Annotated in this window: 98 protein-coding genes, 1 tRNA gene and 7 pseudogenes (2 of these 106 cut by a window edge); 62 read left to right on the top strand and 44 right to left on the bottom strand. The window is 69.0% G+C overall.

Annotation, left to right across the window (positions count from 1 at the left end):
* On the top strand, nt 1–1489 hold the 3' portion of the coding sequence (locus U5N23_RS32855; protein WP_322596843.1) for a chorismate-binding protein. Its footprint begins 311 nt before the window's first position; 1489 of the gene's 1800 nt are visible here — the last part of the coding sequence; its start codon lies beyond the left edge, outside the window; the stop codon is at nt 1487–1489.
* A gap of 52 nt (nt 1490–1541) precedes the next feature.
* Here U5N23_RS32855 and U5N23_RS32850 read toward each other — a convergent pair whose 3' ends face one another.
* The 7 genes and pseudogenes from U5N23_RS32850 to U5N23_RS32820 all read right to left on the bottom strand — a co-directional run bounded on the left by U5N23_RS32850 (nt 1542) and on the right by U5N23_RS32820 (nt 5642).
* Complete coding sequence (locus tag U5N23_RS32850) at nt 1542–1901, bottom strand: 5-carboxymethyl-2-hydroxymuconate Delta-isomerase (protein WP_063458819.1); 360 nt, start codon at nt 1899–1901, stop codon at nt 1542–1544.
* A gap of 66 nt (nt 1902–1967) precedes the next feature.
* Complete coding sequence (locus tag U5N23_RS32845; RefSeq protein ID WP_322596842.1) at nt 1968–2858, bottom strand: alpha/beta hydrolase; 891 nt, start codon at nt 2856–2858, stop codon at nt 1968–1970.
* Complete coding sequence (locus tag U5N23_RS32840; protein ID WP_322596841.1) at nt 2846–3238, bottom strand: MAPEG family protein; 393 nt, start codon at nt 3236–3238, stop codon at nt 2846–2848. Before U5N23_RS32840 ends, U5N23_RS32845 begins: the two co-directional genes overlap by 13 nt.
* Nucleotides 3239–3387: 149 nt before the next feature.
* Nucleotides 3388–4176, bottom strand: a complete 789-nt coding sequence (locus tag U5N23_RS32835; RefSeq protein ID WP_322596840.1) for an ATP-binding protein — start codon at nt 4174–4176, stop codon at nt 3388–3390.
* A 188-nt stretch (nt 4177–4364) separates the two neighbouring features.
* Nucleotides 4365–4484 (bottom strand): annotated as a pseudogene (locus tag U5N23_RS32830) (hypothetical protein); the annotation flags it as partial.
* A 92-nt stretch (nt 4485–4576) separates the two neighbouring features.
* The gene (locus U5N23_RS32825; RefSeq protein WP_322596839.1) at nt 4577–5092 is read right to left on the bottom strand and encodes a hypothetical protein; all 516 of its coding nucleotides are present in this window, start codon (nt 5090–5092) and stop codon (nt 4577–4579) included.
* Nucleotides 5093–5180: 88 nt separating this feature from the next.
* Nucleotides 5181–5642 carry a response regulator transcription factor gene (locus U5N23_RS32820; protein WP_322596838.1) on the bottom strand — a complete coding sequence of 154 codons (462 nt, stop codon included), beginning with the start codon at nt 5640–5642 and terminating at the stop codon, nt 5181–5183.
* Between the two features lie 682 nt (nt 5643–6324).
* Here U5N23_RS32820 and U5N23_RS32815 point away from each other — a divergent pair.
* Both U5N23_RS32815 and U5N23_RS32810 read left to right on the top strand, forming a co-directional pair.
* Nucleotides 6325–6738 (top strand): annotated as a pseudogene (locus tag U5N23_RS32815) (carbonic anhydrase family protein); the annotation flags it as partial.
* 176 nt (nt 6739–6914) lie between these two features.
* The gene (locus U5N23_RS32810; RefSeq protein ID WP_322596837.1) at nt 6915–7037 is read left to right on the top strand and encodes a hypothetical protein; all 123 of its coding nucleotides are present in this window, start codon (nt 6915–6917) and stop codon (nt 7035–7037) included.
* A gap of 52 nt (nt 7038–7089) precedes the next feature.
* On the opposite strand, the gene U5N23_RS33240 is transcribed toward U5N23_RS32810, so the two are convergent.
* The 14 genes and pseudogenes from U5N23_RS33240 to U5N23_RS32755 form a co-directional block, all read right to left on the bottom strand.
* Nucleotides 7090–7272, bottom strand: coding sequence for a TilS substrate-binding domain-containing protein (locus tag U5N23_RS33240; protein ID WP_416208713.1), 183 nt, complete (start codon nt 7270–7272; stop codon nt 7090–7092).
* Nucleotides 7273–7466: 194 nt separating this feature from the next.
* On the bottom strand, nt 7467–7820 hold the full coding sequence (locus U5N23_RS33235) for an aminotransferase class I/II-fold pyridoxal phosphate-dependent enzyme (RefSeq protein ID WP_416208712.1): 354 nt from the start codon (nt 7818–7820) through the stop codon (nt 7467–7469).
* Nucleotides 7817–8215: an aminotransferase class I/II-fold pyridoxal phosphate-dependent enzyme gene (locus U5N23_RS33230; RefSeq protein WP_416208718.1), complete on the bottom strand. Its 399-nt coding sequence runs from the start codon at nt 8213–8215 to the stop codon at nt 7817–7819. Before U5N23_RS33230 ends, U5N23_RS33235 begins: the two co-directional genes overlap by 4 nt.
* Before the next feature lie 140 nt (nt 8216–8355).
* Entirely contained in the window at nt 8356–8601 is a 246-nt protein-coding gene (gene bioD, locus U5N23_RS33225) for an ATP-dependent dethiobiotin synthetase BioD (RefSeq protein WP_416208717.1), read from the bottom strand.
* A 112-nt stretch (nt 8602–8713) separates the two neighbouring features.
* Nucleotides 8714–9034: pseudogene (gene bioD, locus U5N23_RS33220) on the bottom strand (ATP-dependent dethiobiotin synthetase BioD); the annotation flags it as partial.
* Nucleotides 9034–10371, bottom strand: a complete 1338-nt coding sequence (bioA, locus tag U5N23_RS32795) for an adenosylmethionine--8-amino-7-oxononanoate transaminase (protein ID WP_322596836.1) — start codon at nt 10369–10371, stop codon at nt 9034–9036. The gene bioA and the pseudogene bioD (U5N23_RS33220), both read right to left, overlap by 1 nt.
* A 41-nt stretch (nt 10372–10412) precedes the next feature.
* Nucleotides 10413–10792, bottom strand: a pseudogene (gene panD / locus U5N23_RS32790) (aspartate 1-decarboxylase).
* Nucleotides 10793–10857: 65 nt separating this feature from the next.
* Nucleotides 10858–11220 (bottom strand): annotated as a pseudogene (locus U5N23_RS32785) (6-carboxytetrahydropterin synthase); the annotation flags it as partial.
* A gap of 22 nt (nt 11221–11242) precedes the next feature.
* The gene (gene queE, locus U5N23_RS32780; protein ID WP_322596835.1) at nt 11243–11881 is read right to left on the bottom strand and encodes a 7-carboxy-7-deazaguanine synthase; all 639 of its coding nucleotides are present in this window, start codon (nt 11879–11881) and stop codon (nt 11243–11245) included.
* A gap of 6 nt (nt 11882–11887) precedes the next feature.
* Nucleotides 11888–12460 (bottom strand): FAD-binding protein, encoded by a 573-nt coding sequence (locus tag U5N23_RS33215; protein WP_416208711.1) that lies wholly within the window; start codon nt 12458–12460, stop codon nt 11888–11890.
* Nucleotides 12421–13486, bottom strand: a pseudogene (locus U5N23_RS32775) (FAD-dependent oxidoreductase). Before U5N23_RS32775 ends, U5N23_RS33215 begins: the two are co-directional and overlap by 40 nt.
* Before the next feature lie 71 nt (nt 13487–13557).
* Nucleotides 13558–14418, bottom strand: coding sequence for a ScpA family protein (locus U5N23_RS32770; protein ID WP_322596834.1), 861 nt, complete (start codon nt 14416–14418; stop codon nt 13558–13560).
* Nucleotides 14419–14493: 75 nt separating this feature from the next.
* Nucleotides 14494–14700, bottom strand: a complete 207-nt coding sequence (locus U5N23_RS32765) for a DUF3460 family protein (protein ID WP_007861239.1) — start codon at nt 14698–14700, stop codon at nt 14494–14496.
* Between the two features lie 632 nt (nt 14701–15332).
* A pseudogene (locus tag U5N23_RS32755) lies at nt 15333–16970 on the bottom strand (SulP family inorganic anion transporter); the annotation flags it as partial.
* A gap of 190 nt (nt 16971–17160) precedes the next feature.
* On the opposite strand from U5N23_RS32755, the gene U5N23_RS32750 reads away from it, so the two are divergent.
* A complete protein-coding gene (locus tag U5N23_RS32750) occupies nt 17161–17799 on the top strand; it encodes a YitT family protein (protein WP_322596833.1) in 639 nt (212 codons plus the stop codon).
* Between the two features lie 3 nt (nt 17800–17802).
* Here the strand turns inward: U5N23_RS32750 and U5N23_RS32745 are convergent, their stop codons facing one another.
* Nucleotides 17803–18579 carry a MipA/OmpV family protein gene (locus U5N23_RS32745; RefSeq protein WP_322596832.1) on the bottom strand — a complete coding sequence of 259 codons (777 nt, stop codon included), beginning with the start codon at nt 18577–18579 and terminating at the stop codon, nt 17803–17805.
* Between the two features lie 232 nt (nt 18580–18811).
* Here U5N23_RS32745 and U5N23_RS32740 point away from each other — a divergent pair, with 232 nt between their 5' ends.
* Genes U5N23_RS32740 through U5N23_RS32730 form a run of 3 tightly spaced genes read left to right on the top strand, consistent with a single transcriptional unit; the run spans nt 18812 to nt 21591 of the window.
* On the top strand, nt 18812–19471 hold the full coding sequence (locus U5N23_RS32740; RefSeq protein ID WP_322596831.1) for a response regulator: 660 nt from the start codon (nt 18812–18814) through the stop codon (nt 19469–19471).
* A complete protein-coding gene (locus U5N23_RS32735) occupies nt 19468–20889 on the top strand; it encodes a HAMP domain-containing sensor histidine kinase (RefSeq protein WP_322596830.1) in 1422 nt (473 codons plus the stop codon). Before U5N23_RS32740 ends, U5N23_RS32735 begins: the two co-directional genes overlap by 4 nt.
* A 60-nt stretch (nt 20890–20949) precedes the next feature.
* Nucleotides 20950–21591 carry a DUF2306 domain-containing protein gene (locus tag U5N23_RS32730; protein WP_322596829.1) on the top strand — a complete coding sequence of 214 codons (642 nt, stop codon included), beginning with the start codon at nt 20950–20952 and terminating at the stop codon, nt 21589–21591.
* Nucleotides 21592–21594: 3 nt separating this feature from the next.
* Here the strand turns inward: U5N23_RS32730 and metG are convergent, their stop codons facing one another.
* On the bottom strand, nt 21595–23676 hold the full coding sequence (gene metG / locus U5N23_RS32725; protein WP_322596828.1) for a methionine--tRNA ligase: 2082 nt from the start codon (nt 23674–23676) through the stop codon (nt 21595–21597).
* Nucleotides 23677–23836: 160 nt separating this feature from the next.
* Between metG and U5N23_RS32720 the strand changes: the two genes are divergently transcribed.
* The gene (locus U5N23_RS32720; RefSeq protein WP_322596891.1) at nt 23837–24925 is read left to right on the top strand and encodes an SMP-30/gluconolactonase/LRE family protein; all 1089 of its coding nucleotides are present in this window, start codon (nt 23837–23839) and stop codon (nt 24923–24925) included.
* Between the two features lie 12 nt (nt 24926–24937).
* Here the strand turns inward: U5N23_RS32720 and U5N23_RS32715 are convergent, their stop codons facing one another.
* Together U5N23_RS32715 and U5N23_RS32710 are read right to left on the bottom strand one after the other, a co-directional pair.
* Nucleotides 24938–26188: a patatin-like phospholipase family protein gene (locus U5N23_RS32715; RefSeq protein ID WP_322596827.1), complete on the bottom strand. Its 1251-nt coding sequence runs from the start codon at nt 26186–26188 to the stop codon at nt 24938–24940.
* Nucleotides 26189–26281: 93 nt separating this feature from the next.
* Nucleotides 26282–26857 carry a restriction endonuclease gene (locus U5N23_RS32710; protein WP_416208710.1) on the bottom strand — a complete coding sequence of 192 codons (576 nt, stop codon included), beginning with the start codon at nt 26855–26857 and terminating at the stop codon, nt 26282–26284.
* Nucleotides 26858–26998: 141 nt separating this feature from the next.
* On the opposite strand from U5N23_RS32710, the gene apbC reads away from it, so the two are divergent.
* The 20 genes from apbC to U5N23_RS32610 all read left to right on the top strand — a co-directional run bounded on the left by apbC (nt 26999) and on the right by U5N23_RS32610 (nt 50679).
* Nucleotides 26999–28090: an iron-sulfur cluster carrier protein ApbC gene (gene apbC / locus U5N23_RS32705; protein WP_322596826.1), complete on the top strand. Its 1092-nt coding sequence runs from the start codon at nt 26999–27001 to the stop codon at nt 28088–28090.
* A gap of 27 nt (nt 28091–28117) precedes the next feature.
* Nucleotides 28118–29062 carry a LysR family transcriptional regulator gene (locus tag U5N23_RS32700; RefSeq protein ID WP_322596825.1) on the top strand — a complete coding sequence of 315 codons (945 nt, stop codon included), beginning with the start codon at nt 28118–28120 and terminating at the stop codon, nt 29060–29062.
* A gap of 159 nt (nt 29063–29221) precedes the next feature.
* Nucleotides 29222–31117 (top strand): NAD(P)H-dependent oxidoreductase subunit E, encoded by a 1896-nt coding sequence (locus tag U5N23_RS32695; protein WP_322596824.1) that lies wholly within the window; start codon nt 29222–29224, stop codon nt 31115–31117.
* Nucleotides 31114–33969 carry a formate dehydrogenase subunit alpha gene (gene fdhF / locus U5N23_RS32690; RefSeq protein WP_322596823.1) on the top strand — a complete coding sequence of 952 codons (2856 nt, stop codon included), beginning with the start codon at nt 31114–31116 and terminating at the stop codon, nt 33967–33969. Before U5N23_RS32695 ends, fdhF begins: the two co-directional genes overlap by 4 nt.
* 65 nt (nt 33970–34034) lie before the next feature.
* Nucleotides 34035–34589 carry a DUF3305 domain-containing protein gene (locus tag U5N23_RS32685; RefSeq protein ID WP_322596822.1) on the top strand — a complete coding sequence of 185 codons (555 nt, stop codon included), beginning with the start codon at nt 34035–34037 and terminating at the stop codon, nt 34587–34589.
* Complete coding sequence (locus U5N23_RS32680) at nt 34582–35268, top strand: DUF3306 domain-containing protein (protein WP_322596821.1); 687 nt, start codon at nt 34582–34584, stop codon at nt 35266–35268. The genes U5N23_RS32685 and U5N23_RS32680 overlap by 8 nt, the downstream gene beginning before the upstream one ends.
* A complete protein-coding gene (locus U5N23_RS32675) occupies nt 35228–37297 on the top strand; it encodes a 4Fe-4S binding protein (RefSeq protein ID WP_322596820.1) in 2070 nt (689 codons plus the stop codon). Before U5N23_RS32680 ends, U5N23_RS32675 begins: the two co-directional genes overlap by 41 nt.
* Nucleotides 37298–37317: 20 nt before the next feature.
* Nucleotides 37318–37923, top strand: a complete 606-nt coding sequence (locus tag U5N23_RS32670) for a TorD/DmsD family molecular chaperone (protein WP_416208716.1) — start codon at nt 37318–37320, stop codon at nt 37921–37923.
* Nucleotides 37924–38062: 139 nt separating this feature from the next.
* Nucleotides 38063–38275, top strand: a complete 213-nt coding sequence (locus U5N23_RS32665) for a formate dehydrogenase (protein WP_322596818.1) — start codon at nt 38063–38065, stop codon at nt 38273–38275.
* Between the two features lie 14 nt (nt 38276–38289).
* Complete coding sequence (locus tag U5N23_RS32660) at nt 38290–41268, top strand: formate dehydrogenase subunit alpha (RefSeq protein ID WP_322596817.1); 2979 nt, start codon at nt 38290–38292, stop codon at nt 41266–41268.
* 28 nt (nt 41269–41296) lie between these two features.
* Nucleotides 41297–41917 carry a formate dehydrogenase FDH3 subunit beta gene (gene fdh3B, locus U5N23_RS32655; RefSeq protein WP_057201907.1) on the top strand — a complete coding sequence of 207 codons (621 nt, stop codon included), beginning with the start codon at nt 41297–41299 and terminating at the stop codon, nt 41915–41917.
* A complete protein-coding gene (locus U5N23_RS32650) occupies nt 41914–42150 on the top strand; it encodes a hypothetical protein (RefSeq protein ID WP_322596816.1) in 237 nt (78 codons plus the stop codon). The genes fdh3B and U5N23_RS32650 overlap by 4 nt, the downstream gene beginning before the upstream one ends.
* 13 nt (nt 42151–42163) lie before the next feature.
* On the top strand, nt 42164–43357 hold the full coding sequence (locus U5N23_RS32645) for a formate dehydrogenase subunit gamma (protein ID WP_322596815.1): 1194 nt from the start codon (nt 42164–42166) through the stop codon (nt 43355–43357).
* Nucleotides 43358–43371: 14 nt separating this feature from the next.
* Nucleotides 43372–43758 (top strand): hypothetical protein, encoded by a 387-nt coding sequence (locus U5N23_RS32640; RefSeq protein ID WP_322596889.1) that lies wholly within the window; start codon nt 43372–43374, stop codon nt 43756–43758.
* Between the two features lie 64 nt (nt 43759–43822).
* Nucleotides 43823–44743 carry a formate dehydrogenase accessory sulfurtransferase FdhD gene (locus tag U5N23_RS32635; protein ID WP_322596814.1) on the top strand — a complete coding sequence of 307 codons (921 nt, stop codon included), beginning with the start codon at nt 43823–43825 and terminating at the stop codon, nt 44741–44743.
* Between the two features lie 38 nt (nt 44744–44781).
* Complete coding sequence (locus U5N23_RS32630) at nt 44782–46353, top strand: C13 family peptidase (RefSeq protein ID WP_322596813.1); 1572 nt, start codon at nt 44782–44784, stop codon at nt 46351–46353.
* A gap of 85 nt (nt 46354–46438) precedes the next feature.
* Entirely contained in the window at nt 46439–48958 is a 2520-nt protein-coding gene (locus tag U5N23_RS32625) for an ABC transporter permease (protein WP_322596812.1), read from the top strand.
* Nucleotides 48959–49099: 141 nt separating this feature from the next.
* Entirely contained in the window at nt 49100–49531 is a 432-nt protein-coding gene (locus U5N23_RS32620) for a group II truncated hemoglobin (protein WP_322596811.1), read from the top strand.
* 69 nt (nt 49532–49600) lie between these two features.
* Nucleotides 49601–50182 (top strand): hypothetical protein, encoded by a 582-nt coding sequence (locus tag U5N23_RS32615; protein ID WP_322596810.1) that lies wholly within the window; start codon nt 49601–49603, stop codon nt 50180–50182.
* A 26-nt stretch (nt 50183–50208) separates the two neighbouring features.
* Nucleotides 50209–50679 (top strand): RidA family protein, encoded by a 471-nt coding sequence (locus tag U5N23_RS32610; RefSeq protein ID WP_322596809.1) that lies wholly within the window; start codon nt 50209–50211, stop codon nt 50677–50679.
* Between the two features lie 62 nt (nt 50680–50741).
* On the opposite strand, the gene U5N23_RS32605 is transcribed toward U5N23_RS32610, so the two are convergent.
* Together U5N23_RS32605 and radC are read right to left on the bottom strand one after the other, a co-directional pair.
* Complete coding sequence (locus U5N23_RS32605) at nt 50742–51497, bottom strand: Smr/MutS family protein (RefSeq protein WP_416208715.1); 756 nt, start codon at nt 51495–51497, stop codon at nt 50742–50744.
* A gap of 194 nt (nt 51498–51691) precedes the next feature.
* A complete protein-coding gene (radC, locus tag U5N23_RS32600; RefSeq protein WP_322596808.1) occupies nt 51692–52405 on the bottom strand; it encodes a RadC family protein in 714 nt (237 codons plus the stop codon).
* Nucleotides 52406–52494: 89 nt separating this feature from the next.
* Here radC and U5N23_RS32595 point away from each other — a divergent pair, with 89 nt between their 5' ends.
* On the top strand, nt 52495–52959 hold the full coding sequence (locus U5N23_RS32595) for an FKBP-type peptidyl-prolyl cis-trans isomerase (RefSeq protein ID WP_322596807.1): 465 nt from the start codon (nt 52495–52497) through the stop codon (nt 52957–52959).
* Nucleotides 52959–53954 (top strand): 4-hydroxy-3-methylbut-2-enyl diphosphate reductase, encoded by a 996-nt coding sequence (gene ispH, locus U5N23_RS32590; RefSeq protein WP_322596806.1) that lies wholly within the window; start codon nt 52959–52961, stop codon nt 53952–53954. Before U5N23_RS32595 ends, ispH begins: the two co-directional genes overlap by 1 nt.
* A gap of 18 nt (nt 53955–53972) precedes the next feature.
* Here ispH and U5N23_RS32585 read toward each other — a convergent pair whose 3' ends face one another.
* The gene (locus tag U5N23_RS32585; RefSeq protein ID WP_322596805.1) at nt 53973–54665 is read right to left on the bottom strand and encodes an HPP family protein; all 693 of its coding nucleotides are present in this window, start codon (nt 54663–54665) and stop codon (nt 53973–53975) included.
* A gap of 160 nt (nt 54666–54825) precedes the next feature.
* On the opposite strand from U5N23_RS32585, the gene U5N23_RS32580 reads away from it, so the two are divergent.
* The 5 genes from U5N23_RS32580 to U5N23_RS32560 all read left to right on the top strand — a co-directional run bounded on the left by U5N23_RS32580 (nt 54826) and on the right by U5N23_RS32560 (nt 58988).
* Nucleotides 54826–55764: a threonine/serine dehydratase gene (locus U5N23_RS32580; protein WP_322596804.1), complete on the top strand. Its 939-nt coding sequence runs from the start codon at nt 54826–54828 to the stop codon at nt 55762–55764.
* A 171-nt stretch (nt 55765–55935) separates the two neighbouring features.
* Nucleotides 55936–57258, top strand: coding sequence for a serine--tRNA ligase (gene serS, locus U5N23_RS32575; protein WP_322596803.1), 1323 nt, complete (start codon nt 55936–55938; stop codon nt 57256–57258).
* 175 nt (nt 57259–57433) lie between these two features.
* Nucleotides 57434–57946 (top strand): DUF1993 domain-containing protein, encoded by a 513-nt coding sequence (locus U5N23_RS32570; RefSeq protein WP_322596802.1) that lies wholly within the window; start codon nt 57434–57436, stop codon nt 57944–57946.
* Nucleotides 57947–58019: 73 nt separating this feature from the next.
* Nucleotides 58020–58109 (top strand) — tRNA-Ser (locus U5N23_RS32565).
* Nucleotides 58110–58349: 240 nt separating this feature from the next.
* Complete coding sequence (locus tag U5N23_RS32560; protein WP_322596801.1) at nt 58350–58988, top strand: hypothetical protein; 639 nt, start codon at nt 58350–58352, stop codon at nt 58986–58988.
* Between the two features lie 138 nt (nt 58989–59126).
* On the opposite strand, the gene U5N23_RS32555 is transcribed toward U5N23_RS32560, so the two are convergent.
* Entirely contained in the window at nt 59127–60542 is a 1416-nt protein-coding gene (locus U5N23_RS32555) for a PLP-dependent aminotransferase family protein (RefSeq protein ID WP_322596800.1), read from the bottom strand.
* A 156-nt stretch (nt 60543–60698) separates the two neighbouring features.
* Between U5N23_RS32555 and U5N23_RS32550 the strand changes: the two genes are divergently transcribed.
* From U5N23_RS32550 to U5N23_RS32525, 6 genes are all read left to right on the top strand, one after another.
* Nucleotides 60699–61982 (top strand): hydroxymethylglutaryl-CoA reductase, degradative, encoded by a 1284-nt coding sequence (locus U5N23_RS32550; protein WP_322596799.1) that lies wholly within the window; start codon nt 60699–60701, stop codon nt 61980–61982.
* A gap of 77 nt (nt 61983–62059) precedes the next feature.
* On the top strand, nt 62060–63268 hold the full coding sequence (locus U5N23_RS32545) for an ABC transporter substrate-binding protein (RefSeq protein WP_322596798.1): 1209 nt from the start codon (nt 62060–62062) through the stop codon (nt 63266–63268).
* Between the two features lie 41 nt (nt 63269–63309).
* The gene (locus U5N23_RS32540) at nt 63310–64227 is read left to right on the top strand and encodes a branched-chain amino acid ABC transporter permease (RefSeq protein WP_057201929.1); all 918 of its coding nucleotides are present in this window, start codon (nt 63310–63312) and stop codon (nt 64225–64227) included.
* 7 nt (nt 64228–64234) lie between these two features.
* Nucleotides 64235–66046, top strand: a complete 1812-nt coding sequence (locus tag U5N23_RS32535; protein ID WP_322596797.1) for a branched-chain amino acid ABC transporter ATP-binding protein/permease — start codon at nt 64235–64237, stop codon at nt 66044–66046.
* A gap of 10 nt (nt 66047–66056) precedes the next feature.
* Nucleotides 66057–66767 carry an ABC transporter ATP-binding protein gene (locus U5N23_RS32530; protein ID WP_322596796.1) on the top strand — a complete coding sequence of 237 codons (711 nt, stop codon included), beginning with the start codon at nt 66057–66059 and terminating at the stop codon, nt 66765–66767.
* 130 nt (nt 66768–66897) lie between these two features.
* Nucleotides 66898–67209 carry a hypothetical protein gene (locus tag U5N23_RS32525; RefSeq protein WP_322596795.1) on the top strand — a complete coding sequence of 104 codons (312 nt, stop codon included), beginning with the start codon at nt 66898–66900 and terminating at the stop codon, nt 67207–67209.
* A gap of 9 nt (nt 67210–67218) precedes the next feature.
* Here the strand turns inward: U5N23_RS32525 and U5N23_RS32520 are convergent, their stop codons facing one another.
* From U5N23_RS32520 to U5N23_RS32500, 5 genes are all read right to left on the bottom strand, one after another.
* Nucleotides 67219–69573: a CHASE2 domain-containing protein gene (locus tag U5N23_RS32520; RefSeq protein WP_322596794.1), complete on the bottom strand. Its 2355-nt coding sequence runs from the start codon at nt 69571–69573 to the stop codon at nt 67219–67221.
* Nucleotides 69574–69586: 13 nt separating this feature from the next.
* Complete coding sequence (locus tag U5N23_RS32515; protein ID WP_322596793.1) at nt 69587–71293, bottom strand: FecR domain-containing protein; 1707 nt, start codon at nt 71291–71293, stop codon at nt 69587–69589.
* 79 nt (nt 71294–71372) lie between these two features.
* Nucleotides 71373–72071, bottom strand: a complete 699-nt coding sequence (locus tag U5N23_RS32510; RefSeq protein WP_322596792.1) for a response regulator transcription factor — start codon at nt 72069–72071, stop codon at nt 71373–71375.
* Nucleotides 72072–72165: 94 nt separating this feature from the next.
* Nucleotides 72166–73251, bottom strand: coding sequence for a formylglycine-generating enzyme family protein (locus tag U5N23_RS32505; protein WP_322596791.1), 1086 nt, complete (start codon nt 73249–73251; stop codon nt 72166–72168).
* Nucleotides 73252–73256: 5 nt separating this feature from the next.
* The gene (locus tag U5N23_RS32500) at nt 73257–73514 is read right to left on the bottom strand and encodes a hypothetical protein (protein WP_322596790.1); all 258 of its coding nucleotides are present in this window, start codon (nt 73512–73514) and stop codon (nt 73257–73259) included.
* A 138-nt stretch (nt 73515–73652) separates the two neighbouring features.
* Here U5N23_RS32500 and U5N23_RS32495 point away from each other — a divergent pair, with 138 nt between their 5' ends.
* Both U5N23_RS32495 and U5N23_RS32490 read left to right on the top strand, forming a co-directional pair.
* Entirely contained in the window at nt 73653–75632 is a 1980-nt protein-coding gene (locus U5N23_RS32495) for an adenylate/guanylate cyclase domain-containing protein (protein WP_322596789.1), read from the top strand.
* 16 nt (nt 75633–75648) lie between these two features.
* Nucleotides 75649–79056, top strand: a complete 3408-nt coding sequence (locus tag U5N23_RS32490; RefSeq protein WP_322596788.1) for a FecR domain-containing protein — start codon at nt 75649–75651, stop codon at nt 79054–79056.
* Nucleotides 79057–79062: 6 nt separating this feature from the next.
* On the opposite strand, the gene U5N23_RS32485 is transcribed toward U5N23_RS32490, so the two are convergent.
* On the bottom strand, nt 79063–80370 hold the full coding sequence (locus tag U5N23_RS32485) for a tryptophan--tRNA ligase (protein ID WP_322596787.1): 1308 nt from the start codon (nt 80368–80370) through the stop codon (nt 79063–79065).
* A 54-nt stretch (nt 80371–80424) separates the two neighbouring features.
* Entirely contained in the window at nt 80425–81093 is a 669-nt protein-coding gene (locus tag U5N23_RS32480; protein WP_322596786.1) for a site-2 protease family protein, read from the bottom strand.
* 185 nt (nt 81094–81278) lie between these two features.
* Here U5N23_RS32480 and U5N23_RS32475 point away from each other — a divergent pair, with 185 nt between their 5' ends.
* Nucleotides 81279–82478 carry a methyl-accepting chemotaxis protein gene (locus U5N23_RS32475; RefSeq protein ID WP_322596785.1) on the top strand — a complete coding sequence of 400 codons (1200 nt, stop codon included), beginning with the start codon at nt 81279–81281 and terminating at the stop codon, nt 82476–82478.
* A 3-nt stretch (nt 82479–82481) separates the two neighbouring features.
* Here the strand turns inward: U5N23_RS32475 and U5N23_RS32470 are convergent, their stop codons facing one another.
* The gene (locus U5N23_RS32470) at nt 82482–83117 is read right to left on the bottom strand and encodes an L-threonylcarbamoyladenylate synthase (RefSeq protein ID WP_322596784.1); all 636 of its coding nucleotides are present in this window, start codon (nt 83115–83117) and stop codon (nt 82482–82484) included.
* A 10-nt stretch (nt 83118–83127) separates the two neighbouring features.
* A complete protein-coding gene (locus tag U5N23_RS32465; protein ID WP_322596783.1) occupies nt 83128–83994 on the bottom strand; it encodes a 3',5'-nucleoside bisphosphate phosphatase in 867 nt (288 codons plus the stop codon).
* A gap of 203 nt (nt 83995–84197) precedes the next feature.
* Here U5N23_RS32465 and U5N23_RS32460 point away from each other — a divergent pair, with 203 nt between their 5' ends.
* The 3 genes from U5N23_RS32460 to U5N23_RS32450 all read left to right on the top strand — a co-directional run bounded on the left by U5N23_RS32460 (nt 84198) and on the right by U5N23_RS32450 (nt 88274).
* Nucleotides 84198–85982 carry a methyl-accepting chemotaxis protein gene (locus U5N23_RS32460; protein ID WP_322596782.1) on the top strand — a complete coding sequence of 595 codons (1785 nt, stop codon included), beginning with the start codon at nt 84198–84200 and terminating at the stop codon, nt 85980–85982.
* 176 nt (nt 85983–86158) lie between these two features.
* On the top strand, nt 86159–87943 hold the full coding sequence (locus tag U5N23_RS32455) for a methyl-accepting chemotaxis protein (RefSeq protein WP_322596781.1): 1785 nt from the start codon (nt 86159–86161) through the stop codon (nt 87941–87943).
* Nucleotides 87944–88049: 106 nt separating this feature from the next.
* Nucleotides 88050–88274 carry a 4-oxalocrotonate tautomerase family protein gene (locus tag U5N23_RS32450; RefSeq protein ID WP_322596780.1) on the top strand — a complete coding sequence of 75 codons (225 nt, stop codon included), beginning with the start codon at nt 88050–88052 and terminating at the stop codon, nt 88272–88274.
* A 13-nt stretch (nt 88275–88287) separates the two neighbouring features.
* On the opposite strand, the gene recJ is transcribed toward U5N23_RS32450, so the two are convergent.
* Entirely contained in the window at nt 88288–90003 is a 1716-nt protein-coding gene (gene recJ, locus U5N23_RS32445; RefSeq protein ID WP_322596779.1) for a single-stranded-DNA-specific exonuclease RecJ, read from the bottom strand.
* Nucleotides 90000–90950, bottom strand: a complete 951-nt coding sequence (locus tag U5N23_RS32440; RefSeq protein WP_322596778.1) for a phosphoglycerate mutase — start codon at nt 90948–90950, stop codon at nt 90000–90002. The genes recJ and U5N23_RS32440 overlap by 4 nt, the downstream gene beginning before the upstream one ends.
* Before the next feature lie 80 nt (nt 90951–91030).
* Here U5N23_RS32440 and U5N23_RS32435 point away from each other — a divergent pair, with 80 nt between their 5' ends.
* From U5N23_RS32435 to U5N23_RS32420, 4 genes are all read left to right on the top strand, one after another.
* Nucleotides 91031–92287 (top strand): lipoprotein-releasing ABC transporter permease subunit, encoded by a 1257-nt coding sequence (locus U5N23_RS32435; protein WP_322596777.1) that lies wholly within the window; start codon nt 91031–91033, stop codon nt 92285–92287.
* A 26-nt stretch (nt 92288–92313) separates the two neighbouring features.
* Entirely contained in the window at nt 92314–93567 is a 1254-nt protein-coding gene (locus U5N23_RS32430) for a lipoprotein-releasing ABC transporter permease subunit (RefSeq protein WP_322596776.1), read from the top strand.
* A complete protein-coding gene (gene lolD / locus U5N23_RS32425; RefSeq protein WP_322596775.1) occupies nt 93560–94288 on the top strand; it encodes a lipoprotein-releasing ABC transporter ATP-binding protein LolD in 729 nt (242 codons plus the stop codon). The genes U5N23_RS32430 and lolD overlap by 8 nt, the downstream gene beginning before the upstream one ends.
* A gap of 109 nt (nt 94289–94397) precedes the next feature.
* Nucleotides 94398–97301 (top strand): PAS domain S-box protein, encoded by a 2904-nt coding sequence (locus U5N23_RS32420; RefSeq protein ID WP_322596774.1) that lies wholly within the window; start codon nt 94398–94400, stop codon nt 97299–97301.
* A 34-nt stretch (nt 97302–97335) separates the two neighbouring features.
* On the opposite strand, the gene U5N23_RS32415 is transcribed toward U5N23_RS32420, so the two are convergent.
* The 4 genes from U5N23_RS32415 to U5N23_RS32400 are packed head-to-tail and all read right to left on the bottom strand — an operon-like array spanning nt 97336 to nt 101376.
* Nucleotides 97336–98379, bottom strand: coding sequence for a VWA domain-containing protein (locus U5N23_RS32415; protein WP_322596773.1), 1044 nt, complete (start codon nt 98377–98379; stop codon nt 97336–97338).
* 20 nt (nt 98380–98399) lie between these two features.
* A complete protein-coding gene (locus U5N23_RS32410) occupies nt 98400–99404 on the bottom strand; it encodes a DUF58 domain-containing protein (RefSeq protein WP_322596772.1) in 1005 nt (334 codons plus the stop codon).
* Nucleotides 99385–100401 carry a MoxR family ATPase gene (locus U5N23_RS32405; protein ID WP_322596771.1) on the bottom strand — a complete coding sequence of 339 codons (1017 nt, stop codon included), beginning with the start codon at nt 100399–100401 and terminating at the stop codon, nt 99385–99387. The genes U5N23_RS32410 and U5N23_RS32405 overlap by 20 nt, the downstream gene beginning before the upstream one ends.
* A 39-nt stretch (nt 100402–100440) precedes the next feature.
* Nucleotides 100441–101376, bottom strand: a complete 936-nt coding sequence (locus tag U5N23_RS32400) for a S1C family serine protease (RefSeq protein ID WP_322596770.1) — start codon at nt 101374–101376, stop codon at nt 100441–100443.
* Between the two features lie 105 nt (nt 101377–101481).
* On the opposite strand from U5N23_RS32400, the gene U5N23_RS32395 reads away from it, so the two are divergent.
* The 11 genes from U5N23_RS32395 to U5N23_RS32345 all read left to right on the top strand — a co-directional run.
* On the top strand, nt 101482–102342 hold the full coding sequence (locus tag U5N23_RS32395) for a TatD family hydrolase (protein ID WP_322596769.1): 861 nt from the start codon (nt 101482–101484) through the stop codon (nt 102340–102342).
* A 69-nt stretch (nt 102343–102411) separates the two neighbouring features.
* Complete coding sequence (locus U5N23_RS32390) at nt 102412–102951, top strand: DNA-deoxyinosine glycosylase (protein ID WP_322596768.1); 540 nt, start codon at nt 102412–102414, stop codon at nt 102949–102951.
* A complete protein-coding gene (locus tag U5N23_RS32385; protein ID WP_322596767.1) occupies nt 102952–103713 on the top strand; it encodes a spermidine synthase in 762 nt (253 codons plus the stop codon).
* A 60-nt stretch (nt 103714–103773) separates the two neighbouring features.
* A complete protein-coding gene (locus U5N23_RS32380; RefSeq protein ID WP_322596766.1) occupies nt 103774–105582 on the top strand; it encodes a GspE/PulE family protein in 1809 nt (602 codons plus the stop codon).
* Between the two features lie 130 nt (nt 105583–105712).
* On the top strand, nt 105713–106201 hold the full coding sequence (locus U5N23_RS32375) for a tripartite tricarboxylate transporter TctB family protein (protein ID WP_322596765.1): 489 nt from the start codon (nt 105713–105715) through the stop codon (nt 106199–106201).
* An 18-nt stretch (nt 106202–106219) separates the two neighbouring features.
* Nucleotides 106220–107731 carry a tripartite tricarboxylate transporter permease gene (locus tag U5N23_RS32370; protein ID WP_322596764.1) on the top strand — a complete coding sequence of 504 codons (1512 nt, stop codon included), beginning with the start codon at nt 106220–106222 and terminating at the stop codon, nt 107729–107731.
* Between the two features lie 129 nt (nt 107732–107860).
* Nucleotides 107861–109159, top strand: coding sequence for a DUF3422 domain-containing protein (locus U5N23_RS32365; RefSeq protein WP_322596763.1), 1299 nt, complete (start codon nt 107861–107863; stop codon nt 109157–109159).
* A gap of 220 nt (nt 109160–109379) precedes the next feature.
* On the top strand, nt 109380–110252 hold the full coding sequence (locus tag U5N23_RS32360; protein WP_322596887.1) for a DMT family transporter: 873 nt from the start codon (nt 109380–109382) through the stop codon (nt 110250–110252).
* A gap of 245 nt (nt 110253–110497) precedes the next feature.
* Nucleotides 110498–111301: an SDR family oxidoreductase gene (locus tag U5N23_RS32355; protein ID WP_322596762.1), complete on the top strand. Its 804-nt coding sequence runs from the start codon at nt 110498–110500 to the stop codon at nt 111299–111301.
* Nucleotides 111302–111544: 243 nt separating this feature from the next.
* Nucleotides 111545–112651 (top strand): TRAP transporter substrate-binding protein, encoded by a 1107-nt coding sequence (locus U5N23_RS32350; protein ID WP_322596761.1) that lies wholly within the window; start codon nt 111545–111547, stop codon nt 112649–112651.
* Nucleotides 112648–112736, top strand: the beginning of a protein-coding gene (locus tag U5N23_RS32345; RefSeq protein WP_322596760.1) for an EAL domain-containing protein. It continues 2575 nt past the right edge of the window; the window shows 89 of its 2664 coding nt (coding positions 1–89); it begins with the start codon at nt 112648–112650; its stop codon lies off the right edge, out of view. The genes U5N23_RS32350 and U5N23_RS32345 overlap by 4 nt, the downstream gene beginning before the upstream one ends.

Raw genomic sequence — 112736 nt, 5'->3', positions numbered from 1 at the left:
CGCCGAAGTGACATGGGCCGATGGCCTGCCGCGTGCCGACTTCGATGCCTCGCTGGCCCGCATCCACCAGGCCATCGCAGATGGCGAGGTCTACCAGGTCAACTACACCGCACCCCTGCAGGGCCGTGCGCAGGGCAGCGCCCAGGCGCTGTTCGAGGCACTGCACCGCACCCAGCCCGAGGGCTACTGCGCGCACATCGATGCCGGCGATACCCAGGTGCTGTCGGTATCGCCCGAGCTGTTCTTCGACTGGACCACCGATGCGGCGGGCGGCGACATCCTCGCGCGCCCGATGAAGGGCACGGCCCCGCGCGGCGCCACGCCCGAGGCCGATGCCGCCCAGGCCGAGCACCTGCGCACGGCGCCCAAGGAGCGGGCCGAGAACGTGATGGTCGTGGACCTGCTGCGCAACGATCTCTCGCGCATCGCCCAGCCGCACAGCGTGCGCGTGCCCCGGTTGTTCCACACCCAGGCCCTGCCCACCGTGTGGCAGATGACGTCCGACGTGCAGGCCCGCACCCGGGCGGGCACCACGCTGACCGATGTCTTCGCAGCACTGTTCCCCTGCGGTTCGGTCACGGGCGCGCCCAAGGTGCGTGCCATGCAGCTGATCCGCGATCTGGAGCCCGCGCCGCGCGGCGTGTACTGCGGCGCCGTGGGCGTGGTGCGCCCGCACGGGCCACCAGGCCAGGGCGGCGTGGCCGCGACCTTCAACGTGCCCATCCGCACCGTGGTGCTGCAGGCGCGCGATGGCACGGTGCAGGCCACCTGCGGCATCGGCAGCGGCATCACCTCGGGCGCCGATGCCGAGGCTGAATGGCATGAATGGCGCCACAAGCGCGCCTTCGTGGAGCGCGCCAGCGCCGCGTTCGACCTGCTCGAAACCCTGGCGCTCGAGGGAGGGCAGTTCCGCCACCTGGGCGAGCACCTGGCGCGCATGGCCGTGGCCGCTGCGCACTTCGGCTACGGGTGGGACGCAGGCCGTGTTCATGCCTGCCTGCAGGCGCTGGCCGCGCAGCACGCCGGTGGCGCATGGCGCGTGCGCCTGCTGCTGGACAGCCGGGGCGCACCCCGCGCCGAGGCCTTCGTGCTGCAGCCCACGCATGTGCCCGTCTGCCTGCAACTGGCCGGCCGCGCCTTCGACGAGGCCGACAGCGAATTCGTGCGCCACAAGACCACGCGCCGCGCGCACTATGCGGCCTTCGCACCCACGGCGCCCGGCGTGTTCGACACGGTGCTGTGGAACCGTGCGGGCGAGATCACCGAGAGCACCTTCGGCAACATCGCCCTGCGGCTCGATGGCCGCTGGGTCACGCCGCCGCTGGCCTGCGGCCTGCTGCCCGGCGTGGGGCGGGCCGTGGCCCTGCGCGAGGGCCGCGTGGCCGAGGCCGTGGTGCGGATTGACGACCTGCCGCGCGTCGATGGCTGGGCCTTCATCAACAGCCTGCGCGGCTGGCTGGCGGCCGAGCTGGATCAACAGGAGACTTGAAGGAAGTCGGCCCCCAGCGCCCGTGTATCAAGCGCTGGCAGCTATCAAATTTTCAGAGCCGTTCCTTCACATAGCTCGGCCGGTCCATGTCCACGATCTCCACGCTCAGCTGCACCATCACGCCCTGCGGCCGGGGCGTGCGCTCGCGCAGCACGGCGGCAATGCGGCCCGCCAGCTCCGTCTTGGCCTCGGGCGTGCGGCCTGCGAGCAAGCGCAGCTGCGCGTGCACAAAGGCGCGGTTGGCGGGGGCGGTGCCAATCTCGAAGCTGTCGGCCACGATGAAACGCGTCTTCAGGTCCGCCTCGTCCTGCACCTGGGGGTGGGCGCACAGTGTGGCGTTGAGGGCGGTCAGGGTTTCGGCCTCGGGGTAGTGGGGCAGGTTCGCGGAGTATTCGATGGTCAGGTGGGGCATGGTGGTTCCGGTCTGGGGCAGTGCGCCAGTTTAAGGTCCCAGGCCCCACGCCCTGCGCTTTTGGGGTCACCCGATCGGGTCGTGCTTCTGAAGAAACTCTCCTAGCGCCTGTACTACCTGGTCAGGCGCCTCGATCTGCGGCCAATGGCCGATGCCGGGCAACGACACCACGTCGGCGCCGGGCACCAGTGCGCGGTAGCGTGCCGCCATGTGGGCGCCCGAGTTCGGATCGGCTGCGCCGTTGATCAGCCGCACCGGCACCGCGTGCTGCAGCAGCGGCCCCACCAGGCGATCGCGCAGGGCCATGCGGTCGATGTAAAAGCGCCCGGTCTTGTGGCTGATTGCGCGGCCGTTGTGGTGGTTGACAAGCGCCCAGAAGTCCTGCAACAGCGCAGGGGAGGGAAGGGTGTGGGGGCCAAAGAGGCGCTTGATGGTGCGCTCAAACGCCTTTTGTGGAATGCGCGGCGCGATCCAGCGGCCCAAGGGGGATGACAGCAGGTGCTGCAGCATGCGCGGCTGGTAGGCCTCGGGGCAGACGCCGCCGTTGAGCAGGGTGAGCGACAGGATGCGCGGCGCCAATGGGTGTGCCTGCCGCCGCGCCAGCATCTCCTGCGCCACGCTCACCCCCAGGTCGTGGGCGACGATGTGCACCTGTTGCACACCCAGCCGAACCAGCAACGCATCCAGCAGGTCTGCATGGTTTTCGATGCCGTAGGCGTGGTCCGCAGGCTTGTCGGAAAAGCCCATGCCCAGCAAGTCTGGCGCGATGAGGCGGTGGTGCGTGGCCAGCGGCGCCCAGAGCGCATGCCAGTCGTATGAACTGGTGGGGTAGCCATGGACAAGCAGCAACACGCTGCCGTGTTGGCCCGCCTGCGCCGCGAACAGGCGGTGGCTGCCCAGCGCGATCATGCTGCCCTGGGCCTGCCAGTGCTGCAGCGCGGGTGTCAGGCGGTCCATGTGGTGTGCGCCAGCAGCGCCATGGCTGTGAGTTGGGCGAGCAGCGTGATGGCGTGTGCGGCTTGCCGCCACGCCAGCCGTCGGGCAAAAGCGCCTACGCAATAGAGCAGCCGCGCCAGCACAAACGCCGCGCATGCCGCTGCCAGCGCCCCGGGCGTTGCGCTGTGGAACTGGGCGTGGGCCAGCAGGAGCAGGCCAAACAGCATCGACTGTTCCAGCGTGTTGCCATGCGTGCGGATGGCCGCAGCCAGGTCCTTGTGGCCTCCGTCGCCCCAGGTCTGCCGGTAGCGTAGGCGCAGGCGCGACACGTGAAGGGACAGGGCCGTCAACAGCAGCGCCAGCGTGACCAAGGTGGTGGCTGCCAGGGTAAGGGTAGACATGGGTGAATGGCATGGTTGTCGGTAGAGAAGCCCCCAGCTTAGAAAGCCCCTGCGCCGGTGCCAATAGCACCAAAGGGCAGGTGTGTGCACCCGCCACAATGCCGTGCGCAGGTGTGCCTGCGTGGCACACGCCAACCGCTGCGGGCGGGTCAGTCCGGCGGTTGGCTGTGCAGAAAGGCCCGGAGCTTCATCGGCGCGATGGGCTTGGACAACAGGGGCAGGCCCGCCGCCGTGGCCCGCTGCTGCACGTCGGCCCGGTGCGCATCGGCCGTGACCAGCAGGGCCGATACGGGGCTGCCCAGGGCCTCGCGGAGGCGCGCGATGGCGGCCAGGCCGTCGTCTGCGCCTGGCAGGCGCAGGTCCACCACCAGGGCATCGATAGGGGCAGCCGCTGTGTCCGCATCGGGCAAACGCGCCAGGGCGGTCGCCAGATCACTGGCTTCGACCACGGCGCAGCCCCAGGACGCCAGCAGACCACAGAGCGCCTGGCGCGAATCCACATCGTCTTCCAGCACCAGAATCCGCCGCCCCGCGAGGGGAGCCGGGGTGGTTGTCTCGGCGCGCTGCGTCTGCAACGGTGCTGCCGCGGTGGGCTCCGACACCGGAAGGCGCAGGCTGAAGCAGCTGCCCTGACCGGGGATGGAGTGCACCGAGAGATCAAGCCCGAGCAGGTCGCTCAGCCGCTTGGCGGTGGCCAGCCCCAGGCCAAGGCCCTGGCTGCGGTTGCGTTGCGGGTTGTCGATCTGGTAGTACTCGTCAAAAATGCGCGGCAACTCGGCTGCATCCATGCCCACGCCTGAATCCTGCACGCACCTCCACGGTGATGGCGCCGTCCTCCCGCAAGCGTCAACGCGCACAAACCCTGCGGGGGTGTAGCGGATGGCGTTGGCCACCAGGTTGGACAACACACGCGCCAGCAGGGCGCGGTCGCCCTCCACGCGGTGGCCGGTGTGGTGACAATTTGCAAGTCCAGCCCCTTTTCTTGCGCCATGGCGGCAAAGTTGCCCTTCATTTCATCGAACAGGCTCTGCAGTGCAAACGCCGTGGGGCGGGGCGTGAGGGTGCGGGCATCCAGCCGCGACAGCTCCAGCAGGCCTTCCACCAGCGCGCCCATGCTGCCCACACATTCGGCGATGGCGCCAGACAGCGCCTGCACTCTTTCGGGCGCAGCGGCTGTGGGAGTGTGGCCCAGTGTGTGGGAGAGCAGCCCCAGGGCATTGAGGGGTTGGCGCAGGTCGTGGCCCATGGTGGCCAGAAACCGGGCCTTGGAGGCATGTGCCGCCTCGGCATCGGCGCGTGCCTGCCGGGTGGCTTGGTTTTCGCGCTGCAAGGCGTCAATCAGGGACAGCTTTTCGCTGGCGTTGTGCTCTGGGCCTGTGCAAGGGAATGCGCTTGCGACTGGCCGCTGCGCCACACATACAGGGCCATCAGTACCGAGGCCAGCGCCAGCGCATAGTGCAGGGGCTGCCCCACCAGCACATCGCGCAGCGCCAGCGGGCCGAACACACCGGCGGCATAGGCTGCCAGAGCGGGCAGGTGGTGGGCCAGGTGGGCCACACTGCCCAGCACCACAGCGGCCAGGCCAATGTGCAGGGCCATTTCGGCCACCACGTTGTGGGGGGCCAGCAGCACGCAGCTGCCTGCCCCCCAGGCCAGTGCCTGGGCCGTTGCGCTCGCTACCACCCAGCGGGCCCAGAAGGCATTGCGGGCTGGCTGCAGCGCCCCCGCACGCCGGTGTGCCAAACCCAGGCCGATGCGCAGGCCGCGCACGGCTGCGAACGCGAGGAGCCACCAGGCGATGGAGGCTGTGGGCACATCGCGCCAGAACAGCACGCTGAGGAAAAATGCCTCCACCACCCCCACCAGGGCGGCCAGGGCGCGCCCCGGTACAGGGTGTCCAGGGCCTCGGCATCCACGGCCGGTGCAGCGGGTTGGGGCCGTGTCATTGCAGCAGCAGCCCTAGCGCGCGGGCCACTACCAACAAATGGGTGCGGTTGCGCGCCTGCAAGGTGTCCAGCAGCGCGGTGACGTGTAGCTTGACGGTGCGTTCGGCAATGCCCAGTTCCTGCGCGATGCGCTTGTTGGGCTGCCCCTGGGCCACCAGCAGCAACACCTCGCGCTGCCGCGCGGTGGGCCCGGGGGCGGCACATGGCCTGCGGAGACGCTGGGAGATCAAATACCATGCCCCCTTCTGCAATGTGCTGCCCAGGGCAGCGGCCAGTGCAGGAACGGACTGTGATTTGCCAAGAAAGCCGCTGGCCCCGGCTCCACGTGCCGCTGCCGCCAGGGCGGGGTCTTCGTCGCCCGAAATCAGTACGCGGGCGACCAGTGGGAACTGTGCAGCAAAAAGCCTCAGACCCTCCAGGCCCGTGTGGGCCCCCAGGCGCTGGTCCAGCAGCACCATGTCCAGGTCCTGTTCGGCCTGCGGCAGCCCGCAACCCTTCCTCCAGCGTGGGCGCAGTCCGCACCTGCGCGGTCGGCAGCGCATGGGCGAGCGCATGGGCGAAGCCCACGCAGAACAAGGGGTGGTCATCCACCAGCAAGAGTTTCATGCGTGGGATTGTGGTGTACGCCGGTGATGGCCTCGGCTGAGGGCCTGCCCAAAGTCTTTTTGGAGTCGCGCAAGGTCCTTGCCCGAAGGGTTGGAGTGAAATCGGGCCGGTGAGCTTGGAGCCTGGAGCTTTCGCCCCCCGGCTGCTTGCAAGGGTACGAGCCCATGTGGCGTATCCGAAGCATCCACTCACTCTGGGTGCACTCCCATACGATCTTCAAAAAGGCTTTGAACAGGCGCCGGGCCCCGTGGCTTGTTTGACACGGCATAAGGGCCTTGTGCATGCCTGTTGCCATACCACAAGCCGGTTGCTCAGAATCCGTGCGGCCCTGCGCGTTGTGGGGCCCGCGTTGTGTGCCGGTTTGTGTGTCCGCCGTACTGCCAGATGCCTTTCAGGGCGAAATCCGAAGGGGCTGCTGTGCAGCAGGGGAGGTAGGCACGTGGGCAGGCCGCAGCATTTCATCACCCTCGTCTTCAATATAACCATGACACACCAAAAATTGATTCGACACATCACCGTGGCCGCTCTGGCGCTGTGCGCTGCCGGCTGGGCCAATGCCCAGAAGGAGCCCACCCGCACTGGGAATACAAAGGCAAACACGGCGCCGCCCACTGGGGCGCGCTGGAGCCGGGCTTCGAGGCCTGCGCGCGCGGTGCGGCCCAAAGCCCTGTCGACATCCGCAAGACCGTGAAGGAGGCGCTGCCGGCGCTGGACTTCCAGTACACAGCCGGTGCCCCCACCCTGGTCAACAACGGCCATACCGTGCAAGTCAACATGCCCGCTGGCAGCAAGCTGGTGGTGGGTGGCAAGGCGATGGAGCTGCTGCAGTTCCACTTCCACACCCCCAGCGAAGAGGCCATTGGCGGCAAGCACGCGGCCATGGTGGCCCACTTTGTGCACAAGGCTGCGGACGGCGGCCTGGGCGTGGTGGCGGTGCTGATCCAGCCGGGCAAGGCCAAAGCCGCCTGGGAGCCCATCTTTGCGCACCTGCCGCGCGTGGGCGAGCAGCTGACGGTGGACGGCCTCACGCTGGACCCCAGCCACCCTGTTGCCGGAAAAGAACGGTTACTACAGCTTCGCAGGGTCGTTGACCACTCCGCCCTTGCTCGGAGGGCGTGCAGTGGATGGTGCTCAAGGAGCCCGTCAAGCTGGGCGCGCAGCAGATCAAGGCCTTCCGCAAGCTCTACAACGCCAATGCGCGGCCCCTGCAGCCCCTGAATGGCCGCGTGGTCAAGGAAAGCATCTGACCTACGCAGGCGGAGTTCCGTGCAGCCTGTGCCGCAAGGGTTGCGCTGGCGCTCAGACCTTGCGCCGCAGGCGCCCCTGTTGCCTGCGTGCCGGGTGTGGGGCCGCCACGCAGGGGCGCGGGCCGCCAGCGCGCCCAGCAACTGCGTCCACATCGGCCGCCGTGTGCGCCGCCGACAGCGCAATGCGCAACCGCGCCGTGCCCGCTGGCACCGTGGGCGGGCGGATCGCGGGCACCCACAGGCCCTGCTGCGCGCAGGCTTTCCATCACGGCCAGCGCTGCTTCGTTGCTGCCGATCACCAGGGCCTGCACGGGCGTGTGCGAGGGCAGCAGGTGCCAGCCCAGCGCCGCGGGCAGCGCGGCCAGCCCCTGGCGCAGCTGGGCGATGCAGTCCGTCCAGAGGTGCTGCGCCGGTCATCCGCAGCCGCCATCAGCTCGCAGGCTCTTGGCCCAGTGCGCTGGCCAGCAGCGGAGGGGCGGCGGTGGCAAAGATGTAGGTGCGCGTCTTTTGCAGCAGCCATTCGATGAGGGCTGCATCCCCTGCCACAAACGCGCCGGCCACCCCGGCGGCCTTGCCCAGCGTGGCCATGTAGAGCACGCGGCGCGAGGCGGTGGCGCCCGTCAGGCCCGCTTGCGCCAGGCTACCGCGCCCTTGCGGGCCGAGCACGCCAAAACCATGGGCGTCGTCCAGCAGCAGCAGGGCGTCGTAGCGCTCGCACAGCGCCAGCAGGGCGGGGATGTCGATCAGGTCGCCGTCCATGCTGAACACGGCGTCGCTGATCACCAGCTTGCGCCGTGCGGGGCTGGCGGCAAGGTGCTGCTTCCAGCGCCAGCCAGGTCGGCGTGGGCGTAGCGTTGGATGGTGGCGCGCGACAGGCGGGCGCCATCGATCAGGCAGGCGTGGTTGAGCGCATCGGAGAACAGCGCATCGCCATCGCCCACCAGCGCGGGGATGATGCCGGTGTTGGTGGCATAGCCCGCGTAGAAGTACAGCGCGCGGGGCAGTTGCACGAAGGCGGCCAGTTCGTGCTCCAGCGCGTCGTTGGCGGCGCTGTGGCCGCTGACCAGGGGCGAGCCACCCGAGCCCACGCCAAAGCGCTGGGTGGCCTCGCACGCGGCCTGGGCCAGCGCGGGGTGGCTGGCCAGGCCCAGGTAGTCATTGCTACAAAAGGCCAGCATGGGCTGGCCGTCCACCCAGCAGGCGGGCGCCGCCTGCGGGCTCGCACCACGCGGCGGCGGCGCAGCAGGTGGGCGCGTTCGATGTCGGCCAGGCGCGCCGGGAATCTCGTCGAGCCAGGAGGCGGGGTGGGATTCATGCGTCATAGCCAGTTCCTCGGGCAGTTCAAACACCAGGCTGCGCGGCATCGGGCAAGGTCCTGGTACGGCACCTCGGCCAGCAGCGGAACGCCCAGCCGCGCAGCGCAGGTAGGCGATGTTCTCGTCCAGCGGCGCTCCATCTCGGGGTCCACGCGGTTGGCCACCCAGCCCGCCAGCGTGAGGCCGCGCGCGCGGATCGCCTCGGCCGTCAGCAACGCGTGGTTGAGGCAGCCCAGCCGCAGCCCCACCACCAGCACCACGGGCAGGGCCAGGGCCTGGGCCAGGTCGGCACCGGTCGTGCGTGTCGGTCAGCGGCACGTGAAAACCGCCTGCGCCCTCCACCACCACGGCATCGGCCAGCGCGGCCAGCGCCTGGTAGCTGCGCACGATGGCGGCGATGTCGATCTGCACCCCGGCGCGTTCGGCCGCGATGTGGGGCGAGAGCGGGTCGAGCAGCAGCACGGGGTTGTCCAGCTCGGGTGCGACGGCCAGGGTGGAGGCCGAGCGCAGCGCGATCGCGTCCTCGCTGGCCCAGTCCTCGCCCCAGGGCACCACACCGGCCGCCACGGGCTTCATGCCGACCACGCGGCTGTGGTGCGGCGCCAGGGCGTGCAACAGTCCGGTGGACACCAGCGTCTTGCCGACGCCGGTGTCGGTGCCGGTCACAAAGCATCCAATCATCAACAGGTTTCCTCTTGCAGGGTGGCGTTCAGCGCGTCGAGCGCGCCGCTGGCCAGGCAGTCCACCGCCTCGCCGTCGAGCACATAGGGTGGCATGGCATACAGCGTGTTGCCGATGGGGCGCAGCACCAGCCCGCGCGCCATGGCGTGCTGGTGGTAGCGGCGGGAAAAGTCGGGCAGGGTGGTGTCCACGTCCCAGGCCCAGATCATTCCCAGGCGGCGCGCATGGCGCACACGCGGGTGCTGCGTGAGGGGTGCACAGGCCACATCGATGCGCTGCGCCAGCGCTTGGTTGGCGTTCAGCGCATCCAGCTGGTCAAACAGCTCCAGCGTGGCCAGCGCCGCGCGGCAGGCCAGCGGGTTGCCGGTGTACGAGTGCGAATGCAAAAAGCCGCGCGCCACCTCGTCGTCGTAGAACGCGGCGTACACCGCGCCCGTGGTCAGCACGGCCGACAGCGGCAGCGTGCCGCCCGTGAGGCCCTTGGACAGACAAATGAAATCCGGCCGGATGCCCGCCTGCTGGTGCGCGAACATCGTGCCCGTGCGGCCAAAGCCCACGGCGATCTCATCCACCACCAGGTGCACCTCGTAGCGGTCGCACAGCGCGCGCGCCAGGCGCAGGTATTCGGGGTCGTGCATGGCCATGCCCGCGGCGCACTGCACCAGCGGCTCCACGATCAAGGCAGCCGTGGTGGCATGGTGCTCCTGCAGCCAGGTCTCCAGCGCGGCGGCGGCGCGCCGGGCCACGTCCTGTGCGGTTTCGCCGGGGGCGGCACTGCGCGCGTCGGGGCTGGGCACGGTGGCGGCCAGGCGCACCAGCGGCGCATAGGCTTCGCGGAACAGCGCGATGTCGGTCACGGCCAGGGCACCCACGGTCTCGCCGTGGTAGCCCCCGGCCACGCCGACAAACCGGCTCTTGGCGGGGCGGCCTGTGTTGCGCCAGTAGTGCGCGCTCATCTTCAGGGCGATCTCGGTGGCGGCTGCGCCGTCGCTGCCATAGAACGCGTGGCCCAGGCCGGTGAGTGCGGCCAGGCGCTCGGACAGTTCCACCACCGGCGCGTGCGTGAATCCTGCCAGCATCACGTGGTCGAGCTTGCCCAGCTGGTCCACCAGCGCGGCCTGGATGTGCGGGTGGCTGTGGCCAAACAGGTTGACCCACCAGGAGCTGATGCCGTCGAGATAGCGCTGGCCGTCGGTGCCATGAAGCCAAGGGCCTTGCGCGCGGGCGATGGCCACGGGCGGCTGGGCCTCGTGCCGCTTCATCTGCGTGCAGGGGTGCCAGACGCTGGCCAGGCTGCGGGCCACCAGGGTGTCGCCGGAGGATGCCGGTGTGCTCATCGGTGCGGCGTGGCCATCTTCCCCCCCCCCGCTTGCCCCGCTCACACCGCCTGCGTGGGCACCGCGTGGCGCAGCGCGGTCTGGCGGTTGCGGTCGTCCACAAACACCAGCTGGGGCTGGGCCCGGCCACCTGCTCCTCGTGCACCTGGGCGAAGGCCGCAATGATGATGAGGTCGCCCGCCGAGGCGCGGCGCGCGGCCGAGCCGTTGACCGAGATCATGCCGCTGCCGCGCTGGCCCTTGATGGCGTAGGTGACAAAGCGCTCGCCGTTGTTGATGTTCCAGATGTGGATCTGCTCGTTCTCGGCGATGTTGGCGGCGTCCAGCAGGTCTTCGTCGATGGCGCACGAGCCTTCGTAGTGCAGCTCGCACTGGGTCACGGCCACGCGGTGGATCTTGGATTTGAGCAGGGTGCGGAACATCGGGCTTCCTTGGGTGAAGTCTGTGAGGTGGGCGTGGCTTGCCCTGGGCAGGGCTCAGGCCGAGGGAAGTCCAGCACGCAGCTGTCGCCTAGCGCTTCGCGCCACACGCGCACTCGGCTCACGCTGGCGCGCAGGTCGGCCGGCAGGGCCTGGGCGATGAAGAGGCAGAGGTTTTCGAGCGTGGGCGTGCCCAGGCCGGGCACTTCGTCGAGCATGTGGTGGTCCAGCTGCTCGCGCACCACCTCCAGGCCCCGGCGCAGCAGGCCCAGGTCCAGCACCATGCCGGTGGCGGGGTCGCGCGGGCCGCTCAGGAAGACTTCGGCGTGGTAGGTGTGGCCGTGCACGCGGCGGCTGCCTTCGGCCTCGATTTCGCGGCGCAGGGTGTGGGCGGCGTCGAAGAAGAAGCGCTGGGAAATGGTGAACAGCATACGGGAACCAGAAGAGGGGGACTCAGCGGATACCGGTGAGTTTGTGGGTTTGCAGGCTCAATCGCCATGCGGGGTGGGCCATGCAGGCGTCAATGCAGGTGGCGGTGTTCTGGCGCTGCAGCAGGCCATCCATGGGCTGCAGAAAGCGGTGGGTGAACTGGGTGTCGTGCTCTAACGCCGCCAAATCAAAGCCGGGCTGGGGCCAGACGAGCTTCAATTCCTGCCCGCTGCGCTGCACCCAGGGCGCGCCCGCCTTGGGGCTGATGCACAGCCAGTCGATGCCTTCCGGCGCGGCCACGGTGCCGTTGCTTTCCACCGCGATGCGGAACTGCTGCGCGTGCAGTGCGTCGATGAGCGCCGTATCGACCTGCAGCAGGGGCTCGCCACCGGTCAGCACCACCAGGCGGTGGCCCGCGCCTGCAGGCCACTGGGCGGCGATCCGTTCGGCCAATGCGGTGGCAGTGTCGAACTTGCCGCCCAGCGTGCCGTCGGTGCCCACAAAGTCGGTGTCGCAGAACTGGCAGATGGCGCTGCGGCGCGGTCCTGCTTCGCGGCCCGTCCAGAGGTTGCAGCCCGCAAAGCGGCAGAACACGGCGGGCATGCCCGCCTGGCCGCCTTCGCCTTGCAAGGTGTAGAAAATTTCTTTGACGCTGTAGGTCATACCTTGTCAGGCCACTGGGGGCACAAGGATGGTGGGGGCGGCGGGCGCAGCCACTTCGGGGTAGTCGCGGCTGAAATGCAGGCCCCGGCTCTCGCGGCGCAGTTGGGCGCTTTTCACGATCAGGTCGGCCACCTGCACCAGGTTGCGCAGCTCCAGCAGGTCGCGCGTGACGTGGAAGTGGGCGTAGAACTCCTGGATCTCGCCCTGCAGCAGCGCGATGCGGTGGGCGGCGCGCTCCAGCCGCTTGTTGGTGCGCACGATGCCCACGTAGTCCCACATGAAGCGGCGCAGCTCGTCCCAGTTGTGCGAGATGACCACGCATTCGTCGGCATCGGTCACGCGGCTGTCGTCCCACGCGGGCACGGTCGGGCAGATCGGCTGGTCAGGCGCTGCGGCGATGGCCTGCGCGGCGGCGCGGGCGAACACCATGCATTCCAGCAGCGAGTTGCTGGCCAGCCGGTTGGCGCCGTGCAGGCCGGTGCAGGCCACCTCGCCCACGGCGAACAGGCCCGGCAGGTCGGTGCGGCCGGCCAGATCGGTCAGCACGCCGCCGCAGGTGTAGTGGGCGGCGGGCACCACGGGGATGGGCTCCTTGGTGATGTCGATGCCCAGCTCGATGCGCAGTGCGCCAGGATGTTGGGGAAGTGCTCTTGCAGAAACGCGGGGCTCTGGTGCGAGATGTCCAGGTAAACGCAGTCCACGCCGTGCTTCTTCATTTCAAAGTCGATGGCGCGGGCCACCACGTCGCGCGGGGCCAGTTCTTCGCGCGGGTCGTGCTGCGGCATGAAGCGCGTGCCGCCGGCCGAGGCAGGCAGCTTGAGTAGGCCACCCTCGCCGCGCACGGCCTCGCTGATGAGGAAGGACTTTTCGTGCGGGTGGTACAGGCAGGTGGGGTGGAACTGGATGAACTCCATGTTCGCCACGCGGCAGCCCGCGCGCCAGGCGGCGGCAATGCCGTCGCCCGTGGCGGTGTCGGGGTTGGTGGTGTACAGGTACACCTTGCCTGCGCCGCCTGTGGCCAGGATGGTGTGCGGCGCGCGGAAGGTCACGACCTCGTCGGTGTCGCTTCGTCCAGCGCGTACAGGCCCAGGCACCGGTTGCCAGCCCATGGCACCCAGCTTGCGTGCCGTGATCAGGTCCACCAGCGTGTGCTGCTCGAACAGCGTGATGCCCGGCGTGGCGCGCACCACGTCGATCAGCGTGCGCTGCACGGCGGCACCGGTGGCGTCGGTGGCATGCACGATGCGCCGCGCACTGTGCCCGCCCTCGCGCGTGAGGTGCAGGGCGCCGTCTTCCAGCGAAAACGGCACACCCAACTGCTGCAGCCAGGCAATGGACGTCGGGCGCGTTCTCCACCACAAAGCGGGTGGTGGCCAGGTCGCACAGGCCGGCGCCGGCCACCAGCGTGTCTTCCATGTGCGCGGCAAAGCTGTCCTCGTCGGCCAGCACGGCGGCAATACCGCCCTGAGCCCAGGCGCTGGCACCATCGTGCAGCTGGCGCTTGGTGACCACCGCCACGCGGTGCGTGGGCGCCAGGTGCAGCGCGGCCGAAAGCCCGGCGAGGCCGCTGCCTACGATGAGAACGTCGAAGTCGTGAGATGCCATGGCTTGCAGGAATGGGTGAGGTGAGGGGCCACGGCCGCCCGCCAGGGCGGTGAATCAGGCGGCGGTCGGCGTTAGGCGGGCGTGTAGGCCAGGCGCACGTAGATGGGGGCAAACGCCTCGGCCTGGGTGATCTCGATCAGCGTCTCTTTGGCCAGCTCCAGCAGCGCGATGAAGGTCACCACCAGCACGGTGCTGCCGTGTTCGGGCTCGAAAAGCTCTTCGAACTCCACAAAGCGGCGGCCCTGCAGCGTCTTGAGCACCATGCTCATGTACTCGCGCACCGAGAGTTCCTCGCGCGTGATCTTGTGGTGCTGCACCAGCTTGGCGCGTTTCATGATGTCGCGCCAGGCCTCCTGCAGCTCCACCACGTGCACGTCGGGAAAGCGCGGCTGCAGGCTTTGCTCGATATAGACCTGGGCCTTGAGGAAGTCGCGCCCGTACTGCGGCAGCTGCGACAGGCGCATGCCGGCCATCTTCATCTGCTCGTATTCGAGCAGGCGGCGCACCAGCTCGGCCCGGGGGTCGACGGGCTCCTCGCCCTCGGCCTGCTTCTTGGGCGGCAGCAGCATGCGCGACTTGATCTCGATCAGCATCGCCGCCATCAGCAGGTACTCGGCCGCCAGCTCCAGGTTGCGGCTGCGGATCTCGTCCACATACGCCAGGTACTGCTTGGTCACCCCCACCATGGGGATGTCCAGGATGTTGAAGTTCTGCTTGCGGATCAGGTACAGCAGCAAATCCAGCGGCCCTTCGAAGGCTTCGAGGAAGACTTCGAGTGCATCCGGCGGGATGTACAGGTCGGTCGGCATGGCGAACAGCGGTTCGCCATACAGCCGCGCCAGCGCCACCTGGTCGACCACCACGGGCATGCCGCCCGCGTCCAGCGCTTGCGCGCCGGCGATCGGCGTGTCGGCTGCGCTCGCGGTGCTCATCAATTGCTATGAAATAGAGAGCTTCAAACGCTTGTTGGAAAAGCGATGGAAGCCGTTTTCATGCGAGCAACTCGCTCAGTCCGCGTTGGTCTGGTAGACGTAGGGCTTTTGCTCGACCTGGCCTTCGCGGTACTCGCCCCAGATCTTGCGGTCCACCTGCTTGTCCCACAGCAGGGCGCGGCCTGCCACCTGCTGGGCGTCCAGCTCGGGCCGGCTCGCCTTGAGCTGGTTGATGAACTGCGTGGTGTCGGACTGGTAATCGGGGCGGCGGAAAATGGACATGGACTGTGTAATCTCTTTCTTGTTCGCGTCAGGCACACCACCATCCTTGATTTTACCGGGATGACCCTATGCCCCCGATTTTTCGTGCCGCCCTGCGCAGCCGCCACCGCCCTCGCACTGCTGGCGCTCGCCGCCGGTTGCGACCCCCAGCGCATCAGCGAACTGCAGCCCGGCGTGTCCACCGAGGCGGACGTGCGCGACCGCTTCGGCGTGCCCGAGAACACCTGGAACGAGGCCGACGGCAGCCGCACCTTCGAGTACAACCGCCAGCCGGCCGGCCAGGTCAACTACATGATCGCCATCGGGGCCGACGGCAAGCTGATCGCCGTGCACCAGGTGCTCACGCCCGAGAACTTCGCCCGGGTGCAGCCCGGCATGGGCATGGACGCCGTGCGCCGCCTGCTGGGCAAGGCCGCCAAGGTGTCGCCGTACCCGCTCAAGGACGAGATCCACGTGCAGTGGCGCTTTGCCAACGCGCGCAACGAGCCGCAGGTGTTCACCGTGGTCCAGGGGCCGGGCGCGAAGGTGCTGCGCACCGAGACCGGGCGCCGACCTGGATGCGCCCGGAGTTCAAGGGCGGCAAGTAACGGCGCCCCCTTACATCGTTCCCAGTCGCTCCACCGTGCACCGCCCTGTGCGGCCAGGCGGTCGGCAAAGCCCGAGCGCTCCATCAGCGAGCGCGGCTGCTCGTGCAGGTGCACGATCTGCAGGTGGCCGCCGCGTTGCGCCACCGCCTTGAGCACCTGGCCGAGCGCATCGAGGCCGGTGGTGTCGAGCGCCACGAGCTCGCTCGCGTCCAGCACTACGTCCATGCCGGCGGGGCCGGCCTCCACCGCCTGCACGATGGGGTCGACCTTGGCGGCCGCGCCGAAGAACAGTGCGCCGTGCAGGCGCCAGGTCTGGGTGGCCCGCCCCGGCGTTGCCGTGGCAGGCGGCTGCAGCTCGGCCCTGAACAGCCCGCTCATGCGCCGCACGAACAGCGCGCAGGCCATGAACAGGCCCACCTCCACCGCCACCGTGAGGTCGAACACCACGGTGAGGAAGAAGGTGCCCAGCATCAGCAGCCGGTAGTGGTTGCTGAAGTGGCGCAGGCGCACAAACTCGTGCCACTCGCCCATGTTCCAGGCCACGAACAGCAGGATGCCCGCCAGCACGGCCAGTGGAATGTGCAGCGCCAGGGGGGCCGCCGCAAGCACGATGACCGCCAGCGTGGCCGCATGCACGATACCGGCGATGGGCGAGGTGGCACCCGAGCGGATGTTGGTCACCGTGCGGGCGATGGTGCCCGTGGCCGGCATGCCGCCGAAGAAGGGCACGACCAGGTTGGCCAGGCCCTGGGCCATGAGTTCCTGGTTGGGGTCGTGCTTGCGGTGGTGGGGGTCGGTGGCCAACTGGTCGGCCACCCGGGCGCACAGCAGCGATTCGATGGCGCCCAGCAGGGCGATGGTGAGCGTGGGTGTGACCAAGAGGCGCACCGTCTCCCACGAGAAGTCGGGCAGCACGAAGGCCGGCAGGCCCTGCGGAATGCCGCCAAAGCGCGAGCCGATGGTCTCCACCGGGAATTCCAGGCCCCAGGCCAGCAGACTCAGCGTGACCAGGGCCACTACCGGCGCGGGCACGCGCGCGAAGCTGCGCACGCGGTAGCCGTCCATGAGTTTGATCACCGGCGAGCCGCTCATGAACAGGCGCGGCCAGACGAACAGCCCCACCAGGCAGACGGCGCCCAGACCGAAGGCATAGGGGTTGAAGCTGCCGATGTGCTGCGCCACCGTGCCCATCTGCGAGAAGAAGTCGCCCGGCATGCGCGCGATGGACAGGCCCAGCCAGTCCTTGACCTGCGAGAGCGCGATCAGCACGGCGATGCCGTTGGTGAAGCCGATGACGATGCTCACCGGCACGAAGCGCACCAGCGTGCCCAGGCGGAACAGGCCCAGCAGCACCAGCAGCACGCCAGCGCAGGCGGTGGAAATCAGCAGGTTGGCCACGCCATGGCGCTCGACGATGCCGTAGACGATGACGATGAAGGCCCCTGCCGGTCCGCCGATCTGCGCATTGGTGCCGCCCAGCGCCGAGATCAGGAAGCCGGCGATGATGGCCGTCCACAGCCCCGCCCCCGGTGGCAGGCCGCTGGCAATCGCAAAGGCCATGGCCAGGGGCAGGGCCACGATGCCCACGGTGATGCCCGCACCCACGTCGGCCAGGCAGCGGCTGCGGTTGTAGCCGCGCAGGGCATCGATCAGCCGCGGGTGGAAGGCGAAGGACAGCTGCATGGGAGGTGGTTTCCAGTGTATTCCCCGGGCCGGTGGGTACAACCACCGGTCGCCGGCCCGAACGGGTGCCGGGTGGCCCGAGAATGCAAGCATATCCCTTGCTGGAGCTTGCGCCCCCCTTCTGGCGCAGTGCTTGCTTGTGCAAATGCACCCCCACGGTGGATTGCCGCTGTATCCTGACGAACCGACCATGCCTGACACCCCCTCCGCGCCCATCGAAACCGACACCCCCCCGTCGCTGCGCCACGGCACCTACGAGGACGCCCAGGCCATCTTCGCCGGTACGCTGTTCGTGGCCATGGCGCTCATGCTGTTCAACCAGGCCGGCCTGCTGGTGGGCGGCACGGCGGGCATCGCCTTCCTGGCGCACTACGTCACCGGCGTGTCGTTCGGCAAGCTGTTCTTCCTCGTGAACCTGCCGTTCTACTGGTTCGCCTGGACGCGCATGGGGCGCGAGTTCACCCTCAAGACCTTTGTCTCGGTGGCGCTGCTGTCGGGGCTGACCGAACTCTTCCCCCATGTGATGCATGTGGACTACCTCAACCCCCTGTTCGCCTCGCTGCTCGGTGGCCTGCTGCTGGGCACGGGCTGCCTGTTCCTGGCGCGGCACCGCTCCAGCCTGGGCGGTGCCACCGTGCTGTCGCTGTACATGCAGGACCGCTATGGCATCCGTGCCGGCAAGGTGCAGATGGGCATCGACTGCGCCGTGGTGCTGCTGGCACTGTTCATCGTGCCCGTCGATCGGGTGGCCTACTCGGTGCTGGCGGTGCTGGTGATGAGCGGTTTTTTGTGGATCAGCCACCGGCCAGGCCGCTACGTCGGGCACTGACGATCAGAACCGATACAGGTAGCCCGCCACCACCGCCGGCTGGCTGGACTTGTCGACCAATGGGCTGTTCCTGATGGCGCTGCCCAGGCGCGTGCTGCTCAGGTCCACGAACACCCACTGGCGCGGCGCCAGGGTGTAGCCCACGCGCACGCCGGCCTGCAGGTTCATGGCCGAGCTGCCTTCATAGGCTGGGCGGCCCAGTCGGGCCTCGGTACCCTCGACGCCATAGTAGTAGTCCACATATTTGCGGTCCTGCTGCTGCACCTGCACGCGCGGCGTGACGTCCCAGGCACCCAGCTGGAAGCGGCGCTCGGCCTTGAGCGTGAACTGGCGGCCCTTGCTGTGGCCCGAGGCATCGGCGAGCAGCTCGGCCGACAACTGCACCGGCCCGGTGTCCCAGGTCGCTGCCGCGCCCAGCCACAGGCTGCTCTTGCGTTCGCGCATGCCGGCGAGCCAGGGCGAATCCTCGGCCTCGTAGCCATCGAAACCGAAGCGCGAGCGCAGCCGCAGGCCCACCGGGCCCAGCGAGGGCAGCTTGAAGTCCACGCCCGGGCCGGCAATCTGGATCCAGCGGTTTTCATAGGTGAGCAGCGGCAGCGGCTGCAGCTTGTCGTCGAAGTCGCGATAGGGCTTGCGGTCGGCGCTGACGGCCAGGCCCAGACCCCAGGAGGAGGCGGCGCCTGCCTCCTGGGCCTGGATGCTGGCGGGCGCCAGCAGGGGCAGCGTGGTGGCCAGTGCCGCCAGGGGACGGAGGAGGGAATGCGGGAGGCGAAGCGTCATGGTCTCAATTTCCACAAGAAGAAGGGATTCGGGGCAGGGCGGACCTGCGTGGACAGGGGACCGCCGCAGTGGTAGCTTAGAGCGGCGGGCCGGTGGACTGTAGGAAAGCATTCTTAGCCCGCTGTTAGCCCTGTGCGCCCATGGTCTGGCAGCCAGGGCAGGCACTGCTCATGGCCGGCTAAGAATTGCGCACTACGCTGTGCCTGTCCCCCTGTTTCGAAGGAGAACCCCGTTGCGCGCATTGCTGGTGGAAGACGACGACATGATCGGGCGCGGCCTCACGCATGCCCTCAAGGGCGCGGGCTGGTCGGTGGACTGGGTGCGCAATGGCGAACTGGCCCACAGCGCCCTGGCCGATGGTGACTACAGCTGCGTTCTGCTGGACCTGGGTCTGCCCGGGCTGGACGGCACCGAGGTGCTGCGCCGCGCGCGGGCGCGCGGCGACCTCACGCCGGTGCTGGTGCTCACGGCGCGCGACGGGGTCGAGGACCGCGTGCTCGGGCTCGATACCGGGGCCGATGACTACCTGCTCAAGCCCTTCGAGATGACCGAGTTGCTGGCGCGCATGCGCGCCGTGGTGCGCAGGCGCAGTGGGGCCGCCCAGTCCCTGCTGGGCAACGGCGCCGTGCAGCTGGACCTGGCAACGCGCGAGGTGCTGCAGCACGGCGTGCGCGGTGCCCTCACGGCCCGCGAGTTCGCGCTCTTGCATGCGCTGCTGGAGCGGCCCGGGGCCATCCTGTCGCGCGAGCAGCTCGAGAACCGCATCTACGGCTGGGGCGAGGAGGTCAGCAGCAATGCCGTGGACGTGCTCATCCACGGCATGCGCCGCAAGCTCGGGCCCGATGCCATCCGCAACGTGCGCGGCCTGGGCTGGCGGGTGGCAGCCCCATGACGGGCGCGGTGCCTGAGGTGGGCGCGCGCTGGTACCGCCCCCGGTCGCTGCGCGGGCAGATCGTGCTGTGGCTGGCGCCCTGGATCCTGGCGGGTGCCGTGGTGGCGGGCGGGGCCTTCTGGGCCAGCTACAGCGCGCTGATCCACACCTTCATGCAGTACCAGATGGAGATACTGGCGCGCTCGCATCTGGCCGGCGGGCCGGCGCGGGCGGGCCCCGCTGAGCTTGCGGTCGAGCCGCTGCCCCTGCTCAGCCGTACCAACATCGTGGAATGGGGCGCCTTCGTCGTGCAGGTCTGGTCCGCCGACGGGCGCCTGCTCGCCACTTCCGGCCCCGACACCGGCGTGCCCCTGCAGGCCGCGCCCGGCCACCAGCGTGTGCGCACCAGCGACGCCTGGGCACCGGGCTGGCGCGTCTACACCACCCCCGCGGCCGGGCCGCACCCGCACCGTGTGCAGGTGCTGCAAAGCGAGCAGTTCCTGCAGGAAGAAGTGGCCGTGCGCACCCTGTACGCCATCGTGCCCCTGGCCCTGCTGGTGCCCGCAGTGCTGTTCACGCTGTGGCGGGTGGTGGGGCGCGCGTCGCGCTCGCTGCGCGCCGTGGCCGGCGAGGTGGCGCAGCGCAACGACCGCAGCCTGGGCGCCATCCCCATGGGCCGCGTGCCCGAGGAGATCGTGCCGCTGGTCGGCTCGTTCAATGCCCTGCTCGCGCGCCTGGACGAGGCCTTTGCCGCCCAGCGCCGCTTCGTGCAGGACGCCGCGCACGAGCTGCGCACCCCCATGGCCGCCATGGCGCTGCAGATGGAGAACCTGCGGCCCCTGCTGCCCCCGGGCGAGGCGCAGCAGCAGTTTGCCCAGCTCGATGCCGGCATGCGCCGGGGCCGGCATTTGATCGGCCAGTTGCTGCGGCTCTCGCGCCAGGAGGCCCCGGCGTCCACGGGTCTGGCTGCCGAGCCGGTGGACATCACGGCCCTGCTGCGCGAGAGCGTGGGTCAGCTCATGCCGCTGGCGGACCAGCGGCGCATCGAGGTGGGTTTCAGCGGTGCCTGCGCCGTGCATGTCGACGCCGTGGCCAGCGACCTGCGCAGCGTGTTCGACAACCTGCTGGACAACGCGCTGCGCTACACCCCCGAGGGCGGCAGCGTCGAGGTGCGCCTGCACCCGCTGGCCAGCGGCCCGGTGGTGGACATCGTCGACACCGGGCCCGGCATTGCGCCCGCGCTGCGGGAGCGGGTATTCGACCGCTTCTTTCGCGTGCCCGGCGCCGCCGCTGACGGCAGTGGCCTGGGCCTGGCCATCACCCGGGCCGCGGCGCTGCGCCATGGGCTGCGGGTGGAGCTGCGCACACGCGACGACGGGGGGGACGGCCTGGTGGCGCGGGTGCACCTGCTTGCTCATTCAGCGGTAAACCAGGGCTAATCCCCGCCTGAGTCGCGCTTTCTAGAGTGGATGGACTCCCATTCTCTCAAGGTAACTGCGATGAAAACACGCCTCTTTTCCTCCCCCGCCCTGGCCTGGTCCTGGGGCCTGCTGGCGCTCTCGGCGCTGGCCATTGGCCTCTTTTCGCTGCGCTATGCGCTGCCCGGCATGCCCCTGCCGTCGGACCTGCCCAGCCTCGCTCTGTCGCCCCGGCCCTTCGTCGTGCATGCGGTCAGCGCCTCGCTGGCACTGGTGCTCGGGCCGCTGCAGTTCGTGCCGGCCTGGGGTGCGCGGTTTCCGGCCCTGCACCGCTGGGTGGGGCGCGCCTATGTGCTGTCGGTCGCCGTCGCCTGGCTGTCGTCGCTGCCGCTGGCCGTGAACGCCATGACGGGTGCGGTGGCCGCCGCCGGCTTCTTTGCACTGGGCCTGGCGTGGATCGTGGCGACCGGCATGGGCCTGGCGCGCGCGCTGCAGCGGCGCTTCGCCGAGCACCGGCGCTGGATGCTGCGCAGCTTTGCGCTCACGGCGGCCGCCATCACGCTGCGCATCTACCTGGGCGCCAGCATGGCCGCCGACATCGACGAAGCGGTGTCCTACCCCTTCATCGCCTGGCTGTGCTGGGTGCCCAATATGCTCGTGGCCGAGTGGTACCTGCTCCGGGGAGGCCAGCCGCAGCGCCCGCAGGCGCTGCAGTTCCAGTAGAGCTCAGCGCACCCGCATGCCGGGCGTTGCGCCGGGCCAGGGGTTGAGCACGTAGATGCCGGGGTTGGCCTTCTCATCGCCATGGCTGGCGGCCAGCACCATGCCCTCGGACACGCCGAACTTCATTTTGCGCGGTGCCAGGTTGGCCACCATCACCGTGTGCTTGCCGATCAGCTCGGCCGGCTGGTAGGCGCTGGCGATGCCGCTGAACACGTTGCGCGTGCGGCCCTCGCCCACGTCCAGCGTCAGGCGCAGCAGCTTGGTCGAGCCTTCCACGGGTTCGCAGTTCACGATCAGCGCGATGCGCAGGTCGATCTTGGTGAAGTCGTCGATGCCGATGGTCGGCGCCAGCTCCTCGCCGCCGGGGGCTGCCACTTCGGGCGCCGCCTCCACGGGCTGGGCCGGGGCTTCGAACAGCGCGTCGAGCTGTTCGGGGGCCACGCGCTGCATCAGGTGCTGGTAGGGGGCTATGGCCTGCACGTCGCCGGCCACGGCCCAGCGCTGCATGTCGCTGCCGACAAAGCCTTCCACCGCGCGGGCCAGGCCCGGCAGCACGGGGGCCAGGTAGCGCGTGAGCACGGCAAAGGTGTTGATCAGCACCGAGCACACCTGGTGCAGGGCTTCGTTGTTGGCCGCGTCCTTGGCCAGGTCCCAGGGCTTGTTCTGGTCCACGTAGGCGTTGACCTTGTCGGCCAGCAGCATGATCTCGCGCGTCGCCTTGCCGAACTCGCGCGCCTCGTACAGCTGCGCCAGGCCGTCGCCGGCGCTGCGCACTTCGGCCAGCAGGGCCGCGCCATCGGCGCTGAACTGCGTGGTGAGCTTGCCGTCGAAGCGCTTGGTCAGAAAACCCGCTGCACGGCTGGCGATGTTGACGAACTTGCCGATCAGGTCGCTGTTCACGCGCGCCATGAAGTCGTCGGCGTTGAAGTCGATGTCCTCGTTGCGGTTGGACAACTTGGCCGCCAGGTAGTAGCGCAGCCACTCGGGGTTCATGCCCAGGCCCAGGTACTTGAGCGGATCGAGCCCGGTGCCGCGGCTCTTGCTCATCTTCTCGCCATTGTTCACCGTGAGGAAGCCGTGCACGAACACGTTGTCGGGCGTCTTGCGGCCGGAAAAGTGCAGCATGGCAGGCCAGAACAGCGTGTGGAAGGTGACGATGTCCTTGCCGATAAAGTGGTACTGCTCCAGGGCCGGGTCGGCCATGTAGGCGTCGTAGCTCTCGCCGCGCTTTTCCAGCAGGTTCTTGAGCGAAGCCAGGTAGCCCACGGGCGCGTCGAGCCAGACGTAGAAGTACTTGCCCGGTGCGTCGGGGATTTCGATGCCGAAGTAGGGCGCGTCGCGCGAGATGTCCCAGTCGCCCAGGCCTTCGCTGGTCGTGCCGTCCGGGTTGGTGCGCACGGTGAACCATTCCTTGATCTTGTTGGCCACCTCGGGCTGGAGCTTGCCGTCCTGGGTCCAGCGTTCGAGGAACTCCACGCAGCGCGGGTCCGAAAGCTTGAAGAAGAAGTGCTCCGAGCTCTTGAGCTCGGGCTTGACGCCCGACAGGGCCGAGAACGGGTTGATCAGGTCGGTGGGCGCGTAGACCGAGCCGCAGACCTCGCAGTTGTCGCCGTACTGGTCCTTGGCGTGGCACTTGGGGCACTCGCCCTTGATGAAGCGGTCGGGCAGGAACATGTTCTTCTCGGGGTCGAAGAACTGCTCGATGGTGCGGGTCTCGATCAGCGAGCCGTCGGCGCGGTCGCGCAGGTCGCGGTAGATCTGGCGCGCCAGCTCGTGGTTTTCCGGGCCGTCGGTGCTGTGCCAGTTGTCGAAGCTGATGTGAAAGCCGTCCAGGTACTGCTTGCGGCCGGCGGCGATGTCGGCCACGAACTGCTGGGGCGTCTTGCCGGCCTTTTCGGCCGCGATCATGATGGGCGCGCCGTGCGTGTCGTCGGCACCGACGAAGTTGACCGCGTTGCCCTGCATGCGCTGGAACCGCACCCAGATGTCGGCCTGGATGTATTCCATGATGTGGCCGATGTGGAAATTGCCATTGGCGTAGGGCAGGGCGGTGGTGACGAAGAGTTTGCGTGCGGAGGACGGCATGGGACGGACTTTCTCAGGCGGAACCCGCGATTTTAGGCGCTCGGGACCCCCGTGGGCCCGGCAGGGGCAGATGCCACAATGCCTGCCTCAAGAACAACAGGGGGACACCGTGGCAAAAACGTGGCTAGGCAGACTGGGGTGGGGTCTGGGAGGCGCCGTGCTGGCGGGAGCCGCCTACCTGGCCTGGTGGCCGGTGCCGATAGCACCCGTGGCCTGGAGCGCGCCCACCGCCCCTGGCTACCAGGGCGTGCATGCGCCCAACCAGCGCCTGGCCGGGCTGCGGATGATCGACCTGAAAGGCGAGATAGGGCCCGAGCACATCGCGCTGGGCAAGGACGGCAGGCTTTACACCACGGTGCTCAGCGGCAATATCCTGCGCATGAACCCGGATGGGACGGACCAGCAGGTCTTCGCCAACACCGGCGGGCGCGTGCTGGGCTTCGATTTCGACGCCGCGGGCAACCTGGTCGCGGCCGATGCGGTCAAGGGCCTGCTCTCCATCGCCCCCGATGGCACGATCCGCCTGCTCACCGACCAGGTGGCCCCCGGCGACCCCATCCGCTACGCCGATGGCGTGGTGGTGGCCCGAAGCGGCAAGATGTACCTGAGCGACGCCTCCACCCGCTTTGCCCCCAAGGACTGGGGCGGTACCTTCGAGGCCAGCGTGCTCGACATCCTGGAACAGGCCAGCACCGGCCGCGTGCTCGAATACGACCCCGCCACGCGCGCAACGCGGGTGGTGGCGCGGGGCATCAGCTTTGCCAACGGCGTGGCGCTGAGCCAGGACGAGAGGAGCCTGTTCGTCGCCGAGACCGGCAAGTACCGGGTGTGGAAGATCGCGGTGGACGCGAACGACCTGGACATCCGCAACTCATCGCAGGGTCCGCGGGCCCGGGTGCTGCTCGACAACCTGCCCGGCTACCCCGACAACCTGGTGCGTGGGCAGGACGGTCGGATCTGGCTGGGCTTTGCCAAGCCGCGCGGCGCCGCCATCGACAACATGGCCGGCAAGCCCTGGCTGCGCCGCCTCACGCTGCGCCTGCCGCGCGCGCTGTGGCCGATTCCGAAACCATACGGCCATGTGATCGCGTTCAACGACGAGGGAAAGGTCGTGGCCGACCTGCAGGACCCAGCGGGCGCCTACCCCGAGACCACGGCCATCACCGAGACGGCGGATCGGCTGTATGTGCAGAGCCTGCACGCGCACGGCCTGGGCTGGCTGCCCAAGGAAGCGCTCAAGGCGCCGTAGCCGGCCGCATCCTCAGCTGTGCATGAGGGTCTGGACTTCGGCGCCAGTGTCCGTCCAGCCGAAGAACTTGCACACCTCGGCGCGCATGGCCAGGGTGTCCTCGCGCCCCAGGGCCATCAGCTCGCGTGTATAGCCCGACTCGAACAGCAGGTAGCTGGCCAGGGCCGCGCCGCGCACGTCGGCCATGTTGGAGGTGACGCCCAGGGCGCCGAGCATGGCCCGCACGGGCGTGGGCAGGTTGCCCACGTGGCGGGCGGCCACGGCGTCCAGCCGCTGCGAGGGGGCGATCACCAAGAGCTCGATGGGGCGCAGCGCGCTCTTGGCGCGCACCTCGGGCGGGATCAGCGAGAGCGTCTGGTTCACGCGCTGCACGCGCTCCACGTCGACCGAGAGCGCATCGAGGAAGATGTTGGACAGCGCATGCCCGGCGATCTGCGCCAGCGAGGGGTAGGTCGGCGTGGGGTTGGCCGAAACGTCGCCCTTGGGCTCGTGCATCCGGCCCGCGCCCACCACCAGGATGCGTTCGGCCCCCAGGTGGATGGCCGGTGCGATCGGGGCCGACTGGCGCATGGAGCCGTCGCCGAAGAACTCCATGTGGTCCCCCATGCTGATGGCCTTGGCCGGGAACACGAAGGGGATCGCCGACGAGGCCAGCAGGTGCTCGTGCGTGATGCGGTCGCGCGCCGCCTTGCGCTGCGAGCGCACCCAGGGTTGCAGGGGCGCCTCGGTCTCGAAGAAGGTCACGTGCTCGCCCGAGCTGTAGCTCGACGCCGTGACAGCCAGGGCCTTGAGGTGGCCCTTTTTTAAAAGGCGCGGCAGGCGCACCAGCGGCACCATCTTGACCAGTAGTTTTTCGAGCGGCGCGTTGTCCAGCAGCGAGCGCGGGCGCATGCGCCGCCAGCGCGCCAGGGCCCAGCCCAGCGACAGCAGCGAGAGCCAGCGCGCGCCGCTGCGCAGCACGCTCAGCGAGTCGGCCCGGTACACCTGGTGCGCATGGAAGTCGCGCCAGACGCGCGCAATGCGGCGCACGGCCCGGTCGAAGTTGTCGGCACCGCAGGCCAGCGCCGCCGCATTGATCGCCCCGGCCGAGGTGCCGGTGATGATGGGAAAGGGGTTGGGTTCGTCGCCCGCGCCACAGGCCAGGCGCAGGTCGGCAATGGCTTCGAGCACGCCCACCTGGTAGGCCGCCCGGGCGCCGCCGCCCGTCAGCAGAAGGCCCGTGGTGGGAGGGGCTGGCGGGGCGAGGCTGTCGGTTGGGTGCATCGGCGCGTGCGTGGGGGCTGTATCGTCAGTGCCAAGTGTGCTGCCTTGCAGGCAGCCCGCCACATGGGGAAACCCGCATGGCGATCGGGCGGGTCAGGCCTTTGCCAACAGCAGGGCGGCGACGCCCGGGCCCTGCAGCACGGTGATGCCGTTGTCGCGCGCGAAGAGGCGGGCGTTGTCGGAGAGCTGGCCCTGGGTCATCACGTAGATGCCTGCCGGGGCGCCCTCGGCCTGCATGGCCGCCTGCAGTTCGCGCATCGGCTCCACGCCATGGGTGGCGGCCTTCCAGCGCTTGGCGCTGACCAGGGTGGCCTGGCCGCCCTTGGCCACGCGCAGGTCCACGGGGCCGGACTTGGGGCGCTCCACCGTGCAGCCATCGCGCACCCAGGCGGCCTCCAGCGCTTCGGAGAACTGGCGCCAGGGCATGGTGTTCACGGCGTCCAGCATTTCCCCGACCTTGGCCGGGCTCGGCGCCCGGAGCTGGCGCCAGGCCGCAATGCAGCCCACCACGAAGATGGGCAGCGTGCCCACGGCGCCGACGTAGGCGTACTCGCGCGGCAGCAGCGCGCCGGCGCCCAGGGCGATCACCCCCACCACCAGGAAGCTGACCCACCAGGGCGAGCGCAGCAGCACGGCAAACAGGGATTTCTCGGCCATCTTGAATTTCACGGGGGTCCTTCGGGGGCAGTGGGAATACGGTGGAAAGGTGGGTCGGGCGATGCGCATTGTCCTGCAAGTCCCGGGGGGCTCGGTCCCTTGGATAGACTCGGAACCCGAACAGGTCCCCCGCGTCCCACAGGAGTTAATTGCATGGCAGTCACCGAACAAGGCCTTCTGGCCGCACTTTCCAGCGTACAAGACCCGCATACGGGCAAGGACTATGTCAGCACGCGGGCGTTGCGCAACGTGCAGATCAGCGGCGGCGACGTGGCCTTCGACGTGGAGCTGGGCTACCCGGCCAAGAGCCTGGTGCCCGAGCTGCGCCGCAGCCTGGTGGCCGCGGCCAAGGGCGTGGCCGGGGTGGACAACGTCTCGGTCAACATCACCTCCAAGGTGGTGGCCCATGCCGTGCAGCGCGGCGTGCAGCTGCTGCCCCAGGTGAAGAACATCATTGCCGTGGCTTCGGGCAAGGGCGGCGTGGGCAAGAGCACCACGGCCGCCAACCTGGCCCTGGCCCTGGCGGCCGAGGGCGCCAGCGTCGGTGTGCTCGATGCCGACATCTACGGCCCCAGCCAGCCGATGATGCTGGGCATCAGCCGCCGCCCCGAGAGCGACGACGGCAAGACCATGGAGCCGCTGGAGAACTACGGCGTGCAGGTCATGTCCATCGGTTTCCTGATCGACCAGGACGAGGCCATGATCTGGCGCGGCCCCATGGCCACCCAGGCGCTGGAGCAACTGCTGCGCCAGACCAACTGGAAGGACCTCGACTACCTCATCATCGACATGCCGCCCGGCACCGGCGACATCCAGCTCACGCTGTCGCAGCGCGTGCCCATGACGGGCGCGGTGATCGTCACCACGCCGCAGGACATCGCCCTGCTCGACGCCAAGAAGGGCATCAAGATGTTCGAGAAGGTGGGCGTGCCCATCCTGGGCATCGTCGAGAACATGGCCGTGCACGTGTGCAGCAACTGCGGCCATGTGGAGCACATCTTCGGCGCCGACGGCGGCAAGAAGATGGCGGCCGACTACGGCATGGACTACCTGGGCGCGCTGCCGCTGGACATGCAGATCCGCCTGCAGGCCGACAGCGGCAAGCCCACCGTGGTGGCCGACCCCGATGGTGACGTGGCGCAGATCTACAAGAAGGTGGCGCGCACCGTGGCCGTGAAGATCGCCCAGCAGTCCAAGGACTTCTCGTCCAAGTTCCCGACCATCGCGGTCAGCAAGGACACGTAACCGGGTGGCACCGCTGCCTGCCTGGCCATGAACCTTCTGGCATCCCTGCGCTACCTGGTGGCGCTGCACGAGCACCGGCATTTCGGGCGCGCTGCGCAGGCCTGCCACATCACGCAGCCGGCCCTGTCAAACGCCCTGCGTGCTCTGGAGAAGGAGTTTGGCGTGGTGGTGGTGCGCCGCGGCCGCAGCTTCGAAGGCTTCACCCCCGAAGGCGAGAGGGTGCTGGCCTCCGCCCAGCGCATGCTGCACGAGCACACGGTGCTGCAGCAGGAGCTGAGCAGCGAAGCCGCGCACCCGCGGGGCACGCTGCGCCTGGGTGCCGTGCCCACCGCCATGCCCATCCTGGCGCGCTTTGCCGCCCTGTTGCAGGCGCGCCACCCGGGCATCGTGCCGGTGGCACTGTCGATGAGCTCGCAGGCGCTCGAAGCCGGGCTGGAGAGCATTTCGCTGGACCTTGCGTTGGGCTACACCGAACGCATGCCGGCGCTTGGCGGGGCCCTGCGCTCCTGGCCGCAGTACGTGGAGCACTACTTTTTGCTGCGGCGTGCAGGCCAACCCCAGGGCCGTGGGCTGCAGATCGGTCCGCCCATTTCCTGGCTGGATGCGGCACGCTCCCCGCTGTGCCTGCTGACCCCCGCCATGCACAACCGCAGCCTGGTGGATGCGGCCTTTCGCAGTGCCGGGGCTTCGGTTCAGCCCGCGATGGAAACCGACTCTGTCCTCACGCTGGCGCTGAGCGTGGTGGCGGGTGAACTGTGCAGCGTCTTGCCGGGCGCCTTGGTGGATGCCGTGCGGGGCCATGAAGGGCTGGAGGCATTGCCCTTGACCGGCCCGGTGCTCACCACCCCCATCGGTTTCATGTCGCACCGCCAGGTGCAGCCCACGCGCGCCCTCGACGCGGCGCTGGCACTGGCCCAGGACGCGGGCTGGCTGCGCCATGCGGCACAGCACAGCGGCTTGCTGGTCCACTGAGTTTTTTGCAGTGCTGCGTTCGGCGGCAAAGGTCTTCATTTGTTTTTGTGATCGCTCCATGTGCGTAAGCAATTTGACGGGCTGTCCCGGGCTGCTGGACACTGAGGGCCATGGGGGCTCTGTGCGGGCTCCTGCATACCTATTCCACGATTGCGGTCCATGAACCTTGCCCCCGAAGCGCCCACCGTGGCAGCTGTGTCCGTCAGCGACATGCGCGAGCGCATCCGCCGCAAGAGCCGCCTCAAGGGCCGCCAGCCCGAGGATGGGGCGATGGCCGATGTGGCCCGGTTGCTGGGCGAGCGCCCTGCCGAGGGCTTTCGCCGCGACTGGCTCATCGAGTACCTGCACTGCCTGAACGACCACTTTGGCGCTCTCCACGACCGGCACCTGGTGGCGCTTGCTCGGCAGATGAATGTGCCCATGGCCGAGGTCTACGAGGTAGCCAGCTTCTACCACCACTTCGAGGTCGTGCGCGCGGATGCCCAGGTGCCGCGCCTGGTGCTGCGGGTGTGCGACAGCCTCGCCTGCAGCATGGCCGGTGCGCGTGAGTTGCTGGCACAACTGCCAGAGCGCCTGCGCGCGGCTGGCCAGGGCGATGTGCAGGTGCAGGCCGTGCCCTGCGTGGGCCGCTGCGAGCAGGCTCCCGTGGCGGTGGTGCACCAGTGCCCGGTGCCGCAGGCCACGGTGGAGCAGGTGCTTGGCGTGCTGCAGGCCAAGCCCAGCCGGGCGCTGGCGCAGCACCCGGCACCCGCAGCGGCGGCCCCTTTCGAGCTGTCTGCGTGGGCGCAGCGCAGCCTGCCCGATGGCGCGCGCGAAACCAGCCCCGCCTGGACGGACCTTGCCACCTACCGCGCACACGGCGGCTACCAGTTGGCCGCTGCGGTGGTCCAGGGGGAAATGAACGCCGAGGCAGTGCTGGGCGCGATGGAGGACTCCGGCCTGCGGGGCCTGGGCGGCGCGGGGTTTGCGGCCGGCCGCAAATGGCGCATCGTGCGAGAGCAGCCCGCCCCACGGGTGATGGCGGTGAACATCGACGAGGGAGAACCCGGGACCTTCAAGGACCGCACCTACCTGGAGCGCGACCCGCACCGCTTCCTGGAGGGCGTGCTGATCGCCGCGCAGGTGGTGGGCACGGAGGCCGTCTACATCTATCTGCGCGATGAATACCATGGCTGCCGTGCCCTGCTGCAGTCCGAGCTGGCCAAGCTGCAGGCCGACCCCCCTTGCCCCCTGCCGCACATCGAACTGCGCCGCGGTGCGGGGGCCTACATCTGCGGCGAGGAGTCGGCGATGATCGAGAGCATCGAGGGCAAGCGCGGCGAGCCCCGCATGCGCCCGCCCTACATCGCCCAGGTCGGCCTGTTTGGCCGGCCCACGCTGGAACACAATTTCGAGACGCTGTACTGGGTGCGCGATGTGCTGGAAAAGGGGCCGCAGTGGTTCTCCGGCTTCGGCCGCCACGGGCGCAAGGGCTTGCGCAGCTTCAGCGTCAGTGGCCGGGTGCGGCAGCCGGGCGTCAAGCTGGCACCTGCAGGCATCACGGTGCAGGAGCTGATCGACGAATACTGTGGCGGCATGGCCGAGGGCCACGAACTCTATGCCTACCTTCCGGGTGGCGCCTCGGGCGGCATCCTGCCTGCCCGGCTGAACCAGATTCCCCTGGACTTCGACACGCTGCAGCCCTATGGCTGCTTCATCGGCTCTGCGGCCGTCATCGTGCTCGGCCAGCACGACCGGGCACGCGATGCGGCGCTGAACGTGATGCGTTTCTTTGAACATGAAAGCTGCGGCCAGTGCACGCCCTGCCGGGTCGGTACGGCCAAGGCGGCCCGGTTGATGCAGGCGCCGCAGTGGGACAGCGACACCCTGGACGACCTGGCGCAGGTGATGGCCGATGCCTCCATCTGCGGGCTGGGGCAGGCCGCCCCCAACCCGATCCGCTGTATCCACAAGTACTTTCCTCACGAGGTGGGTGAAGGGCCGTGGCCCGGCGATCTGCCCCCTCCACGCCGCAGCGCGATGGCGGAGCAACTGCCCCAGGGGCTGCAGCCATGAGCGCGGTGTTGTCGCCCGCCTGCGCCACGGCACCCGCCGCCATTGCCTTCGAGCTCGATGGCCAGCCCGTGCTGGCCCTGCCTGGCGAGAGCCTGCTGAAAGCGGCGCAGCGCCACGGGGTGGACATTCCCCACCTGTGCTTCCAGGATGGCCTGCGCCCCGACGGCAATTGCCGCGCCTGCGTGGTCGAGATCGAGGGCGAGCGCGCGCTGGCCCCCAGTTGCTGCCGCGCCCCCGCCCCTGGCATGAAGGTGCGGGCCACCAGTCCCCGCGCCGTCAAGTCGCAGCAGATGGTGGTGGAGATGCTGCTGTCGGACATGCCAGACAAAGGCTACCGGTGGAACGACGAAGGCCATCCTGGCCAGGCGCATGCCGGGCAGCACGGTGAGCTCAGCGCCTGGGCTGACCGCCTGGGTGTGGCGGTGCGTCCCGCGTTGAAGGCATTGCGTCGGGACCAGCCTGCGGCGGATCTGAGCCACCCGGCCATGGCCGTGAACCTCGATGCCTGCATCCAGTGCAACCGCTGCGTGCGGGCCTGCCGGGAGGAGCAGGTCAATGACGTGATCGGCTACGCGCTGCGCGGGGCCGACAGCAAGATCGTCTTCGACCTGGACGACCCCATGGCCGAGAGCACCTGCGTGGCCTGTGGCGAATGCGTGCAGGCCTGCCCCACCGGCGCGCTCAGCGCCAAGACCCACATCGGCCCGCAGGCGGTGGACCGCAAGGTGGACTCGGTCTGCCCCTTCTGCGGCGTGGGCTGCCTCATCACCTACAACGTCCGGGACGAGAAGATCGTCAGCGTCGATGGCCGCGACGGCCCTGCCAACCATGGCCGCCTGTGCGTCAAGGGGCGGTTCGGCTTCGACTATGCCCACCATCCCGAGCGGCTCACGGTACCGCTGGTGCGCAAGCCCGGGGTGCCCAAGGACTGGCAGGGCCAGGCGCGCCCTGCGGATTGGCGCGAGCTGTTCCGCGAGGCGACCTGGGAAGAGGCGCTGGAGCTGGCGGGTGGTGGCTTGCGCGCGTTGCGCGACCAGCACGGCCCCAAGGCGCTGGCGGGCTTCGGCTCGGCCAAGGGCAGCAATGAAGAGGCCTATCTCTTCCAGAAGCTGGTACGCACCGGCTTTGGCAGCAACAATGTGGACCACTGCACTCGCTTGTGCCATGCCTCCAGCGTCGCTGCGCTGCTCGAAGGCGTGGGCTCGGGCGCGGTGAGCAACCCGGTCAACGATGTGGAGCATGCCGAGCTGATCTTCGTGATCGGCTCCAACCCCACGGCGAACCACCCGGTGGCTGCCACCTGGATGAAGAATGCGGCCCGGCGCGGCGCCCGGATCGTGCTGGCCGACCCGCGCGTGACCGACATCGGCCGCCATGCCTGGCGCACGCTGCAGTTCAAGGCCGACACCGATGTGGCCATGCTCAACGCGCTGATCCACACCGTGATCGACGAAGGCCTGGTGGACGAGGCCTTCATCCGCGACCGGGCGCACAATTTCGAGGCGCTCAAGGCGAATGTGCTGGCCTGCAGCCCGGAGGCCATGGCCCCCATCTGCGGCATCCCCGCCGAAACCCTGCGCGAAGTGGCGCGGGCGTTCGCGCGCGCCAAGGCGTCGATGATCCTCTGGGGCATGGGCGTGAGCCAGCATGTGCATGGCACGGACAATGCCCGCTGCCTGATCGCGCTGTGCGCGGTCACGGGCCAGATCGGCAAGCCCGGATCGGGCTTGCACCCGCTGCGTGGCCAGAACAATGTGCAGGGCGCCAGCGATGCGGGGCTGATCCCCATGATGTTCCCCAATTACCAGCGCGTGGACAACGCCCAGGCGCACCGCTGGTTCGAGGACTTCTGGGGAACCCCGCTCGACGCCCAGCCGGGCTACACCGTGGTGGAGATCATGCACAAGGCCCTGGCCGAAGACAGCGATCCCCACAAGGTGCGGGGCATGTACATCATGGGCGAGAACCCCGCCATGAGCGACCCGGACCTGAACCACGCACGCCATGCCCTGGCGAGCCTGTCGCATCTGGTGGTGCAGGACATCTTCCTGACCGAGACGGCCTGGCTGGCCGATGTGGTGCTGCCAGCGAGCGCCTGGCCCGAGAAGACCGGCACGGCCAGCAACACCGACCGGATGGTGCAGATGGGGCGGCGCGCGCTGAACCCTCCTGGCGACGCCCGGTCCGACCTGTGGATCATCCAGCAACTGGCGCTGCGGGTGGGCCTGGCGTGGAACTACGAAGGCCCGGAGTCCGGCGTCGCCGCCGTCTACGAAGAAATGCGCCAGGCCATGCATGCCAGCATCAGTGGCATCACCTGGGAGCGGCTGGAGCGCGATTCCAGCGTGACCTACCCCTGCCTCGGCGCAGACGACCCGGGCCAGCCCATCGTGTTCACGGAGCGGTTTCCCACCGCCACCGGCCGGCTCGGGCTCGTTCCGGCCAGCATCATTCCTGCGGCGGAAAAGCCGGATGCCGACTATCCGCTGGTGCTGATCACCGGCCGCCAGCTGGAGCACTGGCACACCGGCAGCATGACACGGCGCAGCACGGTGCTGGATGCCATCGAGCCCATGGCCACCGCGTCCATGCACGGCGACGATCTGGCACGGCTGGGGGTGGAGCCTGGCGCGCTGGTCAGCATCCGTTCGCGCCGGGGGGGCGTGCAGGTGCGCTTGCGCCGTGACGACGGCACGCCCACCGGAACGGTGTTCATGCCCTTCGCCTACGTGGAGGCGGCGGCCAATCTGCTGACCCATGCGGCGCTGGACCCATTCGGGAAGATCCCGGAGTTCAAGTACTGCGCGGTGGCCGTCGAGCTGCTGGGAGAGGCATTGCAAAACCCAGGTTGAGGGCCTGCAGGGCTTTTGCCCGCAGCTGCCGGGCCACGGCCCACGACAGGGTACAGTCAGCTTCCATGACCGCCCGCCCCACCATCGAAGTCGCCGTCACCATGCGCCGCGAGCGCCTGGACAACCGCTGGCAGCCCTGGCGCTGGGTGCTGGACGACGTGGTGCCCGCAGAATCCGCCTTTGGCGATGCGCCGCGCCTGCTGCGCGAGGACGACAACCAGGCCCTGTGGCTATTCCCGGGCTTTTTGGTCGAATTGTTCAAGGACGACGGCGAGGGCTACCACCTGAACCTGTCCGCGCCCGCGCCCTGTTGGTTCGTGCTGTGGCGCATGGACGAGGAGGGCAGCGTGCCCGAGCCGCTGGCCCGCCCCGTGGCCGTGAGCCTGAGCTACCACGACGCCGGCCGCTGGCTCGATGCGCAGGAGACGGTCGAGCAGGTGCCCGCCCCGCCGGCCGTGCTGCAGGCGCTGCAGGCCTTCGTCGACGAGCATTACGCACCCGAGCCCAAGCGCCGCAGGCGGCCCGACAGCTTCCAGTCGCTGACCGACCGCTTCGGCAACCCGGCATCGGTCTCCACCGACAAACAGCGCGGTGGCCGGGGCGGTCCGCACCATGGCTGACGGTTTTCTCTCGCGCTGGTCGCGCCGCAAGCAGGAGGTGGCGGCGGGCAGGCCCGTGCAGGAGCCTGAGCCATCGCCTCCGCCCGAGGCCTTGCCGTCCGCCCCCGCCATGCCTGCGGCAGAGTCGCAGCCTGTGGCCGAGCCCGCCGCAGAGCCTCTGCCCCCCACCCTCGCCGATGCCCAGGCCCTGACGCCCGAGTCCGACTTCAAGCCCTTCATGGGCCGCAGCGTGGCTCCCGATGTGCGCAACACGGCCATGAAGAAGCTGTTTGCCGACCCGCATTTCAATGCCATGGATGGGCTGGACATCTACATCGACGATTACTCCAAGCCCGACCCGCTGCCCGAAGGCATGCTGCGCCAGATGGCGAGCGCCCATTTCATGGGCTTCTTCGACCACGAAAAGGACGCGGCCGGGGAGTCCGTGACGCAGCCCGCGCAGGCAATGGCCCCCGATGGCACTCAGCCTCGGGATGATGCGGAGACGCCGGCGCTGCCAGACGTGGCACAGTCCGAGGTATGCACCGCCATTCCTAGCTCGCCAGAACTGACCACAGCCGACCCCGCGGGGGGCGATGGGGCCAGGGTAGCCAGCCATACCGAACATGACCACGCTGATCTGCGACTGCAACCAGACAATGCCCCTCGACGCGAAGGCGTTGGGCGCGGCCCTGCATGAGGAACTGACCCTCCACTCCACGCTGTGCCGGCGCGAGGCCGGCGCCTTCCAGGGCGCCATCCGCACCGGCCAGGAAGTCGTGGTCGCCTGCACCCAGGAGCAGCGCCTGTTCGGTGAGCTCGGCACGCAAACCGAAGGCGCGGTCTCGCCGATCCGCTTCGTGAACATCCGCGAGACCGCAGGCTGGAGCCGCGATGCCCGCGATGCCGGCCCCAAGATCGCCGCGCTGCTGGCCGCTGCCCGCCTGCCCGAGCCACCACCGGTGGCCACCGTCAGCTACAAGAGCGCCGGGCGCCTGCTGGTCATCGGCCCGCTCGATGCCGCCGAGCAGGCTGCGGCCCTGGTGGCCGACGTGCTCGATGTGACCCTGTTCGCGCAGGGCCCGGGGCAGGCAGGTGGCGCGCAGGCGCGGCGTTTCCCCGTGCTTGGCGGGCGCCTCACCGGGCTCACCGGCTGGCTCGGGGCCTTCGATGTGCGGTGGTCCGCCGACAACCCCATCGACCTGGACCTGTGCACGCGCTGCAACGCCTGCATCGTGGCCTGCCCCGAAAACGCCATCGGCCTGGACTACCAGGTGGACCTGTCCGCCTGCGATGCCAACCGCGCCTGCGTGCGCGCCTGCCAGGTGGCGGGTGCCATCGACTTCGGCCGCGAGGCCAGCACGCAGCAGGAGCGCTTCGATCTGGTGCTGGACCTGCGCCCGGCCACGGCGGCTCCCACCTTCGCGCAGCATGCGCCGCCCCAGGGCTACTTCCGCTCCGACGGGCGCGACATGGCCGTGCTGCTCAAGCTGCGCGAAATGGTGGGCGAGTTCGACAAGCCCCGTTTCTTCGCCTACAAGCAAAAACTCTGCGCCCACAGCCGCAACGAGACCGTGGGCTGCAACGCCTGCATCGACATCTGCTCGGCCGAAGCCATTTCGAGCGACAAGTCCCGCCAGCAGATCAAGGTCAACCCCCATCTGTGCGTGGGCTGTGGTGCCTGCACCACGGTGTGCCCCACCGGGGCGCTGTCCTTTGCCTACCCGGGGGCCACGGAGCAGGGCGCGCGCTTCAAGGCCCTGCTGTCCGCCTACGCGGCGGCAGGCGGGCAGGGCGCCGTGCTGCTGCTGCACAGCCAGGAGCGCGGCCAGGCGCTCATCGAAGAACTGGGTCGCGCCGCTCAGTTGCGGCGCGCCCAGGGCGTGCCGGCACATGTGATACCGGTGCCGCTGTGGCACACCGCCAGCACCGGCGTGGACCTGTGGCTCAGCGCGCTGGCCTATGGCGCATCGCAGGTGGTGGTGCTGGCCACGCACGAGGAGGCGCCCCAGTACCTCTCGGGCCTGCAGGCGCAGATGGACGTGGCCCAGGCCATCCTGCACGGGCTGGGCTACACCGGCAGCCACCTGCGGCTGCTGCGCGCGGGCGATGTGGCGGCGCTCGATGCCGCCCTGCAGTCGCTGCGCAACACCCGCCAGGTGCTGCCGCCGGTGGTGGCGCGCCATGGCGTGGCCCAGGAAAAGCGCGCCACGCTGGAGATGGCGCTGGACCATTTCATCGCCCATGCGCCACTGCTGAAAGAGGGGCTGCCCGAGGCCATCGCGCTGCCGGTAGCCGGCGCGCCGCTCGGGTCCATCACGGTCGACAAGAACCGCTGCACGCTGTGCCTGAGCTGCGTGAGCGCCTGCCCGGCCGGCGCACTGCAGGACAATCCGCAACTGCCCCAGCTGCGCTTTCTGGAAAAGAACTGCGTGCAGTGCGGCCTGTGCGCCAGCACCTGTCCCGAGGACGCCATCGCCCTGCAGCCGCGCCTGCTGCTCACGCCCGAGCGCGCGCAGCTGCGCGTGCTCGCCGAGACCCAGCCTTGGGCCTGTGTGCGCTGCAGCAAGCCGTTCGGCACATTCAAGGCCATCGAGGCCATGCTGGAGCGGCTCGCAGGCCATGCCATGTTCCAGGGCGAGGCGCTGGAGCGCCTGAAGATGTGCGGCGACTGCCGCGTGATCGATCTCTATTCTTCCCAAAGCGAAGCGAAAGTGACGGACCTGTGAGCGCCACCGCCCCCCTGACCATGCCGGGCAGCGCCGCCCTCGACGAGGAAACCGCGCGCGCCGAGCTCTACGGCCTGCTGGCCCAGCTGTACTACAGCGCGCCGCCCCCCGAACTGCTGGCCTTGCTGCGCGTGGCGGTGACCGAGGCCCCCGCGCAAGGCGGGCTGCTCGAAGAGCCCTGGCAGCAACTGGTGGGTGCCGTGCGTGCGCTCGACGACCGTGCCATCGCCGCCGAGTTCGAGCGCCTGTTCGGCGGCATGGGCAAGCCCGAAGTCTTCCTGTACGGGTCGCACTACCTGAGCGGCTTTCTCAACGAGAAACCGCTGGCGCGCCTGCGCAGCGACCTGGATGCGCTGGGCCTGGCGCGCAGCGAGGCCATGCCCGAGACCGAGGACCACCTGGCCTACCTGTGCGAGGCCATGCGCTACCTGATCGCCGGCGACGACATGGCCGTGTGCAACCTTACGACACAACGCGACTTTTTTGCCACCCACCTGCAGCCCTGGGTGCCGGCCCTGTGCGATGTGCTGGAGGCCCACCCCGCCGCCCCCTTCTATGGCGCGCTGGCCCGCTTCACACGGGCCTTTGCGGCCGTCGAGGCGCAGGGCTTCGACATGCTGGATTGAGCCGGTGCGGGCGGCTGCGAAGGGCTGCCAAACCCGAGTGAAGTGCTATGGGGTGGCCATACCCGATTGCAGCCGGCCGAACACTCGCATAGACTGTATGAACGACATTGCATAGCCGCAAGCCCTCCTGGAGACAATGATGCAGGACAGCCAGCCCCAACCTTCTCGCCGCCGGTTCTTTGCGGGTGCAGCCACCGTGGGGGCTGCCGCCGCCGCCGTGGTGGCATTGCCGCATGTCGCGGCGCCCGACGCCACCGCTGTGGCCGAGCCAGTACCTGCACCGCCCGAGCGCGGCGGCGGCTACCGCCTCTCGGCGCATGTCCAGCAGTACTACAAAACCACCCAACTCTGACCGCGGGGCGCACCATGTTGCTCACCAAGAAGTCTTCCCACGCACGGGAGGGCGCTGCGGCCACCTCCCCATCCTCCCCCTTCGTCCACAGCCTGCAGCGAGGCCTGGCCAAAGCCCTGCCCACCATGGACCGGCGTGCCTTCCTGCGCCGCTCGGGCCTGGGCGTCGGCGTGGGCATTGCCGCCTCGCAGCTCGCGCTGGTCAAAAAATCCAACGCCGCCGAGGGCGCCAAGGTCGGGCTGGGTGACAGCAAGATCGAGGTGCGCCGCACCATCTGCACCCACTGCTCGGTCGGCTGCGCGGTGGACGCGGTGGTAGAGAACGGTGTCTGGGTGCGCCAGGAGCCGGTGTTCGACTCGCCCATCAACCTGGGGGCGCACTGCGCCAAAGGCGCTGCGCTGCGCGAGCACGGCCATGGCGAGTACCGCCTGCGCTACCCGATGAAGCTGGTCAACGGCAAGTACGAACGCATCAGCTGGGACACGGCGCTCACCGAGATCTCCGCCCGCATGCAGGACCTGCGCAAGGCCAGCGGGCCCGACAGCGTGTACTTCGTGGGCTCGTCCAAGCACAACAACGAGCAGGCCTACCTGCTGCGCAAGTTCGTGAGCTTCTGGGGCACCAACAACTGCGACCACCAGGCCCGCATCTGCCACTCCACCACGGTGGCCGGTGTCGCCAACACTTGGGGTTACGGGGCCATGACGAACTCGTACAACGACATGCAGAACAGCAAGGTCGCCATGTACATCGGCTCCAACGCGGCCGAGGCCCACCCGGTGAGCATGCTGCACATGCTGCACGCCAAGGAGATCGGCTGCAAGATGATCGTGGTGGACCCGCGCTTCACCCGCACGGCGGCCAAGGCCGACGAGTACGTGCGCATCCGCTCGGGCACCGACATCCCCTTCCTGTTCGGCCTGCTGTACCACATCTTCAAGAACGGCTGGGAGGACAAGCAGTACATCAACGACCGTGTCTATGGCATGGACAAGGTGCGCGAGGAGATTCTGGCCAAGTGGACGCCCGACAAGGTCGAGGAGGCTTGCGGCGTCAAGGAAGAGCAGGTGCTCAAGGTGGCCAGCCTGCTCAACGCCCACCGCCCCGGCACCATCGTCTGGTGCATGGGCCAGACGCAGCACACCATCGGCAACGCCATCGTGCGCGCCTCGTGCATCCTGCAGCTGGCCCTGGGTAACGTGGGCAAGACCGGTGGCGGCACCAACATCTTCCGCGGCCACGACAACGTGCAGGGCGCCACCGACGTGGGCCCCAACCCCGACTCGCTGCCCGGCTACTACGGCATTGCCGAAGGCGCCTGGAAGCACTTCGCTGCGGTCTGGGGTGTGGATTTCGAATGGATCAAGGGCCGGTATTCGAGCCCGGCCATGATGACCAAGTCGGGTCTCACGGTTTCGCGCTGGATCGATGGCGTGCTCGAGAAGAACGAGCTGATCGACCAGGACTCCAACCTGCGCGGCGTGTTCTTCTGGGGCCATGCGCCCAACTCCCAGACCCGCGGCTTGGAGATGAAGCGCGCCATGGACAAGCTCGACCTGCTGGTGGTGGTCGACCCCTACCCTTCGGCCACCGCGGCCATGGCCGCCATGCCCGGCCGGTCCGAAGACCTGAACCCGAACCGTGCGGTCTATCTGCTGCCCGCCGCCACGCAATTCGAAACCAGTGGTTCGTGCACGGCATCCAACCGCTCGCTGCAGTGGCGCGAGAAGGTGATCGAGCCGCTGTGGGAGAGCCGCTCGGACCACATGATCATGTACCAGTTCGCGCAGAAGCTGGGCTTCGACAAGGAACTGGTCAAGAACTACAAGCTGCAGAAGGTGCAGGGCATGGACGAGCCCGTGGTCGAGGACATCCTGCGCGAGATCAACCGCAGCGTCTGGACCATCGGCTACACCGGCCAGAGCCCCGAGCGCCTGAAGGCGCACATGAAGAACATGCACCTGTTCGACGTGAAGACCCTGAAGGCCAAGGGCGGCAAGGACAAGGACACCGGCTACGACTTCACCGGCGACTACTTCGGCCTGCCCTGGCCCTGCTACGGCACGCCCGAGCTCAAGCACCCGGGTTCGTCCAACCTGTATGACACTTCCAAACATGTCATGGATGGCGGTGGGTGTTTCCGCGCCAACTTCGGCGTCGAAAAGGACGGCCAGAACCTGCTGGCCGAGGATGGCTCGCACTCGCTGGGCTCCGACATCACCACCGGCTACCCCGAGTTCGACCATGTGCTGCTCAAGAAGCTCGGTTGGTGGGACGAGCTCACCGACGCCGAGAAGAAGGCCGCCGAGGGCAAGAACTGGAAGACCGACCCCACGGGCGCCATCATCCGCGTGACCATGAAGAACCACGGCTGCCACCCCTTCGGCAACGCCAAGGCGCGCGCCGTGGTGTGGAACTTCCCCGATGCCATCCCGCAGCACCGCGAGCCGCTGTACGGCACCCGGCCCGACCTGATGGCCAAGTACCCCACGCACGACGACAAGAAGGCCTTCTGGCGCCTGCCCACGCTCTACAAGAGCGTGCAGGACAAGAACATCGCCGACAAGGTGCACGAAAAATTCCCGCTGATCCTGACCTCGGGCCGGCTGGTCGAGTACGAAGGTGGCGGCGAGGAAACCCGCTCCAACCCCTGGCTGGCCGAACTGCAGCAGGAGTCCTTCGTGGAGATCCACCCCAAGACCGCTGGCGAGCGCGGCGTGCGCAACGGCGAGCGGGTGTGGCTCAGCTCGCCCACGGGCGCCCGCATCAATGTGCAGGCCATGGTGACCGAGCGCGTGGCGCCGGACACCGTATGGATGCCGTTCCACTTCTCGGGCCACTGGCAGGGCGTGGACATGCTGGCGCACTACCCCAAGGGCGCGGCGCCCGTGGTGCGCGGCGAGGCCGTGAATACGGCCACCACCTATGGCTACGACAGCGTGACCATGATGCAGGAAACCAAGACCACGATCTGCAACGTGGAACGCGCGTGAACGCGCAGCAGCGACCAGGAGACACCCCATGGCACGAATGAAATTCATCTGCGATGCAGAGCGCTGCATCGAATGCAACGGCTGCGTCACCGCCTGCAAGAACGAGCACGAAGTGCCCTGGGGCGTGAACCGCCGCCGCGTGGTCACCCTGAACGACGGCGTGCCGGGCGAAAAATCCATCTCGGTGGCCTGCATGCACTGCAGTGACGCACCCTGCATGGCGGTGTGCCCCGTGAACTGCTTTTACCGCACCGACGAGGGCGTGGTGCTGCACGACAAGGACGTCTGCATCGGCTGCGGCTACTGCAGCTATGCCTGCCCGTTCGGCGCCCCCCAGTTCCCATCGCAGGGCACCTTCGGCGTGCGCGGCAAGATGGACAAGTGCACCTTCTGCGCCGGTGGTCCCGAAACACACGGCAGCCAGGCCGAGTTCGAGAAATACGGCCGCAACCGCCTGGCCGAAGGCAAGCTGCCGGCCTGCGCCGAGATGTGCTCCACCAAGGCCCTCCTGGCCGGCGATGGCGATGTGGTGGCGGACATCTTCCGCAACCGCGTGGTGCAGCGCGGCAAGGGTGCCGAGGTCTGGGGCTGGGGCACGGCCTACGGCTCCAAGCAGGCCGGCCAACCGACCCCGGGAGCCAAGTCATGACCGGGCGCACGGCACGGATCCTCTGCGCAGCCTGCGGGCTGCTGGCGCTGGCGGCCTGCACCGAGAAGCCGCAGACCGGCGGCGGCGTGCGCATCGATGCGCCGCCGCACGCCGGCACGGGCAGCAACTTCACCCAGCCCGGCTGGAAGGCCGGCGACAAGACCGGCTGGGAGCAGCAGCTCAAGGCGCGCCAGCAGTACGGCCAGAACGAATACACCCGTAGCACCCGCTAGAGCGAGGCCTGCCATGAAAACCATCCTGTGCAGCATGGCCCTGTGTGCCGGACTGGCCTGGGGCACGGCGGCAGCCCAGGCGCCGGCGGCCTCCGCCGCCGCTCCAATGGCCCCGGCTACCCCTGCAGTGGCGCCTGCGGTCGGTGGCATCCAGAGCCAGAACATCTTCCAGGTCAAGCCCGATGCCAGCGAGGAGCCGGGCTATGCCCAGCAGACCAACGGCGAGCGTGCCAAGGTGCAGCCGGGCAACAACGCGCCGATGTGGCGCCAGGTGGGCGAGGGCGTCACGGGCTACAGCAGCCTGCCCAAGAGCCAGGCGCCCGAGGCCGGCAACCTGATCCAGCCCTTCGTGCAATACCCCGGTTCGCGCGTGACCAACGCGGGCGAGGCCTGGCGCCAGGTGCGCAACCAGTGGATCATCCCTTACGGCGGCGCGCTGCTGCTCATCGTGGCGGGTGCCATCGCGCTGTTCTACTGGCGCAAGGGCATGATGAAGCTGCACGGCGCCGAGACTGGCCGCAAGATCGAGCGCTTCACCCCCTTCGAGCGCTCGGCCCACTGGGCCAATGCCATCGCCTTCGTGGCGCTGGCGATCTCGGGCCTGGTCATGGCCTTCGGCAAGTTCTTCCTGCTGCCCATCCTGGGCGGCACGCTGTTCGGCTGGCTGGCCTACGTGCTCAAGAATGTCCACAACTTCGCCGGGCCCCTGTTTGCGGTGTCGCTGGTCATCGTGTTCTTCACCTTCCTCAAGGACAACCTGCCCCGCAGGGAAGACATCACGTGGCTGGCCAAGGGCGGTGGAATGCTGTCGGGCAAGGAGGTGCCATCGCATCGCTTCAATGCGGGCGAGAAGGTCGTCTTCTGGGGCGGCGTGCTGGGCCTCGGCTTCATTGTGGTCGCCTCGGGCCTGGTGCTGGACATGCTGATTCCAGGACTGCTCTATGAGCGCGGCACCATGCAGATTGCGCACATGGTCCACGCCGTGGCCACGGTGGTGATGATGGTGATGTTCATGGGCCACATCTACATGGGGACCATCGGCATGCAGGGTGCCTACAAGGCCATGAGGACCGGCTATGTGGACGAAACCTGGGCCAAGGAGCACCACGAGCTCTGGTACGACGATATCCGGGCCGGCAAGATCCCCCCGCAACGCAGTGCCGCCGCCACGGGCGAGGCCCCTGCAGCCAAGCCCGTTCAGGCATGAGGTTCACCATGACGATGCACCCTTTCATTCGCCCATCGCTGCTGGCCCTGTGCGCCGCGTGCGCCTGCAGTGCCGCACTGGCCAAGTTGCCGCCGCCCTCGCCCGAGGCGGCCGCCAAGGCGGCCGAAGCCGCTGCCAAGGCGGCATGGGCCGGCAAGGTCGGCAGCTACAAGCTGTGCCAGTCGCAGGACCGGGTCGCGGCGCACTACCGCAAGACCAACGCCGCTGCCAAGCCCGCAGCCGCAGGGGGCGCAGCCTGTGCGGACCCTGGCCCCTTTGCCTACACGCCCCCCGCAGCCAAGCCCATCGAGGCGGCCGGTGCGCACTCGCCACCGGGCACGGCCAGCAGCCCGCCCAGCACGCAGGCACCTTCGGCAGCCGCTTCGGCGCCCAAGTCCTGAGCACCGCCCGGCACAGGCGGGTGCCAGCCCGCTGCAGCTTGCGGGGATGGGGTACGCTGTGCCCATGAGCACGCCCCTGTCCGCCCCCATGACTCCCCGCCTGCCACGGCTGACCCAGGCGCAGGCGCCGCTGACGCACCGTATCGAAGCGGTCAACGAGCATGGCGAGCGCGAACAGCTGTCCATTCCGGCCGAGCGTCCGCTGACCGTGTACGTCGACAAGCGCGAGCTGGTCACGCTGATGACGCTGGGCGCGCACCCCGAGTTGCTGGTGCTGGGCTACCTGCGCAACCAGCGCCTGGTGGAGTCGGTGCAGGACATTGAGTCGATCACCGTGGACTGGGATGTCAACGCCGCCGCCGTGCGCACGCGCCACGGCATCGCGCGCATCGAGGAGCGCACGGCCAGCAAGGTGGTCACCACCGGCTGCGGCCAGGGCAGTGTGTTTGGCGGCCTGATGGACGAGGTGGACCGCATCGTGCTGCCCGAGGCGCGGCTCACCCAGGCCCAGCTGTATGGCATCGTCAATGCCATCCGCCTCAAGGAGAGCACCTACAAGTCGGCCGGCTCGGTGCACGGCTGCGCGCTGTTCCAGGGCGAGGAACTGCTGGTCTTCGTCGAGGACGTGGGCCGCCACAATGCCATCGACACGATCGCGGGGTGGATGTGGATGGCCGCCGGGGACGCGGCACCGATGGCGGGCGCCGACAAGGTGTTCTACACCACCGGCCGGCTGACCAGCGAGATGGTCATCAAGTCGGCCCAGATGGGCGTGCCCATCGTGGTCTCGCGCAGCGGCATGACGCAGATGGGGCACGCCGTGGCCGAGCAACTGGGCCTGTGCGCCATCGGCCGCGCCACCAACCGGCGCTTCGTCTGCTACAGCGGCGTGCAGCGGCTGGTGCTGCAGCCCGAGCTGGCGCAGTCCCCGGCCGTGGTCCCCGGCGCGCAAGCCCGCAGGGTGGAGCCGGACACCGCATCCTGACATCGGGCGGCCCCGCGCCAATGGCATGATTGGGCACCATGCGACACCAGAAACCCATCCATGCCTGGGCCGACACCCTGCCCAGCCAGTTTGGCCCCTATGACCCCGACGAAGTGCCGGGCGTGCATGACATTCCCGTGCCCGACGGGCTTGGCGAGGCCGTTGCGCCCACAACCCCGGCGCCCCTTCCGGCCGAGTCGGCGGCCCCGCCACGCCTGCCGCTGGGACGCTGGCTGCTCGAAGGGCTGCGTGCTGCCCTGCTGCGGGTGCCGCGCACCGGCGCTGCCGTGCCCACGCCCCTGCAGCTGATCGTGCTGGTGCTGCTGTGCAGCGGGGTGCTGCTGGCGCTGGAGCGCCTGCACGTGGCGGGCCCGGCCAGCTTCAACCTGCGCGGTTGGCTGCTGTCGTGGTGGTCGCTGCCTTGGCTCGCCTGGTGCGCCTGGTGGGCCATCTCGGCATCCCGGCACAAGGGCAGGCCGGCACCGGTGACCGGGGGCCTGGCGGCCTGGCTGGCGCTTACGAGCGTGGCTGTCCTGCCCTCTTCGGTCGCTGCCTATTCGCTGATGGCGCTTGGAGCCCACCAGCCCCAGCGCTGGTCCTCGGGCCACTGGCCCACCGTGTTCTGGGCCATCTACGCCACCACGGTCGTGTGGATGGTGGTGGCCGACGTCGGCGTGCTGTCGCGCTTCGTGCGCTCGCGTGTGCGCACGGCACTGTATGGGCTGGTTCTGGTCGGGGTGGTCGCCGTGGGCATGCTCTACGCATCCAGCCAGTCGTGGCTGCCGGCCCCCGATCGTGCCGATGGCGATACCCCGGCCCCTGCGCGCCTGCACCTGTCGCAGTCGCTGTTCGAATCCCAGCAGGACCTGCTGCAGCAGCAGGCCGAGGCCCTGGTGGCCGAACGCCCCGGGGTCACCGATGTCTATGCCCTGGTGTTCGCCCCCTACGCCCGCGAGAACGTGTTCCGCCGCGAGAGCACCATGGTCAGCCAGGTCGTGCAGGAGCGTTTCGATGCCCAGGGCCGCGTGCTGCACCTGCTCAACCACGCCGAAACCGCCGACACCCATGTCTGGGCCACGCCCGAGAACCTCGATCGCGCGGTGAACGCGCTGGCCGCGCGCATGGACAGGGAGAACGATGTGCTCGTGGTCTACATGACCTCGCACGGCGCCCAGAACCACCAGCTCGCGGCCTCGCACTGGCCGCTGGAAGTGCCGCCCATCAGCCCCGATATGCTGCGCGAGGCGCTGGACGCGGCCGGCATCCGCCACCGCGTGATCGCAATCTCGGCCTGCTACTCGGGCGGCTGGATCGACACCCTGGCCACGCCTTCCACGCTGATCATGACGGCCGCTGATGCGACCCACACCTCCTACGGCTGCGGCGCGCTGTCGGAGCTGACCTTCTTCGGCCGGGCTGTGTTCGACGAACAGCTGCGCAGCACGCTTTCCTTCGAGGAGGCGTTCAAGAAGGCCGTGCCGCTGATCCAGCAGCGCGAGGTCGAGGCCGGCAAGAGCGACGGCTTCTCCAACCCGCAGATTCGCGTGGGCGCCGAGATCGGTCCGGTGCTCAAGGGCCTGGAAGAGCGCCTGAACGCCGCGCCCCGCTGAGGCGATGGCTCTTAAAGGGCCTGCGCGCCGGCTGGAAATGTTTCATTGCCGTGGATTGGCGGGCTTTTGCGCTAATGTCACGCCCATGAACCTCTCTTTTATCCGCCTGGGCTGGCGCACCCTGCTGCGCGACCTGCGCGCGGGCGAGCTGCGCCTCCTGGTCGTGGCCGTCACATTGGCCGTTGCCGCACTCACCTCCGTGGGCTTCTTTGCCGACCGCCTGCAAGGGGGGCTGCAGCGCGATGCCCTGCAATTGCTGGGTGGCGATGCCGTGGTGGCCAGCGACAACCCCACGCCCGCCGCCTTCGTGGAACGCGCCAAGGCCCTGGGGCTGCAGAGCGTGACCACCCTGGGCTTTCCCACCATGGGGCGGGCCAGCGACGACAAGGGCGGCGCCAGCAAGCTGGTGGCCTTGAAAAGCGTGCAGCCGGGCTATCCGCTGCGCGGCACCCTCACCGTGGCCGTGGGCCCGGGCGCGGCCGAGCAGACCACGCGCGACATCCCGGCGCGCGGCGAGGTGTGGGTGGACGCGCCGCTGCTCGAATCGCTGGGCCTGGCCATGGGCGACATGCTGCTGCTGGGCGATGCGCAGTTGCGCATCGCCCGCATCATCGTCATCGAGCCGGACCGGGGCGCCGGTTTCATGAGCTTTGCGCCGCGCGTCATGCTCAACGAGGCCGACGTGCCGGCCACCGGCCTGGTGCAGCCCGCCAGCCGCCTGACCTACCGCTTTGCCGTGGCCGGTCCGGCACCCGCCGTCAAGGACTTCAGCCAGTGGGCTGCCGACGAGGCCAAGAAGCCCGAGCAGCACGGCCTGCGCGTCGAGTCGCTGGAAAGCGGCCGCCCCGAGATGCGCCAGACGCTGGACCGGGCGCAGAAGTTCCTGAGCCTGGTGGCCCTGCTGGCCGCGCTGCTCTCGGCCGTGGCCGTGGCACTGGCCGCGCGCGGCTTTGCCGCCGACCACCTCGACGCCTCGGCCATGCTGCGCGTGCTGGGCCAGAGCCAGCGCACCATCGCCGGTGCCTACACCACCGAGTTCGCGCTGATCGGCCTGTTCGCCAGCGCCCTGGGCGTGGCCGTGGGCTACCTGGTGCACTATGTCTTCGTGCTGCTGCTGGCGGGCCTGGTGGAGTCGACCCTGCCCGCCGCCAGTCTGTGGCCCGTGGCCTTCGGCCTGGGCATGGGGCTCACGCTGCTGTTCGCCTTTGGCCTGCCGCCCGTGCTGCAGCTGGCCCAGGTGCCGCCGCTGCGCGTGATTCGGCGCGATGTGGGCGGGCTCAAGCCGGCGTCGCTTGCCGTGCTGGGCGTGGGCGTTGCCGGCTTTGCGGCCCTGTTGCTGGCCGTGAGCAGCGACATCAAGCTGGGATTGATCGCCGTGGGCGGTTTTGCCGCTGCCGTGGCGCTGTTCGCGGGCCTGAGCTGGGTGGCCGTCAAACTTTTGCGCCGCAGCGTCAACGAGGCCACCGCGCCGCGCTGGCTGGTGCTGGCCACGCGGCAGATCTCCGCGCGCCCGGCCTATGCCGTGGTGCAGGTCAGCAGCCTGGCCGTGGGCCTGCTGGCGCTGGTGTTGCTGGTGCTGTTGCGCACCGACCTCATCAGCAGCTGGCGCCAGGCCACGCCGCCCGATGCGCCCAACCGCTTCGTGATCAACGTCATGCCCGAGCAGGCCGACGCCTTCCAGCAAAACCTCAAGGACGGCGGCGTCAAGCGCTACGACTGGTACCCCATGATCCGCGGCCGCCTGCTGGCCGTGAACGGCAAGGCCGTGGGCCCGGCCGACTACACCGACGACCGCGCCAAGCGCCTGGTGGACCGCGAATTCAACCTCTCCACCGCCGTGCAGCAGCCGCCCCACAACCAGGTGGTGGCGGGCAAATGGACCGAGAACGAGCAGGGCGCCATCAGCGTGGAAGAGGGCATTGCCGAAACCCTGGGCCTGAAGATGGGCGACCGGCTGCAGTTCGACATCGGCGGCGTGCAGAACGAGGCGCGCATCACCAGCCTGCGCAAGGTGGACTGGGGCTCCATGCGCGCCAACTTCTTCGTGATGTACCCGGTGGAGCAGCTCGAAGGCGTGGCCGTGACCTACCTGGCGGCCTACCGCGCACCCGACAAGGCCGGCTTTGACAACGCGCTGGTGCGCCAGTTCCCCAATATCACCAATGTGGACATGGGCGCCACCATCACCCAGGTGCAGCGCGTGCTGGACCAGGTGATCCGCGCGGTGGAGTTCCTCTTCGCCTTCACGCTGGCTGCCGGCCTGGTGGTGCTGTTTGCCGCCGTGACGGCCACGCGCGAGGAGCGTGCGCGCGAGTTCGCCATCATGCGCGCCGTGGGCGCACGCGCCAGCCTGCTGCGCCAGGTGCAGCGCGCCGAGCTCATGGGCGTGGGCCTGCTCGCGGGCTTCCTGGCCAGCACGGTGGCCGTGGTCGTGGGCTGGGCGCTGGCGCGCTTCGTGTTCGACTTCACCTGGACGGCATCGCCCTGGGTGCCGCTGGCAGGCGCCGTTGCTGGCGCCGTGCTGGCGCTGGCGGCGGGCTGGTGGGGGCTGCGCGATGTGCTGCGCCGCCCGGTGGTGGAGACGCTGCGCCGCGCAGCGGAGTAGGGCCGCACGCAGGCAACCCTTGGCAGCCCGGCGAGGTCTCCTTCCGGTGCATTGGCAAGGGCGGCTTGCAAGTGAGAGATACGAACATCCCTGTTCTTACAATCAAGCTCGCCAGACATGCCTGGCGCAGACTGTGACCCCATGGACGACGACACCCCCGACAACACCACTCCCGCCACCACACCTTTTGAATGGATCGGCGGCGAACAGCGCGTGCGCGCCCTGGTCGAGCGCTTCTACGACCTGATGGACCTGGAGCCGGGCTATGTCGAGCTGCGCGCCGCACACGGCAGCGACCTCGCCAGCGCGCGGCAAAAGCTGTTCTGGTTCCTCTGCGGCTGGCTGGGCGGGCCGTCCTACTACACCGACCAGTTCGGCCACCCGCGCCTGCGTGCGCGCCACATGCCGTTTTCCATCGGCCCGGAGGAGAGCCGGCAGTGGGTGGCCTGCATGGACCAGGCCATGGGCGAGACGGGCGTGCCCGAGGCGCTGCGCACGCGCTTGCGCGAAAGCTTCACCGGCACGGCGGACTGGATGGTCAACCAGCCCCTGGTGGCCAGGAAGCTGATGTAAAAATCGGTTGGGCTCCAGAGTGCGCCCGCAGGCATACTGCGAGTCCATTCCATTGAAGGAGCCCGCGCCATGAAGCGTTCTCTTGTGCTTGCCGCCAGCCTGCTGGCCTGTGCCCTGACGCATGCCCAGCCGGCCCCCGCCGCTGGCGACACCTGGAGCAACGTGCCGCCTGCCTCGGACGACCGCTTCACCAACCCCAAGAGCAAGCTCTACGCCGGGCCCAACGGCTGGCACAACTTCGGCGAGGTGCGGGCCGAGGTGGCCAATGCCGCCAAGAGCCGCTATGCCTTCAAGACCGGGCTCAACTACCTTGCGACCCCCAAGGCCTTCGTGTTTGCCACCAACTCCCAGACGCAACTGGTCGAGGTGGACTTTGGCACCGACCGCCCCGCACCGGGCGCCTACGAGGTGGCGGCCAAGCCGGACCCGGCCCAGAAAAAGCTGCGGGTCTCGCTGGCCGACGCATCGGGCGGCAAGCTCTTGGGCTGGCAGAGCGGCGACAAGGCCGGCACCGTGGCGGTGTCCAGGGTCAACGGCTACCTGTATTTCAGCGCGCGCAACCTGCGCCTGGCGCCTGTGGGCATGGGCAACACGGGCGATCTCAAGCAGCCCATGTCGCTGGGCTTCGAGGGCGCAGTGGCGCCCGAATGAATCTTTTGAAGGGAGAACGGCTGTCCATGTCCTGCGATGAACGGTTTGCACAGGAGGCCCAGGCACTGGGTTACCGCTTCGACGGCGAGATCAAGATCGGCGGCAATTACGTGCCTTTGGTGCGCGATGGCCGCCACCTCTACCTGAGCGGCCAGATCCCGCGCGTGGGCGACACCGTGGTGGTCACCGGTGCCGCCGGCACCGATGCCTCGCTGCAGGACGCGCAACGCGCCGCCAAGGTCTGCGCCATGCGGGCGCTGGCGCTGCTGCAGCGCGCCCTGGGCACGCTCGACGCCGTCACGGCCGTGCTGCGCATCACCGTCTACGTGCAGTCGGCGCCCGGCTTCACGCAGCAAAGCGAGGTGGCCGATGGCGCCTCGGAACTGCTCTACCGTGTGCTCGGCCCGGTGGGGGCGCACACGCGCACCTCGGTCGGGGTGCTGCAGCTGCCCAAGAATGCCACCGTCGAAGTGGACCTGATCGCTGCAGCCGATTGACACCGGGGCGCAGTGCGCGCGCCCCCTGCCTTCACGGGCCACTGCCCATGGCGCGCATGCGCCTATGGACTGCGGGGCCCCACGGGCTGCAGCAGCACCAGCAGCGCACCCGCTCCGCCATCGACGGGCCGCGCCTGCACGAAGGCCAGCACCTCGTTCTTCTGCACCAGCCAGCGCTGCACCCGGCCCTTGAGCACGGGGCTCTTGCCGGGTGAGCCCAGGCCCTTGCCATGCACCACGCGCACGCAGCGCAGCCCATTGCGGTGGGACTGGCGGATGAACTGGCCCAGGGCCTCGCGCGCCTCGTCCACGCGCAGGCCATGCAGGTCGAGCTGGCCCTGGATGCTCCAGTAGCCTGAGCGCAGCCGCTGCGTGACCTGCACGCCGATGCCGGGGCGCCGGTAGCTCAGCGCGTCGTCGGTGTCGAGCAGGGTGCTCACGTCGAAGTCGTCGCTGATGGATTCGAGCAGCACGCGCTCCTCGTCCAGCCAGTGCTGCAGCGGCAGCGGCTGGGGCAGGCGGCGCTGCAGGCGCGCCAGGTTGCGCACGCGCAGCGGGGTGATGGGGCCCACGCTGCGGCTGAACAGTTGCTGCTCGGCCTCGGCGCGGGCGGCGGCCTCGCGCCGGGCCTTCTCTTCGGCCTGCTCGCGCTCGTGCTGCTCGCGCAGCTGGCGCGCCACCGTGGCCAGCTCCTGCAGGTCGGCGATGCGTTGGCCGGCGCGCCGGGGCGCGGGGGGCGCCCGCCGAGGGGGCTTTGCCGCGGGGGCAGGTGCGGCGGCGGGCGGCCGGGGCACGCGCGCCGGTCGGGCGGCCGCCAGGCGGGCCGCTGCCGATGCGCGCCGGGCGGCGCGCGTGGGTTCGGGCACCGGCGGGGCCGGGGCGGGCAGGGCGGCTGCCAGGCTGGGGGGTAGGGCCTCCTTGCCCGCACTATCGGCGGCGCGGGCCAGGGCGGTCTGCAGTGCGGTGGGCGCTCTGGGGGGGGCGGTGGGCGGGCGCGCCGGTGGTACGGGGCTCACAGCAGCCCCTTCTCGGCCATCGACAGCGCCTGCCCCGGGGCCACGATGACATGGTCGAGCACGCGCACGTCGATCAGCGCCAGTGTGGTCTTGAGCGTCTGGGTCAGCGCCTCGTCGGCGCGGCTGGGCTGCACGCTGCCGCTGGGATGGTTGTGGGCCAGCACCACGGCGGCGGCCTGGTGGTGCAGGGCGCGCAGCACCACCTCGCGCGGGTAGACGCTGGCCTGGGTCAGCGTGCCGCGGAACAGCTCTTCGAGCGCCAGCAGCCGGTTCTGGTTGTCGAGGAACAGTACGGCGAACACCTCGTGCCCCTTGGCCGCCAGGTGCAGCTGCAGGTAGTGCTTGACGGCGTCGGGCGAGTCGAACACCTCGCGCTCGCGCAACTGCTGGGCCAGGGCACGGCGCGCCAGCTCCAGCACGGCCACCAGCTCGGCGCGCTTGGCGGGCCCCAGGCCCTTGATGCGCGCCAGGTCCTCCGCACTGGTGTGCAGCAGGCCGGCAATGCCGCCAAAACCGCCCGTGGGCTTGCCGCTGGCGGCATCGCGCACCGGCGGGTCGAGCAGCTCCTGCGCCATCTGCAGCACGCCCTTGCCCACGATGCCGGTGCGCAGCAGGATGGCCAGCAGCTCTGCATCGGCCAGCGCGGCGGGGCCGCGCGCGAGGAGTTTTTCGCGCGGCTGGGCGTCCGGGGGGAGGTCTTTGATGGCCATGGCGTGCAGAGGGTTAGGGGGCTCTCGGACACCCAGCCATGGGGGATTGCCCGTTTTTCTACAATAGAGGCCAGTTTATCGGGACTTTCATGACCTCTACCGCCACAGCCCTTCCCACCGTACAGCCGGGCTCCTTTCTCACGCTGCACTATCGCCTGGCTGGTCCGGCGGGGGATGTGATCAACACCTTTGCCGACAAGCCGGCCACGCTGTCGCTGGGCACGGGCGAGCTGTCGCCTGCCATGGAGCAGCACCTGCTGGGCCTGGTGGAGGGCACGCGCGCCACCTTCGAGCTGCCTGCGGGCGCAGCCTTCGGCGAGCGCAACCCCGACATGCAGCAGTGGGTGGCCAAGAAGCTGCTCAACGAGCTGGGCAGTGCCGACGAAAAATACAGCCCCGGCGATGTGGTGCAGTTCCCCACCCCCGACGGCATGGGCAGCTATGCCGGTGCGGTGATGCAGGTGCGCGAGGACGGCGCCGTGCGCTTCGACTTCAACCACCCGCTGGCCGGCCAGCCCGTCACCTTCGAAGTCCATGTGATCGGAATCCTCTGATGCAGACCCCGCAAGAAATCCTGCTGGCCGAGCCGCGCGGCTTTTGCGCCGGCGTGGACCGCGCCATCGAGATCGTCGAGCGCGCGCTGCAGAAGTTCGGCCGCCCGATCTACGTGCGCCACGAGATCGTGCACAACACCTACGTGGTCAACGACCTCAAGGAAAAGGGCGCGATCTTCATCGAAGACCTGGCCGACGTGCCCCCGGGCGCGACGCTGATCTTCAGCGCCCACGGTGTGAGCAAGGCCGTGCAGGAAGAGGCCGTGGCGCGGGGCTTTTCGATCTTCGACGCGACCTGCCCGCTGGTGAGCAAGGTGCATGTGGAGGTGGCCAAGCTGGCCAAGGAAGGCTACGAGTTCATCATGATCGGCCACAAGGGCCATCCCGAGGTGGAGGGCACCATGGGCCAGCTCGACCACGGCATCCACCTGGTGGAGGACGTGGAGGACGTGGCCCATGTGCAGCCCAGGCAGACCGCCAAGCTCGCCGTGGTCACCCAGACCACCCTGAGCGTGGACGACGCCGCCGAAATCTCGGCCGCCGTGCGCGCGCGCTTTCCGCAGGTGCGCGAGCCCAAGCACCAGGACATCTGCTACGCCACGCAGAACCGGCAGGACGCCGTCAAGGTGCTGAGCCCGCAAGTGGATGTGGTCATCGTCGTGGGCAGCCCCACCAGCTCCAACAGCAACCGCCTGCGCGAGCTGGCCGCCAAGCTGGGCACCACGGCCTACATGGTCGACAGCGCCGAAGAACTGCAGGCCGAGTGGTTTACTGGCGTGGCGCGCGTGGGCCTCACGGCCGGCGCATCGGCCCCCGAAATCCTGGTCAAACAGGTGATCGACCGCATCAAGGCGCTGGGCGCCGTGTCGGTGCGCACCATGTCGGGCATCGAGGAAACCATCAAGTTCCCGCTGCCCAAGGGCCTCAAGATCGATGCCGCCACGGGCTTCGAGATCCAGGAGCGCCAGCCCGAAACCGGGCCGGCCGGCCATTGAAGCAGCGCAAGTAGGCGCTTACAACGCCACTGCCGGACCGCTCCACAGGTCCAGCGGCGGGTCGGCCGCCACCGCGCGCAGGATGTCGGTGCGCGAGATGAAGCCGGTGAGGCGGCCCGAGTCGTCGGTCACCGGCAGGCCGGGCAGGCCGGTCTCCAGCAGCACGGCCGCCACGCGGCGCAGTTCGGTGTCGGCGGCCACGGCGGGCACGGGGCTCACCATCACTTCCGCCACGGGGCGGCGGGCCAGGTCGATGGCCTGCTTCACGGCGCCGGGTTCGGGCAGCAGGTCCAGCGGCGCCATGTCGGCGCGCAGCAGCAGGCCCACCACGCGGCCCTGGGCGTCCACCACCGGCGCCTGCGCCACATGGTGCTCGGCCAGCGTCTGCCAGGCCGCGTTGACCATGGCATCGGGCTGCACGGTCAGGGCCTCCTGGGTCATCACGTCGCTCACCAGCGTCAGCGGCTTGCGCGCCTGCTGGGGGCCTTGTTCGGTCTGGGCATAGGCGCTCACCGCGTCCTGCAGGCGCAGGTTCAGCGGCAGGGCCACGGGGTGTGCCAACGGGGCTGGCACCTCGGGTTGGGCCTGTTCATCCAGCGAACGGGTGCGCAGGGCCTGGGGGCGCTGCACGCGCCGCACCGGTGCAATGGTGGCCAGGTTTTCCGCCCCGCCACGGTACATCTGCCCTGACGGGCCGAACACGAAGAACATGCAAGCAACCTCCTGCGGGCATGCCTGCAACGAGCGGCTGCCCATGCCCATGTTATCGGCAGCAAAAAGGCCTGGGCACAGCCCAGGGTGTATCCGTGTGTGTGCTGCGGCACGGGGTGGGGCATCTACACTCGTCCATTGTCCTGAATTCGAGCACCCCATGATCGACCGCGCCGCCATCTCCGCCGCCCGCACCCAGCTGGCTTCCCGCCCCGACTTCCTGCGCACCACGCCGCTGCTGCGCCTGAGCGGCCGATCCCTGGGCGTGGACTGCGCCGAGGTCTGGCTCAAGCTCGAGCACCTGCAGGTGGGCGGCAGCTTCAAGGCGCGCGGCATGCTGTACCGCCTGCTGGCCAACCCCGTGCCCGAGAGCGGCGTGATCATCGCCTCCGGCGGCAACGCCGGCATCGCCGTGGCCGCGGCTGCCAAGGCCCTGGGCGTGCGCTGCGAGGTCTTCGTGCCCGAGGTCTCGCCCGAGGCCAAGCGCGCGCGGCTGCGCGCCCTGGGGGCCGACGTGGTCGTCACCGGCGCGGCGTATTCCGAAGCCTTCGAGGCCTGCGTGGCGCGCCAGAAGACCACCGGCGCCCTGCAGGCCCATGCCTACGATCAGCCCGAGGTGGTGGCCGGCGCGGGCACGTTGGCGGCCGAGATCGAGGAGCAGGGCGGCCGCCTGCCCGACACCGTTCTCGTCAGCGTGGGCGGCGGCGGCCTGATCGGCGGCGTGGCCGCCTGGGTGGAAAGCCGTGCCCATGTGGTGGCGCTGGAGCCCGAACGTGCGCCCACCCTGCACGCGGCCCGTGCCGCCGGCATGCCGGTGGACGTGGAGGTGGGCGGCATCGCCGCCGACTCGCTGGGCGCGCGCCGCATCGGCGCCATCGGCTGGGAGGTGAGCCAGCGCCATGTGCACGAATCGCTGCTCTTGCCCGACGAGGCCATCCGCTCGGCCCAGCAGTGGCTGTGGAAGGAGCTCAAGCTGGCGGTAGAACCTGCGGCTGCGCTGGGCCTGGCGGCCCTGCAGACCGGCGCCTACAAGCCCCAGCCGCAGGAGACCGTGGCGATGATCCTCTGCGGCGCCAATTTCGATCCCGCGAACCTGTAACCCCCTGAGTCGCTTCGCGCCTTCCCCCTGAAAGGGGGACGCCCCCAGTGCGGCGGGGCGGCCCTTGCACGGGGGCACTGGCTTGGGGCGCGCCAGTTGCAAAGCTTGCGCGCGATGCTTGCCGCGATCACCCTGAATCAGGCTTTTTTGCCAGCCCTCTAAAATCGCACCATGCTAGACATTCTTCTTCTCCGCAAAGACCTCGACACCGCCATCGCGCGCCTGGAAACCCGCAAGAAGCCCCAGGCCTTCCTGGACGTGGCCGCCTTCCAGGGCCTGGAATCCGAGCGCAAGACCCTGCAGTCACGCACCGAAGAGCTGCAGTCGCAGCGCAACCAGCTGTCCAAGCAGGTCGGCATGCTGATCAGCCGCGGCGACAAGGACGCTGCCGAGGCTGCCAAGGCCCAGGTCACGGCCATGAAGGCGGAGCTGGAGCAATCGGCCGCCCGCCTGGAGCAGATCCAGTCCGAACTGCTGGCCATGCTGGTCGCCGTGCCCAACCTGCCGCACGAGAGCGTGCCTGTGGGCTCGGACGAGTCGGGCAACGTCGAGGTGCGCCGCTGGGGCACGCCCGGCACCTACGCCTTCGAGGTTAAGGACCATGTGGACGTGGGCACGCCCCTGGGCCTGGATTTCGACATGGGCGTCAAGCTCTCGGGCTCGCGCTTCACGGTGATGAAGGGCTCCATCGCCCGCCTGCACCGCGCACTCGCCCAGTTCATGCTGGATGTGCAGACCCAGGAGCATGGCTACACCGAGTGCTATGTGCCCTACGCCGTCAATGCCGACTCGCTCAAGGGCACGGGCCAGTTGCCCAAGTTCGAGGGCGACCTGTTCGCCGCCAAGAAGGGCGGCCAGGACGGCGAGCCCGTGCCCGACAACGCGGCGCTCTACCTCATCCCCACCAGCGAGGTGCCGCTGACCAACTTCGTGCGCGACGTGATCGTGGCCGAGGCCGAGCTGCCGATCAAGCTCACGGCGCACACCCCGTGCTTTCGCTCGGAGGCCGGCAGCTACGGGCGCGACACGCGCGGCATGATCCGCCAGCACCAGTTCGACAAGGTCGAGATGGTGCAGATCGTGCACCCCGAGAAGAGCTACGAGGCGCTCGAAGCCATGACCGGCCACGCCGAAGCCGTGCTGCAAAAGCTCGGCCTGCCCTACCGCGTGATGAGCCTGTGCACCGGCGACATGGGTTTCGGCGCCGCCAAGACCTATGACCTCGAAGTCTGGCTGCCCGCGCAGAACACCTACCGCGAAATCAGCTCGGTGAGCAACTGCGAGGCCTTCCAGTCGCGCCGCCTGCAGGCGCGCTTCAAGAACGCCCAGGGCAAGAACGAGCTGCTGCACACCCTGAACGGCTCGGGCCTGGCCGTGGGCCGCACGCTCGTCGCCGTGCTCGAGAACTACCAGCAGGCCGACGGCAGCGTGGCCATCCCCGAGGTGCTGCGCCCCTACATGGGCGGCCTGGCCGTGCTGGCGCCGCAGGGCTGATGCAGGGCGGCTGCATTCCTTGAACGAGACGGGCCTACGGGCCCGTTTTCCATGCCCGCAAGGGGCAGCGGTGGCGCGGCAAGCAGCATCCTGCGCGTTGTGGTGCAATCCGCTTCCGATGCGGGCCGCCTTGCGGCGGCATCGCCACAACACCGACCCACCAGGACCGATTCCCATGACCTACCCCATGCACACCTCCAGCATCCCCGTGTTCCGCCAGATGCTGGGCGCTCTGAAGGACGTGCTCGCCAAGACCGAGGCCCATGCCACCGCGCGCAAGATTGAACCCGACGCGCTGCTGCAGGCCCGCCTGTACCCCGACATGTTCCCCATGGCGCGCCAGGTGCTGATCGCCTGCGACTTCGCCAAGGGCGTGTGCGCCCGCCTGGCTGGCGTCGAAGTCCCCTCGTTCCCGGACGGCGAACGCCCCGGCTTCGCCGAGCTCAACGAGCGCATCGACACCGTGCTGGTCTTCATCGAAGGCCTGCCCGCCGAGAACTTCGCCGAGGCCGCCACCCGCCAGATCACCCTGCAGCCCGGCACGCCGCGCGAAAAGCAGTTCCTGGGCCAGGCCTACCTGCTGCACTACGGCCTGCCGCAGTTCTTCTTCCACGTGACCACCACCTATGCCCTGGCGCGCCACAACGGGGTGGAGCTGGGCAAGAAGGACTACATGGGCAAGGCCTGATTTTCTTCGGCGCACTGCGCGGCCATTGCTGGCTGCCAAAAAAGCCTGCTATAATCGCAGGCTTCGACACATAGGAGAGGTGGCAGAGTGGTCGAATGTACCTGACTCGAAATCAGGCGTAGTGGCAACACTACCGTGGGTTCGAATCCCACCCTCTCCGCCACTGACAAGGCCCCGACGCTATTTCACCGTAGCTCGGGGCTTTTTCTTTTTCTGCGCCCTCGTTCAACCAAACCATGGCTGGACCGGTCTGGCCGTGCGCCGCCGATCCAGGACGGGAAGGCCCGGTGCGGCATTGCTGCACCTCACCCTTTTGTCGCTATCGCATTTGTCTTCTTCGTGTGAGAATTTGCAGCTGGATTCACCCTGGCTCGCCCATTTCTGCCGATCAAAGGACCTGTTCATGATGCTTCGTAAAACCGCCGCTGCCTTCGCTCTCGTCGCTGGTGCTGCCATGGTATTCCCCGCACACGCGGCCGACCCCGCCGTGTTCGATGCCGCCACGGGCCGCCTGAGCATGCCCATCCTGCAAATCGACAGCAGCCTGAAATTCCGCGACGTGGTGATCCAGCTGCTGTCTCCCGGCCAGTTGCAGCTCAATGATCCCAGCGTCGGTGCGGACATCAGCTTCAGCTCGACCGGCAACGTGCTGCGCATTCCGCAGCTGAGCTTTGGCGGCGCCCTCTACCCCGCCGTGAGCCTGACCAGCCCCGCCTTCTCGCTGGTGAGCTTCGGTGAGGCCGTGATCGACGGCGGTGCCACCGGCGGCACATACACGCTGGATGTCCGGGTCATGACCGAGGGCATCACCGTGCCGCCCATCACCATCAACAACGTGCCCAAGCCGGCCAACCAAGCCGAGTTCTGCAGCGACCCGGCCCTGCAGCAGGCGGTGATGCAGAACGCCGGCGTGGGCCAGGCCACCTGGACGATGACGGGCTGCAGCTTCAACGGCACCTCCGGCCGCATGACCGGGGTGCTGAACATCACCAGCCCGATTGCGCTGAGCATCCCGGTCACCGCAGACTACAGCTACCGCTGAGCGTCTTTCGTCCAGGGGGCAAATGCTCGCCATGGCCCGGGCCAGGCTGTGCTTTGCGCCTGGATCCAGTGCGTTGTGGCGCGCCCCCCGGACACGGCCGAAAAATTCCAGCCTCCGAGCACCCCTGGGGGCAGGCCCTCAGCCTGCCCCTGGCCCAGTTGCCTGCACCAGCGCCTTGCGCAAGGCCTTGGCAAAGCGCGGGTCCGTCACGGCGCCCACGTTGAAGCGCGACCAGCGCGAAGTCGCCGCAAAGTCCACCGAGAAGATGCGCCCCGGCGCCATGACGATCTTGCGCGGCAGCATTTCCTGCGCAAAGGCCAGCGAGTCCTGCACGCCCGGCAGGGCCACCCACTGGTACAGCGATTGCGGGTTGCGCGTGAACACCTCGGCGCCCACGGTGTCGAAGATCTGCAGCGCGCTCTGGGTGGCGGCGGCCAGGCGCTCGCGCAGGCGCTGGATGTGGCGCTGGTAGTGGCCCTCGCTCAGGATCACGTCCACCGTGCGCTCGCTGTACTCGGAGCTGCTCACGTGGATCAGTGCCTTGAGGTCGGCGATGTCGCTGGCCAGGTCGGCACCGCAGGCAATGAAACCCACGCGCAGCGCGGCCGAGAAGGACTTGGAGAAGCTGCCGATGTAGATCGTGCGTTCGAGCTGGTCCAGTGAGGACAGGCGTGGCGCGCTGGTGGGCTTGAAGTCGGCCAGCGGGTCGTTCTCGACGATCATCAGGTCGTACTTCTGCGCCAGCTGCAGCACCCGGAAGGCCTTGGCCGCCGTCAGGTCCGACCCCGTGGGGTTGTGCGCCACCGACTGGGTGAAGAAGAGGCGGGGCCGGTGGGTGATGAGCCGTTGCTCCAGCGCCTCCAGGTCGGGCCCGTCGGCCAGGCGCGGCACGCCCACGATGTGTGCGCCGGCCAGCTTGAGCTTGCCGAACAGCGGGTAGTAGCCCGGGTCGTCCACCAGCACCGGCGCCCCTGGCGGCACGAAGTAGCGGATGACGATGTCCATGGCCTCGTTGGCGCCATGCGTCAGCACGATCTGCCGCGGCTCGGTGCCTATGCCCAGGTCCCCGAGCTTGCGCACCAGGTGCTGGCGCAGCGGCTCGTAGCCAAAGCGGTTGCCATAGCGAAAAAGGGCTCCCAGGCCGGTGCGCACCACCTTGTGGTGGAACTTGTCCAGGCGCACATCGGCCAGCCATTCCACGGGCGGGAAGCCATCGCCCACGGCCAGCTCGCCGGGCTCGGACTTGAGCTGCTCGCGCATCAGCCAGACGATGTCCATGGCGCGGCCGAGCGAGCCGGCTTCCTCCTCCTTGGCCTGGGCCTTGGGCTGCGCGCGCACGAAGTAGCCCGAGCCCCGGCGCGGCTCGATCAGGCCGCGCGCCACCAGCATCTCGAAGGCCGCGACGATGGTGTTCTTGGCATAGCCATGCAACTGCGCCAGCTCGCGCAGCGAGGGCAGCTTGTCGCCCGCCTGGAAGGCTCCTTCGCGTATTTGCCGGTCGATGGAGTCGGCCAGGGTGAGGGTCAGCGAGGCGGTCTTTGGCGCGGCTTTCATGGGGCATTCGGAAGGGGTTGGCCAACTATGACACAGGCCATGTGTACCTGGACAGTTGACTCAACTGTCCCTTGAATCTGTACCCATTGCGGCTGGTACAGATGGCCTAGAGTCCGCACCATCGCTCACTGATTCACCTTTCCAGGACATCCCAACATGGTCGCCGACTCCCGCCTCCCCCACTTCCGCGCACTGAGCCCCGCACAGCGTTTCGAGCATGTGGTGCAGGCCGCCGGGCTCACGGCCGACGAGGCCGCGCTGCTCGGCCAGCCGGGCGCCCTGGGCGTGGAGCGGGCCAACGGCATGATCGAGAACGTCATCGGCACCTTCGAGTTGCCGTTGGCCGTGGCGGGCAACTTCCAGGTCAATGGCCGCGAGGTGCTGGTGCCCATGGTGGTGGAGGAGCCCTCGGTGGTGGCCGCCGCCTCCTACATGGCCAAGCTGGCACGCGAGTGCGGGGGCTTCCAGGCATCGAGCACCGGGCCGCTGATGCGCGCCCAGGTGCAGGTCATCGGCCTGGCGGACCCCCATGGCGCGCGCCAGGCCCTGCTGCTGCAGCGCGAGGCCATCCTGGCCGTGGCCAACAGCCGCGACAAGGTTCTGATCGGCCTGGGCGGCGGCTGCCGCGACATCGAGGTGCATGTGTTCGACGACGCGCCGCGCGGTGCCATGGTGGTCATGCACCTGATCGTGGACGTGCGCGACGCCATGGGCGCCAACACCGTCAACACCATGGCCGAGGCCGTCTCGCCGCTGGTGGGGCAGATCACCGGCGGCACAGTGCGCCTGCGCATCCTCTCGAACCTGGCCGACCTGCGGCTGGCGCGGGCGCGTGTGCGGCTTACGCCCGAGGTGATGGCCACGGCCGAGCACAGCGGCGAGCGCATCATCGATGGCATCGTCGACGCCTGCAGCTTCGCGGTGATCGACCCCTACCGCGCGGCCACGCACAACAAGGGCATCATGAATGGCATCGACCCCGTCATCGTCGCCACCGGCAACGACTGGCGCGCGGTGGAGGCCGGCGCCCATGCCTATGCCTGCCGCAGCGGGCGCTACACCTCGCTCACGCGCTGGGAGAAGGACGCCAGCGGCGCCCTGGTCGGCAGCATCGAGATGCCCATGCCCGTGGGCCTGGTGGGCGGCGCCACCAAGACCCATCCGCTGGCGCGCCTGGCGCTGCGCATCCTGGGCGTGCAGTCGGCGCAGGAGCTGGGCGAGGTGGCCGTGGCCGTGGGCCTGGCACAGAACCTGGGCGCCCTGCGCGCGCTTTCCACCGAAGGCATCCAGCGCGGCCACATGGCGCTGCATGCCCGCAACATCGCGCTGGTGGCCGGCGCCACGGGTGACGAGATCGACCGCATTGCCAGGCAGATGGCGCAGGAGCACGACGTGCGGGTGGACCGCGCGATGGTGTTGCTGGCAGAGATCCGGGGCTAGGGCGTAATCACGTTCTGGCCCGGCCGGGCAGGCCCGCAAAGGGTCGCCTTTTTTACGACAACGACAGGAGACAAGACATGAAGCTGAATCCCCGTATCCCTTCCCTTGTGCGGCCGCTGTTCGCGGCGGCTGCGCTGGCCCTCGGCCTGTCCGCGGCCCAGGCGCAGGACATCCGCTTCGGCTTCAATGCCGACCAGTCGGGCACCGGCGCCGCCGAGCTGGGCGTGGCAGCGCGCCACGGCTTCGATCTGGCCATCGAGGACATCAACAAGGCCGGCGGCCTGCTGGGCAGGAAGGTCGTGGGCATCGTGCGCGACGACACGGGCCAGCCGCCCAAGTCCATCCAGAACATGACCGAGTTGATCGACAGCGAGAAGGTGGCGGCCGTGGTCGGGCCCACCAACTCGGGCAATGCGCTGGCCTGGTTGCACATACCACAGCAAAAGAAGGTGCCCGTCATCGTGCCCGTGGCCACGGCCACCGACATCACCAAACGCTATGCCAACGAGGCGCAGAACTACATCTACCGCGTGTCGATGGTGGACCGCGAGCAGGTCGCGCTGCTGATCGCCTACGCCGTCAAGGCCACGAAGAACCAGAAGATCGCCTTCATCGCCGATTCCACGGGCTTTGGCCAGCAGGGCGTGAAGGACCTGACCGAGGTGCTGGCCCTGCACGGCAGCAAGGCCGTGGCGGTGGAGAAGTTCGGCCCCAAGGACACGGACATGACCTCGCAACTGGCCAAGATCCGCGACGCCGGGGCCGACACGCTCATCGTCTACGGCCTGGCTGACGCCAATGCCCAGCTGCTGCGCAGCATGGAGAAGATCAACTACCTGCCCACCACGCTCGGCACCTGGGGCAACATGAGCACGCCGCTGCTCAACACGGCCGGCAAGAAGCTGGCCGAGCACATCATCTTCGCCACCTCCACGGCCGAAGACAGCAACCCGCGCGCCGTGGCCCTGGCCGCCCGCGTGCGCGAGCGCTACCCGCAACTGCCCACCTTCGTGGCGGCCGCGCAGTCCTACGACTCGGTGATGCTGCTGGCTGCGGCCGTGAAGAAGGCCGGCAGCACCGATGGCGAAAAACTCGCCGCCACGCTGGAGAATGGCGTGCCCGACACCCAGGGCGTGGTCAAGCTCTACCAGAAGCCCTTTGCCAAGGGCGACCACGAGGCGCTCTCGGTGGCCGATTTCCACCTGGCCCGCTGGCGCGATGGCAAGGTGTCGGCCTATGAAGACGCCATCACCAAGGCACTGACGCCGGCAGACTACAAGAAGTAAATCGGCCCCAGCATCGCGGGCCCCGGGACAGCACCATCACCATGACCAACGTACTGCAAGCCTTGCTGAGCGGCCTGGCCCTTGGCGGAATCTATGCGCTCGTCGCCCTGGGTTTCAGCATCACCCACACGACGACCAAGACGCTCAACTTCGGCCAGGGCGAGTTCCTGGTCGCGGGCTCCTTCATCGCGGTGGCCACCTTGCTGCTGCTCTCGGGCAAGGGGCACACCGGCGTGCTGGCTGCAGCGGACGTGACTTTCGCGCGCTACGGACTGGCGCTGCTGGTCTCGCTGGTGGTGCTGGGCCTGCTCGGCGTGGTGCTGTACTTCACGGCGGTGCGGCCCTTCGTGGGCGCCACCGGCATGGCCTGGGTCATGAGCACCATCGGCTTCGGCATCATCGTGCAGAACACGGCGCTGGCCATCTGGGGCCCTGGCTCCATGGCCATGCCCTCGCCGCTGGGCGACGGGGTGATCCGCATCGCCGGGGCTGGCATCCGCGCGCAGGAGATCCTGGTGCTGGGCGTCACGGCCGTGGTCATGCTGGTGCTGGACTACGTGCTGCGGCGCACCAAGGTCGGCAAGGCCGTGCGCGCCGTGGCGGTGAACAAGCAGGCCGCGGCCCTCATGGGCATCAACGTCGGCGCCATCGTGGTGCTGGCCTTCGTGATCTCGTCGAGCCTGGCGGGGCTGGCCGGCCTGCTGATCGCCCCCATCACCACGGCCTCGGTCTTCATGGGCCTGGCGATCGCGCTCAAGGCCTTCTCGTCGGCCATCGTGGGCGGCCTGACCAACCCGCGCGGCTGCATTGCGGGGGGCTTCATGCTCGGCTGCATCGAGGCGCTGGTGGGCCTGTGGCGCGCGGAGATGCGCGAGATCACGGTCTTTGCGCTCATCATCCTGGTGCTGGTGGTCAAGCCCGAAGGGCTGTTCGGCCAGAAGCCGTTCGAGAAGGTGTGAGGCCGCCATGCGCATTTCCACCCACACCCTGGCGTTCATTGCGGTCGCCGCCGTTGCGGTGCTGGCGCCGCTGGCGATCAGCAACGATTTTTATCTCAAGATCATTTTCACGGCCGGCATGTACTACCTGGCCGCTGCCGGCCTGAACGTGCTGGTCGGCTGGAGCGGGCAGAAGTCGCTGGGCCATGCCGGGCTGTTTGCCGCCGGGGCCTACACCGCCGCATTGCTCACGACCCAGGCGGGCTGGAACCCCTGGCTGGCGCTGGTGGCCGCGGCCGTGGTGGCGGGGCTCTTCGGCGTGCTGATCGCCTTGCCCTCGCTGCGCGTCAAGGGCCCGTCGCTGGCCATGGTGACCATCGGCTTCGGCATCGTGGTCGAGAAGATCGTGACCGAATGGCAGGTGCCCTTTGGCGGCCAGCAGGGCATCTACGGCATCGTGCCGCCCTCCATCGGCGGGCGCATGCTGGACATGCGCGGCTGGGCCTGGCTGGTGCTGGCCTTCGCGCTGGCCACCCACCTCATGCTGCGCACCCTGCTGGGCGGCAAGTACGGCCGGGCCTTCCAGGCGGTGCAGGCGGCCGAGGTGGCGGCGGAGAGCGTGGGCATCGACGTCTACCGCATGAAGGTGCTGGCCTTCGTCATCAGCGCCGTGACCTGCGGCGTGGCCGGGGCGCTGGTGGCGCAGCAGAACCAGTACATCAACTCCGATTTCATCAGCTTCAACCTGTCGATCTTCCTGCTGCTCATCGTGCTGTTCGGCGGCCCCTCCATCATGGGGCCGGCGGTGGGCGCCGTGGCGCTGACCTTGCTCGATGCCTTCCTGGCGCGCTGGCCCGGGCTGCAGCATTTCACCTACGGGGCGCTGCTGCTGTTTGCGCTGTACGCCATGCCGCAGGGCCTGGCCGGTGCGCTGCAGCGGCTGGGGCGGCGCCTGTGGCCACGGCTGTACCAGGCGCTGCCATTGCCAGCGGCGCAGGGCGAGTGGTTGCCGCGCCAGGCGCAGGCAGCCCCTGCCGATGGCGTGGTGCTCAGCGCCAGTGGGCTCTACAAGGCCTATGGCGGCGTGGTGCCGACCAACGACGTCAGCCTGTCGCTGCGCTCGGGGCATGTGCATGCGCTGATCGGCCCCAACGGTGCGGGCAAGACCACGCTGCTCAACATCCTGTCGGGCATCGTGGCGCCGGACCGGGGGCGCATCGAATTTGCGGGCCGGGGCATCGCCCGCGTGCGCGCCAGCCAGGTCTGCCGGCTGGGCATAGGGCGCACCTTCCAGAACCTCAAGCTGTTCACCCACATGAGCGTGCTCGACAACGTGCTCGTCGGCCTGCACCCGCACCTGCGCGTCGGCTTTGCGGCCAGCCTGTTCGGTCTGCCCTCGGCGCGGCGCGAGGAGCGCCAGGCGCGCGAGGAGGCCGTGCGCCTGCTGCAGTTCGTGGGCATGCTCGACCGCGCCCACGACGAGGCCGGCAGCCTGCCCTATGGCCTGCAGCGCCGGCTGGAGCTGGCGCGCGCGCTGGCCACCCAGCCGCGCCTGCTGCTGCTCGACGAGCCGGCCGCCGGCCTGAACCCGCAGGAAACGCAGGAGCTGACGCAGCTGATCCGGCGCATCGGCGCCAAGGGCATCACCGTGCTGCTGATCGAGCACCACATGGACCTGGTGATGGCCGTGTCCGACCATGTGGTGGTGCTCGACTACGGCGCCAAGATCGCCGAAGGCGCGCCCGCTGCCATGCAGGTGGACCCCAAAGTGATCGCCGCCTACCTGGGAGTGGATGACGAGGACGAGAGCCCCGCCACACCAGCCCATGCCCTTGCCTGAGACGTCGCCCATGCTCCAAATCGAACAACTCGCAGTGAACTATGGCGCCATCCTTGCCTTGAAGGGCGTGAGCCTGGAAGTGGCGGCCGGGGAGGTGGTCACCCTCATCGGCGGCAACGGCGCGGGCAAGAGCACGCTGATGAAGGCCATCTCGGGCCTGGAGCCCTGCGCCGGCGGGCGCATCGTGTTCGAGGGCCAGGACCTGGCGCGCACGCCGGCCCACCGGCGCGTGGCCCTGGGCATTGCCCAGTCACCCGAGGGGCGCCAGGTGTTCCCGGACCAGAGCGTGCGCGACAACCTGCTGCTGGGCGCCTACCTGCGTCCCGCGAGCGATCCCGCGGTCGAAGCCGACCTCGAAGAGCAGTTCACCACCTTCCCGCGCCTGCGCGAGCGCCAGCACCAGATGGCCGGCACCCTGAGCGGCGGCGAGCAGCAGATGCTGGCCATCGGCCGGGCACTGATGGCGCGCCCGCGCCTGCTGCTGCTCGACGAGCCTTCGCTGGGCCTGGCGCCGTTGATCGTCAAGGAGATCTTCGGCGTGATCCGCGCGCTCAAGCAGCGCGGCATGACCATCCTGCTGGTGGAGCAGATGGCCAACCAGGCGCTCAAGGTGGCGGACCGGGCCTATGTGCTCAAGACCGGGGAGATCGCGTCTTCGGGACCGGCGCAGGCCTTGCTGGCGGATCCTGCCGTGCGCGAGGCCTATCTGGGCAAGCACTGAAGATGCTTCCTGCAGCCCGTGTGGCGGCAGTCCTACAAGCCTATGCGCCGTCCGGGAGGCGGGAAAACCCGGTGCCAAAAATACCATGGAGCCAGACACAACAGACCTCGCGGTCGAAAGGAAGGCTTCCATGAAAAGTTGGTACAAACTGTCGCTCGGCAACGATGCCCAGGCCTTCGAGCCCACCCAGCGCATCCAGCAGATGTTCATGTCGCAGTTCCTGATTTCGCCGGCAGGCTCCAAGCGGGCGCTGTTCTCGTGCTACGACAAAGAGGCCGACCGGCTGTGGCTGTTCTTCTCGCCCGCCGCGCAGGACATTGCCCTGCGCGTGTATGCCGAGCCCTGCGATCCGCCCACGGCGCTCGACTGCATCGGCCTGCTGGCTGGTGAAGGCGATGCCCTGGCCGATTCAGTGCACCTGGAAGCCGAAGCCATGGCCTGACGGGCCGGCCTATGAGCCTGTCGGAGCCTCGCCCTGCGGCAGCACCAGCCTGAATTCGGCACCCTGTCCCTCGTCGCTTTCCACTTCGATGCCGCCGCCATGGCGCTGCACCACGGTGCGCACCAGTGCCAGCCCCAGGCCCACGCCGGCAATGCCGGGGTGGCTGCGGTCATGCAGGCGCTGGAACGGGGCGAACAGCTTGTCCTGCAGCGCAGGTGCAATGCCGGGGCCCTCGTCGCGCACCGCAAACACCCACTTTCCGGCCCGTTCGGCCAGGGTGCAGCGCACGGTGCTGCCCCGCGGGCTGTACTTGACGGCGTTGTTCACGACATTGGCCAGCGCGCGGCACAGCAGCGAACGGTCGCCCATGAACGGGGCGGTCTCCGGCGCTTCGGCCACCAGCACCTGCACGTCGGCGTCGCGCGCCAGCACCCAGACCTCGTCCACGGTCTGGTGCAGCACGTCGACCAAGTCCAGGGGTTCGCGCCGCATCGCCTGCGATTCGGCGCTGGCCAGCTGGATGAAGTTCTCGGCCATGCCCAGCGAGGTCTTGGCATAGCGCGCGATGAGCTGCATGAGCTCCGCGTCCGACATGCGGCCCGGGTAGGCCTGGTGCATCTCCAGCAGCGTGAGGATGGAGGCATTGGGCGCGCGGATGTCGTGCGAGATGAAATGCATGGCCTCGTCGCGCTGCTGCAGCGCGCTGCGGATCTCGGTCAGGTCCACCAGGGTCACGAGCCAGCCCGCCTGCGCGAGGTCGGTGAACTGCCGGCTCTGCACCAGCACACTGCGGCCCTTGGCATCGCGCCCCTCCCGGCGGGCCGGCAGGCTGCGGCTGGCCAGCCGCTCGGGCGTCACCAGCGGCTGCTCGGTGGCGATGTCGATCAGATCGCCCAGCACGTCAGTGATCTGGCGGCCCTGCAGGGGCCAGACCATGGGGTCGCCCTCGACCTCGGCCATGCCCAGCACATGGCGCCGTGCGGCCGTGTTGGCCAGCAGGATGCGGCCTTCGGTGTCGCAGACCATGGTGGGCGAAGGCAGTTGCTGCAGGCTCTCGCTCACGAAGTGGTGCATGTCGCGCAGCTGGCGCGAGGCGTATTCCACCGCATTGATGCGCCGCTCCAGGAAGTCGCCGCTGCTGGCCGCCGGGCCACGCAGCGGGATCACCAGCCCCTGGCGCTGCAGGGTTTCCATCTGCAGCCTGAGGAACTGGGCTGCGGCACTCAGGCGGCGCCAGCTCCACAGCGGGTAGGCCAGCACCAGCCCGATGAGGGCAGCGGCGGGCGCGAACTGCATGCCACTCCAGACGGGGAGCAGCACCGCCAGCGCCACGGTCAGCGCGCCCAGGGCAATGCTGGTGAGCAGGGCGGCGAAGGGCCCGAGCAGCAGCAGCGCCACCAGCGCCAACACCACCGGCAGCAGGTTGAAGGCCATGTTCAGCGCGGGCGGCGCGCTGTGGATCTGCACCCCCGCCAGGTCGGCGTCGAGCACCTGGGCGATCACTTCCACACCCGGCATCAGGCGCGACTCCTGGCCCACCGGGGTGGCGAACATGTCGCCCAGCCCGGCAGCGATCGAGCCCACGAGCACGTACTTGCCGCGGAAGGCATCGGCCGGCACTTCGCCGCGCAGCACGTCGATGTAGGAGTAGGTTGTGAAATGCCCCGGCCCGCCTGCATAGGGAATCAGGCGGCGGCCCGCGCGTTCCCAGCGGGCGCCATCGGCCGGCGGATCGCTCCCGCGTGCGGGCGGGCAGCCACCGAGCGATGGCGTGGCCACGCAGCGCATGGCGATGCTGAAGTGCTGCCAGGGCGCACTGGCTGGCCCCTCGCGCGCGTACAGGCTGCGCACCACGCCGTCCTCGTCTGCGGCCACGTGCACATGCCCGAGCCTGGCGGCGGCCTGCTGCAGCGCGGGCATCGGCCGGTCGGCACCATCGCCCGGCTCGTACGGGCCCTGGCGCTGCATCACCGGCAGCACCACCCGGCCGCTTTGGGCCACGGCATCGGCCAGCAGCAGGTCGTCCTCGGGGTAGTCGAGGTCTTCCTCGTTGAACAGCACGTCCATGCCGATCACCAGCGGCGCCTGGCGCGACACGTTCTGGATCAGTTGCGCATGCAGGGCGCGCCGCCAGGGCCAGCGGCCGATCACGCCGATGCTGCGGTCGTCCACCGCGATCACGGCGATACCGGCTTGCGCCGGGCGCGACACCAGGCGCAGCCCGGTGTCCTGCACCAGGTGGTTGGTGCGCGGCAGCAGGCTGGGCGTGCTCAGCCAGGCCACCAGGGTCAGCAGCGTCAGCGCGATGGCGACCCATTCGACCCGCCGCTGCTGGTTGCGCGTGCGGGAGTGCGGCGTGGGCATCGACCGCAAGCGCTCAGGGGCGGCGCACGGGCTCGCCGCCCATGGTGGACAGCGGCAGCCCGGAGCTGGTGTTCAGCCCCGTGCCCACGCGGATGCTGCGCGGCGGCGAGAACTCGCTTTGCAGCCCCGAGGGGTCCAGCACCTGGATGCGCACGAAGTAGGTGCCCGCGGCCAGGCCATCCGCAGAGGTCCAGCGGGGCTCGTCGAGCTGGATGTCCTGGGTGATGGTCTTGAACTCCAGGTCCGGTGCCAGCTGCACGCGAAAGCGCTGGCCGGCCTGGGCGGGCCAGTGCAGGCGCACGATGGTGTCGCCATCCGTCGCCTGCAGGGACGACAGGTCGAGCGCAGCGGGCTGCTGGGCCACCGAGAAGGGCTGCGCGGGAGCGAACGGTCCCTGGTCCGGTGCGCCACCGGCGGGCTCTGCGATCGTGGCCGCACGCCAGAAGTAGTTGCCCAGGGGCAGCGTGGCCAGCGTCAGCTGGCAGGTGCTGAGGCGGCCTTCGTCCAGCAGCGGGCTGGCGAAATCCGCGCTGGCGGCCACCTGGATGCGGTACCAGCGCGCGCCAGGCACTTCGGTGCAGCGCAGGGTGCCGGTCACGCGCGGCAGCACGGCGCCGGGGGCCGGCTGCTGGTACAGCGGCGGCACCGGCCGGGTCTTGATGGTGATGGGCCGCGTGGCGGGCTGCCCGGCAATGCCGGCCTCGTCCACGGCGCGCACGGCCAGGTGGTAGCTGCCATCGTCGAGTGCGGCCCAGCGCAGTTGGCCGTCGGCAAAGCGGCCGCTACGCAGCACCTGCGTCATGGCCGCATCGCGTGCCACCTGGGCCACGTAGGCGCTGGCCCCGGGCGTGGCCGGCACGGTGATGGCCAGCAGGCCCAGGTCGTGCAGTTGCGCCGGCACGGTGGACAGATCGGGCGGCGCCAGCAGCGGGCGCGGTGCACCCAGCGTGCCGTCGGGCGCCACCGACAGGCCTTGCCCGCGTGCCAGCAAGGTGGCGTCGGCGCCGGGCTGCAGGGCACCCTCGGCGCGCGACTGCACGGCCACCGTGCCTTCGAGCACCGAAGCCGTGGCCTGGCCCGATGCCGCCAGCGCCACGCCGAATTCGGTGCCGCGCACGCTGGTCACGGCGCGCGGCGTGCGGATCTCGAAACGGCGCAGCGCATCGGTGCTGGGCGTGACGCTCGATTCCACGCTGCCGGCGCGCATCTCCATCACCGACTGGATGCTGCCCGCGCGCCCGCGGCGGCGCAGTTGCCGCAGCTGCAGGTCGGACTGGGGCTGCACGCGCACCAGGGTGCCGTCGGCCAGGCGCACGGCGACGAAGCTGTCGGGCCCCACCTGCAGGCGCGTGCCCTCGTCCAGCCGGGCACCCTGCGCGAGCGGCTGCGCATCGCCCCGCGGGGCCTGTGCCGTGGCGTTGCCCTGCACGAATTCCACCTGCGCCGAGGCCTGCGGCTGCAGGCGCACGGGGATCCACACGGTGGAGCCCGGCTGCAGGCGCCTGGGGTCGGCCACCTTGTTGCGCTGTTGCAGCAGGGGCCACTGGCGCGGGTTGTCCAGGTAGGCGTTGGCCAGGCCTTCGAGGGTATCGCCGGCCCGCACCGTGTGCGCAATTTCGTCGGTCTGCGGGTCAGGGGTGGCTTGCGCATGCGCGCAACCGAGGCCTGCCGTGACCATGGCAATGGCGGACAGGGGCAATGCAAGGCGGTGGATGACCACGTCAACTCTCCTACGGCCGCGGCGTGCGGGGGGCTTCATTCTCAGGGGCGGGCTCCAGCGCGGGAGCCCAGGGGGTGCATCAAGGCTTGCGGTCGGGTTCCACGGCTTCGAACCGGTAACCGACACCATACACGGCGGTGATGAAGTAGCCGTTGGCGGGGCGCAGGTCCAGCTGCGTGCGCAGGCGCGAGACATGGGTGTCGAGCGAGCGCGACAGCACGTCCGAGCCCTGGCCCCAGATCACCTCCTTGAGGTGGTCGCGCGAGAGCAGGCGCCCCATGTTCTGGAACAGGAACAGCGCCAGATCGTACTCGCGGTTCTTGAGCTCGGCCACCTGGCCATTGACTTCGAGCGAGCGCGACTCGGGGTAGAACTTGTAGCGCCCGAAATCGAGTGCGCCGCTGGTGCTCTGCGGGTAGGCGCGGCGCAGCAAGGCCCCCACGCGGGCATTGAGCTCGCCGATGCGCACCGGTTTGACCATGAAGTCGTCAGCCCCGCTGCCCAGGCCTTCGACGATGTCGCGTTCTTCCTGCCGGTTGGTCACGAACAGGATAGGCAACTGCTTGCCCACGTTTTCGCGCACCCAGCGCACCACCTCGGGGCCCGTGGTGTCGGGCAGGTGCCAGTCCACGATCAGCAGGTCGAAGGTCTCGCGGCGCATCTCGCGCATCAGCGCGGCACCGGTCAGGTGGGTGTGGCACACATGGCCCATCGCTTCGGTGGCCTGTTTGATCAGATCCAGCTGAAGCGCATCGTCGTCTAACGCCGCTATGCGCATGGTTCGTTCCATTCAAGATTAACGGTGCATTATTCGCGATGTGCGGCGGTCCACTCCATGCCCCATCCTGGGGATCACCAGGTTTGACAGTTGTTCACCGTGCCACGGGCGATGACAGGCGGCGCGCGGCTGCCGGGCGCGGGGCGGGCCGGGTGGCTGCGGAGGGTGCGATTTCGCGCAGCAGCCGCATGCCCACCAGGGTGTAGCGGGTCTGCGGGCTGTTCCAGTTGCGGTAGCCGCAGCGCGCGTAGAACGACCAGGTGTGCCAGGAGCCCCCGCGGCGCACGCGCACGCCGCCATCGGCGGGGCCCTCAGGGTCCACGGCCGGTGATTCGGCGTAGTAGCTGTCGCCATGCCAGTCGGCCACCCATTCCCAGGCATTGCCCAGCATGTCCTGCAGGCCGAAGGCATTGGCTGCGTAGCGCCCCACGGGGGCGGTGAAGGCATGGCCGTCGCTGCCGCGCAGGGCGTGCTGCTGCCAGCGCAGCCATTGGGGGGCGGCGTCCTGGTCGAAGGTGTTGGCGTTCTTCAGCAGGCCTTCGGGGTCGTTGCCATGCGGGTAGCGGGTGCGCGTGCCGGCCCGGCAGGCGTACTCCCACTCGGCCTCGGTCGGCAGGCGGTAGCGGTGGCCTTCGGTGCGGCTGAGCCACTGCGCCAGGGCCTGGGCGTCGTTCCAGGTGACGTTGACCACGGGGTGGTCATCGCCCTGCGCAAACCCCGGGTTGCGCCAGGAGTAGCGCGCATCGCGCCCCTCGAAGGCATCGCCGCGCCGCGTGGTGGCCGGGTCGTACTGCGGGTTGTAGCCATAGCCACCGGTGCCGTCGGCCTCGGATTCGGGCTGGTAGCCCGATGCCGCGAGGAAGCGCCGGAACTGCCCCACCGTCACCTCGTGCTGGCCCAGGTAGAAGGACTGGCGGATGAGCACCCGGTGGGCAGGGGCCTCATCGGTCAGTTCGGCAAAGCGCTGGGGTTCCAGCAGCGGATAGGCCTGCGCCAGCACTTCGGGTGGCTCGGTCCCGCCCATCACGAAGCTGCCTGCGGGCACTTTCACGAAGCGCATGCCCAGGCTGTTGGTCCACACCGGGTGCTGGCGGTCAGGGCGCGCCTGGGCCAGCGCCGGCGGGCCGGTGGACAACGAGAGCACGGCAATGACGGCGGCAGCAGCTCGGCGCCGGGCCATCGGGCTCAGCGGTTGGGGTTGTCGCTCACGCACTCGAAGACGAGGCGCGAGCCCTCGTTGCGCAGCAGCTTGGGGAACAGCGCCAGCTTCTGGCACTCCCGGGTGGCGGCGTTGTAGGCCGGCGAGGCGTCGTTGCCATAGACCGGCACGCTGAAGGTGCGGTCGCGGCCCGAGGCCATGGGGCCCGAGGGCGGGCGGATGGTGGCCGAGTCGCAGCCCGCCAGCAGGGCGAGCAGGGTGGCAGAGGCGATCAGTGCTTTCATGGGATTCTCCCCCGTTGTTGGAGGGCAGTCTAAGGGACGGAGGGACAAAAGCCGCGCGCCATTTGTAACCCTGGGGTCTGAAGCCTTTGCGCTGCCGTGCCCCTGCGATACAGTGCGTTACAACTGACGGAAAGACGCATGGCCTGGATCCAGTCGGCAGTGACAAGGGACGCGGGGCGCCAGTGGGCGTTGCGCCTGCTCGTGCCCCTGGTGCTTTTGGCCGTGCTGCAGGTGTTGCCGGTATGGCAGCCCTTGCAGCGCCTGGAGTACGACCTTTTCAGCAGCCTGACCGCGCCCGTGCGGCCCGATGCCGGTGTGGTGGTCATCGGTATCGACGAGCCCAGCCTGGCGACCCTGCAGGCCACGCCGCCCCTGCTGCGGCGGCTGCATGCGCAATTGATCGACGCGCTTTCCGCCTCCGGCGCGGCGGGGCTCGGCATCGACCTGCTGCTGTCCACCGCCCAGTCCCCCGAGGACGACGCTGCCCTGGGCCGTGCCCTGCAGGGGCGCATGCCCGTGGTGCTGGCCAGCGCCCAGGTGGCCGTGCAAAGCGGGCAGGTGGCGCAGTACCAGCAGAGCTTGCGCTCCATCTTCGACCAGGCGCTGCACGGCGACGTGGGCATGCACGCCGACGACGATGGCGTGCAGCGCAGCGCACCGGGGCAAAGCAATGCCATGTGGCGGGTGCTCGCGCAGGCTGCGGGCCGCACCATCGTGCCACCGCCGCCCGGTGCGCTGCTGCGCTACTACGCGCCCGAGGTGGCGTTGCCCTACGTGCACTACACCCAGGCGCTGGACCCGGCGCGGATGCTGGCGCCCGGCGCGCTGCAGGGGCGCCTGCTGCTGCTTGGCCAGAACACGCCGGTGGGCGGGGTGGACCAGTTCGCCACGCCGCTGCGCACCCTGGGCCACGGTACGCAGTCGGGCGTCATGCTGCATGCCACGGCACTCATCAACGGTCTGACCGGTGACTGGATCGTGCCCGCGCACCCGGCGCTCCCGCTGCTGCAGGCGGCAGCGGCCATTGCCCTGGTGGCGGCACTCACGCGGCGCTGGCGTGGCTGGCTGGCCGTGTGGCTGAGCGTGGCGCTGGCCCTGCTGGCCCTGATCGGCGGGCTGTGCGCCTACCTGCAGGGCGTGTGGTGGCCCACGCTGCCCACGCTGCTGGCGCTGGTGCTGCACTTCAACGTGGGCGCGACCGACAGCTACTGGCGTGAGCGGCGCCAGCGCGAGCGCCTGCGGCTGGACTTCGGGCGCTACGTGCCGCCGGCCGTGGTCAGCGCGCTGATCGCCAGCGGCGCTGCGCCGGCCATCAGCGGCGAGCGGCGCGAGCTCACCCTGCTGTTCTCGGACCTCGCGGGCTTCACCTCGGCCAGCGAACGCCTGCCACCCGAGGCGGTGGCCCGCGCGCTCAACGCCTATTTCACGCGCATGACCTATGCCGTGCACCGCCACGGCGGCACGCTCGACAAGTTCATCGGCGATGCCGTGATGGCTTTCTGGAACGCACCCGTGGCCGAGCCGCAGCACGCGGCGCGCGCCCTGGCCTGCGCACAGGAGATGCAGGCGGAAATGAACGCCTTGCGCAGCCAGTGGGCGGGCACCCCCTTTGCCGATCTGCAGCTGCGCATCGGCCTGCACACGGGCGAGGCCGCCGTGGGGCACCTGGGCTCCGAAGGCCGCTTCACCTACACCGCCGTGGGCGATGCGGTGAACACCGCAGCCCGGCTGGAAGGCGCCAACAAGGCCTTCGGCACCGGCATCCTGCTGTCCGAGGCCACGCGCAGCGCCCTGCCGCAGGAGGGCAACCAAGCACTGCCCTTGGCCTGGCTCGATGCAGTGGTGCTGGCCGGGCGCAGCAGCGGCATCGATGTCTACACCCCGTGCGGCGATGCGCCGCTCGTGGCCACCAGCCTGGCCTTGCAGGCCCACGTGCATGCGGGCCGCTGGGACGAGGCCCTGGCCTGCTGCGCCGAATGGCGCCACCGGGCCGAGCACATGGCACCGCTGTGGGTCGCCCAGGCCGACCGGCTGCAGGCGCAAGTGCAGGCCCTCGCCGATGACCGGGCGCCCGCTGCGGCCGGTGCCGACGCGTTTGCGCACGCGCTGGAAAAATAACCCTGAAAGGCCCGCCATGCCGCCGACCCGCTTGTGGATCACGACCTCCGTTGCCCTGGCTGCAGCCGCCCTGTGCCTGCCCGGTGCCTGGGCCCAGTGTGCGGGAGCGTCCGCAGCCCCCGGTGCGGTGGCTGCGCAGATCGTGGCCCTGGCCGGCCAGGGCCAGACCCGGCCACCGGGCGAAGGGCCCTGGTCGCCCGCTGCGCTGGCCCAGCAACTGGGTGCGGGCGCGGGCGTGCGCACCCTTGCGCTGTCGTCGGCCGCGCTGCTGCTGGCCGACCGCACGCAGATCCGCATGTCGGCCCATGCGCAACTGCGCCTGTGCGAATCGCAGCCCGAGCGCACCCTGCTGGAGCTGGCCGCCGGCCGGCTCTGGGCGCGCACCAAGAAAACCCCGGCCGCACTGCAATTGCAGACCCCGGCCGCCCTGGCCGTGGTGCGCGGCACCGACTGGGATGTGGAGGTCGATGGCGCAGGCCGCACCACGCTCACCGTGCTTTCGGGCCAGGTCGATCTGTCCAACGATTTCGGCCGGGTGGAACTGGGGCCTGCCGAGCAGGGCATTGCAGAGCCTGGCAAGGCACCGGTCAAACGCCTGCTGGTGCGACCGCGCGAGCGCGTGCAATGGGTCATGGCCAACCCGGTGGATGCGGCGCGCTGGGCCGAGCTGAGCGGCTCCGAAGTGGCGCCCCCGTTGGCCGCCATCCGCGACGACCTGCGCATGGGCCAGTGGCCGCGCGCACGCGAGCGCTTGCTGGCGCTGTCGGCCAGCGGGCAGGGCGGGGCCGTGGTGGAACTGTTGCTGGCCGACCTCGAAGTCTTCGACGACCGCATGGACGCCGCCCAGCAGCGCCTGGCCGCCGCCTGGCAGCGCACCCGGGACCCGCGCACCGCCGCGCGCCGGGCCGAGCTGCTGATGGCGCTGGAGCAGGGCGCACAGGCGCGTGCCTGGCTCGACGCCGCGCGCGCCCAGGCACCGGAGGCCACGGCGCTGCTGCTGGCCGATGCCGATTGGCATCGCCTGGAAGGGCGGGGCGAAGAGGCCATCGCCCTGCACCGGCGCGCCGTGGCGGGGGCCCAGGCGCGCCAGGAGCCGGCCACCGACCAGGCCGCAGCCCAGTGGGGCCTGGGCCGGGCGCTGCGCGAGCGCGGCGACCTGCGCGGCGCGCGCCAGGCCTTGGAGCGCGCCGTGGCACTGGCGCCCGGGAACGCCACCTACCAAGGCGAGCAGGCCACCGCGGCGGCCGAGGCGCTGCGCCTGGCCGATGCGCAAAGTGGCTTCAACGCGGCCCTGGCCCAGGCCGGCGACGATTACGTGAGCCTGGGCGGCGCGGGCCTGCTGGCGCTGCAGCAGGGCGACCCTGCCGCCGCCCGCACTCAGTTGCTCAAGGCCCTGGTGATCGAGCCGCGCTATGCCCGCGCCCAGGTCTGGCTGGCGGTGGCCGAATACCAACTGGGCGAGCGCGCCGCTGCGCTCGACGCGCTGGCGCGCGCCCGCGTGGCCGACCCGAACGACCCGCTGCCCTGGCAGATCGAGTCGGTGCTGCGCAACGACCAGGGTGAGCCGGTGCAGGCCATTGCCGCCGCGCGCGAGGCGCTCACCCGCCTGCCGTACCTCAAGTCGCTCGACCCGCTCACCAGCGACAGCCAGGGCTCTGCCAACCTGGGCAAGGCGCTGGGCGATTTCGGCATGGAGCACTGGGCGCGCGCCTATGCCAGTGCCTCGTACTACCCGCTGTGGGCGGGCAGCCACTTCTTTCTGGCCAACCGCTACGAGAGCGATTTCAGCCGCAATTCCGAGCGCTACCAGGGCTACCTGAGCGACCCGACGGCTTTTGGCGCCAGCGAGAAGCAGGCGCCGCTGATGCTCACACAGGGTGGCGAGTGGCTCTGGATCGCGAGCGCCGAGCGCGGCCCGGTGCACGACAAGTTCGCCGCCGACGTGGGCCACCACGGCTTTGCCGCCACGCCCGTGCCCCTGGCCTGGCAGGTGCGTACCAACGGCGTGCAGATGTGGCCGAACAACGGCGGCGTGCCCAGCTATCGCCTGTCCTCGCCGGGCTTCGATCTGGCGCTGGGCATGCGCCCCACGGAGAGCCTGGGCCTGTTCCTGCTGCACACCGAAGACCGGCTGCGCTACAGCTTTCCGCAAGGGCGCGATTTCGGCAATGGCATCACCTTCAATGGCCTGGCGCGCCAGCGCTCCGAGCGCACCGACCTGGGCGGCTCGTGGCGCTGGTCACCCGATGCGCAGACCTGGCTGAAGCTGCACCGCGCACGCTTCGGCCAGGGCCTGGTGCTCGACGATGCCACCTACGGCCCGCAGGACTCGCGCGTCACCGATGCGGACGATGGCGTGGTGCTGCGCCACACGGTGCAGTGGGGTCCCCGGCGCCTGAGCCTGGGCTGGGAGGGCACGCGCGGGGCTTCCGATTCGGGCCTGTCCGACCCGGTGGTCACCTCCACCCAGCGCACGCAGGCGCGCTTTCAGATGCCCTGGCTGGCGGGTGAATGGCGCGATGGCCCCTGGACCTGGCACGCAGAGGCCTACTGGCCGCGCCTGGCCGTGCGCTACGGCGAGCGTTTCTACGACTCGCTGACCGACGAAGACCTGGTGGACCCTGCTGCCGAGAACGGCGGCCATGCGCGCCACCCCTTGCCACGGCTGGGCATGTCCTACCGCATGGGGCCGGGCCGGGCGCTGCACCTGGCCTACATCGAAAACGTGCGCTCACCCAGTGCGCACACGCTCTCGCCCGTCGCGCTGGGGGCCATCGCCATCGACCACCACTACCAGCTGCCCGGCAGCTTCGGGCGCAAGCGCGCAGCGCAACTGGACTGGGAGTTCGACGAACGAACCTTCGGATTCGCCTCCCTGTCCAGCCAGGACATCGTGAACCCTACGTTCGCCAACGGCAGTCTGGTGTTGCCGCCCCGGGGGCTGGTGAACCTGGACCGCGTGGGCAGCCTGGGCGCACAGATCCAGACCGGGCAGACCGCGGTGGACCCCTACAACGAGAACCCGGTGTTCAGCCAGGGCCGGCTGCACCAGGCGGGCTTGGCGCTCAACCGGGTGCTGGCGCCGCGCTGGAGCATGCTGGGCAGCTACACCTGGGCGCAGTCCCGCAACCTGGGCCGCCAGTTCGGCGGCAACGCGCTGCCGGGGTTTGCCAGGCACACGCTGGCATTGGCCAGTGTCTGGAAGCATGGCGGGCGCGACCTGTCGGCCGGCTCGCTGGTCTACAGGGGCTCGCGTTTTGCCGACGAGGCCAACGGCATTGCGCGCAGGCCCGGCTGGGACCTGGTGCTGGTGCATTCCATGGATTCGGCGGACCGGCGCTGGTCCTTCATCGCCACCGCGCAGGCACCGCTCAACGGCGACACCCGGCCCACGCTGTGGATGCGGGTGCGCTACCGGGACTGAAGGGGCTCAGTTCGCTGCCGCAGCGTCCGCCAGGGCTTGCAGGGCGGCTGTGACGTCTTCGGGCTGCACGCCTTCTACCGCGGCCAGGCGGGGGGCCAGCGCCTGCAGTGCGTCGCCACCGCCTTTTTGCAATTGGCCGATGGCCTGGCCGGCCTCCTTGGGGGCATCGAAGCCCGTGCTCTGCAGCAGCAGGCGGCCATCGGCGGCCACGAGCTTGAAGTAGAACTTGCCATCGGCCTCGCGGTATTGCTTGAACGCGGGCAAGGCGGTCTTGGCCACCTTGGTGGTCTTGGTGGCCGTGCCGGCCTGCACCAGGCTGCGCAGGCCCACGGCCGAGCGCAGCTCGCGGATGAAGGGCGTGGCCAGTGCGCGGGCGCGCTCGGCACCGGCCAACAGCGTGGTTTCGATGCGCGCGGGGTTGTTGATCAGCTCTTCGTACTGCGCGCGCATGGGGGCGATCACCTGGTCCACGCGTTCGAGCAGCACCTGCTTGGCATCGCCCCAGGCAATGCCCTCGGCGTACTGCTGGCGCAGCGCGGCGGTCTCGGCCTCGGTGGCGAAGGCCTGGTAGATCTGGAACAGGGCCGAGCCCTCCACCTCCTTGGGCTCACCGGGCGCGCGCGAGTCGGTCAGGATGCCGCCGATGAGCTTCTTGAGCTGCTCGCGCGAGCTGAACAGCGGGATGGTGTTGTCGTAGCTCTTGCTCATCTTGCGGCCGTCCAGCCCGGGCAGGGTGGCCACGTGGTCGTCGATGGCCGCCTCGGGCAGCACGAAGTGCTCGCCGTACAGGTGGTTGAAGCTCGCCGCCATGTCGCGCGCCATCTCGATGTGCTGGATCTGGTCGCGCCCCACGGGCACCTTGTGCGCCTTGAACATCAGGATGTCGGCGCCCATGAGCACCGGGTACATGAACAGGCCCGCGGTCACGCCGTCGTCGGCATCGCGCTCGGCCGCAACGTTCTTGTCCACGCTGGCCTTGTAGGCGTGGGCGCGGTTGAGCACGCCCTTGCCGGTCACGCAGGTCAAGAGCCAGGTGAGTTCGGGGATCTCGGGGATGTCGGACTGGCGGTAGAAGGTGACCTTCTCGGGGTTCAGCCCTGCGGCCAGCCAGCTGGCGGCGATCTCCAGCGTGGAGCGCTGGATGCGCGCCGGGTCTTCGCACTTGATGAGCGCGTGGTAGTCGGCCAGAAAGTAGAAGCTTTGCACGCCGGGCGTGAGGCTGGCCGCCACCGATGGACGGATGGAACCCACGAAATTGCCCAGGTGGGGCGTGCCCGTGGTGGTGATGCCGGTGAGAAAGCGCGTGGTGCTCATGGGGAACGGATTCTGCGGAAAGGGAGAGAAAAGGGGAAGAGGCCGCTCGGCCGCTCAGCGCAGCACGGCCATCAGCGGCGTGAGCAGCAGGTTGATGGCGCCATAGCCCAGCGACATCAGCGGGCGCAGCCAGATGGTGCCCACCACGCCGGCCACCACCAGGCCCATCACGATGAAGAAACCGAAGGGCTCGATGCGCGAGACCATGTGGGCCGCCTTCCAGGGCAGCAGGCCGACGAGGATGCGGCCGCCATCGAGCGGGGGCAACGGAAACAGGTTGAAGGCCCACATCACCAGGTTGACCAGGATGCCGGCGCGTGCCATCTCGATGAAGAAGCGCTCGGTCACGCCCATGCCCAGCAGCAGCACCAGCAAGACGGCCCAGAAGATGGCCTGGAAGAAGTTCGAGGCCGGCCCCGCCAGCGCGACCCAGATCATGTGCTGCTTGGGGTTGCGCAGGTTGCCGAAGTTCACCGGCACCGGTTTCGCATACCCGAACAGAAAGGCCCCCGAGGTGGCGAAGTACAGCACCAGCGGCATCAGGATGGTGCCGATGGGGTCGATGTGCTTGAGGGGGTTCAGGGTGATCCGGCCCATCATGAACGCGGTGTTGTCGCCGAAGTGGCGGGCCGCGTAGCCATGGGCAGCCTCGTGCACGGTGATCGCGAAGAGCACGGGCAAGGCATAGATCAGAACGGTTTGGATGAGATTGGAGATGTCCACCGTGCCAATTGTCTCAGACGCACGACAACCACCGTTTGGCATGGACACTTTCCGGGATTGTTACCATGGCCCGGCCGTTTCAAATGGATACAGCGTGGCAGACTCGGCGAAGGCCACGCCTGCATGCCATGGAGCGCAGCGGCCACCCTATAACTACATACAACACGGTATCGGAGATGAGTCCCATGGGCCTGGATCGTTTGAAGATTGGAACGCGCCTCATTCTGGCGTTTGGTGCCATTGCCTTGCTGGTGGCGGTGTTGGTGGCGGTGGCCAGTGCGGGCATCGGCCAGGCGGACGATGCCTACCGCGCTGCGGTGGGGGCCGCCACGGGGCTCACCGCAGAGCAGCGCGCGCCGCTGGAGCAGGCCATCCGCGCCGGCCATGGGCACCTGGAGAGCGCGCGCCTGTGGGTGCTGCTGCTCGGGGCCGGCGTGTTCGTGGTCTCGCTGGTGTCCTTCGTGCTGCTGCGCAGCGGCATCGTGCACCCGCTGAACCAGGCCATCCTGATCGCCGAGACGGTGGCGGCGGGCGACCTGAGCCAGGAGTTCTCGTCGGAACTCGAAGGCGACTTCGGCCGCCTGCTCACGGCCCTGGGCACCATGGAGGACACGCTGACCGAATTGGTCTCGGGCATCAAGCAGTCCACGGATTCGATCACCGAGGCTGCAGCGGACATCGACTCGGGCAACTCCGACCTGGCGCGCCGCACCGACGACCAGGTCAGTTCCCTGGCCGATACCGCCGGCAGCATGGCCGAGCTGACCTCCACCGTGCGCCAGAATGCCGAGCGCGCCCGCTCGGCCAGCAGCCTGGCCGTCAACGCCTCGCAGATCGCCGAGCGCGGCGGTGCCGTGGTGGGCGACGTGGTGCAGACCATGCAGGCCATCAGCGGCAGCTCGCGCAAGATCGTCGACATCATCCAGGTCATCGAGGGCATTGCCTTTCAGACCAACATCCTGGCGCTGAACGCCGCCGTGGAAGCCGCCCGTGCCGGCGAGCAGGGCCGGGGCTTCGCCGTGGTGGCCAGCGAAGTGCGCAGCCTGGCCCAGCGCAGCGCCGTGGCGGCGCGCGAGATCAAGACCCTGATCAGCCAGTCGGTCGACCAGGTCGAGAGCGGCGCCGGCCATGTGGGCCGCGCCGGCAAGACCATGGAAGAGATCGTGAGCGCCGTCGGCCAGGTCAGCACGCTGCTGGGCGAGATCTCGGGTGCGCTGCACGCCCAGAGCGCGGGCATCGAGCACGTGAACGGCGCGGTGGCGCAGATGGACAGCGCCACGCAGCAGAACGCGGCCCTGGTTCAGCAGGCGGCCAGCGCCGCCTCGGCCCTGTCGTCGCGCGCGCAGGATCTGCAGCGCGCCGTGGGCGCGTTCAAGCTGGATTGAGGGTTACAGGCCCAGCGCCTGAAGGTCGCCCCGGCCTTCGCGCACCACCTCGGGGTCGCCGCCCGTGCCCATGGGCGTCAGGTCCACCACCGTGGTGGGTTCGCGGGGGCAGGCCCCGGCATCCACGATGGCGTCCACCAGCTTTTCGTAGCGCTCGCGGATTTCCTCCGGGTCGTTCAGGGGCTCGGTTTCGCCGGCAGGGATCAGGGTGGTGGCCAGCAGGGGGGCGCCATGCTGCTCCAGCAGCAACTGCATCACCTTGCTTTCGGGCACGCGCAGGCCGATGGTCTTGCGCGACGGGTGGCTCACGCGGCGCGGCACTTCCTTGGTGGCTTCAAGGATGAAGGTGTAGGGCCCGGGTGTGCCCAGCTTGAGCAGGCGGTACTGGCGGTTGTCCACGCGCGCGTAGTTGGCCAGCTCCGAGAGGTCGCGGCACAGCAGGGTCAGGTGGTGCTTGTCGTCCACCTGGCGGATGCGGCGCAGCCGGTCCACCGCGTCCTTGTCGTCAAGGTGGCACACCAGCGCATAGCTCGAATCGGTGGGCACGGCGACGATGCCGCCCTTTTGCAGCAGCGTGGCGGCCTGCTTGAGCAGCCGGGGCTGGGGGTTGTCGGGGTGGACTTCGAAATACTGGGCCATGGTGGGGGTGTCAGGCGGCGGCCGGGAGGATGCGGTCGGCCAGCAGTTCCCACACCGGGGTCAGCGTGCCGGGCAGCGGCGGCAGGGTGCCCAGGTCGGTGTGGGATTCGTCGGGGCTGTGGAAGTCGCTGCCGCGCGAGGCTGCCAGGCCGAACTCCTGGGCCATGGCGGCATAGGTCAGGTACTCGGGCGGGCTGTGGCTGCCGGTCACCACCTCGACACCGCGCCCGCCATGGGCCTTGAATTCGGAGAACAGCGCAAACTCCTCGTTGGCGCTGAATTTGTAACGTGCCGGGTGGGCGATCACGGCCACGCCCCCGGCCTCGGTGATCCAGCGCACGGCATCGCCCAGTCGCGCCCAGCGGTGCGGCACGTAGCCGGGCTTGCCTTCGGTGAGAAAGCGGCGGAACACCTCCGAGGTGTCCCGGCAGACCCCCGTCTCCACCAGAAAGCGCGCGAAATGCGTGCGCGAGATCAGTGCCGGGTTGCCCACGAACTTCAGGGCGCCCTCGTAGGCGCCCGGTATGCCCGCCTGGGCCAGCTGCTGCGCCATGTCCCGCGCCCGCTCGCCGCGCCCACCGCGCGTGGCGACCAGGCCCTCGGCCAGGCGGGCGTCATCCGGGTCGAAGCCCAGGCCCACGATGTGCACCGTGGTGTCGGCAAAGGTCACCGAGATTTCGACGCCCGTGAGGTAGGCCATGCCCTGTGCGCGGGCGGCGGCGGCGGCCCGGTGCTGGCCGCCGATCTCGTCGTGGTCGGTCAGCGCCCACAGCTCGACCCCGTTGGCCTTGGCGCGGGCTGCCAGGTCTTCAGGGGTCATGGTTCCGTCGGAAACCACGGAATGGCAGTGCAGGTCGGCGTTGAGCAGGGTGGTCACCGGGTCATTTTAGGGCTTGTACCGATAACGCGGGGTGGCGATTCCAGCAACACTGGTTACAAGGGCAGGGGCTCTGCGGCTGTCCGTTTCCGTATCCGTGACGGCGCTTGGTGGTTTGACGGCGGTTTCCTGGGGCAAAGGCCCCCAAAGCGGGGGCTGGCGATGCCCTCGCAGAGCACGAGAATCTGTTGCAAGGATCGACCATGAAATTCGACAACCTGCGCGTGGCCCACAAGATGTGGAGCGTGATCCTGGGCCTGCTGGCACTGATGCTGGTGACCGCCATCTGGACCCAGTGGTACGGGCGGCAGGTGACGGCCGAAACCGAAAGGGCTGTCGAGAAATACGAGGGCGCCATCACCACGGCAGTGAGCTGGCGCGGGCTGGCCGAGGTGGCCGTCACCATGTCCATGGCCAGCTTCGTGACCACGGACGCAGCGCTCAAGGCCGACTTCGACACCCGCGTGGCGGCCCTCACGGCGCGCATCACGCCCGTGCAGGAAAAGATCGGCAAGACCTCGGTGTCGGCCGACGACAAGGCGGCCCTGGCCCAGGTTGCCGCCACGCGCGCCGACATCCGCGGGCAGACCGACAAGCTCAAGGAGCTGACCGAGGCAGGCGACGCAGCCGCCAAGCAGGACTACCTGGCCAAGGTCTACCGCCCGAAAGCGGTGGCTTACCTGGAGTCCATCGACAAGTTCGTGGCCGTGCAGGAGCGCCAGCGCGACGCGGCGGTGCAGGCGGCCCGTGATTCGCGCGCCAGCCTGGTGGTGATCGGAGCCGCTGCAGCCCTTGCGGTGGTGGTGCTGGGCATGCTGCTGGCGGCCCTGCTGGTGCGCTCCATCACGCGCCCGCTCGACCGCGCCGTGTCGCTGGCCGAGGCCATCTCCGCCGGCGACCTCACGCAGAACATCCATGACGACCGCAAGGACGAACTCGGCCTGCTGACGCGGGCCCTGTCCGGCATGTCCACCCGCCTGCGTTCCGTGGTGAGCGAGGTGCGCATCGGCGTGGACTCGGTGTCGTCAGCTTCGGTGGAGATCGCCAACGGCAACCACGACCTGTCTGCGCGCACCGAGCAGACGGCCTCCAACCTCGAAGAAACGGCCGCCAGCATGGAGCAGCTGACGGCCACGGTGTCGCAGTCGGCCGACACGGCGCGCCAGGCGAATCAGCTGGCCGGCACCGCCGCCCAGGCCGCCGCACGCGGCGGCGAAGTGGTGGGCCAGGTGGTCAGCAGCATGCAGCAGATCACCGACAGCTCGCGCAAGATCGCCGACATCATCGGCACCATCGACGGCATCGCCTTCCAGACCAACATCCTGGCCCTGAATGCGGCGGTGGAAGCGGCGCGTGCCGGTGAGCAGGGCCGGGGCTTCGCCGTGGTGGCCAGTGAAGTGCGCAGCCTGGCGGGCCGCAGTGCCGAGGCGGCCAAGGAGATCAAGGCCCTGATCAGCGCCAGCGTGGAGAACGTCGAATCGGGCTCGGCCCAGGTGGCGCAGGCCGGGCAGAGCATGGAAGAGATCGTCTCGAGCGTGCGCCGGGTGAGCGACCTGATCGGAGAGATCACGGCCTCGTCCACCGAGCAGCGCGACGGCATCGCCCAGGTCAACCAGGCGGTGACGCACCTCGACCAGATGACGCAGCAGAACGCGGCGCTGGTGGAGGAGTCCACGGCGGCAGCGGCGTCCATGCGCGACCAGGCGCAAAAGCTGGCCGAGGTGGTATCGATGTTCAACGTGGGGGCCATGCCGGCGCGGACACCGGCGGCCGCACCGCCGCGGCCTGCACCGGCTGCCAGCCGGCCGGTGGCTGCGCCCGCCCACAAGGCTGTTGCTGGCAAATCTCCTGCACCCGCCGCCGCAAGGCTCACGGCGTCGGCCAAACCGGCAGCGACCCCCAAGCCTGCTGCGGCTGCCGGCCCGGCCCCCGCGCCGGCCCCGCGTGCCACGGCCAAGGGCGGGGACGACGATTGGGAAAGCTTTTGACCCAGCGCGGCCCGCTGGCAGCCCCCGGATGCGGGTTTTTCCCGGTACAACGAAGCAGTCTGCTGTCTTGCGGCTGGCGTAGGCTATGGCCCGTCTGGATGTGATCGAATGTGTCTGCGGCCATGGGCCAGCGGCGCAGGGTGCATCCCGGGCAGATCCACAAGGGAAAGAGATCCATGCAATTCGACAATATCCGCGTCTCCCGCAAGCTCTGGGGTGCATTTCTGGGGCTGATGATCGCGATGCTGCTGCTCTCCGGCTTCGCCCAGAACCGTGGCAACAACTCCATGTCGGCAGCGATGGACGACATCATCGAGATCGAGGGGCGCATCTCCTCCGCCGTGCGCTGGCGCGGCGCCACCGAGACGGCCGTCAACATGGTCATGGGCGGCGCAGTGACCACCGATGCCGTGCTGTCCGAACAGTACGGTGCCAAGGTCAAGGAGATCATCGGCGCCATCAACAAGGTGCAGGAGAAGATCGTTGCCTCCGCCACGGCCCCCGAGGAGAAGGCGGCGCTGGACAAGGTGCTGGAGGCGCGCAAGGCCGTGCTGGCGGCCACCGCCAAGACCTGGGACCTCAAGGGCGCGGGCGACGCGGTGGCCACCCAGCAGTTTGCGGACAACGAGTTCGCGCCCCTGGTCACCAAGTACCTCAAGGCCCAGGACGACTTCGTGGCGACGCTGGAAAAGCGCCGCGATGCCATCCGTGACGACGCCACCAAGCGCCGCATCGACTACGCCATCACGGGCATCATCCTGTCGATGCTGCTGTTGGCCGTGGGCATCTTCCTGGCCTGGCGGCTGGTCCGTTCCATCAGCGACCCGCTCAACCAGGCGGTGACCACCATCGATGCCATTGCCGCGGGCGACCTCACGCGCGAGCTGCATTCGACCCGCAAGGACGAGTTCGGCCACATGCTGCGCTCGCTCTCGGCGATGTCTGCGCGCCTGCGCGGCGTGGTCAGTGAAGTGCGCTCAGGCGTGGACTCGGTGTCCTCGGCCTCGGTGGAGATCGCCAACGGCAACCACGACCTGTCTGCGCGCACCGAGCAGACGGCCTCCAACCTCGAAGAAACGGCCGCCAGCATGGAGCAGCTGACGGCCACGGTGTCGCAGTCGGCCGACACGGCGCGCCAGGCGAATCAGCTGGCCGGCACCGCCGCCCAGGCCGCCGCACGCGGCGGCGAAGTGGTGGGCCAGGTGGTCAGCAGCATGCAGCAGATCACCGACAGCTCGCGCAAGATCGCCGACATCATCGGCACCATCGACGGCATCGCCTTCCAGACCAACATCCTGGCCCTGAATGCGGCGGTGGAAGCGGCGCGTGCCGGTGAGCAGGGCCGGGGCTTCGCCGTGGTGGCCAGTGAAGTGCGCAGCCTGGCGGGCCGCAGTGCCGAGGCGGCCAAGGAGATCAAGGCCCTGATCAGCGCCAGCGTGGAGAACGTCGAATCGGGCTCGGCCCAGGTGGCGCAGGCCGGGCAGAGCATGGAAGAGATCGTCTCGAGCGTGCGCCGGGTGAGCGACCTGATCGGAGAGATCACGGCCTCGTCCACCGAGCAGCGCGACGGCATCGCCCAGGTCAACCAGGCGGTGACGCACCTCGACCAGATGACGCAGCAGAACGCGGCGCTGGTGGAGGAGTCCACGGCGGCAGCGGCGTCCATGCGCGACCAGGCGCAAAAGCTGGCCGAGGTGGTATCGATGTTCAACGTGGGGGCCATGCCGGCGCGGACACCGGCGGCCGCACCGCCGCGGCCTGCACCGGCTGCCAGCCGGCCGGTGGCTGCGCCCGCCCACAAGGCTGTTGCTGGCAAATCTCCTGCACCCGCCGCCGCAAGGCTCACGGCGTCGGCCAAACCGGCAGCGACCCCCAAGCCTGCTGCGGCTGCCGGCCCGGCCCCCGCGCCGGCCCCACGTGCCACGGCCAAGGGTGGTGACGATGATTGGGAAAGCTTCTGACCGCAGGTGTTGCAACGGGGCAGCGCTCCCGCAGACAATCCACCAAGGCAGCACAGGCTGCCTTTTTCATTCCTGAGACCACCAATCCTCGACAGAAAGCCTTCCCATGCCCCTGATCAACATCCGCCTGGCCAACCGCGACATCCCGACCACGTCCGCCCAGAAGGCCGCGCTGATTGCCGGCGTCACGCGCCTCATGCAGGAGGTGCTCGACAAGAAGCCCGAGACCGTGACCGTCATCATCGATGAGGTCGATCCTGACAACTGGGGCGTGGGTGGCGAGCAGGTCACGGTGGTGCGCCAGCGCGGCAAGGGGCCCGTGCAGGCGTGAGCAGCGCTTGGCGCTAGATTTCTGCGCCTTCCACGAGGAACTGCACCTTGCGCTCGCCGCGCCACTCGTTGACATCCAGGCGAAACGCCAGCAGCACGCGCGCCGGTAGCTGTTCGGTGTGGCCGAACCAGATCGCGTCGACGGGGTTGCCCTGGTGCATGAGCTTGATGGACAGGTGGTTCTTGGCCTCGCCCACCAGCCGCTGGCTCAGCACCTGCACCTCTTCGCTGAAGGTTGGCGGCGCAAAGCCCTGGCCCCAGACCTCGCGGTGCAGGGTGTCCACCAGGTCGGCACGGCAGTACTCGGGGGCCAGCGGTCCATCGGTCTCGATGCGGCGCGTGAGCGTCGAGGCGTCGAGCCATTCCTGCGCCACCTGGGCCAGGGCCTGCTCGAAGGTCTGGAAAGCCTCTGCGGCCACGGTGCAGCCGGCCGCCATCGCATGGCCGCCGAACTTGAGCAGCACGCCCGGGTGGCGCTTGGCCACCAGGTCCAGCGCATCGCGCAGGTGAAAGCCGGGGATGGAGCGGCCCGAGCCCTTGAGCTCGTGTTCCTTGCCCGGTGCGCTGCTGGCCGCGAAGACGAAGGTCGGGCGGTGCAGCTTGTCCTTGATGCGCGAAGCGACGATGCCCACCACGCCTTCGTGGAATTCGGGGTCGAAGACGCTGATGGCCGGCGGCGGGTCTTCGCTCTCGTCGAACAGGTTCTCGGCCATCAGCATGGCCTGCTCGCGCATGCCGCCCTCGATCTCGCGGCGCTCGCGGTTGATGGTGTCCAACTGCCCGGCCAGGTGGCTCGCGCGGCCCGCGTCGTCGGTGAGCAGGCATTCGATGCCCAGCGTCATGTCGGCCAGGCGGCCGGCGGCATTGATGCGCGGGCCCAGTGCAAAGCCGAAGTCGAAGGTGGTGGCCACGGGCGCCTTGCGGCCCGCCGCCGCGAACAGCGCAGCCACGCCCGCCGGCATCGCGCCCGCGCGGATGCGCCGCAGGCCCTGGGCCACCAGGCGGCGGTTGTTGGCGTCCAGGCGCACCACGTCGGCCACGGTGCCCAGGGCCACCAGCGTGAGCAGCGGGTCGAGCTTGGGCTGGCTGGCCAGGTCGAACACGCCGCGCGCACGCAACTCGGAGCGCAGGGCCATCAGCACATAGAACATCACGCCCACGCCGGCCAGGGACTTGCTCTCGAAGGTGCAGCCGGGCTGGTTGGGGTTGACCATGGCATCGGCCGCCGGCAGCTCGGGGCCGGGCAGGTGGTGGTCAGTCACGAGGACCTGCAGGCCCAGGGCCTTGGCCTCGGCCACGCCCTCGACGCTGGCGATGCCGTTGTCCACGGTGATCAGCACGTCGGCGCTGCGCTCCTTCACGCGGCGGGCGATCGGCGGGGTCAGGCCATAGCCATCGGTCACGCGGTCAGGCACCAGGTAGTCCACATGCTTTGCGCCCAGCAGGCGCAGGCCGCGCACGGCCACGGCGCAGGCGGTGGCGCCATCGCAGTCGTAGTCGGCCACCACGCACAGGCGCAGGTCGCGGGCCATGGCATCGGCCAGCAGCGTGGCCGCCTGCTGGATGCCCATGAGCCCGGCGGGCGGCAGCAGGCGGTTCAGGTCTTCGTTCAGCTCGTCCTTGTCGCGCACGCCGCGTGCGGCGTACAGGCGCGCGAGCAGCGGGTGCACGCCGGCCTGTTCCAGGGCCCAGGCGGCACGCGGGGGGATGTCTCTGGCCGTGATTTTCATAGCTGGGGTGCCACCTGGGCAAAACGGGTGGGCTGGAAGCGGGCCTTGATGCGCTGCACCAAGCCGCGTGGGGCGCTGTGGAAGGCCAGGGCAGCACGGTCACCGCACAGCGTGAGGCGCACGGCGCTGCCTTGCTCGGCCTGGCGCAGCAGTTCGGCCACCGGGCCCGCATCCAGCGCGCGCCAGGCGGCGCCCCAGGCGCGCCAGTCTTCGTGCAGGGCGGCGTCGCGCAGGGCCAGGGGCATCTGCGGCGCGGGCGCGGGTGTGCTGGCGGGCAGGGTGCCTGCACCATGCACCCAGAAGGAGTTGACCGTGGGCAGGCCGCGCTCGGCCCGCGCGTCGTTGAAGGCATGGGTGTAGAGCAGCATCTGCATCTCGCTGTGCAGGCGGTGCAGGGTGCGGGCGCGGGCGGCGTCGGGCATCCAGGCGCGCACGTCGCGCAGCAGCACGCGGTCGAGCGAGGCGGTGGCCAGGTCGGCGAACAGGGGGCCTTCGGCCAGCCAGCGCGTGGGCTGGTCGTAGTGCAGGTGGATACCGTCCTCGGTGAACCAGGGCGAGACGATGGCCAGCAGCGCGCGCGAGGACTCGTCATCGAGGCCCAGGGCCTCGGGGTCGCGAAGGGTGACGTGGTCGGTGGTCACCTGCCACTGGCAGGGGGTGACGAAGGCCCAGGCCTGGCCGCTCACTGCCTGGCCCCGCTGCTGGCGGTACCAGGCGGCCCAGGGTGGGCGCCCGTCCTCGGCAGTCAGGCCCAGGGCCTGGGCCAGGGCGCGCTCATGGGGGGTGGAAAAACTGGTCTCCTCGGCCGTGCTGGAGTGCGCCGGGTCGGCCGCAAGCCGCGCCAGCAGGCGATCCAGGTGCGGCAGGTCGAGCGTTGACAGCGTTTGCTGGCACCCCTCGGAGGCGCTGGCAGCGTAGGGGATGAGCAAATGGGGGATGTCCGACATCCCCCTATTGTCCGGGATGCCACAATCGCTTCCGCCGGGCTCGGCTATCCCATCAGGGTCCAGGCACTTTTTTCCCATCCATGCAACTTCCCTACGAACTGGCCCTGGGCCTGCGCTACACCCGCTCGGGCCGGGCCACGCGGCGCAATGGCTTCATTTCCTTCATCTCCGGTGCATCCATGCTGGGCATTGCCCTGGGGGTGGCGGCGCTGATCGTGGTGCTCAGCGTCATGAACGGCTTCCAGAAGGAGGTGCGCGAGCGCATGCTGGGCGTGGTCGCCCACATCGAGGTCTTCGCGCCCCAGGGCGCCGCCATGCAGGATGCGGCCCGCACCATCGCCGAAGTGCGCCAGAACCCGGCCGTCATCGGCGCTGCCCCCTATGTGGCCGCCCAGGCCCTGATCGCCCATGGCGACGACATGAAAGGGGCGCTTGTGCGCGGCATCGATCCGGCGCTGGAGGGCTCGGTGACCTCGCTGGCGGCATCGAATGCCGAGGTGCTGGCCACCCTGGTGCCCGGGCAGTTCCGCGTGGTACTGGGCAGCGAGCTGGCCAAATCGCTGGGCGTGAAGGCGGGCGATGCCGCGACCCTGGTGGTGCCCGCCGGCCAGGGCGGCAGTGGCAGCCAGGGCGGCCCGCGCTACCAGCCGCTTACCGTGGCCGGTACGGTGGACTCGGGCCACTTCCAGTACGACTCCACCCTGGTGTGGATGCACCAAGACGACGCCATGGCCACCTTCGGCCTGCGCGGACCCACGGGCGTCGGCCTCAAGCTGCAGGACCTGGAGCAGGCCAATGCCGTCGCCTACCAGTTGGCGCGCAGCGTGAGCGGCGACCTGCTGCTGCGCGACTGGACCCAGCAGAACCGCACCTGGTTCGAGGCCGTGCGCCTGCAAAAACGCATGATGTTCATCATCCTCGCGCTGATCGTCGCCGTGGCGGCCTTCAACCTGGTCTCCACGCTGGTGATGACGGTCAACGACAAGCGCGCCGACATCGCCATCCTGCGCACGCTGGGCGCCAGCCCGAAAAGCATCATGGGCGTGTTCGTGGTGCAGGGCGCGATGGTCGGCGTGATCGGCACCCTGGCCGGCCTGGCGCTGGGCCTGTCCATCGCCTACAACATCGACATCCTCGTGCCGGCCATCGAGAAGGCGCTGGGCGCCACCTTCCTGCCCAAGGACATCTACCTGATCGACCGCATGCCCAGCGAGCCGCAGAGCACCGACATCGTGCCCATCGCCCTCATCTCGCTGGCGCTGGCCTTCGTGGCCACCCTGTACCCGAGCTGGCGCGCCAGCCGCGTGAACCCCGCAGAAGCCCTGCGGTACGAGTGAAGAAGAAGAAAGCGCGCACAGCATCTATGCAAATCCCCTACGAACTGGCCCTGGGCTGGCGCTACACCCGCGCGGGCCGTGCCACGCGGCGCGATGGCTTCATCTCGTTCATCTCGGGCGTGTCCATGCTGGGCATCGCCCTCGGTGTGGCGGCGCTGATCATCGTGCTGTCGGTGATGAACGGCTTTCAGCGCGAAGTGCGCGACCGCATGCTCAGCGTGGTCTCGCACATCGAGATCCTGGCGCCCCAGGGCGCGCCGCTGCCGGACGTCGCCACCACCCTGGCCGAGGTCAGGCGCAACCCGAACGTGACCGGGGCCGCGCCCTTCGTCGCCGCCCAGGCGCTGCTCTCGCGCGGCCAGGACATGCGCGGCGCACTGGTGCGCGGCATCGACCCGGCGCTCGAAAGCTCGGTGACGGATCTGGCCGCCGGCAACGAAAAGACGCTCAAGCTGCTGGTACCCGGCGAGTTCCGCGTGGTGCTGGGTGGTGAGCTGGCACGCTCCCTGGGCGTGCGCGCCGGGGATGTGGTGACGCTGATCGCGCCCGCCGGCCAGGTCACGCCGGCCGGCGTGGTGCCGCGCCTCAAGCAGATGACGGTGGCCGGCACCTTCGACTCGGGCCACTACGAGTACGACGCGGCGCTGGTGCTGCTGCACCACGAGGATGCGCAGCGCATCTTCCGCCTCGAATCCCCCACCGGCATCCGCCTGAAGCTCAAGGATGTGCACCAGGCACGCGCCGTGGCCGCCGAACTGGCCGGCACCGTGAGCGGCGGGCTGGTGGTGCGCGACTGGACGCAGCAGAACCGCACCTGGTTCGCCGCCGTGCAGCTCGAAAAGCGCATGATGTTCATCATCCTGACCCTCATCGTGGCGGTGGCGGCGTTCAACCTCGTCTCCACCCTGGTGATGACGGTGACCGACAAGCGCGCCGACATCGCCATCCTGCGCACGCTGGGTGCCAGCCCCCGCAGCATCATGGGCGTGTTCGTCGTGCAGGGGGCCATGGTGGGCGTCATCGGCACCCTCGCCGGCCTGGCGCTGGGCCTGGCCATCGCCTTCAACATCGACGTCATCGTGCCGGCCATCGAGCATGCGCTCAATGCGAGCTTCCTGCCCAAGGACATCTACCTCATCAGCAAGATGCCCAGCGAGCCGCAAAGCTCGGACATCGTGCCCATCGCCGTCATTTCCCTGGTGCTGGCCTTCGTGGCCACCCTGTACCCCAGCTGGCGCGCCAGCCGTGTGAACCCCGCCGAGGCGCTTCGCTATGAATAAGAACAACGCTCCATCCGCCAACTCCCTGCCCGCCGCACCGCCCGCCCGGGGCGAGGTGGTGCTGCAGGCCCAGGGCCTGACCAAGCGCTTCACCGAAGGCCGGCTGGACGTGACCGTGCTGCACGGCGTGGACCTGCAGGTGCATGCCGGCGAGACCCTGGCCATCGTCGGTGCCTCGGGTTCGGGCAAGAGCACCCTGCTGCACCTGTTGGGCGGCCTGGACGCGCCCACGGCCGGCTCCGTGCGCCTCAAGGGCACCCCGCTGTCGTCGCTGTCGCCCGAACAGCAGGGCCGGCTGCGCAACCAGCACCTGGGCTTCATCTACCAGTTCCACCACCTGCTGCCCGAGTTCACCGCGCTGGACAACGTGGCCATGCCGCTGCGCATCCGCCGCATGCCCCTCGCGCAGTGCCATGAGGAGGCCGCGCGCGTGCTCACCTCGGTGGGTCTCAAGGAGCGCCTGCACCACCGCCCCGCCGAGCTGTCGGGTGGCGAGCGCCAGCGCGTGGCCATTGCCCGCGCCCTGGTCACGCGCCCGGCCTGCGTGCTGGCCGACGAGCCCACGGGCAACCTGGACCGCACCACCGCCGACGGCGTCTTCGCGCTCATGCTGCAGCTGGCGCGCGAGCAGGGCACGGCCTTCGTGATGGTCACGCACGACGAGTCGCTGGCCGCGCGCTGCGACCGCGTGGTGCACCTGGTGCTGGGCAAACTGGGTTAGGTCCTGCCGCCGGATCCTTCCGCGCGGGGCATTGGACGGGTTTTGGAGAGCCTGCGCGCGTGTTCGCAAGCCGTAAGATGACAGAAGTTCGCTTCAGGAGAGCTTCGCGATGACGGTCCCAGCACCCATCCCCTGCGACGAGTTGCGCCGGCTTGAAGCCCTGCGTGCGCTCATGGTGCTGGACACTCCTGCCGAGCCCTTGCTCGACTCCATTGCCCGCATGGCCGCCGAGGTGTGTGATGTACCGATCGCGCTCATCAGCCTCGTCGATGCCGATCGCCAGTGGTTCAAGGCCGCGGTGGGCCTGCCGGGGGTGAATGAAACGCCGCGCGACATCGCCTTCTGTGCGCATGCCATCCTCACGGACGGTGTGATGGAAGTGCCCGATGCCACGCAGGATGCGCGGTTTGCGCTCAACCCCCTGGTCACGGACGCGCCGGACATCCGGTTTTACGCAGGGGCTCCGCTCATGGCAGGCGCTGATGGTGACCGCGTGGGCACGCTGTGCGTGCTCGACCGCAAGGCGCGCCAGCTCACGGCGCAGCAGCTTGCCACGCTGCGGTCGCTGTCGCAGATGGTTTCGCAGGCACTGGACCTGCGCCGGGACCTGCTCGAGCGGGCCTTCTCGGTGCGTCTGGAGTATGAAGAAGCCTTGTCCGAAAGTGAGTTGCGCTACCGGACCATGGTGGAGGCGCAGACGGAGATGGTGTCGCTCGCGTGGCCACATGGCGAAGTGTTCTACGTCAACCAGGCGTATGCCCGGCATGTCGGAATGCGGCCCCAGGATCTGCTGGGGACCGACCTTCTCTCCTATGTCGACGCAGCCGACCGGGAGGTGGTGCGTGGGCACATAGCCGAGGTGGTGCACCGGGAGGGCGCCCAACACGGTGAAAACCGCATGGCGAGCGCAGACGGCTCCGAGCGCTGGGTGGCCTGGACCCACCGCTTTCTGCGCGACAGCGAGCAACGGCCTTATGTGCAGTCCGTAGGGCGCGACATCACGGCACAGCGAGCAGCCGAACGCGCACTCCAGGCCAGCCAGCAATTGCTGGAACGCACCGGCCGCGCGGCACGCGTGGGAGGCTGGGAATTCGATGTGCGCAGTGGCCGCGTCTCCTGGTCGGCCGAGACCCGGCGCATCCACGAGGTGGCGCCCGACTACAACCCGGCCGTCGAGCATGTGCTGGATTTCTACCCACCCGAGGCGCGCAAGACCATGGCCACCGTGGTGCGCAGTGCACTGCAGGCGGGCCAGCCGTGGGATCTGGAGATGCCGCTGGTCACCGCTGGCGGGCACCAGATCTGGGTGCGCTCGGTAGGCGAGGCGGAATCCGAAGGCGGCGCGGTGGTGCGTCTGTTCGGTGCTTTCCAGGACGTGACGGAGCGCCGGCGCATGGCCCAGCAGTTGGCGGACAGCGAGCGCTTCGTGCGACAGGTCACCGACGGCCTGCCCATCCGCATCGGCTACGTGGACAGGGAACAGCGCTATCGCTTCGCCAATCAGGCGGCATGCCTGCGCTTTGGCCGCAGCCGTGAGGACATCATCGGCCGCACCAGCGAAGAACTGCTGGGCGAGCCCGTGCCGCCCGAGGTGGCGCAGCGGGTGCAGCAGGTGCTGTCGGGCACGGAGCAGCGCTATGAAGTCGATGAAGTACTCAATGGCCTGGTGCACCGCATCGAAAGCCATCTCGTGCCCGATGTCTCCGACGGCGGAGAGGTGCGGGGCTTTTTTTCCACGGGCATCGACATCACCCAGCGTGCTGCCGCTGAGCGCGGCCTGCGGGTGCTGACGGCCATACTGGAGCACACGCCCGACTTCGTGGTCCAGACCAACCTCAGGGGGCAGGTCACCTACATGAACCCCGCTGCGCGCAGGGTACAGGGCTTTGCGCCGGACAAAGACGTGAGTGCCCACCTGTTCACCGAGTTCAACACGCCCGAGACCCAGGCCCTGTATGCCGAGGCGATTCTTCCAGCGGTCAAGGCGCACAGCGTGTGGGTGGGTGAGACCACGGTGTACGTGGCCCACCGGCGCGTGGTGCCGGTGAGCCACATGGTGATCGCCCACCGCGACGTGGAGGGTCGCATCCAGCATTTTTCGGCCATCATGCGCGATATCTCGGACGCGGCCCAGGCGCGACTGGCGCTCCTGAAGCAGACGGCCACCCTGCGCTCCATCACCGAGGCGCTGCCCTCCCTGGTGGCCGTGGTGGGGACAGATGGGCGCTACCAGTTCGTCAACAGCGCCTTCGAGCGCTGGCACCGCGTGCCACGCGAGCAGATCGTGGGCCGCACCATGGAGGACTTTCTCGGGGCTGCCGAGTATGCGCGCAGCAAGCCCATGATCGAGAAAGTCCTGTCTGGGGAGACGATCACCTTCGACAAGGATTATCCCCAGCGCGCTCCGGCCAGCCACGTCACCATCCACTTCCTTCCCCTGTGGTCGGGGCCGGGACAGGTCGATGGCTTCGTGTCCATGGCCCAGGACGTCACCAGCTACCGGCAGGAGACCGGCCGCTTGCTGGCGATGGCGCAGCACGACCCGCTCACGGGCCTGCTCAACCGGGCTGGTCTGCAGGCCTACGTGGGGCAGATGGACCTGGCTGTGGAAGGGCCCTTGCTGGCCCTGCTCTACATCGATCTGGACCATTTCAAGCCCGTCAACGACCAGCATGGCCATCCCGTGGGGGACCAGTTGCTGCAGGCCTTCGGGCAGCGCCTGCTGTCCCTGGTGCGCCCCACCGACGCGGTGGCCCGGCTGGGCGGTGACGAGTTCGCCGTCGTGCTGGCCGGCGTGCGCGAGCCGGCCCATGCCGAAGCCGTGGCCCGCAAGATACTGGAAGCTGCGCACACGCCGTTCGAGGTCGGCAATCTGCGCCTTTGCGTCGGTGCCAGCGCAGGGCTGGCCCTGGGCACGGATGCGGACAAAGGCTGGCCTGATCTCATGGCCCGCGCGGACGACAAGCTCTACCTGGCCAAACGCGCTGGCCGGGGGCAATTCAAGGGCGGTTGACGCGGCGCGGTACGGACTGTACCGCCAGCCCAACCTACATCACCCGCCCGTACCACCACACCGACAGGCTGGCGGCGAGCAGCGCCAGCACGGCACCGGCCAGCGCCAGCAGCGCCGAGATCTCGGTTTCCTTCTTCTCCACCGTGAGGCGCGAGCTCAGGGTCTCGTAGACCTTCTTGAGGTCCGCTGCGGTGGCCGCGTGGAAGTACTCGGCCGCGGTGCGGGTGGCCACGGCCTTCAGGGTCTCTTCATCGAGCCGCACGCGCATCGACCAGCCCTCGAAACCGATGGTCTCGCCCTGCAGCGTGCCCACGCCCACGGTGTAGACGCGCACGCCCCGGTCGGCGGCCCACTTGGCGGCTTCGAGCGGGTCCACGCCGGTGGTGCGCTGGCCATCGGTCAGCATGATGATGGCGGCCGAGTTGTAGGAGCCCGGGGCCACGGGCGTGAAGGGCTTGGCAGGGTCCTGCTTGTTGAGGTCTTCCAGGGGGCGTGGCTTCATCGCCTGGCGCCCGCCCAGGGCCGAGATGTCGATGCCGGCATCGGGGAAGATGGTGGCCAGCGAGAGCATGATGCCGTTGCCCGTGGCCGTGCCGCGCTGCAGCTGGAAGCTGTCGATGGCCTTGACCAGGTCGTCGCGGCTCTGCGTGGGCAGCTGCGCCAGCTGGGCACTGCCGGCAAAGGCCACGATGCCCACGCGCACGTGGCGCGGCAGCTCGGCGATGAAGGCCTTGGCCGCGTCCTGTGCGGCGGTGATGCGGTCGGGCTGCACGTCGGTGGCGCGCATGCTGCCCGAGACGTCCATGGCCAGCATGATGGTCTGGTCCTGCGAGGGCAGGGTGATCACCGCCAGCGGCCGGGCGGCGGCCAGCAGCAGGGCCACCAGCGCCAGCAGGAAGAGGAAGGGCGGGATGTGCCGGCGCAGGTGCTGCGCCGGGCCCATGGCCTCGCGCACCAGCGACAGGCTGGAGTAGCTCAGCGCGGTTTTCTTGCGCCGGTGCAGCAGCCACCAGTACAGCAGGACCAGCAGCGGCACGCTCAGCAGCAGCCAGAGCAGGGAGGGCCAGAGAAAGACCATGGTGGCGTGTCCTGTGGTTGTCAGGCGGCGGCCCGTGGGGCCGTCCATTGGAACGAGGGGTGGCCGGCCGGCCGCACGCGGCGCTGGCGCAGGTCCATGAAGCGCAGCAGCGCGTCCACCAGGTCGTCGTCGGTGCGCAGCTCCAGCGTATCGGCCCCGGCCTTGGCCAGGCCTTCGCGCAGCACGGCCTCGCGCTGCGCCGCCAGGCGTGCGAAGCGGTGGCGAAAACCGCTGTCGTGCGTGTCCACCTGCAGTTGCTCGCCGCTTTCGGCGTCGCGCAGCGTGACCAGGCCCACGTCGGGCAGCTCCAGCTCCAGCGGGTCGAGCAGGCGCACGCTCACCACATCATGGCGGCGGGCCAGCTGGGCCAGCGGTTTCTCCCAGCCCGGGGCGCTGATGAAGTCGGACACCACGAACACGGTGGAGCGCCGGCGCAAGGTACCGAGGGCGCCCTGCAGCAGCAGGTGCAATTCGGTACCACCGGATTGGAGCTGGGGTGCGGGCTTGAGCAACTGGTGCACCAGGTGCAGCACATGGGCGCGGCCACTGCGCGGGGGCAGTACGCTGTCCACGGCGCGCGTGTCGGCACCGCCGGCGCCATAGAGCATGGCGCCCACGCGGTTGCCGTGGCGCGTGAGCAGGCGCGAGAGCACGGCCACGAAGCCGGTCAGGATGTCGCGCTTGGCATTGCCCTGGGGGCCGAAGTTGACCGAGGGGCTCAGGTCCAGCAGGAACCAGGCGGACATCTCGCGGTCTTCGGTGAACACGCGCACATGGGGGGTGTTCAGGCGCGCCGTCACGTTCCAGTCGATGTGGCGCACATCGTCGTGGGGCTGGTATTCGCGCAGGTCTGCCAGATCGAGGCCCGCGCCGCGCATCAGCGTGCGGTAGTCGCCCTGAAGCAGCCCGTCGAGCCGGCGGATGACGCTCCACTCCAGCTGCCGCAGCAGGCGGTCGGCCTGGCCGGGCAGGGTGGGCAGCGCGCGTGCGGCGGTGGCTGCAGTGTCAGGCGGCTTTTTGCTCATGGTGCAGGGGTTTGGCAGGGGCGGGCACCTTGGCCATGATGCGCGCGATCAGCGCATCGGCGTCGAGGCCCTCGGACAGCGCTTCGTAGGACAGCGACAGCCGGTGGCGCAGCACGTCGGCCGCCAGGTCCGTCATGTCCTCGGGCAGCACGTAGCTGCGCCCGCGCAGCATGGCCAGGGCCTGGGCACCTTCGGCCAGGCAGATGGTGGCGCGCGGGCTGGCGCCGCAGGCAATGAAGGGGGCCAGGTCCTTGAGGTCGTGGCGGGCCGGCGCGCGCGTGGCGGCCACCAGTTTCACGGCGTACTGCAGCATCGACGGGTCCACATACACGCTGCGGCATTCGGCCTGCAGCGCCGCCAGCTGGGCCGTGGTGGCCACGGGCAGCACCTGCACGGGCTTGTCCAGCGCGCGCTGGGCGATCACGAACTCTTCCTCCTCGGTGGGGTAGTCGATCAGCACCTTCATCATGAAGCGGTCCACCTGGGCTTCGGGCAGGGCGTAGGTGCCTTCGGTCTCGATCGGGTTCTGCGTGGCCATCACCAGGAAGGGCGAGGGCACCTTGTGCGTTTCGCCGGCAATCGTCACCTGGCGCTCCTGCATCACTTCGAGCAGCGCGCTCTGCACCTTGGCGGGGGCGCGGTTGATTTCGTCGGCCAGCAGCAGGTGGGTGAACACGGGGCCCAGCGAGGTGCTGAACTCACCCGTCCTCTGGTTGTACATGCGCGTGCCCACCAGGTCGGCGGGCACCAGGTCGGGCGTGAACTGGATGCGCTTGAAGCTGCCCTGGATGGTGCTGGCCAGGGTCTTCACGGTGAGCGTCTTGGCCAGGCCCGGAACGCCTTCGACCAGCAGGTGGCCCTGGGCCAGCATGGCCACCATCACCCGCTCCAGGAAGCGGTCCTGACCCACCACGACGCGCTTGACTTCGTAGAGCACCTGCTCCATCAGCGTGGCGGTGGCGGCATTCGAGGCAAAGGGCTGCGGGGTCGGTTCCATGGGACTCCTTGCGAAGAGGGGGTGCGTATTGAAAGGGGGTCAGAAAGGTGACATGCCCACGGCCGAAGCCGCGTTCTCGATGGGCACGGCAAAACCGATGCCGATGAAGGTGCGCGCCGGTGTCGGGTTGAGGATGGCGGTGACGATGCCGATCACCTCGCCATCCATGGTGACCAGCGGGCCGCCCGAGTTGCCGGGGTTGGCCGCCGCGTCGAACTGGATCAGGTTGCCCAGCTCGCGCTTGCCCTCGGGCGAGGTGAACTGGCGCCCCAGGCCCGAGATCACGCCCGCCGAGGCCGATGGGCCGATGCCGAAGGGAAATCCCACCACGGCGACCTGGTCGCCAGGGCGCAGGTCGTTGGTGGAGCGCAGGGAGGCTGCCTCCAGGTCGTCGGGCACCTTGTGGGCCTGGAGCACGGCCAGGTCGTTCTCGGGCTGCACGCCGGTGATGGTGGCCGTGGTCTGCAGCCCGTCGTGGAAGGTCAGCTGGATGCGGTCGGACCCCTGCACCACATGCAGGTTGGTGAGGATGACGCCCTTGTCGACGATCACCACGCCCGTGCCCACGCCGCGCTCGACCTCGTCCTTGCCGTTCTTGCTGCGCCCGAAGCCCACCACGCGCACCACCGAGGGGGCGATGGTCTCCACGGCGCGTGCCGCCGCCGAGGGCAGGGTGGTGGTTTCCAGCGTGCGCAGTACCGCCTGGTCGATGTCTTCCTGGGTGAGCTTGCGGGGGGCGGTGCCCTGGTTCAGCCACACGCTGGTGGCGAGCAGGGCGGCCAGCACCAGCAAGGCGCCCCACAGTGCGTAGAGGTTGCGGCGCGACAGGGTGACCGCCTGGGGCCGGCCGGCGGGCTGGCTGGTGGCTGGCGCCGCCTCGGCTACCGGTTGCGCGGGCGCAGCGTCGCTCGGGGCCGCGGCCCCGGCAGGGCGGCGGGCGGGGCGGGAGCTGCTGTAGACAGTGGGTCTGGGCATCCTGTCACCTTCCGGTACACCATGGCGCGGTGCATGGTTTCACAGTAGCACGGATCGCGCCCGTGTGCATAGCCTGGGGCTTCATCCATCGTGCATCATGTGTGAATGAGCTTCTGGATCGATACCCATTGCCACCTGGATGCGCCCGAATTGGCGCCCGACGTGGATGCCGTGCGGGAGCATGCCCGCCAGGCCGGCGTAGGGCATTGCGTACTGCCTGCGGTGGAGCGTGCCAACTGGAACGATGTGCGCAGGCTCGCGCACCAGCATGGGGACAGCTATGCCCTGGGGATCCACCCCCTGTACACCGGAAATGCTGCGGATGGCGATCTGGAACTGCTGGCCCAGGCGCTGGAGCAGCACCGGGAGGACCCGCGCCTGGTCGCCGTGGGCGAGATCGGGCTTGACTATTTCGTGCCGGGGCTGGATCCGGCCCGGCAAGAGCACTTCTACCGCGAGCAGCTCCGGCTGGCGCGGCGTTTCGGCCTGCCCGTGATCCTGCACGTGCGCCGCTCGGCCGACCGGCTGCTCAAGGGCCTGCGCGAGGTCCAGGGCCTGTCGGGCATAGCCCACGCCTTCAACGGCAGCGCGCAGCAGGCCCAGGCCTTCGTGGACCTGGGTTTCAAGCTCGGCTTTGGCGGGGCCGTCACCTACGACCGCGCCCTGCAGCTGCGCCGCCTGGCCACCCAACTGCCGCTCGCATGCCTGGTGATGGAGACCGATTCCCCCGACATCCCGCCGCACTGGCTCTACGCCACCGCCGCCGAGCGCGAGGCCGGCCGGCCCCAGGGGCGCAACACCCCGGGCGAGTTGCCACGCATCGGCGAGGTGGTGGCCGAACTGCGCGGCATGACTGTGCAGGCGCTGGCCGAGGTCTCCACGGCGAACGCGCTGGCGGCCCTGCCGCGCCTGGCACCCCTGCTGCGGGCCGGGCAGGCGCCGTCACCGTCTTTTACCGATTCCTGACAGTCGCTCTCGGGTTTGAGCTATATATTTGATAGTAACCGGGCGACCCTGCCCCGAACCCCTCGCCGCATGCCCCAGACCGCCCCCGCCACGCCACTGGACGACACCGCCTCCCGCCTGGTGGGACTGCCCGCCGTGGTGTCCGCCAGTACCATCGTGCTGGTGCTGGGCAGCTTCCCCGGTGCGGCCTCGCTGCGCGCACAGCAGTACTACGGCCACCCGCAGAACCACTTCTGGCGCATCCTGCAGGCCCTCTGGCCGCAGCACCCCCTGCCTGGGCCCGCCAGCTACGCCCTGCGCTGCGAGTGGCTGCTGGCGCGCGGCCTGGGCCTGTGGGACGTGTATGCCAGCTGCGAGCGCGAGGGCAGCCTGGACGCCGACATCCGCCATGCCGTGGTGAACGACTTCGCCTCGCTGCGCGCCGTGGCACCGCGCCTGGCCGCCATCGCCCACAATGGGGGGGAGAGCTTCAAGCACGCCGCGCGCACCGCAGCCCTGGGCGTGCCGGTGTACAAACTGCCGTCCACCAGCCCGGCCAATGCCTCCTGGAGCTTCGAGCGCAAACTGAGCGCGTGGGCCGAACTCATGGCCCGCCACCAATTGACCTGAATGACCCGCAAGAAAACCAGCCCCATCGAACTGCCCGAAGTCAGCGTCTCCGACGATGGCGAAGTGCGCCACCTGCACCTGGGAACGCCCTGGATCCAGGGCTCCATGCGCGTGGCCGAACCCTTTGCGCTGGAGCTCGAGTACGTGCAGCGCATGATGGCCTGGCTGCTCTTCGTCGAGCCCGCCTCGGTGGGCAAGCGCCACGCCATGCAACTGGGCCTGGGTGCCGGGGCCATCACCAAGTTCTGCCACAAGAAGCTGCGCCTGTGCGCCACGGCCATCGAGCTCAACCCCCAGGTGGTGGCCGTGTGCCGCCAGTGGTTCAAGCTGCCGCCCGACGGCCCCAAGCTGCGCGTGGTGCTGGCCGATGCGGCCCGGGAGATCCAGAACCCCATGTGGCTCGGCACGGTCGATGCGCTGGCGGTGGACCTGTACGACCACGATGCCGCAGCCCCCGTGCTCGACAGCCCCGACTTCTACGCCGATTGCCATGCCCTGCTGTCCGAGGACGGCAGCATGACCGTGAACCTGTTTGGCCGCTCGTCGAGCTACGAGAAGAGCTTGAAGAGCATGGCCAGCGCATTCGGCGACGATGCGCTGTGGGCCTTCAAGCCCACGCGCGAAGGCAATACCGTGGTGCTGGCCCAGCGCACGCCCACGCGCCCCAAGCGCACCGAACTGGCCGCCCGGGCCGAGGCCATCCAGGAGCGCTGGGGCCTGCCCACCACCAAGTGGATGCGCGTTTTCAAGCCGGTTGCCTGAACATGCTGCACCCGACTCCTTCGTCCTGCCCCGTCCATCCCCTCTGAGAGGTCTGCAGACATGAGCACCGCCGTCATCCCCCCCGTCCCCGCCGCCAAGGCGGCCATCAAGCCGGTCCACCACATCGGGCCCGTGGATTGGCGCCGCATGGTCGAGTGGCTGAGCGCCGACGGCGTGATCTCCCATGAGGAGGCGCAGCGCACCATCGCCCGCTGCTCGCAGGCCGAGAGCTCGCAGCCGGCCCTGGTCCGGCTGGCTGCGGTGGCCATGACCCGCGCCTCCGATGGCAAGCCGCTGGACATCGAGCTGCTCACCGAGTACCTGGCGCAGCGCTCCGGCCTGCCCTACATGCGCATCGACCCGCTCAGGGTCGACGTGGGCCGGGTCGCCGACACCATGAGCGCCACCTATGCCGAGCGCCACAAGGTGCTGCCCGTGCAGGTGACGGCCAAGGAGGTGGTGGTGGCAACGGCCGAACCCTTCGTCGACGACTGGGTGGCCGAGGTCGAGCGCCAGGCGCGCCGCACGGTGCGCCGCGTGGTGGCCAACCCGCAGGACATCCACCGCTTCACGGCCGAGTTCTTCGCGCTCGCCAAATCGGTGCGCGCGGCGCAGAAGGCGGGCGGCGCATCGGGCGGCAGCAGCTTCGAGCAACTGGTGGAGCTGGGGCGCAGCAACAAGCAGCTCGACGCCAACGACCAGGGCGTGGTGAAGGTGGTGGACTGGCTCTGGCAATACGCCTTCGACCAGCGTGCCAGCGACATCCACCTGGAGCCGCGGCGCGAGCAGGGGGTGATCCGCTTTCGCATCGACGGCGTGCTGCACCCGGTCTACCAGATGCCCATGGGCGTGCACAACGCGATGATCTCGCGCATCAAGCTGCTCGGGCGCATCGACGTGGTGGAAAAGCGCCGCCCGCAGGACGGCCGCATCAAGACCCGCAACCAGCGCGGCGACGAGGTGGAAATGCGCCTGTCCACGCTGCCCACGGCCTTCGGCGAGAAGATGGTGATGCGGATCTTCGACCCCGACAACACCGTCAAGGACCTGGACGCGCTGGGCTTCGCGCAGCACGACGCGGCGCGCTGGGAGGCGCTGGTCAAGCGCCCGCACGGCATCATCCTCGTGACCGGGCCCACGGGCTCGGGCAAGACCACCACGCTGTACTCCACGCTCAAGCGCGTGGCCACGGAAGAGGTCAATGTGAGCACGGTGGAGGACCCGATCGAAATGATCGAGCCGAGCTTCAACCAGACCCAGGTGCAGCCGCAGCTCGATTTCAATTTTGCCGAAGGCCTGCGTGCGCTGATGCGCCAGGACCCGGACATCATCATGGTCGGCGAAATCCGCGACCTGGAGACCGCCGAGATGGCCATCCAGGCCGCGCTCACGGGCCACCTGGTGTTCTCCACGCTGCACACCAACGATGCGCCCTCGGCCATCACCCGCATGATGGAGCTCGGGGTGCCGTCCTACCTCATCAACGCCACACTGCTCGGCGTGCTGGCGCAGCGCCTGGTGCGCACCTTCTGCAAGCAGTGCAAGCAGCGCGACGAGTCGGCCGATCGCGAGGCGCTTGGCGCCTTCATCAAGCCGTGGAAGCTCAGCGGCGCCTACCAGCCCTACAAGGCCGTGGGCTGCGTGGACTGCCGCATGACCGGTTTCCAGGGCCGCATGGGGCTGTACGAACTGCTCACCGTGAGCGAGGCGCTCAAGGACAAGATCACCACGGCACCGTCGATGGAGGCGCTGCGACGCCAGGCCATCGCCGACGGCATGCGGCCCCTGCGCCTGGCCGGTGCGCTGCGCGTGGCAGAGGGCATCACCACCATCGAGGAAGTGATGTCCGCAACCCCTCCCATGGAGTGATCCGCAGGCGGCGAACCTAGGGAAAACGCGCAGTCCCGAGTGTTACCGGGTGTAGGTGGAATCCACATCCGGCAAGCCTCCTGTTGCCAGCACAATCGCACGGTTGTGAAATCCGCATAGGAGACAAATCGTGCAAATCAAAAGTCAGAAAGACTTTTTTTCCGGCCTCATGTTCATGGGTGTCGGGGTCGCGTTTGCGTGGGGTGCCACCACGTACAACGTCGGCAACGGGGCCCGCATGGGCCCTGGCTATTTCCCCCTGCTGCTTGGTATCTTGCTGGCCATCATCGGCGCAGTGATGACCTTCAAGGCCACCACCGTCGAAACCGTGGACGGTGACAAGATCGGCAAGTGGGCCTGGAAGCCGCTGTTCTTCATCCTGGCGGCCAACTTCTCCTTCGGTATCCTGCTGGGCGGCCTGCCCAGCCTGGGTGTTCCGGCGATGGGCCTGATCGTCGGCATCTATGCGCTGACCTTCATCTCCAGTCTGGCCGGCAACGAGTTCAAGGCGCGCGATGTGTTCATTCTCGCGACCGTGCTGGCCGTTGGCAGCTACGTGGCATTCGTCTGGGCGCTGAAGCTTCAGTTCCCGGTGTGGCCCAGTTTTATTTCCGGCTAAGCCAGGAGCATCCACACCATGGACCTGTTTGACAACCTGGCGCTCGGCTTCGGCGTCGCCTTCACGTTTCAGAACCTCATCTATTGCTTCATCGGCTGCCTTTTGGGCACGCTGATCGGCGTGCTGCCGGGCATCGGCCCCGTGGCCACCATCGCCATGCTGCTGCCCGCCACCTACGCGCTGCCTCCCGTGGCCGCGCTGATCATGCTGGCCGGTATCTACTACGGCGCACAGTACGGTGGTTCCACCACCGCCATTCTGGTCAACCTGCCGGGCGAATCGTCCTCGGTGGTGACCGTGATCGACGGCTACCAGATGGCGCGCAAGGGCCGTGCGGGGCCGGCGCTTGCGGCGGCCGGGCTGGGTTCGTTCTTCGCCGGCTGCGTGGGTACGCTGATCCTGGCGGCCTTCGCGCCTCCGCTGACCGAAGTGGCCTTCAAGTTCGGCCCTGCCGAATACTTCTCGCTGATGGTGCTGGGCCTGATCGGCGCCGTGGTGCTGGCCTCGGGTTCGCTGCTCAAGGCCGTGGCCATGATCGTGCTGGGCCTGCTGATGGGCCTGGTGGGTACCGACGTGAACTCGGGCGTGGCCCGCTTCAGCTTCGACATCCCTGAGCTGACCGACGGTATCGGCTTCGTGACCATCGCCATGGGCGTGTTCGGTTACGGCGAAATCATCGCCAACCTCTCGCGTCCCGACGAAGACCGTGAGGTGTTCACCGCCGAGGTCCACGGCCTTTTCCCGACCAAGCAAGACTTCAAGCGCATGATCCCTGCTGTGCTGCGCGGTACGGCCCTTGGCTCCGCACTGGGTATTCTTCCAGGCGGCGGTGCATTGCTGTCGGCTTTTGCGGCCTATACGATCGAGAAGAAGACCAAGCTGCACCCCGGCGAAGTACCCTTCGGCCAGGGCAACATCCGCGGTGTGGCCGCGCCCGAGGCGGCCAACAATGCCGGTTCGCAGACCTCCTTCATCCCGCTGCTGACGCTGGGTATTCCCCCCAACGCCGTGATGGCGCTGATGGTCGGTGCCATGACCATCCACAACATCCAGCCTGGTCCCCAGGTGATGACGAGCAACCCCGAGCTGTTCTGGGGCCTGATCGCCTCGATGTGGATCGGCAATGCGATGCTGGTGATCCTGAACCTGCCGCTGATCGGCATCTGGATCAAGCTGCTGACGGTGCCCTACCGCTGGCTGTACCCCTCGATCGTGCTGTTCTGCGCAGTCGGCGTGTACTCGACCAACAACAACACCTGGGACATCTGGATGGTGGGCCTGTTCGGCCTGGTGGGCTACATCTTCCACAAGCTGGGCACCGAACCCGCGCCGCTGCTGCTGGGCTTCATCCTGGGCCCGATGATGGAAGAGAACCTGCGCCGTGCGCTGTTGCTGTCGCGTGGCGACTGGAGCGTGTTCGTCACGCGTCCGCTGTCGGCCGGCCTGCTGGCGGCGGCCGCCCTGCTGCTGGTGATCGTGCTGCTGCCTGCTGTGAAGAGCAAGCGCGAAGAAGCCTTCGTCGAGGACTGATTTTCCGGTGGGCCCCGGCCCCCTCCCATGCAACGGCGCCTTCGGGCGCCGTTGTTTTTTGGCGAGTCGGCGGTGCCGGGCCTGCGATGGTGCGGTACACAATGGCGTGCAACCTTCCCAGAGCCGCGCATGCCACCCCCCACCAGCCTTGCACAGCACCCGCACCGGACCCTGCTGCACAACGAGATCCATGCCCGCCCGCCCGAAGCCATGGCGGCGCCGCTGGCCATTGCCCACATCGTGATGCTGGCGGACACCGCCGGGCGCGAGGCCAGCCGGTCTCACGTGGCCGCGCTGTTGCGCAACCACCACCTGGCCTTGCCCGATGCGCACACCACCCACCTGCGCATGGACCTGGGGGCGTTTCGCATGCGCTGGGAAATGCACACGGAGTTCGTCACCTGGACCTTCATGGTGCCGGCGCAGGTCGATGCCTTCGGCGACCGCGACCCGGTGGGTGCCACCGAGGCTGTGCCGCAGGAATGGCTGGCGGCCCTGCCCGGTCAGTGCCTGTGCAGCCTGAACCTGTGGGTGCTGCCTACGCACACCTTCGGTTCGGGCTCGCTGGTCAAGCATGTGCTGCACGAGGACACGCTGGTCGCCTCCACCGTGGCCGATGGCCATGGCGAGGTGTACACCGACTTCGCCATCCATGCCGACGGCTTCTCGCGCATGGTGCTACTGGCCGGCGGCATGACGCCGCGCCGCCTGGGCCGGCTGGTGCAGCGCCTGCTGGAGATCGAGACCTACCGCATGGCCGCGCTGCTGGGCCTGCCCGCGGCACGCGAGGCCGCCAGCGTGCTGGCCTTTGCCGAGCGTGAGTTGGCCGAACTGGCCGACGCCATCCGCACGGCCAACCGCGACGCCGAGCCCGCACTGCTCGACCGCCTGACCCGGCTGGCCGGGCAGGTGGAAAGCCAGTACGCGGCCACGCACTCGCGGTTTTCGGCCAGCAGCGCCTACTTCGAGCTGCTGGACAAGCGCATACAGGACGTGGCCGAGTCGCGCCTGGCGGGCATGCAGACCATCCGCGAGTTCATGGACCGGCGCCTGACCCCCGCCCGCAGCACCTGCGAGTGGGCGGCCCGGCGCCAGGACGCGCTGTCGCAGCGCGTCTCGCGCATGAGCAACCTGCTGCGCACGCGCGTGGAGATCGAGCAGCAGCAAAGCAGCCAGGCCCTGCTGGCCACCATGAACCACCGCCAGGACCTGCAGCTGAAGATGCAGTCCACGGTGGAGGGCCTCTCGGTGGCGGCCATCACCTACTACATCGTCGGCCTGGTGAGCTACCTGGCCAAGGGCGCGCAGAAGCTCGGCTGGCCCCTGTCGGCCGAGACCACGGCGGCCGTGGCGATCCCGCTGGTGGCCGTGGGCGTGTGGTGGTCGCTGCGGCGGCTGCACCACCGGCTGTTCCGCAACCGCCACTGAGCGGCAGGCGCTGCACGGCCATCGCCGATGGCGGGGCCGCCCGCGCGCAGGCCCGATGGCGCCGTGCGGGATACCGTGCCAAACTCATAGGCATGCACACGATGCAGGAGGGGCCCACGGCGCCTGCCGTGCCATTGACCTCAGAAAGCATTGCTTGCCCAAGCCCCCACCGTCCCAGCCACCGCAGTCCGCTGCGCACGCCCAAGCCGCCAGCAGGCACATCGCACCGGGCCTGCTGCTGGCGCTGTTCGGTTCGATCGCCTTCAGCGGCAAGGCCATCATCGTCAAGCTGGCCTACCGCCACGGGGTGGATGCGGTCACGCTGATCATGTACCGCATGCTGTTCGCGCTGCCCATCTTTGCCGCCATGGGCTGGTGGGCCAGCCGGGGCAAGCCGCCGCTGTCGCGCAAGGACTGGCTGGGCATTGCCGGCTTGGGCATCACCGGCTACTACCTGGCCAGCTTTCTCGACTTTGCCGGACTGGCCCACATCAGTGCCAGCCTGGAGCGCCTGATCCTGTACCTCAACCCCACGCTGGTGATGATGCTCGGCTGGGTGCTGTACCGCCGGGGCATCCGCTGGGGCCAGGCCCTGGGCATGTTCGTGAGCTACTGCGGCGTGGTGCTGGTCTTCGGCCACGAGGCCAACCTGCAGGGCAGCAACGTCGCCCTGGGCGCGCTGCTGGTGTTCCTGAGTGCGGTGAGCTATGCCATCTACCTGGTCTACAGCGGCGAGATGGTCCAGCGCATCGGCTCGCTGCGGCTGGTGGGCCTGGCCACCACCGTGGCCTGCCTGTGCTGCCTGCTTCAGTTCGTGGTGCTGCGGCCGCTCTCGGCGGCCGTGGTCGCCCCCGAGGTGATCTGGCTGTCGGTGCTCAATGCCACGCTGTGCACGGCGGTGCCGGTGCTCATGGTGATGATGGCCATCGAGCGCATCGGCGCCGGCATGGCCGCGCAGATCGGCATGGTGGGGCCCTTGTCCACCATCCTCATGGGCATCTGGATCCTGGGGGAGCCCTTCACGGTGTGGGTGGCCTGCGGCACGGCGCTGGTGGTCGCGGGCATCTTCGTCTTCACCCGCCCGGCCCGCTAGGAGCGTGCGCGGGAGAAGGCATCGAAGCGAAACGCTCGAAAACCGAGGACCCCTGGGCGCCGGAGGTGATACTCGGCGAGACCGGTTTGTCGGGCGTTGCAGCCGTTGCTCCTTCTGTCGTGCACGCTCCTAGTCCGCCTGAGGGCCGGGGCAGTGCCCCGCTGTGGGCAGGGCCGTCCAAGTCCACTTATGATTTGGCGAAAGGGGGTGCGGTGTGCACTTCCCGATGAATCACGGAGTTGGACATGGATCTGGGTATTGCAGGCAAGTGGGCGTTGGTGTGTGGTGCGAGCAAGGGCCTGGGCTTCGGCTGCGCCCAGGCGCTGGTGAACGAGGGCGTGCACGTCGTCATCAATGCGCGCAATGCCGATGGGCTGGCTCAGGCAGCGTCGCGCCTGCAGGCGCAGGGTGCGGCCGGCAAGGTGCAGGTCCTGGCGGTGGCAGCCGACATCACCACGCCCGAGGGCCGCGCCGCCGTGCTGTCGGCGGCCGGTGGCCCCGGACAGGACTTCGACATCGTGGTCACGAATGCCGGCGGGCCGCCGCCGGGCGACTTCCGCACCTGGGACCGCGACGCCTGGATCAAGGCCGTGGATGCCAACATGCTGACCCCCATCGAACTCATCAAGGCCACGGTGGACGGCATGGCACAGCGCGGCTTTGGCCGCATCGTCAACATCACCTCCAGTGCCGTGAAGGCGCCCATCGACATCCTGGGCCTGTCCAATGGCGCGCGCAGCGGGCTCACGGGCTTCGTGGCCGGTGTCGCACGCAGCAAGCTGGCCGCAGGCGGCGTGACCATCAACAACCTGCTGCCGGGCAAGTTCGATACCGACCGGCTGGCCACCACCATCGGCACTGCGGCGGCCAAGTCCGGCACCAGCGTGGAAGAATTCCGCAAGCTGCAACAGGCCCAGATTCCGGCCGGTCGCTATGGCACGGCCGAAGAGTTCGGCGCCATCTGCGCCTTCCTGTGCAGCGTGCAGGCCGGCTACATGACGGGGCAGAACGTGCTGGCGGACGGGGGCGCCTACCAGGGCACGTTCTGAGGGCAGTCCGGCACGGGTGCCCTGTGCAGGGCCAGGCGACCCCTTGATCCATCAAGGGGCGTGGAAAGCGCAGTCCCCTGGGTGGTGCAGGAGGTGCCTTTCCGCGTGTTTTCCCGGTATCCAGTGGGGTTTGCAAAGGCACAATGGACTGACGGCCCTAACGAGGTCCGTTGTGTTTTGCGCACATTTTTCCCATACTTTGGGAAACTAGGACGAAAAAGTAAGGCCGGAGATCCCAACGCCATGAACCTGTCCCGTGTCCTGACAAGCCGATTCGCCGCGCTGGCCTTGCTGGCTGCGGGCGCGTGGGCGTGCGGCGGTGCTGCCTGGGCGCAGGCGGCCGGGACGGCGCCTGCCGCCAAGGCCTTGGCCCCCTACAAGCTGCGCATCGTGGGCGGCCTGGCCAGCATCAACCAGTACACACGGCAGGAAGAGCCCTTCTGGAGCAAGGACCTGGCGCGCCTGAGCGGCGGCAAGTTCGAGGCCGAGATCGTGCCCTTCGACCGCGCTGGCGTGCCCGGTGGCGAGATGCTGCGCCTGCTGCAGCTCGGCGTGGTGCCCTTCGGCACCACGCTCATGAGTTCCTTTTCGGCCCAGTACCCGGAGTACACGGCGCCCGACCTCGCGGGGCTCAACCCCGACATCGCCACGCTCAAGACCACCGTGGCCGCGTTTCGTCCCTATCTGGAAAAGGCCCTGCGCGACCAGCACGGGGTCGAGGCGCTGGCCATCTACGTCTACCCGGCCCAGGTGGTCTTCTGCAAGAAGCCCCTGCGCAACCTGGCCGACCTGTCGGGCCGGCGCATCCGCGTCTCCTCGTCCAGCCAGGCCGATTTCGTCGGGGCGCTGGGCGGCATTCCCGTGCTCACGGGCTTTGCGCAGATCGTGACCAGCCTGTCTGCGGGCAACACCGAGTGCGCCATCACCGGCACCATGTCGGGCAACACCCTGGGCCTGCACACCATGACCTCGCACCTGCACGCATTGCCGGTGACCTGGGGCCTGGCCGTGTTTGCCGCCAACCAGGCCGCCTGGGAGGCCCTGCCGCCCGATCTGCGGGCGCTGCTGCGCCGCGAGCTGCCCCGGCTGGAGGCCGCGATCTGGGAGGAAGCCGAGCGCGAGACCGCCGATGGCCTGGCCTGCAACCGCGGGGCCGCCAACTGCACCGGCGGGCGCAAGGGCAGCATGGTCGTCGTGCCGGTCTCGGAGCAGGACGAGAAGAGCCGCCGCGAGATACTGGCCTCCACGGTGCTGCCGCGCTGGGTGCAGCGCTGCGGCCCGCGCTGTGCGGATATCTGGAACCGAACCATCGGGCCCGTGCGCGGCCTGGCCGCGGCGCCTGGCAAATGAACCCATCCTCGCCAGCGCGCATCAAGATCTACGTCTCGGGGGCGGTTGCCTTCTTCCTCGCGTCGGTGGCCCTGGTAGCGGCCAC

This window comes from Acidovorax sp. (genome assembly GCF_034519795.1).
GTDB lineage: Bacteria > Pseudomonadota > Gammaproteobacteria > Burkholderiales > Burkholderiaceae_C > Acidovorax.
This window is presented reverse-complemented; position numbering and strand designations above follow the sequence as displayed.

Coding starts and splice junctions, on each gene's coding strand:
- U5N23_RS32450 (WP_322596780.1), top strand. CDS start 88,050: ATGCCCCTGATCAACATCCGCCTGGCCAACCGCGACATCCCGACCACG.
- U5N23_RS32355 (WP_322596762.1), top strand. CDS start 110,498: ATGGATCTGGGTATTGCAGGCAAGTGGGCGTTGGTGTGTGGTGCGAGC.
- U5N23_RS32385 (WP_322596767.1), top strand. CDS start 102,952: ATGACCCGCAAGAAAACCAGCCCCATCGAACTGCCCGAAGTCAGCGTC.
- U5N23_RS32700 (WP_322596825.1), top strand. CDS start 28,118: ATGAACCTTCTGGCATCCCTGCGCTACCTGGTGGCGCTGCACGAGCAC.
- U5N23_RS32370 (WP_322596764.1), top strand. CDS start 106,220: ATGGACCTGTTTGACAACCTGGCGCTCGGCTTCGGCGTCGCCTTCACG.
- U5N23_RS32570 (WP_322596802.1), top strand. CDS start 57,434: ATGACCTACCCCATGCACACCTCCAGCATCCCCGTGTTCCGCCAGATG.
- U5N23_RS32695 (WP_322596824.1), top strand. CDS start 29,222: ATGAACCTTGCCCCCGAAGCGCCCACCGTGGCAGCTGTGTCCGTCAGC.
- U5N23_RS32400 (WP_322596770.1), bottom strand. CDS start 101,376: ATGCCCAGACCCACTGTCTACAGCAGCTCCCGCCCCGCCCGCCGCCCT.
- U5N23_RS32675 (WP_322596820.1), top strand. CDS start 35,228: ATGCCCCTCGACGCGAAGGCGTTGGGCGCGGCCCTGCATGAGGAACTG.
- U5N23_RS32630 (WP_322596813.1), top strand. CDS start 44,782: ATGCGACACCAGAAACCCATCCATGCCTGGGCCGACACCCTGCCCAGC.
- U5N23_RS32410 (WP_322596772.1), bottom strand. CDS start 99,404: ATGAGCAAAAAGCCGCCTGACACTGCAGCCACCGCCGCACGCGCGCTG.
- metG (WP_322596828.1), bottom strand. CDS start 23,676: ATGCCGTCCTCCGCACGCAAACTCTTCGTCACCACCGCCCTGCCCTAC.
- U5N23_RS32440 (WP_322596778.1), bottom strand. CDS start 90,950: ATGTCGGACATCCCCCATTTGCTCATCCCCTACGCTGCCAGCGCCTCC.
- U5N23_RS32350 (WP_322596761.1), top strand. CDS start 111,545: ATGAACCTGTCCCGTGTCCTGACAAGCCGATTCGCCGCGCTGGCCTTG.
- U5N23_RS32715 (WP_322596827.1), bottom strand. CDS start 26,188: ATGCACCCAACCGACAGCCTCGCCCCGCCAGCCCCTCCCACCACGGGC.
- U5N23_RS32620 (WP_322596811.1), top strand. CDS start 49,100: ATGGACGACGACACCCCCGACAACACCACTCCCGCCACCACACCTTTT.
- U5N23_RS32395 (WP_322596769.1), top strand. CDS start 101,482: ATGAGCTTCTGGATCGATACCCATTGCCACCTGGATGCGCCCGAATTG.
- U5N23_RS32530 (WP_322596796.1), top strand. CDS start 66,057: ATGCTCCAAATCGAACAACTCGCAGTGAACTATGGCGCCATCCTTGCC.
- U5N23_RS32545 (WP_322596798.1), top strand. CDS start 62,060: ATGAAGCTGAATCCCCGTATCCCTTCCCTTGTGCGGCCGCTGTTCGCG.
- U5N23_RS32365 (WP_322596763.1), top strand. CDS start 107,861: ATGCCACCCCCCACCAGCCTTGCACAGCACCCGCACCGGACCCTGCTG.
- U5N23_RS32640 (WP_322596889.1), top strand. CDS start 43,372: ATGCACCCTTTCATTCGCCCATCGCTGCTGGCCCTGTGCGCCGCGTGC.
- U5N23_RS32550 (WP_322596799.1), top strand. CDS start 60,699: ATGGTCGCCGACTCCCGCCTCCCCCACTTCCGCGCACTGAGCCCCGCA.
- U5N23_RS32390 (WP_322596768.1), top strand. CDS start 102,412: ATGCCCCAGACCGCCCCCGCCACGCCACTGGACGACACCGCCTCCCGC.
- U5N23_RS32380 (WP_322596766.1), top strand. CDS start 103,774: ATGAGCACCGCCGTCATCCCCCCCGTCCCCGCCGCCAAGGCGGCCATC.
- U5N23_RS32470 (WP_322596784.1), bottom strand. CDS start 83,117: ATGGCCCAGTATTTCGAAGTCCACCCCGACAACCCCCAGCCCCGGCTG.
- U5N23_RS32505 (WP_322596791.1), bottom strand. CDS start 73,251: ATGGCCCGGCGCCGAGCTGCTGCCGCCGTCATTGCCGTGCTCTCGTTG.
- fdh3B (WP_057201907.1), top strand. CDS start 41,297: ATGGCACGAATGAAATTCATCTGCGATGCAGAGCGCTGCATCGAATGC.
- bioA (WP_322596836.1), bottom strand. CDS start 10,371: ATGAGCACACCGGCATCCTCCGGCGACACCCTGGTGGCCCGCAGCCTG.
- ispH (WP_322596806.1), top strand. CDS start 52,959: ATGCAGACCCCGCAAGAAATCCTGCTGGCCGAGCCGCGCGGCTTTTGC.
- U5N23_RS32420 (WP_322596774.1), top strand. CDS start 94,398: ATGACGGTCCCAGCACCCATCCCCTGCGACGAGTTGCGCCGGCTTGAA.
- U5N23_RS32595 (WP_322596807.1), top strand. CDS start 52,495: ATGACCTCTACCGCCACAGCCCTTCCCACCGTACAGCCGGGCTCCTTT.
- U5N23_RS32810 (WP_322596837.1), top strand. CDS start 6,915: ATGGTGCTCAAGGAGCCCGTCAAGCTGGGCGCGCAGCAGATCAAGGCC.
- U5N23_RS32680 (WP_322596821.1), top strand. CDS start 34,582: ATGGCTGACGGTTTTCTCTCGCGCTGGTCGCGCCGCAAGCAGGAGGTG.
- U5N23_RS32560 (WP_322596801.1), top strand. CDS start 58,350: ATGATGCTTCGTAAAACCGCCGCTGCCTTCGCTCTCGTCGCTGGTGCT.
- U5N23_RS32765 (WP_007861239.1), bottom strand. CDS start 14,700: ATGTCCATTTTCCGCCGCCCCGATTACCAGTCCGACACCACGCAGTTC.
- U5N23_RS32820 (WP_322596838.1), bottom strand. CDS start 5,642: ATGGTGCTGCTGGACCAGCGCCTGGGGGCCCACACGGGCCTGGAGGGT.
- U5N23_RS32610 (WP_322596809.1), top strand. CDS start 50,209: ATGTCCTGCGATGAACGGTTTGCACAGGAGGCCCAGGCACTGGGTTAC.
- U5N23_RS32415 (WP_322596773.1), bottom strand. CDS start 98,379: ATGGTCTTTCTCTGGCCCTCCCTGCTCTGGCTGCTGCTGAGCGTGCCG.
- U5N23_RS32475 (WP_322596785.1), top strand. CDS start 81,279: ATGGGCCTGGATCGTTTGAAGATTGGAACGCGCCTCATTCTGGCGTTT.
- U5N23_RS32535 (WP_322596797.1), top strand. CDS start 64,235: ATGCGCATTTCCACCCACACCCTGGCGTTCATTGCGGTCGCCGCCGTT.
- U5N23_RS32540 (WP_057201929.1), top strand. CDS start 63,310: ATGACCAACGTACTGCAAGCCTTGCTGAGCGGCCTGGCCCTTGGCGGA.
- U5N23_RS32455 (WP_322596781.1), top strand. CDS start 86,159: ATGCAATTCGACAATATCCGCGTCTCCCGCAAGCTCTGGGGTGCATTT.
- U5N23_RS32745 (WP_322596832.1), bottom strand. CDS start 18,579: ATGACGCTTCGCCTCCCGCATTCCCTCCTCCGTCCCCTGGCGGCACTG.
- U5N23_RS32405 (WP_322596771.1), bottom strand. CDS start 100,401: ATGGAACCGACCCCGCAGCCCTTTGCCTCGAATGCCGCCACCGCCACG.
- U5N23_RS32435 (WP_322596777.1), top strand. CDS start 91,031: ATGCAACTTCCCTACGAACTGGCCCTGGGCCTGCGCTACACCCGCTCG.
- U5N23_RS32500 (WP_322596790.1), bottom strand. CDS start 73,514: ATGAAAGCACTGATCGCCTCTGCCACCCTGCTCGCCCTGCTGGCGGGC.
- U5N23_RS32495 (WP_322596789.1), top strand. CDS start 73,653: ATGGCCTGGATCCAGTCGGCAGTGACAAGGGACGCGGGGCGCCAGTGG.
- U5N23_RS32845 (WP_322596842.1), bottom strand. CDS start 2,858: ATGGACCGCCTGACACCCGCGCTGCAGCACTGGCAGGCCCAGGGCAGC.
- apbC (WP_322596826.1), top strand. CDS start 26,999: ATGGCAGTCACCGAACAAGGCCTTCTGGCCGCACTTTCCAGCGTACAA.
- U5N23_RS32850 (WP_063458819.1), bottom strand. CDS start 1,901: ATGCCCCACCTGACCATCGAATACTCCGCGAACCTGCCCCACTACCCC.
- U5N23_RS32750 (WP_322596833.1), top strand. CDS start 17,161: ATGCCTGACACCCCCTCCGCGCCCATCGAAACCGACACCCCCCCGTCG.
- U5N23_RS32625 (WP_322596812.1), top strand. CDS start 46,439: ATGAACCTCTCTTTTATCCGCCTGGGCTGGCGCACCCTGCTGCGCGAC.
- U5N23_RS32730 (WP_322596829.1), top strand. CDS start 20,950: ATGAAAACACGCCTCTTTTCCTCCCCCGCCCTGGCCTGGTCCTGGGGC.
- U5N23_RS32660 (WP_322596817.1), top strand. CDS start 38,290: ATGTTGCTCACCAAGAAGTCTTCCCACGCACGGGAGGGCGCTGCGGCC.
- U5N23_RS32635 (WP_322596814.1), top strand. CDS start 43,823: ATGAGCACGCCCCTGTCCGCCCCCATGACTCCCCGCCTGCCACGGCTG.
- radC (WP_322596808.1), bottom strand. CDS start 52,405: ATGGCCATCAAAGACCTCCCCCCGGACGCCCAGCCGCGCGAAAAACTC.
- serS (WP_322596803.1), top strand. CDS start 55,936: ATGCTAGACATTCTTCTTCTCCGCAAAGACCTCGACACCGCCATCGCG.
- U5N23_RS32840 (WP_322596841.1), bottom strand. CDS start 3,238: ATGTCTACCCTTACCCTGGCAGCCACCACCTTGGTCACGCTGGCGCTG.
- U5N23_RS32485 (WP_322596787.1), bottom strand. CDS start 80,370: ATGAGCACCACGCGCTTTCTCACCGGCATCACCACCACGGGCACGCCC.
- recJ (WP_322596779.1), bottom strand. CDS start 90,003: ATGAAAATCACGGCCAGAGACATCCCCCCGCGTGCCGCCTGGGCCCTG.
- U5N23_RS32430 (WP_322596776.1), top strand. CDS start 92,314: ATGCAAATCCCCTACGAACTGGCCCTGGGCTGGCGCTACACCCGCGCG.
- U5N23_RS32490 (WP_322596788.1), top strand. CDS start 75,649: ATGCCGCCGACCCGCTTGTGGATCACGACCTCCGTTGCCCTGGCTGCA.
- U5N23_RS32615 (WP_322596810.1), top strand. CDS start 49,601: ATGAAGCGTTCTCTTGTGCTTGCCGCCAGCCTGCTGGCCTGTGCCCTG.
- U5N23_RS32770 (WP_322596834.1), bottom strand. CDS start 14,418: ATGAGCACCGCGAGCGCAGCCGACACGCCGATCGCCGGCGCGCAAGCG.
- U5N23_RS32735 (WP_322596830.1), top strand. CDS start 19,468: ATGACGGGCGCGGTGCCTGAGGTGGGCGCGCGCTGGTACCGCCCCCGG.
- queE (WP_322596835.1), bottom strand. CDS start 11,881: ATGACCTACAGCGTCAAAGAAATTTTCTACACCTTGCAAGGCGAAGGC.
- fdhF (WP_322596823.1), top strand. CDS start 31,114: ATGAGCGCGGTGTTGTCGCCCGCCTGCGCCACGGCACCCGCCGCCATT.
- U5N23_RS32645 (WP_322596815.1), top strand. CDS start 42,164: ATGAAAACCATCCTGTGCAGCATGGCCCTGTGTGCCGGACTGGCCTGG.
- U5N23_RS32585 (WP_322596805.1), bottom strand. CDS start 54,665: ATGTTCTTCGTGTTCGGCCCGTCAGGGCAGATGTACCGTGGCGGGGCG.
- lolD (WP_322596775.1), top strand. CDS start 93,560: ATGAATAAGAACAACGCTCCATCCGCCAACTCCCTGCCCGCCGCACCG.
- U5N23_RS32525 (WP_322596795.1), top strand. CDS start 66,898: ATGAAAAGTTGGTACAAACTGTCGCTCGGCAACGATGCCCAGGCCTTC.
- U5N23_RS32460 (WP_322596782.1), top strand. CDS start 84,198: ATGAAATTCGACAACCTGCGCGTGGCCCACAAGATGTGGAGCGTGATC.
- U5N23_RS32650 (WP_322596816.1), top strand. CDS start 41,914: ATGACCGGGCGCACGGCACGGATCCTCTGCGCAGCCTGCGGGCTGCTG.
- U5N23_RS33230 (WP_416208718.1), bottom strand. CDS start 8,215: ATGCTGGCCTTTTGTAGCAATGACTACCTGGGCCTGGCCAGCCACCCC.
- U5N23_RS32580 (WP_322596804.1), top strand. CDS start 54,826: ATGATCGACCGCGCCGCCATCTCCGCCGCCCGCACCCAGCTGGCTTCC.
- U5N23_RS32555 (WP_322596800.1), bottom strand. CDS start 60,542: ATGAAAGCCGCGCCAAAGACCGCCTCGCTGACCCTCACCCTGGCCGAC.
- U5N23_RS32520 (WP_322596794.1), bottom strand. CDS start 69,573: ATGCCCACGCCGCACTCCCGCACGCGCAACCAGCAGCGGCGGGTCGAA.
- U5N23_RS32685 (WP_322596822.1), top strand. CDS start 34,035: ATGACCGCCCGCCCCACCATCGAAGTCGCCGTCACCATGCGCCGCGAG.
- U5N23_RS32670 (WP_416208716.1), top strand. CDS start 37,318: ATGCCGGGCAGCGCCGCCCTCGACGAGGAAACCGCGCGCGCCGAGCTC.
- U5N23_RS32665 (WP_322596818.1), top strand. CDS start 38,063: ATGCAGGACAGCCAGCCCCAACCTTCTCGCCGCCGGTTCTTTGCGGGT.
- U5N23_RS32510 (WP_322596792.1), bottom strand. CDS start 72,071: ATGCGCATAGCGGCGTTAGACGACGATGCGCTTCAGCTGGATCTGATC.